At 47.5% G+C, this 115,343-nt stretch carries 114 protein-coding genes, 1 tRNA gene and 2 pseudogenes (2 of these 117 only partly in view); 99 read left to right on the forward strand and 18 right to left on the reverse strand.

The genetic code is table 11. From position 1 onward, the window contains the following. The 5 genes from B9D94_RS10555 to selB form a co-directional block, all read left to right on the forward strand. A protein-coding gene (locus tag B9D94_RS10555) for a lactonase family protein (RefSeq protein WP_148246963.1) crosses the window boundary here: on the forward strand, positions 1-169 show its final stretch. Its footprint begins 914 nt before the window's first position; only the last 169 of its 1,083 coding nucleotides appear in the window; its start codon lies beyond the left edge, outside the window; its stop codon occupies positions 167-169. Positions 170-285: 116 nt separating this feature from the next. After that, entirely contained in the window at positions 286-1,077 is a 792-nt protein-coding gene (locus tag B9D94_RS10560) for an SDR family oxidoreductase (RefSeq protein ID WP_006211168.1), read from the forward strand. Between the two features lie 95 nt (positions 1,078-1,172). Beyond that, positions 1,173-1,421 (forward strand): YuzB family protein, encoded by a 249-nt coding sequence (locus B9D94_RS10565; RefSeq protein WP_006211167.1) that lies wholly within the window; start codon positions 1,173-1,175, stop codon positions 1,419-1,421. Between the two features lie 367 nt (positions 1,422-1,788). Beyond that, the gene (gene selA, locus B9D94_RS10570) at positions 1,789-3,180 is read left to right on the forward strand and encodes an L-seryl-tRNA(Sec) selenium transferase (protein WP_006211166.1); all 1,392 of its coding nucleotides are present in this window, start codon (positions 1,789-1,791) and stop codon (positions 3,178-3,180) included. Positions 3,181-3,209: 29 nt separating this feature from the next. Beyond that, positions 3,210-5,096 (forward strand): selenocysteine-specific translation elongation factor, encoded by a 1,887-nt coding sequence (selB, locus tag B9D94_RS10575; protein ID WP_148246964.1) that lies wholly within the window; start codon positions 3,210-3,212, stop codon positions 5,094-5,096. A gap of 9 nt (positions 5,097-5,105) precedes the next feature. On the opposite strand, the gene B9D94_RS10580 is transcribed toward selB, so the two are convergent. Continuing rightward, positions 5,106-5,201 (reverse strand) — tRNA-Sec (locus tag B9D94_RS10580). A 312-nt stretch (positions 5,202-5,513) separates the two neighbouring features. Here B9D94_RS10580 and tatC point away from each other — a divergent pair. From tatC to B9D94_RS10605, 5 genes are all read left to right on the forward strand, one after another. Next, on the forward strand, positions 5,514-6,281 hold the full coding sequence (tatC, locus tag B9D94_RS10585) for a twin-arginine translocase subunit TatC (protein ID WP_148246965.1): 768 nt from the start codon (positions 5,514-5,516) through the stop codon (positions 6,279-6,281). A 13-nt stretch (positions 6,282-6,294) separates the two neighbouring features. Then, complete coding sequence (locus tag B9D94_RS10590) at positions 6,295-6,453, forward strand: twin-arginine translocase TatA/TatE family subunit (protein WP_006211164.1); 159 nt, start codon at positions 6,295-6,297, stop codon at positions 6,451-6,453. Positions 6,454-6,473: 20 nt separating this feature from the next. Then, entirely contained in the window at positions 6,474-6,998 is a 525-nt protein-coding gene (locus B9D94_RS10595) for a MauE/DoxX family redox-associated membrane protein (protein ID WP_148246966.1), read from the forward strand. Positions 6,999-7,009: 11 nt separating this feature from the next. Continuing rightward, positions 7,010-7,603: a TlpA family protein disulfide reductase gene (locus tag B9D94_RS10600; protein ID WP_006211162.1), complete on the forward strand. Its 594-nt coding sequence runs from the start codon at positions 7,010-7,012 to the stop codon at positions 7,601-7,603. A 526-nt stretch (positions 7,604-8,129) separates the two neighbouring features. Further along, on the forward strand, positions 8,130-8,723 hold the full coding sequence (locus B9D94_RS10605; RefSeq protein ID WP_006211161.1) for a hypothetical protein: 594 nt from the start codon (positions 8,130-8,132) through the stop codon (positions 8,721-8,723). Positions 8,724-8,803: 80 nt separating this feature from the next. Here the strand turns inward: B9D94_RS10605 and B9D94_RS10610 are convergent, their stop codons facing one another. Beyond that, the gene (locus tag B9D94_RS10610; RefSeq protein WP_006211160.1) at positions 8,804-9,709 is read right to left on the reverse strand and encodes an oxygen-dependent tRNA uridine(34) hydroxylase TrhO; all 906 of its coding nucleotides are present in this window, start codon (positions 9,707-9,709) and stop codon (positions 8,804-8,806) included. Positions 9,710-9,912: 203 nt separating this feature from the next. Between B9D94_RS10610 and B9D94_RS10615 the strand changes: the two genes are divergently transcribed. The 19 genes from B9D94_RS10615 to B9D94_RS10705 all read left to right on the forward strand — a co-directional run bounded on the left by B9D94_RS10615 (position 9,913) and on the right by B9D94_RS10705 (position 32,223). Continuing rightward, complete coding sequence (locus tag B9D94_RS10615) at positions 9,913-10,551, forward strand: SGNH/GDSL hydrolase family protein (RefSeq protein WP_006211159.1); 639 nt, start codon at positions 9,913-9,915, stop codon at positions 10,549-10,551. A 290-nt stretch (positions 10,552-10,841) separates the two neighbouring features. Next, positions 10,842-11,879, forward strand: a complete 1,038-nt coding sequence (locus B9D94_RS10620) for an ABC transporter substrate-binding protein (protein ID WP_006211158.1) — start codon at positions 10,842-10,844, stop codon at positions 11,877-11,879. Between the two features lie 58 nt (positions 11,880-11,937). Further along, on the forward strand, positions 11,938-12,858 hold the full coding sequence (locus B9D94_RS10625) for an ABC transporter permease (protein WP_063479974.1): 921 nt from the start codon (positions 11,938-11,940) through the stop codon (positions 12,856-12,858). After that, positions 12,858-13,652 (forward strand): ABC transporter ATP-binding protein, encoded by a 795-nt coding sequence (locus B9D94_RS10630; RefSeq protein WP_006211156.1) that lies wholly within the window; start codon positions 12,858-12,860, stop codon positions 13,650-13,652. The genes B9D94_RS10625 and B9D94_RS10630 overlap by 1 nt, the downstream gene beginning before the upstream one ends. A 292-nt stretch (positions 13,653-13,944) precedes the next feature. Further along, positions 13,945-14,628 (forward strand): response regulator transcription factor, encoded by a 684-nt coding sequence (locus B9D94_RS10635; protein WP_148248755.1) that lies wholly within the window; start codon positions 13,945-13,947, stop codon positions 14,626-14,628. Beyond that, entirely contained in the window at positions 14,629-15,630 is a 1,002-nt protein-coding gene (locus B9D94_RS10640) for a sensor histidine kinase (protein ID WP_063479973.1), read from the forward strand. 106 nt (positions 15,631-15,736) lie between these two features. Then, complete coding sequence (locus B9D94_RS10645) at positions 15,737-16,675, forward strand: VanZ family protein (protein ID WP_148246967.1); 939 nt, start codon at positions 15,737-15,739, stop codon at positions 16,673-16,675. Between the two features lie 24 nt (positions 16,676-16,699). After that, positions 16,700-17,383, forward strand: coding sequence for an ABC transporter ATP-binding protein (locus B9D94_RS10650; RefSeq protein WP_006211152.1), 684 nt, complete (start codon positions 16,700-16,702; stop codon positions 17,381-17,383). After that, a complete protein-coding gene (locus B9D94_RS10655) occupies positions 17,380-19,974 on the forward strand; it encodes an ABC transporter permease (RefSeq protein WP_006211151.1) in 2,595 nt (864 codons plus the stop codon). Before B9D94_RS10650 ends, B9D94_RS10655 begins: the two co-directional genes overlap by 4 nt. A 241-nt stretch (positions 19,975-20,215) precedes the next feature. Further along, positions 20,216-21,604: a helix-turn-helix domain-containing protein gene (locus B9D94_RS10660; RefSeq protein ID WP_040680788.1), complete on the forward strand. Its 1,389-nt coding sequence runs from the start codon at positions 20,216-20,218 to the stop codon at positions 21,602-21,604. A gap of 333 nt (positions 21,605-21,937) precedes the next feature. Next, positions 21,938-23,323, forward strand: a complete 1,386-nt coding sequence (locus B9D94_RS10665) for a helix-turn-helix domain-containing protein (protein ID WP_006211149.1) — start codon at positions 21,938-21,940, stop codon at positions 23,321-23,323. A 33-nt stretch (positions 23,324-23,356) separates the two neighbouring features. Continuing rightward, positions 23,357-24,742, forward strand: coding sequence for a helix-turn-helix transcriptional regulator (locus B9D94_RS10670; protein ID WP_148246968.1), 1,386 nt, complete (start codon positions 23,357-23,359; stop codon positions 24,740-24,742). A gap of 131 nt (positions 24,743-24,873) precedes the next feature. Next, complete coding sequence (locus tag B9D94_RS10675) at positions 24,874-26,112, forward strand: CynX/NimT family MFS transporter (RefSeq protein ID WP_148246969.1); 1,239 nt, start codon at positions 24,874-24,876, stop codon at positions 26,110-26,112. A gap of 483 nt (positions 26,113-26,595) precedes the next feature. After that, positions 26,596-27,408 (forward strand): stalk domain-containing protein, encoded by an 813-nt coding sequence (locus tag B9D94_RS10680; RefSeq protein ID WP_172963934.1) that lies wholly within the window; start codon positions 26,596-26,598, stop codon positions 27,406-27,408. 441 nt (positions 27,409-27,849) lie between these two features. Then, complete coding sequence (locus B9D94_RS31880) at positions 27,850-28,008, forward strand: hypothetical protein (RefSeq protein WP_367613823.1); 159 nt, start codon at positions 27,850-27,852, stop codon at positions 28,006-28,008. An 87-nt stretch (positions 28,009-28,095) separates the two neighbouring features. After that, complete coding sequence (locus B9D94_RS31885; RefSeq protein WP_367613824.1) at positions 28,096-28,215, forward strand: hypothetical protein; 120 nt, start codon at positions 28,096-28,098, stop codon at positions 28,213-28,215. A 112-nt stretch (positions 28,216-28,327) separates the two neighbouring features. Beyond that, the gene (locus tag B9D94_RS10695; protein ID WP_148246971.1) at positions 28,328-28,708 is read left to right on the forward strand and encodes a hypothetical protein; all 381 of its coding nucleotides are present in this window, start codon (positions 28,328-28,330) and stop codon (positions 28,706-28,708) included. A 1,175-nt stretch (positions 28,709-29,883) separates the two neighbouring features. Next, entirely contained in the window at positions 29,884-31,119 is a 1,236-nt protein-coding gene (locus B9D94_RS10700; RefSeq protein ID WP_148246972.1) for a chromate transporter, read from the forward strand. 168 nt (positions 31,120-31,287) lie between these two features. Continuing rightward, positions 31,288-32,223 carry an NAD(P)/FAD-dependent oxidoreductase gene (locus tag B9D94_RS10705; RefSeq protein ID WP_148246973.1) on the forward strand — a complete coding sequence of 312 codons (936 nt, stop codon included), beginning with the start codon at positions 31,288-31,290 and terminating at the stop codon, positions 32,221-32,223. A gap of 118 nt (positions 32,224-32,341) precedes the next feature. Here B9D94_RS10705 and B9D94_RS10710 read toward each other — a convergent pair whose 3' ends face one another. Further along, positions 32,342-32,644, reverse strand: coding sequence for a hypothetical protein (locus B9D94_RS10710; protein ID WP_006211142.1), 303 nt, complete (start codon positions 32,642-32,644; stop codon positions 32,342-32,344). A 142-nt stretch (positions 32,645-32,786) separates the two neighbouring features. On the opposite strand from B9D94_RS10710, the gene B9D94_RS10715 reads away from it, so the two are divergent. The 8 genes and pseudogenes from B9D94_RS10715 to B9D94_RS10750 all read left to right on the forward strand — a co-directional run bounded on the left by B9D94_RS10715 (position 32,787) and on the right by B9D94_RS10750 (position 41,644). Beyond that, positions 32,787-33,185 carry an antibiotic biosynthesis monooxygenase family protein gene (locus tag B9D94_RS10715; protein ID WP_006211141.1) on the forward strand — a complete coding sequence of 133 codons (399 nt, stop codon included), beginning with the start codon at positions 32,787-32,789 and terminating at the stop codon, positions 33,183-33,185. A 237-nt stretch (positions 33,186-33,422) separates the two neighbouring features. Next, a complete protein-coding gene (locus B9D94_RS10720) occupies positions 33,423-34,403 on the forward strand; it encodes an AAA family ATPase (protein WP_148246974.1) in 981 nt (326 codons plus the stop codon). Between the two features lie 12 nt (positions 34,404-34,415). Beyond that, the gene (locus tag B9D94_RS10725) at positions 34,416-35,519 is read left to right on the forward strand and encodes a DUF58 domain-containing protein (protein ID WP_148246975.1); all 1,104 of its coding nucleotides are present in this window, start codon (positions 34,416-34,418) and stop codon (positions 35,517-35,519) included. Continuing rightward, complete coding sequence (locus tag B9D94_RS10730; protein WP_148246976.1) at positions 35,516-36,820, forward strand: DUF4129 domain-containing protein; 1,305 nt, start codon at positions 35,516-35,518, stop codon at positions 36,818-36,820. Before B9D94_RS10725 ends, B9D94_RS10730 begins: the two co-directional genes overlap by 4 nt. Positions 36,821-36,832: 12 nt before the next feature. Continuing rightward, positions 36,833-38,785: pseudogene (gene pulA / locus B9D94_RS10735) on the forward strand (type I pullulanase). 101 nt (positions 38,786-38,886) lie between these two features. After that, positions 38,887-40,491, forward strand: coding sequence for an S-layer homology domain-containing protein (locus B9D94_RS10740; protein WP_148246977.1), 1,605 nt, complete (start codon positions 38,887-38,889; stop codon positions 40,489-40,491). A 173-nt stretch (positions 40,492-40,664) separates the two neighbouring features. Then, on the forward strand, positions 40,665-41,120 hold the full coding sequence (locus B9D94_RS10745; RefSeq protein ID WP_148246978.1) for a RidA family protein: 456 nt from the start codon (positions 40,665-40,667) through the stop codon (positions 41,118-41,120). A 2-nt stretch (positions 41,121-41,122) separates the two neighbouring features. Then, positions 41,123-41,644, forward strand: a complete 522-nt coding sequence (locus tag B9D94_RS10750; protein ID WP_148246979.1) for a GNAT family N-acetyltransferase — start codon at positions 41,123-41,125, stop codon at positions 41,642-41,644. A 46-nt stretch (positions 41,645-41,690) separates the two neighbouring features. On the opposite strand, the gene B9D94_RS10755 is transcribed toward B9D94_RS10750, so the two are convergent. After that, the gene (locus B9D94_RS10755; protein ID WP_063479957.1) at positions 41,691-42,548 is read right to left on the reverse strand and encodes an alpha/beta hydrolase family protein; all 858 of its coding nucleotides are present in this window, start codon (positions 42,546-42,548) and stop codon (positions 41,691-41,693) included. A 210-nt stretch (positions 42,549-42,758) separates the two neighbouring features. Between B9D94_RS10755 and B9D94_RS10760 the strand changes: the two genes are divergently transcribed. The 8 genes from B9D94_RS10760 to B9D94_RS10795 all read left to right on the forward strand — a co-directional run bounded on the left by B9D94_RS10760 (position 42,759) and on the right by B9D94_RS10795 (position 47,617). Next, positions 42,759-43,019 carry a YqkE family protein gene (locus B9D94_RS10760; RefSeq protein ID WP_006211131.1) on the forward strand — a complete coding sequence of 87 codons (261 nt, stop codon included), beginning with the start codon at positions 42,759-42,761 and terminating at the stop codon, positions 43,017-43,019. A gap of 53 nt (positions 43,020-43,072) precedes the next feature. Further along, the gene (locus B9D94_RS10765; protein ID WP_148246980.1) at positions 43,073-43,660 is read left to right on the forward strand and encodes a uridine kinase family protein; all 588 of its coding nucleotides are present in this window, start codon (positions 43,073-43,075) and stop codon (positions 43,658-43,660) included. Between the two features lie 122 nt (positions 43,661-43,782). Beyond that, the gene (locus B9D94_RS10770) at positions 43,783-44,502 is read left to right on the forward strand and encodes a DsbA family oxidoreductase (protein WP_148246981.1); all 720 of its coding nucleotides are present in this window, start codon (positions 43,783-43,785) and stop codon (positions 44,500-44,502) included. Between the two features lie 104 nt (positions 44,503-44,606). Then, positions 44,607-45,419 carry a GNAT family N-acetyltransferase gene (locus tag B9D94_RS10775; RefSeq protein WP_148246982.1) on the forward strand — a complete coding sequence of 271 codons (813 nt, stop codon included), beginning with the start codon at positions 44,607-44,609 and terminating at the stop codon, positions 45,417-45,419. 31 nt (positions 45,420-45,450) lie between these two features. Continuing rightward, positions 45,451-46,050, forward strand: a complete 600-nt coding sequence (locus B9D94_RS10780; RefSeq protein WP_006211127.1) for a DUF4269 domain-containing protein — start codon at positions 45,451-45,453, stop codon at positions 46,048-46,050. After that, complete coding sequence (locus B9D94_RS10785; RefSeq protein ID WP_148246983.1) at positions 46,043-46,513, forward strand: DinB family protein; 471 nt, start codon at positions 46,043-46,045, stop codon at positions 46,511-46,513. The genes B9D94_RS10780 and B9D94_RS10785 overlap by 8 nt, the downstream gene beginning before the upstream one ends. Positions 46,514-46,537: 24 nt before the next feature. Next, positions 46,538-47,182: a TVP38/TMEM64 family protein gene (locus tag B9D94_RS10790; RefSeq protein ID WP_082834417.1), complete on the forward strand. Its 645-nt coding sequence runs from the start codon at positions 46,538-46,540 to the stop codon at positions 47,180-47,182. Between the two features lie 117 nt (positions 47,183-47,299). After that, entirely contained in the window at positions 47,300-47,617 is a 318-nt protein-coding gene (locus tag B9D94_RS10795) for a hypothetical protein (protein ID WP_063479952.1), read from the forward strand. A 103-nt stretch (positions 47,618-47,720) separates the two neighbouring features. On the opposite strand, the gene B9D94_RS10800 is transcribed toward B9D94_RS10795, so the two are convergent. The 3 genes from B9D94_RS10800 to B9D94_RS10810 are packed head-to-tail and all read right to left on the reverse strand — an operon-like array spanning position 47,721 to position 51,125. Beyond that, a complete protein-coding gene (locus B9D94_RS10800) occupies positions 47,721-49,685 on the reverse strand; it encodes a CotH kinase family protein (RefSeq protein WP_148246984.1) in 1,965 nt (654 codons plus the stop codon). 18 nt (positions 49,686-49,703) lie between these two features. Further along, positions 49,704-50,408, reverse strand: a complete 705-nt coding sequence (locus B9D94_RS10805) for a DUF4956 domain-containing protein (RefSeq protein WP_006211122.1) — start codon at positions 50,406-50,408, stop codon at positions 49,704-49,706. 3 nt (positions 50,409-50,411) lie between these two features. After that, positions 50,412-51,125, reverse strand: coding sequence for a polyphosphate polymerase domain-containing protein (locus B9D94_RS10810; protein WP_063479950.1), 714 nt, complete (start codon positions 51,123-51,125; stop codon positions 50,412-50,414). A 239-nt stretch (positions 51,126-51,364) separates the two neighbouring features. Here B9D94_RS10810 and B9D94_RS10815 point away from each other — a divergent pair, with 239 nt between their 5' ends. From B9D94_RS10815 to B9D94_RS10830, 4 genes are all read left to right on the forward strand, one after another. Then, a complete protein-coding gene (locus B9D94_RS10815; protein WP_148246985.1) occupies positions 51,365-52,711 on the forward strand; it encodes a sensor histidine kinase in 1,347 nt (448 codons plus the stop codon). Continuing rightward, complete coding sequence (locus B9D94_RS10820; RefSeq protein ID WP_148246986.1) at positions 52,708-53,349, forward strand: response regulator transcription factor; 642 nt, start codon at positions 52,708-52,710, stop codon at positions 53,347-53,349. The genes B9D94_RS10815 and B9D94_RS10820 overlap by 4 nt, the downstream gene beginning before the upstream one ends. A 217-nt stretch (positions 53,350-53,566) precedes the next feature. Next, entirely contained in the window at positions 53,567-54,508 is a 942-nt protein-coding gene (locus tag B9D94_RS10825; protein WP_148246987.1) for a DoxX-like family protein, read from the forward strand. Then, a complete protein-coding gene (locus tag B9D94_RS10830) occupies positions 54,505-55,182 on the forward strand; it encodes a DUF4166 domain-containing protein (RefSeq protein ID WP_148246988.1) in 678 nt (225 codons plus the stop codon). The genes B9D94_RS10825 and B9D94_RS10830 overlap by 4 nt, the downstream gene beginning before the upstream one ends. Here B9D94_RS10830 and B9D94_RS10835 read toward each other — a convergent pair. Next, positions 55,172-56,467, reverse strand: a complete 1,296-nt coding sequence (locus B9D94_RS10835; protein ID WP_148246989.1) for an MFS transporter — start codon at positions 56,465-56,467, stop codon at positions 55,172-55,174. The genes B9D94_RS10830 and B9D94_RS10835 overlap by 11 nt on opposite strands. A 247-nt stretch (positions 56,468-56,714) precedes the next feature. Between B9D94_RS10835 and B9D94_RS10840 the strand changes: the two genes are divergently transcribed. The 10 genes and pseudogenes from B9D94_RS10840 to B9D94_RS10880 all read left to right on the forward strand — a co-directional run bounded on the left by B9D94_RS10840 (position 56,715) and on the right by B9D94_RS10880 (position 65,641). After that, positions 56,715-57,161 carry a hypothetical protein gene (locus tag B9D94_RS10840; RefSeq protein WP_148246990.1) on the forward strand — a complete coding sequence of 149 codons (447 nt, stop codon included), beginning with the start codon at positions 56,715-56,717 and terminating at the stop codon, positions 57,159-57,161. A 233-nt stretch (positions 57,162-57,394) separates the two neighbouring features. Then, positions 57,395-58,150, forward strand: coding sequence for a DUF2087 domain-containing protein (locus B9D94_RS10845; protein ID WP_006211112.1), 756 nt, complete (start codon positions 57,395-57,397; stop codon positions 58,148-58,150). Between the two features lie 30 nt (positions 58,151-58,180). Then, positions 58,181-58,534 (forward strand): GIY-YIG nuclease family protein, encoded by a 354-nt coding sequence (locus B9D94_RS10850; RefSeq protein ID WP_036642299.1) that lies wholly within the window; start codon positions 58,181-58,183, stop codon positions 58,532-58,534. Between the two features lie 149 nt (positions 58,535-58,683). After that, a complete protein-coding gene (locus B9D94_RS10855) occupies positions 58,684-59,532 on the forward strand; it encodes a DegV family protein (protein ID WP_076150491.1) in 849 nt (282 codons plus the stop codon). A 125-nt stretch (positions 59,533-59,657) separates the two neighbouring features. Further along, the gene (locus tag B9D94_RS30950) at positions 59,658-59,807 is read left to right on the forward strand and encodes a hypothetical protein (protein WP_162158346.1); all 150 of its coding nucleotides are present in this window, start codon (positions 59,658-59,660) and stop codon (positions 59,805-59,807) included. Positions 59,808-59,958: 151 nt separating this feature from the next. After that, on the forward strand, positions 59,959-61,287 hold the full coding sequence (gene nagZ, locus B9D94_RS10860; RefSeq protein WP_148246991.1) for a beta-N-acetylhexosaminidase: 1,329 nt from the start codon (positions 59,959-59,961) through the stop codon (positions 61,285-61,287). A 332-nt stretch (positions 61,288-61,619) separates the two neighbouring features. After that, positions 61,620-62,492, forward strand: a pseudogene (gene rpoD, locus B9D94_RS10865) (RNA polymerase sigma factor RpoD); the annotation flags it as partial. A gap of 200 nt (positions 62,493-62,692) precedes the next feature. Continuing rightward, positions 62,693-63,715 (forward strand): UDP-N-acetylmuramate dehydrogenase, encoded by a 1,023-nt coding sequence (locus B9D94_RS10870; RefSeq protein ID WP_006211106.1) that lies wholly within the window; start codon positions 62,693-62,695, stop codon positions 63,713-63,715. Positions 63,716-63,842: 127 nt separating this feature from the next. Next, positions 63,843-64,772, forward strand: coding sequence for a manganese-dependent inorganic pyrophosphatase (locus B9D94_RS10875; protein WP_148246992.1), 930 nt, complete (start codon positions 63,843-63,845; stop codon positions 64,770-64,772). A 353-nt stretch (positions 64,773-65,125) separates the two neighbouring features. Continuing rightward, positions 65,126-65,641 (forward strand): hypothetical protein, encoded by a 516-nt coding sequence (locus B9D94_RS10880; RefSeq protein WP_148248756.1) that lies wholly within the window; start codon positions 65,126-65,128, stop codon positions 65,639-65,641. Positions 65,642-65,771: 130 nt separating this feature from the next. Here B9D94_RS10880 and B9D94_RS10885 read toward each other — a convergent pair whose 3' ends face one another. After that, a complete protein-coding gene (locus B9D94_RS10885) occupies positions 65,772-66,500 on the reverse strand; it encodes a hypothetical protein (protein WP_148246993.1) in 729 nt (242 codons plus the stop codon). A gap of 281 nt (positions 66,501-66,781) precedes the next feature. Here B9D94_RS10885 and B9D94_RS10890 point away from each other — a divergent pair, with 281 nt between their 5' ends. From B9D94_RS10890 to B9D94_RS11020, 27 genes are all read left to right on the forward strand, one after another. Beyond that, a complete protein-coding gene (locus tag B9D94_RS10890; RefSeq protein ID WP_148246994.1) occupies positions 66,782-67,549 on the forward strand; it encodes an amino acid ABC transporter substrate-binding protein in 768 nt (255 codons plus the stop codon). 156 nt (positions 67,550-67,705) lie between these two features. Continuing rightward, the gene (locus B9D94_RS10895; RefSeq protein ID WP_036642308.1) at positions 67,706-68,365 is read left to right on the forward strand and encodes an amino acid ABC transporter permease; all 660 of its coding nucleotides are present in this window, start codon (positions 67,706-67,708) and stop codon (positions 68,363-68,365) included. A 15-nt stretch (positions 68,366-68,380) separates the two neighbouring features. Then, a complete protein-coding gene (locus B9D94_RS10900; RefSeq protein WP_006211100.1) occupies positions 68,381-69,127 on the forward strand; it encodes an amino acid ABC transporter ATP-binding protein in 747 nt (248 codons plus the stop codon). 197 nt (positions 69,128-69,324) lie between these two features. Further along, positions 69,325-70,818: an alpha-N-arabinofuranosidase gene (locus tag B9D94_RS10905; protein ID WP_148246995.1), complete on the forward strand. Its 1,494-nt coding sequence runs from the start codon at positions 69,325-69,327 to the stop codon at positions 70,816-70,818. 8 nt (positions 70,819-70,826) lie between these two features. Continuing rightward, a complete protein-coding gene (locus tag B9D94_RS10910; protein WP_148246996.1) occupies positions 70,827-71,105 on the forward strand; it encodes a DUF6171 family protein in 279 nt (92 codons plus the stop codon). A gap of 143 nt (positions 71,106-71,248) precedes the next feature. After that, positions 71,249-72,493 (forward strand): MFS transporter, encoded by a 1,245-nt coding sequence (locus B9D94_RS10915; RefSeq protein ID WP_148246997.1) that lies wholly within the window; start codon positions 71,249-71,251, stop codon positions 72,491-72,493. Between the two features lie 274 nt (positions 72,494-72,767). Next, a complete protein-coding gene (locus B9D94_RS10920) occupies positions 72,768-73,622 on the forward strand; it encodes a PHP domain-containing protein (RefSeq protein WP_006211097.1) in 855 nt (284 codons plus the stop codon). Then, positions 73,622-74,257, forward strand: a complete 636-nt coding sequence (locus B9D94_RS10925; RefSeq protein WP_036642316.1) for a DapH/DapD/GlmU-related protein — start codon at positions 73,622-73,624, stop codon at positions 74,255-74,257. The genes B9D94_RS10920 and B9D94_RS10925 overlap by 1 nt, the downstream gene beginning before the upstream one ends. Before the next feature lie 39 nt (positions 74,258-74,296). After that, positions 74,297-75,016 (forward strand): GntR family transcriptional regulator, encoded by a 720-nt coding sequence (locus tag B9D94_RS10930; RefSeq protein WP_006211095.1) that lies wholly within the window; start codon positions 74,297-74,299, stop codon positions 75,014-75,016. 3 nt (positions 75,017-75,019) lie between these two features. Then, positions 75,020-75,448 carry a phosphonate C-P lyase system protein PhnG gene (phnG, locus tag B9D94_RS10935; protein ID WP_006211094.1) on the forward strand — a complete coding sequence of 143 codons (429 nt, stop codon included), beginning with the start codon at positions 75,020-75,022 and terminating at the stop codon, positions 75,446-75,448. 13 nt (positions 75,449-75,461) lie between these two features. Next, entirely contained in the window at positions 75,462-76,073 is a 612-nt protein-coding gene (phnH, locus tag B9D94_RS10940) for a phosphonate C-P lyase system protein PhnH (protein WP_036642319.1), read from the forward strand. After that, positions 76,073-77,206, forward strand: coding sequence for a carbon-phosphorus lyase complex subunit PhnI (locus tag B9D94_RS10945; protein ID WP_148246998.1), 1,134 nt, complete (start codon positions 76,073-76,075; stop codon positions 77,204-77,206). Before phnH ends, B9D94_RS10945 begins: the two co-directional genes overlap by 1 nt. Continuing rightward, entirely contained in the window at positions 77,203-78,051 is an 849-nt protein-coding gene (locus B9D94_RS10950) for an alpha-D-ribose 1-methylphosphonate 5-phosphate C-P-lyase PhnJ (protein ID WP_148246999.1), read from the forward strand. The genes B9D94_RS10945 and B9D94_RS10950 overlap by 4 nt, the downstream gene beginning before the upstream one ends. Positions 78,052-78,101: 50 nt before the next feature. Beyond that, positions 78,102-78,947, forward strand: coding sequence for an ATP-binding cassette domain-containing protein (locus tag B9D94_RS10955; protein WP_148247000.1), 846 nt, complete (start codon positions 78,102-78,104; stop codon positions 78,945-78,947). A 32-nt stretch (positions 78,948-78,979) separates the two neighbouring features. Continuing rightward, positions 78,980-80,155: a phosphonate metabolism protein PhnM gene (phnM, locus tag B9D94_RS10960; RefSeq protein ID WP_148247001.1), complete on the forward strand. Its 1,176-nt coding sequence runs from the start codon at positions 78,980-78,982 to the stop codon at positions 80,153-80,155. Between the two features lie 16 nt (positions 80,156-80,171). Further along, positions 80,172-80,873: a phosphonate C-P lyase system protein PhnL gene (phnL, locus tag B9D94_RS10965; RefSeq protein ID WP_148247002.1), complete on the forward strand. Its 702-nt coding sequence runs from the start codon at positions 80,172-80,174 to the stop codon at positions 80,871-80,873. Between the two features lie 140 nt (positions 80,874-81,013). Next, positions 81,014-82,039, forward strand: coding sequence for a phosphate/phosphite/phosphonate ABC transporter substrate-binding protein (locus tag B9D94_RS10970; RefSeq protein WP_006211086.1), 1,026 nt, complete (start codon positions 81,014-81,016; stop codon positions 82,037-82,039). A gap of 21 nt (positions 82,040-82,060) precedes the next feature. Next, the gene (gene phnC / locus B9D94_RS10975) at positions 82,061-82,849 is read left to right on the forward strand and encodes a phosphonate ABC transporter ATP-binding protein (RefSeq protein ID WP_006211085.1); all 789 of its coding nucleotides are present in this window, start codon (positions 82,061-82,063) and stop codon (positions 82,847-82,849) included. Then, complete coding sequence (locus B9D94_RS10980) at positions 82,839-83,624, forward strand: PhnE/PtxC family ABC transporter permease (RefSeq protein WP_076150610.1); 786 nt, start codon at positions 82,839-82,841, stop codon at positions 83,622-83,624. The genes phnC and B9D94_RS10980 overlap by 11 nt, the downstream gene beginning before the upstream one ends. Beyond that, positions 83,624-84,445, forward strand: coding sequence for a PhnE/PtxC family ABC transporter permease (locus B9D94_RS10985; RefSeq protein ID WP_228030028.1), 822 nt, complete (start codon positions 83,624-83,626; stop codon positions 84,443-84,445). Before B9D94_RS10980 ends, B9D94_RS10985 begins: the two co-directional genes overlap by 1 nt. A gap of 374 nt (positions 84,446-84,819) precedes the next feature. Continuing rightward, on the forward strand, positions 84,820-85,944 hold the full coding sequence (locus B9D94_RS10990; RefSeq protein ID WP_148247004.1) for an ABC transporter substrate-binding protein: 1,125 nt from the start codon (positions 84,820-84,822) through the stop codon (positions 85,942-85,944). Positions 85,945-86,019: 75 nt separating this feature from the next. Further along, complete coding sequence (locus B9D94_RS10995) at positions 86,020-86,940, forward strand: ABC transporter permease (protein ID WP_148247005.1); 921 nt, start codon at positions 86,020-86,022, stop codon at positions 86,938-86,940. Next, positions 86,940-87,749: an ABC transporter permease gene (locus tag B9D94_RS11000; protein ID WP_036642335.1), complete on the forward strand. Its 810-nt coding sequence runs from the start codon at positions 86,940-86,942 to the stop codon at positions 87,747-87,749. Before B9D94_RS10995 ends, B9D94_RS11000 begins: the two co-directional genes overlap by 1 nt. After that, a complete protein-coding gene (locus tag B9D94_RS11005; protein ID WP_148247006.1) occupies positions 87,746-88,789 on the forward strand; it encodes an ABC transporter ATP-binding protein in 1,044 nt (347 codons plus the stop codon). Before B9D94_RS11000 ends, B9D94_RS11005 begins: the two co-directional genes overlap by 4 nt. A 5-nt stretch (positions 88,790-88,794) precedes the next feature. Continuing rightward, entirely contained in the window at positions 88,795-89,592 is a 798-nt protein-coding gene (locus tag B9D94_RS11010) for a DeoR/GlpR family DNA-binding transcription regulator (RefSeq protein ID WP_006211078.1), read from the forward strand. 2 nt (positions 89,593-89,594) lie between these two features. Continuing rightward, complete coding sequence (locus B9D94_RS11015) at positions 89,595-90,416, forward strand: alkaline phosphatase family protein (RefSeq protein ID WP_006211077.1); 822 nt, start codon at positions 89,595-89,597, stop codon at positions 90,414-90,416. Between the two features lie 19 nt (positions 90,417-90,435). Next, complete coding sequence (locus tag B9D94_RS11020; protein WP_148247007.1) at positions 90,436-91,446, forward strand: PHP domain-containing protein; 1,011 nt, start codon at positions 90,436-90,438, stop codon at positions 91,444-91,446. Between the two features lie 136 nt (positions 91,447-91,582). On the opposite strand, the gene B9D94_RS11025 is transcribed toward B9D94_RS11020, so the two are convergent. From B9D94_RS11025 to B9D94_RS11035, 3 genes are all read right to left on the reverse strand, one after another. Beyond that, entirely contained in the window at positions 91,583-92,443 is an 861-nt protein-coding gene (locus B9D94_RS11025) for a hypothetical protein (RefSeq protein ID WP_148247008.1), read from the reverse strand. A gap of 588 nt (positions 92,444-93,031) precedes the next feature. Continuing rightward, positions 93,032-93,424 carry a DoxX family protein gene (locus tag B9D94_RS11030; protein WP_036642350.1) on the reverse strand — a complete coding sequence of 131 codons (393 nt, stop codon included), beginning with the start codon at positions 93,422-93,424 and terminating at the stop codon, positions 93,032-93,034. Between the two features lie 135 nt (positions 93,425-93,559). Beyond that, entirely contained in the window at positions 93,560-94,474 is a 915-nt protein-coding gene (locus tag B9D94_RS11035) for an AraC family transcriptional regulator (protein ID WP_036642353.1), read from the reverse strand. 201 nt (positions 94,475-94,675) lie between these two features. On the opposite strand from B9D94_RS11035, the gene B9D94_RS11040 reads away from it, so the two are divergent. Beyond that, complete coding sequence (locus B9D94_RS11040) at positions 94,676-96,439, forward strand: glycoside hydrolase family 35 protein (RefSeq protein ID WP_148247009.1); 1,764 nt, start codon at positions 94,676-94,678, stop codon at positions 96,437-96,439. 69 nt (positions 96,440-96,508) lie between these two features. Here the strand turns inward: B9D94_RS11040 and B9D94_RS11045 are convergent, their stop codons facing one another. From B9D94_RS11045 to B9D94_RS11055, 3 genes are all read right to left on the reverse strand, one after another. After that, the gene (locus tag B9D94_RS11045) at positions 96,509-97,762 is read right to left on the reverse strand and encodes an MFS transporter (protein WP_148247010.1); all 1,254 of its coding nucleotides are present in this window, start codon (positions 97,760-97,762) and stop codon (positions 96,509-96,511) included. A 325-nt stretch (positions 97,763-98,087) separates the two neighbouring features. After that, positions 98,088-98,294: a hypothetical protein gene (locus B9D94_RS31425; RefSeq protein ID WP_253806130.1), complete on the reverse strand. Its 207-nt coding sequence runs from the start codon at positions 98,292-98,294 to the stop codon at positions 98,088-98,090. A 104-nt stretch (positions 98,295-98,398) separates the two neighbouring features. Continuing rightward, complete coding sequence (locus B9D94_RS11055; protein ID WP_006211070.1) at positions 98,399-99,145, reverse strand: sulfite exporter TauE/SafE family protein; 747 nt, start codon at positions 99,143-99,145, stop codon at positions 98,399-98,401. Between the two features lie 210 nt (positions 99,146-99,355). Between B9D94_RS11055 and B9D94_RS11060 the strand changes: the two genes are divergently transcribed. From B9D94_RS11060 to B9D94_RS11075, 4 genes are read left to right on the forward strand one after another with little or no spacing between them, the layout of a single operon-like run. After that, positions 99,356-100,408 (forward strand): LacI family DNA-binding transcriptional regulator, encoded by a 1,053-nt coding sequence (locus tag B9D94_RS11060; RefSeq protein WP_172963935.1) that lies wholly within the window; start codon positions 99,356-99,358, stop codon positions 100,406-100,408. Positions 100,409-100,436: 28 nt separating this feature from the next. Continuing rightward, positions 100,437-101,597, forward strand: coding sequence for a Gfo/Idh/MocA family protein (locus B9D94_RS11065; RefSeq protein WP_006211068.1), 1,161 nt, complete (start codon positions 100,437-100,439; stop codon positions 101,595-101,597). Positions 101,598-101,646: 49 nt separating this feature from the next. Further along, positions 101,647-102,378 carry a ThuA domain-containing protein gene (locus B9D94_RS11070; RefSeq protein ID WP_148247011.1) on the forward strand — a complete coding sequence of 244 codons (732 nt, stop codon included), beginning with the start codon at positions 101,647-101,649 and terminating at the stop codon, positions 102,376-102,378. Between the two features lie 22 nt (positions 102,379-102,400). Further along, positions 102,401-103,504 carry a Gfo/Idh/MocA family protein gene (locus B9D94_RS11075; protein WP_148247012.1) on the forward strand — a complete coding sequence of 368 codons (1,104 nt, stop codon included), beginning with the start codon at positions 102,401-102,403 and terminating at the stop codon, positions 103,502-103,504. Positions 103,505-103,803: 299 nt separating this feature from the next. Here the strand turns inward: B9D94_RS11075 and B9D94_RS11080 are convergent, their stop codons facing one another. Both B9D94_RS11080 and B9D94_RS11085 read right to left on the reverse strand, forming a co-directional pair. Beyond that, the gene (locus B9D94_RS11080) at positions 103,804-104,463 is read right to left on the reverse strand and encodes a pentapeptide repeat-containing protein (RefSeq protein ID WP_063479937.1); all 660 of its coding nucleotides are present in this window, start codon (positions 104,461-104,463) and stop codon (positions 103,804-103,806) included. A gap of 81 nt (positions 104,464-104,544) precedes the next feature. Next, positions 104,545-106,371, reverse strand: a complete 1,827-nt coding sequence (locus tag B9D94_RS11085) for a DUF2334 domain-containing protein (RefSeq protein ID WP_148247013.1) — start codon at positions 106,369-106,371, stop codon at positions 104,545-104,547. 171 nt (positions 106,372-106,542) lie between these two features. Here B9D94_RS11085 and B9D94_RS11090 point away from each other — a divergent pair, with 171 nt between their 5' ends. From B9D94_RS11090 to B9D94_RS11100, 3 genes are all read left to right on the forward strand, one after another. Further along, positions 106,543-107,061, forward strand: a complete 519-nt coding sequence (locus tag B9D94_RS11090) for a GNAT family N-acetyltransferase (protein ID WP_036642364.1) — start codon at positions 106,543-106,545, stop codon at positions 107,059-107,061. Between the two features lie 108 nt (positions 107,062-107,169). Next, positions 107,170-108,252 carry a redoxin domain-containing protein gene (locus B9D94_RS11095; RefSeq protein WP_148247014.1) on the forward strand — a complete coding sequence of 361 codons (1,083 nt, stop codon included), beginning with the start codon at positions 107,170-107,172 and terminating at the stop codon, positions 108,250-108,252. Positions 108,253-108,353: 101 nt separating this feature from the next. Further along, positions 108,354-108,710 carry a hypothetical protein gene (locus B9D94_RS11100; protein WP_006211060.1) on the forward strand — a complete coding sequence of 119 codons (357 nt, stop codon included), beginning with the start codon at positions 108,354-108,356 and terminating at the stop codon, positions 108,708-108,710. Positions 108,711-108,807: 97 nt separating this feature from the next. Here the strand turns inward: B9D94_RS11100 and B9D94_RS11105 are convergent, their stop codons facing one another. Next, positions 108,808-109,698, reverse strand: a complete 891-nt coding sequence (locus B9D94_RS11105) for a hypothetical protein (protein WP_148247015.1) — start codon at positions 109,696-109,698, stop codon at positions 108,808-108,810. A 367-nt stretch (positions 109,699-110,065) separates the two neighbouring features. Here B9D94_RS11105 and B9D94_RS31430 point away from each other — a divergent pair, with 367 nt between their 5' ends. The 5 genes from B9D94_RS31430 to B9D94_RS11135 all read left to right on the forward strand — a co-directional run. Next, positions 110,066-110,383 carry a hypothetical protein gene (locus B9D94_RS31430; RefSeq protein WP_231888185.1) on the forward strand — a complete coding sequence of 106 codons (318 nt, stop codon included), beginning with the start codon at positions 110,066-110,068 and terminating at the stop codon, positions 110,381-110,383. Positions 110,384-110,388: 5 nt separating this feature from the next. Next, the gene (locus tag B9D94_RS11120; RefSeq protein WP_148247016.1) at positions 110,389-110,694 is read left to right on the forward strand and encodes a DUF4176 domain-containing protein; all 306 of its coding nucleotides are present in this window, start codon (positions 110,389-110,391) and stop codon (positions 110,692-110,694) included. A gap of 210 nt (positions 110,695-110,904) precedes the next feature. Beyond that, positions 110,905-112,974: a bifunctional rhamnulose-1-phosphate aldolase/short-chain dehydrogenase gene (locus tag B9D94_RS11125; protein ID WP_006211054.1), complete on the forward strand. Its 2,070-nt coding sequence runs from the start codon at positions 110,905-110,907 to the stop codon at positions 112,972-112,974. A 122-nt stretch (positions 112,975-113,096) separates the two neighbouring features. Further along, positions 113,097-114,362, forward strand: coding sequence for an L-rhamnose isomerase (rhaA, locus tag B9D94_RS11130; protein WP_036642373.1), 1,266 nt, complete (start codon positions 113,097-113,099; stop codon positions 114,360-114,362). A 78-nt stretch (positions 114,363-114,440) separates the two neighbouring features. Continuing rightward, positions 114,441-115,343, forward strand: the 5' portion of a protein-coding gene (locus B9D94_RS11135; RefSeq protein ID WP_148247017.1) for a rhamnulokinase. Its footprint extends 567 nt past the window's final position; 903 of the gene's 1,470 nt are visible here — the first part of the coding sequence; its start codon is at positions 114,441-114,443; its stop codon lies off the right edge, out of view.

Consider the following 115,343-nt stretch of genomic DNA (forward strand, 5'->3'; position numbering starts at 1 on the left):
CCATTTTACGCTGATGCCGGGGGGCAAGTTTATGGTGGTTGCCAACAGGGACGGGAACAATCTGGTGTTATTTAATGTAGATCCGGAAGATGGAAAGCTTGCCTTCACAGGGTATACAGTCAGTCAATCGAAGCCGGTATGCGTGAAACCAGCGGTATTCCAGCTTTAAGCTGCGGAAGAACAAGATTTGATAGTAAATTGTATGACAGCATTGGTCAGGCAAGATTCAGAGCTGGACTCCTTGGGTTATGTATAATCATGTAACTGAACAAGGAGGTTGTGGCAATGTCAACGAATCAACGTTTGGATGGCAAAGTAGCCATCGTTACCGGTGCGGGTTCCGGAATCGGCCAGGCCTCAGCCCTTCTGTTGGCGGAGCAGGGAGCTAAGCTGCTGTTGATCGATATCGATCGTGAACGCGTAGAGAAGGTGAAGAGCACCATTGAACAAGGCGGCGGCGAAGCCATAACGGGCAACTGCGATATCTCCCATGCTGAATCGCTGAAGGATTGCTTCAGCGAAGCGGTTGATAAGTGGGGCAAGATCGATATCGTGTTCGCAAACGCAGGAATAAACGGAACGAAGGCCCCGATCGAAATCATGGAGCTGGACGAATGGGATGCAACCATTAACATCAATTTAAGAGGAACCTTCGCTACGGTGAAATATGCGATTCCCTACTTAAAAGAAGCGGGGGGCAGCATTATCATAACCAGCTCCATCAACGGAAATCGGGTGTTTACCGGGTTTGGTTTCTCTGCATACAGCACAACAAAAGCAGGTCAGGTTGCTTTTATGAAGATGGCGGCTCTGGAGCTTGCACGTTATAAAATCCGGGTAAACGCGATCTGTCCGGGTGCAATCGCAACCAACATTGATCAGAGCACGATTGCCAAGCCGGAGCTGGACGAAGTGACCATCCCGATTGAATATCCGGAAGGGGACCAGCCTTTGGCAGATGGTCCGGGACAACCTGCGCAAGTGGCCCAACTGGTGGCTTTTCTGGCATCCGATGATTCCTCGCACATCACCGGCACGGAAATCTATATCGATGGTGCGGAGTCGCTCATTCATTAAATGCTGCAGTGTTCGTTTTGATTTGACAAAACCGGGTCTATTCCTCATAATGAATGAACGTATTGTCAAATTGAATTGTGGTGATGAAGATGGGGATGGGTATTGTTGTTGTGGAAATATGCGACAGCAACTTGATGAGTGCTTTGGAACTTGAGCATCTTGAGGAATTGTATCCCGAAATCGCGGTCCTGCGGGCGGATTGCATGAATCTTTGCGGTCTGTGCAAGCTGCGTCCATATGCAATGGTGAATGGAAACCGTGTATTTGCGGCAACGACGGAAGAATGCGTCGAGAAGATCAAAGCTGCTATCGAGGCTGAACTGGCTGTTTTCCATGATATTTAATCGCTAGAAACAATTAAATACATGTTGATATCATCCCTTTTTGCACACAAATGTTGAAAAGTACATCTGAAACGATGACTTAACATTTGTTGGCAGAAAGGGATTTTTACATATTGCATCATAATGAAATTCGAAATAGTGTAGCAATATTCCATCTTGAAAATTATGTAGATTTTTAAGATAAGCGGTTGCTTGATATAAAAAGTATGATTATACTTTGATTCAAAAGGAATAAATTGTGAGAATAAATTTAATTATTACTATAATTTACATGAAGTAATAATTAAACCATAAGATTCCCTTCCTAGAATATATACTATAAATTGATGTAATTAAGTATTCCTATACTAAAACCAAGGAGAAATATATGATCTTTCGTTCTATTCCCTCTGTTGCCAGCCAATTAAATCATCCCATTATAAAAAATATAGTAGAAAATCATGCTGTATCATCCGACTATATCACCATATTAATAAAAAAGTATCTTGAAGAAGTTAGAAGCGAAATCGTCTCTGGACAGTTGACATCCATCTCGGAGGATCAATTGCTAAACGATCTTGTAGATTTTATTCGGAAGCGTTTAAAACCCAATATGGTTCCAGTCATTAATGCCACTGGCGTTGTTTTGCATACCAATCTAGGACGTTCTGTACTTCCGAATGCGGTTAATCAGCATCTAACAAAAATAGCCGGAAGATACTCGAATTTAGAATATAATCTTGAAACAGGAAAGCGCGGATCCAGACATGATATCGTCGAACAACTTATTACGACTTTGACGGGTGCAGAGGCAGCCTTGGTTGTGAATAATAATGCATCCGCTGTATTTCTTATACTCAAGGCAATAGCTTCAGAAAAGGAGGTTATTGTATCCCGAGGTGAAATTGTTGAAATCGGAGGATCATTTCGTATTTCTGACATCATGAAGGAAAGCGGGGCTGTTCTTAACGAAGTTGGTACGACTAACCGCACATATACGCATGACTATGAGCGAGCAATCAATGAGAATACGGCTATGTTACTTAAGGTCCACAAGAGCAATTTTGTAATGAACGGATATACACATTCTGTATTGACTGAAGACCTCGTCATGCTTGGACAGAAGCATCATATTCCGGTGTATGAGGATCTTGGCAGCGGTGTATTATACGATTTAAAAAAACACAAAATCGGCAACGAGCCGTTTATTAAAGAGATCGTCGACAAGAAAGTAGATTTGATCAGCTTTAGCGGCGATAAATTGTTAGGAGGACCTCAAGCCGGCATTATTATTGGTAGACGTGATTTAATCAATACTTTAAAGAAAAATCCGCTCATCAGAGCTTTGCGACCGGATAAGTTAACTCTTGCTGCTCTAGAATCCACGCTATTATTGTATCTTGATGAAAAAAAGTTGGTAGAAGAACTACCTACACTTAGAGATATCCTGCTTACGCCACAAGAAATTAAGAAAAAGGCAGAGGAGCTTTGTGACCTACTGTTAGACGACTATAAACCATATGCTAAAATCATTCCAGATTACTCTGAGATCGGTGGCGGTTCGATGCCTGATGTAAAATTGCCATCTTTTGTTGTCGCGGTTAATTCCGATCGATTCGATGTACAGTGGTTGGAAAGAGAACTACGAAAGCATGATCCTCCGATCATTGCTCGAATTCATAAGAATGCCCTTCTTCTAGATGCTAGGACGATACAGGCGGACGAAATTGTGATTGTTGCGCAAGGATTAAACGAGATCTTTGGAACCCGTATGATTTAAAACTATTGAATAGCATTGGAGATCAAACTATGTATTATACGATTGGAATCGCTGGTCATATTAACCATGGTAAGACTTCATTAACGAAGGCTTTAACGAATATTGATACCGACCGTTTGAAAGTAGAAAAGGAAAGAAACATCTCCATTGAGTTAGGTTATGCTCAATTCTCATTATATGGTATAGAAGCATCCATTATCGATGTACCGGGACATGAAAAATTCATAAAGAAAATGATTGCGGGGGTCGCAGGGATAGACCTTGTCATCCTGGTCGTTGCCGCAGATGAAGGGGTAATGCCCCAGACGAGAGAGCATATTGAAATTCTAACGCTATTAGGGATCGTGAATGGTCTTATTGTTGTCACGAAAATTGATAGGGTAGAACCTGAATTTCTGAATATGGTTGTAGAAGATATAAATAAGGTCGTAAAAGGCTCCATTTTTGAAGAAGTTGAAACGTTGTTTGTGGATAATATAAGAAAAACAGGGATTGATGAACTTAAGCTATCGCTACATGAGAAGTTGATAGAAATCCCGCAACGAATTTCTAATGGAGCTTTAAGATTACCGATTGACCAGGTTTTTACCATTCACGGTCATGGAGTCGTTGTAAGAGGGACGATATACGAAGGGGTTGTTAATAAAGGGGATACGTTAATCGTATTGCCACAACAATGCTCAGTAAAGGCAAAGGAAGTTCAAATACATAACTGTTCTAAAGATAAAGCTTCGGCAGGTCAGCGAGTAGCCATCAATATTGGTGGTGCACTTAAACAAAGCAAAATAAAGAGGGGCGATGTTATCGTAACATCAACCAATTTCACACTAAGTACGATGGTGGATGTGTCACTTAACTCAGTAAATCACCTTCAATATCCTGTAAAACAACGTACCCCCATCCATTTTTATTGTGGAACAACCGAATCCTCGGGATACATTGTATTCTTCGATCGTAATGAATTACGCGAAGGCTCTGAAGTTTTGTGTCAAATTCGATTAACGAGTCCGATTGTCGTTAAACGCGGCGATCGTTTTATTATAAGACGCCCTTCACCTTCAGAAACCATTGGTGGTGGATGGGTTATTGGTACGGCCGGTGAAAAATATCGATTTGGTGAAGAAACGATTCAGAGGTTATTGCAACAAAGAGAAGCAAGTTCGGAAGAAAGAGTATTAGATGTATTATCAACAAAAAAATGTTTGGATAAAAATGAAATAAGTAAATCGTTGTCAATTAGCTGTGATCAGATCAACGAGATATTAAATGGGATGATAGACAGCGATCAAATTGTTGAAATCGAGCCTGGTTTTTTCACTTCTAAGGAAGTTTATAATGATGCAGGATCCCAGGTAAAGTTTGAAGTGCACAAATACCATGAATTAAATCCTTTCCGAATCGGGATAAGCAAAGCAGAGTGCATTCAAATTTTGGAAAGAAATTTTCCTAAAAAACTAATTGAGGCGGTAATAAACAAGGAAATAGAAAAGAGAACCATTGCAAGGGAGCAGCACATCATTTATTTGACAGATTTTGAGCCTCATATCCCGAAAGAACTTGTGTCGAAATTTGACAGAGTTTTAGACAATTTAAAGCATGATCGGATGGAGGTGAAGGAATGGGGGGAATACTGCAGAAGTGAAAATGTCCATAGTCGATTTGAACATGAATCATATCATTTCATGATTACGAAAAAATTGGGTTATCCAATAGGCGATAAACAACTTATTCATTATGAAACTTTTGATGATCAATTTAAATTACTATATCACGCAACAAAACAACATCCATTTTCTCTGCAAGATGCAAGGGAAATCTTAAGTATACCAAGAAAAAATCTAGTTAAGTTTCTCGAACTTCTGGACCTCTTACAATTTACCAAAAGAGTAAAAGATATCCGAAAATGGACATTGTGAATGAGTTAATGGCGAGACTGTGTGGGAATCGAACCCACCGGAGATCCAATAATCTCCCAAAAGGTTTTGAAGACCTAGAGGAACACCAGTAACCTAGCCAGCCTCAAATAACTAATTTTGGAATCTTATTATACAACTATATATTCACATTATCAATCATTGTCTACCGATCAGAGTTTGTATTTCAATTTCATATTTAGGCAATCATACTTTTTGAGCTAATGGTCCTATTTGAAAGAATTATTAATATAACTATAATTGATATACCAAGTAAATATTTGGGCTATATTTCTTTTATTTGGATATTTTAAAGGATATTGAAATGACATGCTGGAAGGAGGGAGACTAAGTCAAATTCCGTCGGCGTTTCGTCTTTAGCAATCCGAATACTATTACTCGTAATACTTGGGAGAGAAAATGTTAAATGAAATTGAAAAGATAAGCGCTATTGAAGAACCTCGTATTTATGATAACGATTCTAAGAAATTTATTGAACATTTTTATGAGCTTCGAAAGAGATTACTTTATTTCGTAGCTGCATTTTTAACGAGTTTAATCATTACGTATTTTACATCGCCTTATGTTGTGAATTTGTTGCAATCGTCAGCAATTTCTCACGAAATTGAACTAAATGTTTTTAAAGTCACGGAATCTGTTTCTATCTATGCTAAAACGATGCTCCTTCAAAGCGTGTGTTTATCATTTCCAATCTTAATTATGCAATTGTTTCTTTTTATTAAGCCGGCAATTAGCAAGAATATCACAAAAGGCTTTATAGTGTTCTCAATTATCGTATCTATACTCTTTTTTCTTGGAGTGCTTATAGGCTATTACTTCTTGACACCATTTTTGTTTTCATTTTTTCTGGGTGTTACCGAGGATCTGAGTATGAATACGATGTATAACTTCTCCGATTACTTTCAGTTTGTATTTATGATCTGTTTATTGACCGGATTAATACTGGAAATCCCCGCATTTATGGTTTTTTTAACTCATCTAGGAATCATATCCCCGACTACCATTAAGAAATTTCGTAAATTTTTATATCCCATCTTTTGTATAACTGCTGTTGTTTTAACTCCACCTGACTTTATTTCGGATATTACTGCCATGATTTTATTAATCTCTATTTTCGAAATTGGGCTAGCATTGTGCGCTTTTTTAGAAAATAAACGGAAGAAATGAAAGGGGAGAGGTTATGTTTAATCAAATCGGCGTCCCAGGCATTATTCTATTGTTGATTCTTGGCCTTGTCGTATTTGGGGCGAAGAATTTACCGTCAATGGGAAGATCGCTAGGCTCCGCTGTGAAAGAATTTAAAGAAGGGATTTCGAGTAAAGAACCTAAAGATCAATAAAATCGAAGGGAACTATATTTATGTTAGAGCTAGCGGGCAGCATATTAAAAGTTGTATTTTTCTTGATTTTTTTAATATCCTCGGTACCAAAGCTTGTCAACATAAAAAAATTCGTCGATGGCGTCATCGAGTATAGAGTCGTTCCAAGGAAATTATCTGTCATGTATGGTTATACCCTGCCTGTCATCGAACTGTTTGCTTCAATTTTGATTATATTTCACAGCAGTTCCTTCTACGGCTTTATGATGACTTTGTTGCTGCTGGTCAGTTTTCTTATCGCGGATATCATGGTTATCAAGTCAAAACGATCCGTTACATGCTCATGTTTCGGAAACTTCTTGGAAAGCCAAGTGGATATTTTTTCGTTGTACCGTAATGGTGCCTTAATCGTATTGAATGTTTTGGCAATAGGAGTAACATGGTTTCAACATTCTATATACTCAGCAGCATCATTGGTATTAGGTGTAGTTATAGTCTTTATCTACTTTCTTTCGCAGAAAATATGGAATGATTATAAGAAAAACATGAAGCTATTAAAAGCCTAACGGGAGGGTTTATGGACATATTATTTTATTCTAATGTGCTCTTGTGGATCGTTGTGTTATTCATGTTGTTCTCATTATTTCTTCTTTATAGACAATTTGGTTCCGTGTACTTGGGCACACGTGAGGCCATTACTCGAGACGGTGTATCGATTGGGAGCAAGCTGCCTGAATTTTCAGCAAAATCGTATTTTTCAAATGAAAGAATACCGATCGATTCATTTTTTCATAAACCGACATTGATTGCTTTTATCTCGCCTGGTTGCAAACCTTGCCAGGAATTAATTCCCGAATGGAATAAAGCGTATATGAAATATAATGAAAAAATCAACTTTGTTATTGTAGGGCTCGGGGACAAGACGTCGTTTTCCAAACTTTTAGCGGATAAATCATTGATTGGCGAACTATTATTAGATGAAGAAAGAGAGATACTAGCATCCTGCCAGGTTAGAGTTACACCGTTTGCATTTGTTATAGACGAGAATGGGACAGTCAAAGGAAAAGGATTATGCAACGGTATCGAACACATCCATGGTTTAATATCGGCACTTGAAGGTGAATCTGTGTTAGTTGAAGAAACAAATCTCCCTGAAAGGACGGTAAAATAAATGATTAAATGGCTTGAATCGGTTGATAGGTTTACTAAGGTTATGGCTGAGAACTTGGAACGAAAAGTTTCACGATCAACGTTCTTAAAAACAGTTCTTTCGACTGCTTTCCTTTCATTCGTTTCTTTCTCGGCACGTCCGGTTTTTGCGGATGGATCTTCCTCGTGGTGCCAAATTTGGGGATACGATCAATCTGCGACTTGTAATTTTCCTAATCGGAAAGCTTGTCCAGGGTGTTCAAGTTCACAATCAAGCAAATGTCCAACGGGCTATAAAGTCTCTTATGCGCATGGTTACGAATCGACAGGCTGCTGGTGCCTAGGTTATTCTTGGGGTTCGATAGCTTGTTGTGATTGTACATTAAGCGGTAACGACTCCACTCGACCATACACATCGGATTGTGGATGTGCCGTAACGATAAGATAATTAGGGGGAATTAGGCTTGGAATATGTTGAATTCATCATATTGTTATTCCTGGCTTGCACAGCAGGCGTAACTAAAGTAAGCACAAATTGAGGGCTAAATGTGACCTTCGAGGTCAGTCTTCTCGGTGAGAAGACTTTAAAAACAAGAATGAAGTGCTGGGCTAACTATTTGATGGCTTCGTCCCTTTCGGGCGCGCTATCAGGATTTTTGTATACTTTATTATTATTTGTCGTTTTCTCATGGTTGCCGTACATTCTAAAAATGATATTCATGATCGTATTAGTCGGATTATACATTCTGCATGATTTTAAAATTTTAAACTTAAAAGTCCCACAGCGGAAATGGCAAATCCCGGCATCATGGGTTAATGGACCTCCGGTTCGAAATATGTGGGTATGGGGAAGCATTCTGGGAGCGGGGATCTTTACGTATTTACCATTTATGACCTTCTATATACTGTACATCTATATTGGTCTTTTTAAAGATCCAACCGTTGGGCTGCTTTTCGGCTTTTTGTATGGTTTTTCGCGCGCAATGCCTACAATACTGTTCTCGTTGAGAAAAGAATTAGATGTGACTAAAGTTAGAAGCTTGTATAAGAATAAATCCGGGTTTTATAAATCCATAAATGGTATTGCATCCACGTTGTTCTTGATTTATTTAGTGATGGAATTGACAATGTCGCTAAAATGATAAATGTTCTAAATAAATAAGCGACCGTCCCTCGCAATTGTTAGGGACGGTCGCTTGTTATTTCTTCAGGTTACTTATAATCAGGAAGCGTTATGGCTTGCAGCCACAATCTCCTCACACTCGGTCGAGCAGCAGCTATGATGCAGCTCTTCACACTCTTCGCAGCATACATGCTGAAGATGGCAGGCATCATTATCACAGTTAATGTACCGGTCTTCAGGCTTACCGCAGTGGTGGCATTTACCGACAATAATGTCCTCGTCCGTCTGATTGATCGGCACGGAGATGCGCTCGTCAAACACGTAGCATTTTCCGTCGAACAGACGACCTTGCACTTCAGGATCTTTGCCGTAGGTGACAATCCCGCCATCGAGCTGGGCAACATCCTTGAAGCCTTCCTTAAGCATGAAGCCGGTCAGCTTCTCACAGCGAATGCCCCCAGTACAGTAAGTCAAAATCGTTTTGTCCTTGTGTTCGCTCAGATTCTCCCGAATCCAATCCGGAAACTCCCGGAAGGACTGAACCTCTGGACGAATCGCATTACGGAAATGACCGATATCATATTCATAGTCATTACGTCCATCGATGACAATGATATCATCGCGCTGCAATTGCTCGTAGAATTGCTGAGGCGATAAGCGGGCTCCGCTGATCATGTTAGGGTCGAGCTCGTCCTCCACGCGGAAGGTCACGAGCTCTTCGCGGTGACGGACGAACATTTTCTTGAAGGCATGTCCTTCGGAAGGGTCGATCTTGAACACCATATCCGCAAATAACGGGTTGGCATGCATATCCTGCATATATTGTTCCGTCTGTTCAATCGTACCGGAGACTGTCCCATTGATGCCCTCGGAGGCAACAAGAATACGTCCCTTAAGCCCAAGGTCCTTGCAATACTGAAGATGTTCATCTTTGAAGACTTCAGGGTCCGGTATCTGAACAAATTTATAATAGAGAAGGATCTGATAATTCTGTTGTTCTGACATGATTTAATCACCTGTTCTTTTTATATATTCAGCCATACGTATACCTTATAGAATTGTAGTGAATTCATTTCACATAGTCAACTTAAATGTATAGAAAGTTTGCCATGAAATGTGAATTTTGGGGTTCCAAGAGCGAATGAAAGCGGTTATGATGAAGGGGTGAGCAGGAGAACACTTTCATTAAAATGGAGGCGTTAAACAGCATGGTACATATCGAGCATAATGCACTCGTATTGTTTCAAGGCGACAGTATTACCGATTGCGGTCGAAATTACGAGGAGTCGGACAGTTTGGGGCATGGATATGCCCTCATGGCTGCTGCCCGGTTAGGCATGGAGTCTCCTCTGAAAAGGCTGCGTTTTCTGAATCGCGGGATTAGCGGGAACCGGGTTGTCGATCTGCGGGGCCGCTGGGAGGAAGACTGCATTGGCCTTGATCCAACATGGGTATCCATATTGGTCGGCATCAATGAAACGGGCAGGAAGTATAATCAGGGCGAAGCAACCTCCGTGGAGGCCTATTATGAAGGGTACCGGGAGCTTCTTATCCAAACCCGCGAATTAACCGGTGCGAATTTCATTCTGATGGAGCCGTTCTTGCTGCCTGTTACAGAAGCAAAGAAAGAATGGCGTGAGGATCTGGATCCCAAAATTCAAGCCGTTCGCGAATTATCACGTGAGTTTGAAACCTTATACGTTCCGCTGGATGGGATTTTTGCAGCAGCGAGTTCGAAGATGGAGATGAGTTACTGGGCACCGGATGGTGTACACCCATCGCCGGCAGGTCATGCGCTCATGGCAGAAGCTTGGTTAGCCACAATGCAGGGGCGCTCGATTCTGTAGACTCGGAGAATTTATCTTCTATATAAGAACATATCATGCTTGGCTGACATCCCCGGGGTTGTTGTTGTCCGGGGATGTTCTTTTGTGTAAAGGATCATTCTCTTGAAAATCCTGATTGACGAATACAATTGGGTACATATAAAATGTTCATAATAGACCGTTGTTCAATTGGAACGACCTATTTTTTGACTTTAATGCTTTCGTCTATGAAAGCGGGGAAGCGTTGTCGCTTTATGTAGAAAATTATGGTTTGCAAGGCAAAGTGGTTAACAAATGAGAGGGGAATCATGATGAAGAGAAAAATGTGGTTATCACTTACACTGTCCGCATTGCTGGTTACGGCTGTTGGGTGCGGGGACAAGCAGGAAGGCGGCACGACCCAAACGGGTAGCGGCGGAGATGCAGAGAAGAAAGAGTACAGCATTGCGATATCGCAGATCGTAGAGCATCCATCTCTGGATGCAACACGGGAGGGTATTCTGGCAGCACTGAAGGAAGCCGGCATCTCGGAGGATGACAAAACGCTGAAGATTGATTACAACAATGCACAAGGTGACCCGGCGAACAACCTCTCGATTGGACAGAAACTGAAGGATACAAAATCGGATCTGGTGATCGCGATTGCAACCGATTCGGCACAGGCTGTGGCGCAGAACGTGAAGGAGAAGCCGGTCTTGTTCGCAGCTGTAACAGATCCGCTCGATGCGAAGCTGGTCAGCGATTTGAAGAAACCAGGGGGCAACATCACCGGGGCATCTGACACGAACCCGGAAGCAACCAAACAATTGATGAATTTTGTAAATACTCATTTTCCAAATGTTAAGAGGATTGGTTTGGTCTTAGATGAAGGAGAAGCAAATGCGGTTGTTATGGCAAACACGGCAGAAGAGGTACTTTCGGAGCATGGAATCGAGCTTGTGAAAGCTGCTGTTACCAATACTTCGGAAGTGAAGCAAGCAGCGGAATCGCTAGTCGGTAAAGTGGATGCCTTTTATATCACACTGGATAATACCGTGGTAAGTGGAGTCGAGACAATTATTCAGACCGCACAAAAGAATAAAATTCCGTTCTTTTCCAGTGACCGCGATACGGTGGAAAAGGGAGCTTTTGCAACGGTTGGATTCAAGTACTACGATCATGGATATCAAGTGGGCCAGATGGCCGTAGAGATCCTGAAAAACGGCAAGAATCCGGGGGACATGGAAATCACGAAGCCGGATAAACTCGATCTGATCTTGAACACGAAGGTTGCGGCTGACTATGGAATCGAAGTGACGGACGCCATGAAACAGGAAGTCAAAGACCCGGACAATAACATCATCGAGTAAGAGTAAGGCGCGGAGATAACAGCCCGCGCCTTGCTTAATCCTAAAGGAGGTCAAAGACATGCTGGATTTCGTGATGAAACTGGATGGTCCAATTGAATTGGGGCTGCTGTATGCGCTGATGGCGCTCGGCGTATATATTACGTTCCGAATTCTGGATTTTCCGGATCTGACCGTGGATGGAAGTTTTACGACAGGGGCAGCGATTGCAGCGATCCTGATTACAAACGGTGTGAATCCGTGGCTTGCAACGCTGGCTGCATTTGCCGGGGGCATGGTAGCCGGTATCTGTACGGGCTTGCTGCATACCAAGGGCAAGATTAACGGGCTGCTCTCCGGTATCATCATGATGATTGCCTTGTACTCGATCAATATGAGAATTATGGGCAAACCTAACATCTCACTAAGTCAGGAAGAAATTATCTTCGGGTCTATTGATCCGATCTATATTATGTTGGTGATTGTAATTATTGGAAAGCTGCTGCTGGATGCATTCTTCCGCACGGATCTTGGCCTTGCGCTCCGTGCGACAGGGGATAACAAGCGGATGATTCGCAGCTTTGGCGCGAATACCGATACAAGCACGATTCTGGGACTTAGCATCTCGAACGGACTGGTCGCTTTATCCGGTGCTGTGGTTGCCCAGCAATCAAGTTTTGCGGACATCGGTTCCGGTATTGGAATGATTGTCATTGGCTTGGCGTCCGTTATCATTGGCGAGGCTGTTCTGGGTACCGGTTCGGTATTCCGGACGACGCTGGCTGTAATCTGCGGTTCGATTATTTATCGGATTGTCGTTGCCGCTGCTTATGAGATTCCATGGCTCGAAGCTTCGGATCTGAAATTAATTACCGCTGTTATTGTTATTATTGCCCTGGTGGTTCCAACCATCAACCGGGCGATGAAACAGCGTTCACAGGCACGGAGGCGTTCAATCGAACTATTGGCAGCTCAAGGGAAGAGCAAAGGAGGTGCGCTCTGATGCTGGAAATGAATCATGTCTCCAAGCTGTTTAATCCGGGCACGGTGGATGAGAAGATTGCCTTGATGGATGTCAATCTTCACTTGAAGCCGGGGGATTTCGTGACGGTTATCGGGAGTAACGGTGCAGGCAAATCCACATTGATGAATATCATCTCTGGCGTGATGAAGCCGGATGCCGGAGAAGTGCGTATTGACGGCACTTCGATCGGCCATCTGCCGGAATTCCGTCGCAGTCGCTGGATCGGCCGCGTATTTCAGGATCCGATGGCGGGCACTGCGCCGCATATGACCATTGAAGAGAATCTGGCGATGGCTCATCGCCGCGGCCAGTCCCGCGGGCTCAGCATAGGCGTTACAGCCTCCAAGCGCGCCAGCTTCCGCAAGCATTTGGAGCGGCTTGGCATTGGCCTTGAGGATCGGCTTCGGGCCAAAGTAGGGATGCTGTCCGGCGGGGAGCGCCAGGCGCTTAGCTTGCTGATGGCGACCTTCACGCAGCCGCAAATCCTGCTGCTGGATGAGCACACGGCAGCGCTTGATCCGGCCCGTGCCGAGCTGATCACCCGAATAACCGATGAAATCGTGCGGGATATGAAGCTGACCACGCTGATGGTTACGCACAATATGGAACAAGCCATTCGTCTGGGCAATCGCCTTATCATGATGGATAAGGGACGAATCATTCTGGATGTGGATGAAGAGCGCAAGAAATCCCTGACGGTGGAGCAGCTGTTAGGGGAATTTGAGCAGATTAGCGGTCACAAGCTGTCTGACGATCGTCTAGTTCTGGGATAAACATATTGTTGTGAGATGAGATACACTTCATCCAATATATTCGCTAAGCCCTTAAGACTGAGGGTTTAGCGTTTTTTTTATACTCTGATTCCTTCCATGTCCGTCATCTCCATCGCTTTTTGCATGGATTCCTGATAACGTGTTAATGTTGGGTGAACCACAACTACAATCCAACAGAAATATCAAGTGTATACTTTGTTGTAAAATGCCTGACGACTGCTAATCTTAATTAGCGGACGTTTGAATTTAGGAGGCTTGTTGATCCATGGTCGTTCACAAAGATGATTTGCAGATGAACATTTTATTAGTCGAAGACGATAAGACGATTGCATCGGGTCTGGAATATTCGCTGCAGCAGGATGGTTTTTCAACTGTTCTCTGCCATGATGCTGCATCAGCCCAGAAGGTGCTCGCCGAGGACATAGATCAGTTTGCGTTATGCTTGTTCGATTTACAGCTTCCGGACGGGAGCGGCTACGAATTGTGCAAGCTGGTGAAAGAGCGACGAGACATTCCGGTCATCTTCTTAACGGTGATCGACGATGAGGTCAATGTCGTGATGGGGCTAGACATGGGAGCCGACGACTACATTACCAAACCATTTCGAGTTCGTGAGCTGCTCTCCCGGATCAAGTCCGTCTTGCGGAGATACCAGAAGCCGTCCCACACCAGAGCGATCATAGACATCGACCATATCCGAATTAATACGCTGGAAGGCAAAGTACATAAAAAAGGGACCGAAATTCCACTTACCGCCTTAGAGTATCGTCTACTGCTGATCTTTGGCAACCACATCGGACAGGTTCTCACAAGGAATCAGCTTCTGGAGCAAATCTGGGACGTGGCCGGCGACTTCGTGAATGACAATACGTTAACGGTTTATATCAAAAGGCTAAGGGAAAAGCTGGAGGATGATCCAGGACATCCGACTTTGATCAAAACCGTACGCGGATTAGGCTATAAGGTCGGTGATTAGATGCTGCGTAATCGGGAAGTCCAAATGTTATTGCTCGCCATGGGCGCAATCAGCTTATCGGCGATTGTTACTGCTGCCTTTATCTCGTCTGTCACGGCGGCGTTTGTTGCCATTCTGTCCATTCTGCTTATTGGCACCAGTTTGTTATTCACGAGATGGAGATATCGCGAGCTGGCGAAGCTGTCCGCCTATTTACGGGAAATTAGCAACGGTAATGATTCCCTTGACATTCGCGATAATCAAGAAGGCGAGCTGAGCATTCTCAAGAATGATATTTACAAAGTGACCCTTATGCTCTCGGAGCACCGCTCTCTATTGCAGCGGGACAAAATCCAGTTGACGGATGCCATCTCCGATATTTCGCATCAGCTCAAAACGCCGCTTACCTCCATGACCGTGATGGCGGATTTGTTAAGCGCCCCTGACCTGCCTCCTGCCAAAAGATCAGAGTTCACCCATCATATTCGCGTCCAGCTTGAACGCATCGATTGGCTGGTTTCTTCCTTATTAAAGCTATCGAAAATGGACGCGAAGACCATCCCTTTCAAGAAAGATCCAATCCTCGTGAAAAGCCTTATTCAGAAGGCATTAGAGCCGATCATGATTCCGATGGATATCAAGGGACAGTCCGTTTCTATCGCGGGCGATGATAACGTTTCTTTTGTCGGCGATTTCAATTGGACTGCCGAAGCGGTCATCAATATTCTAAAAAACGGTGTGGAGCATACGCCTGAAGGCGGAGCGATCGCCATCACATATTCCGAAAACACACTATTTACGGAAATTGTCATAACAGACAATGGAATAGGCATCCCGAAAGAGGATCTGCCCTACATTTTCAAGCGTTTTTACAAAGGAAAAAATGCCGGTGAGGGAAGCATTGGCATAGGACTTGCGATGGCACATAGCATCGTTGCCAGCCAGAACGGCGTGATCGATGTGATGAGCGACAGCGAGCAGGGTACGCAGTTCCGAATTAAATTTTATAAGCAAGTGGTATAGCGGGGCGGCACGCCGTAAGTGACTGAATTGTCACCTCCATCGTCACGGGAAAGTCATTTTAGACAGATAAAATGATATTCATCAGCTAAACGATGGAGGTGAAACCATGCAATTGAAGCAACACCGCAAGATGATATTGGGCCTCACGATAGGTTACACCCTGTTGATTCTTTATTTTTTGTTTTTCGCTTTCGGTCGATTAGACACGGTAGATCAGATTACGGAGCACACCTTTATGTTCTTGCCGGACAGTTTTTTTAGGCTGCCAGATATATCCGAACTTCTGCATCCTGCACTGATGGATCTTGTCGGCTTTGGGAACATCGCAGCCTTCATCCCTTTTGGCATTTTGATTCCGTTGTTATATCAGACCAGCTTTATACGATTCCTGACGGGGTTCATCCTGTCCATTCTCATCCTGGAGACCATTCAGGCACTGACGTTTCTCGGCAGCTTCGATATGAATGACGTCATACAGAACGCATCGGGCGCAGCCATCGGATTCGGGGCGTACAGACTCGGCTTTCGTACGAAAAACGACTGGAGAAATATAGCTGCTGCGGGCATTTCCAGTGTTGTCCTGCTGCTCGGGGTATGGGGGGTCTTCGGTATAGTTGACCAAGTGTTTACCAAAGAAATGGGTCCGTTTGTGGCGATAAATGAATGGAAAGACAGCACCGGAAACCCATCAAGGGGAACCCAGCGATACAGTCTCAGCATCGGCGGTCAAATTGTAGAACCCCAATATAATGTGTACAGCATCGAAGGCAAAATGAAGGAGGCGTACACGTATACGTTAGGCAACAAGGGGGAGATCTATCTCTACCTGAATTATGGAATTCCTGATCAAAAGGAGTCCCATGGCAGCATCAGGGTTGCTGTCGATGGACATGAGATGCTGTCCGTATATGCAGAAGCGCAGCGCCATGAGGCGAATATGTCCGAAATCCTCATTCCGCAGGCCCATGAGCTTACGATCACCCTGGAGGGCAATGCAACCCTGTGGGATGTTGGATTTAGAGAAATGGTATATTTCTGGAATTGAGTATTAAGTGCAGGAGGTATGGCAATGGAAATTTTAAGAATCGAGCAGTTGTCTAAAATATATGGCACAGGTGAATCGGCAGTGAAGGCGCTTGACGATGTTTCTTTTTCGGTGCAAAAAGGCGAATTCATTGCGATTATCGGCCCGTCCGGTTCGGGGAAATCGACACTTCTTCATATGCTGGGCGGCGTGGATCGGCCGACTGGCGGCAAAGTTTTTGTTCAGGATACGGACATGTATACCTTGAACGAAACGCAGCTGGCCATCTTCAGACGCAGGCAAATCGGCTTGATCTACCAGTTTTTCAATCTGATTCCCGTCCTGACGGTGGAGGAGAATATGACGCTGCCGCTCTTGCTGGACAAGCAAAAGGTAGATCAACAGCAGTTGGACAGCCTTGTGAATACGCTGAATTTGCAGCATCGGTTAAATCATCTGCCGAATCAGTTATCCGGCGGACAGCAGCAGCGGGTCTCGATTGGCAGAGCGCTCATCGGCAATCCTGCGATCATGCTGGCCGACGAGCCGACCGGGAATCTGGACAGCAAGAATAGCAGCGAGATCGTCGATTTATTAAAAATGTTGAATAAGACCTATCAGCAGACGCTGATCGTTATCACGCATGATGAACGAATCGCCTTGCAAGCCGACAGGATCATCTCAATTGAAGACGGGAGGATTGCCAAAGACGAGGTGATCAGGCGATGAACATTGTTCATACACTAACCATCCGGCATCTGAAGCAGAACAAGAGACGGACGCTGGTAACGATCATCGGCGTCATCATATCGGTTGCCATGGTGACCGCTGTCGCTACGCTTGTGTTTTCCTTCTCGGATGTAATGGTCAGGCACACCATTGCAGACACCGGGGAGTGGCATGTCCAATATCAAGATGTCACCAAGGAGCAGCTTGCGGCAATACAGGGCGATGACGAATCCAAATCTGTTGCGATGACAAGAGATGTTGGGTACGCCCCATTAGAAGGGGGTGAGAATCCCAATAAGCCGTATTTATTCATCAAGGAATATAATGCGCAAGGTTTTGAGCAATTTCAGATTGACCTAAGCAAGGGACGTCTCCCGCAGACGGACAAGGAAGTTGTCATATCCGAAGCTGTTGCAATGGACGGCAAAGTGAATTACGACATCGGCGATCATCTCACCCTTCGCGTCGGGGAACGATTCGAGCAAGAAGGCAATCATTGTCTGGACCAGACCGAACCGCTGCGCAGGGAAGACGGCACATTGACCGAAACGCTGGAGCATGTCAAGACAAGGGAGTATACGGTGGTAGGCATCATTAAATCTCCCGTATGGGAATCGGCTTGGGCCCCGGGGTATACAATCCTTAGTTATGTCGATGAAAATTTCATCGGGGCAGACGATCGAGTCGATGCGTTGGTGGTGTTACAGCGTGTCAACCCGTTCTTGTTCGTTCATGCGGAGGAGTTGGCTGAGAAGAACGATATCGGTAACGTCCAATATAATAACAGCTTGCTTCATTATTACGGCCTGTCCAAAAGCGAAGCCTCGTACAGCATGATGTTCTCCTTATCAGCGATCATTATGGGGGTCATTATGATCGGCTCGGTTTCGCTCATCTATAATGCTTTTGCGATATCCGTCTCGGAACGCTCCCGCCATTTAGGGATGCTTGCGAGTGTGGGGGCTACGAAGAGACAGAAGCGAAATTCAGTGCTTTTTGAAGGCATTGTCATTGGCTTGATCAGCATTCCTATTGGCATCCTATGCGGGCTTGCCGGAATTGGAATCACCTTTTGGTTCATGAATTCCATGATTCAAGGGGCATTATGGACCCAAGAAGAGTTGAGACTCATCGTCACGCCGTTATCACTCTTGATTACTTGTATGGTGTCGATGCTGACGATTTTCATTTCGACGTATGTCCCGGCGATCCGAGCATCCAAGGTATCCGCCATGGACGCGATTCGCCAAACCACCGATGTGAAACTTACGGTCAAAGCCGTGAGAACGTCGAAGTTCATTCGCAAGCTGTTCGGCATTGAAGCGGAGATCGGGCTGAAAAATTTAAAACGGAACAAACGGAGATATCATGCTATCGTATTTTCGCTTGTTATCAGCATCGTTTTGTTTCTAACGGTATCGTTTTTCACCGTCGGTATGAAACGATCCCTGGATCTGTCGCAGGAAGGCGTCGACTTTGATATTGAAGTATCGTACAGCAGCGGCAAAAGAATAGACGAACGGTTGATGCAATCGATTGTTTCCCTGGATGGTGTTACAGAGTACAATATGACTCACGAGTGGTACAAGAACGCTTGGATCGAGGAAGCGTTGATTGCCGAAGAATTGCAGGAGAAGGTTAAGAAGGATAGGGAGTTGCTTCAGAACGGGAAATATCCTTACGATATCAAGATTCATGCACTGAACGATTCCAGTCTGCAAGCCTATGCCACAGCCGTCGGCGCAGATTACACGCAGCTTACGGATCCGGATCATCCCGCCGCAATTGTGATGGATACAATCCATTACCAAGACATGAATACGGGGAGATATATCCAGACGAAGGCTATGTATGCGAATATCGGTCAAAGCATCGAATTAACGAATATCAGTGAAGAAAGTGGCGGATCAACGAAGAAGATAAGCAACGTGACCGTTGCCGCATTGACGGATCAAGCTCCCATGGGGATGAACCCGGTAGGTGTTGGCGGGTTGAATATCATTGTGTCGGAACGCGTCATGGATCGACTGACAGACAACGAGGATTCAGCTAACGTTCAGACATACGTCCATCTGAGAAGCACGGAACCGATGAAAACGCAGCAGGAAATCGAAGAGATGCATGAGACCAATCTGAATATCTACAATGTGTATCAATCCAGAAGAAGCGAGGAACAACAGATACGATTGATGTCGGTCTTTTCATACGGTTTTATCGTACTCATATCGGCGATTTCCATCGCGAACATATTTAATACGATCTCAACCGGCATATCTCTTCGAAAAGTAGAGTTTGCGATGCTGAAATCCGTTGGCATGACGCCAAAAGGGTTTGCGAAAATGATGAACTACGAAAGTGTTTTTTACGGGGTCAAGTCGCTGATCTTCGGTCTTCCCATCAGTTTCGTTGTGATGTATCTGATCGATAGAGCATTTGCGAACAAATTTAGCTACGAGTTCACCTTCCCGTGGCTGAGCGTTCTGTCTGTCATGGTCGCGGTATTTGTCATTGTCGGTTCCGCCATGTTGTACTCCGGCTCGAAGGTGAAGAAGGAAAACATTATTGATGCATTAAAGCAGGAGAGTATATAATGAGGAAGCAGAAGAAGCGTATCCGAAATTTTCGGAGCGCTTTTTCTCATAGTAGAAATAAAACGGACGATATATAAAATAGATGAGAAATGTAAATATATTTGGTATTTTTAAAGTGTTTTGGTTATTTTGTGTAAAAATATGACGTAATTAAGTATTGACCGCTGGAATATTAATCAATATGATTACTATAAAGAGATATACTAATATTTGGGTTCTGATCCTAAAGGGTGGTGTTAGCTTGGAAATGACAGCCACGATTCGCGAACAAATGGAAGAGTTCCTACATAAGAACGAGATGACGATTAATCGGTTTGCTGAAATATCGGAGGTCAATAGCGGCACACTCAGCAACATTCTGAACGGAAATCGACCGATTTCCATGCAGCAATTGGACCGGATTACGGCAGGGATGGGTTTGGAAGAGGGTTATTTTTACGAGCTGTATATAGATGAATGCATATTTCATGCCACACCGGATTGGCGTCGGCTGGGACCGTTTCTTCACCGGTGCGCAGACCTGGGAAAGCTGGATTGTCTGGACAAGGCCGTCCGGATGACAATGGATAATATTTCCTATTCTCCCTTACTCTTTGAAACGGCGGAGGTTTTTTTCAGAGAGGGGAAGCACGAGGCGGCGGTGCTGCTCTATAAGAGCGTGGCTGAGAGTGAGAGATTCCAGCATTCCGAACGGCTGGCTTTATGCCAGTATCGATTGTTTACGTTGGAATTGGGTGATGATCAGGAGGTTAATTCAAGGGCTGCAGTATACTTTGAACCTTATATTGATAGATTAGATGAGGTCTATCAATTGGATGCGCTAGTTGATTTAATTAATGTAAATGGTTCTATTCATAGATGGGATAAAGTAGAGGAATTCGCTGAGCTAATGTTGCATAAAGCAATGATTGAGTTTAAGTATAGTGAGACTAAAGGTTATATTGAAGTAAGAAGGAAGAATCCTCTTGTCTTTTATATTTTATACGCAAATCTATCATTAGAAAATAGCTATAGTGAGCGTGGAGAATACGAAAAGGCATTATACTATGTATCACAATATGCAAATCCTATATGGATAGAAGATCCGAATAATGAGGAAATGCGGATTATAGACCAGTTTAAAGAGTGGGCTGTAGCTAATAGATATGTGTACCAGTTAATGGTTGGTCAAATTGAGGTTCTCTCTGACTATGTGGATTATGTTTCGACACGAGAAGAAGAGATTTTTCCGGCTCTGTGTAACATAATGATTGCAGCGAATCGGCATCGATTTAGAGTTGATGATATATTAGAAAGTTATGGACAATATCTTGTTTATAAGGAACAACGATACCTTATAGGTAAAATTAGTACACAAGTTACACTCGAACGATACACTCGATTACTGGCGGAATTAGGAATATATTATATAAGTTTAGAACGTTATGACAAAGGAATTGAATTTATATTGGAAAGTTTGGGAAATTCCATTACAATCAATAGTAATAATGGCATGCTTAGATGCATGGGGCTATTCGAGCAATATCGTCATTTTTCGTCATTCGAATTACAAAAACGATATACTATTTTAGTTAGCGAGGTGCAAAAATTAAATGAGAAAAAAATTGGCTTATCTATTGGTTATCTCTAGTATCATTTGTGCTGTTGCTGTACCGACGATGAACGTTAATGCAGAGAGCAACAAACAACCAGAGATACTTACGACGTCTGGTCATGGTTTTGGACTTGGAAATAATTAAGATACTTAATCGCGAAATAAGTGTGTTATAGATTAAGTAAGATGCTTCCGAATTTTTGGAGGCGTCTTTTTATTATATTTCGTAGTATTATTAATATATTTCATCATTTAAAAACAACAGATCCATTATGTTGATTCGCTATTGACCTCGCTAAAGTAAAATAATAGCATGTAATTAAATATTTAATATACTAATTTCTGGTTCTCATCTGGGGGTGTTGTTACTTGGAAACGACAGCCACGATTCGCGGGGAAATAGTTGCATTTTTGCAGAATCATCATATGACGATTAATCAATTTGCCAGGATATCGGGTATCAACAGCGGGACACTTAGTAATATCCTAAATGGTAATCGTCCCATGTCCATGCATCAGTTAGATCGGATTACCGACGCAATGGGTCTGGAAGAAGGCTATTTCTATGATCTGTACATTCCTGAGTGTATCTTTCATGCGACTCCGGATTGGCGGAGATTGGGGCCGTTTCTTCTCCGATGTGCAGAGCTGGGAAAGCTGGATTGTCTGCATCGGGCAGCCCGAATGACACTGGAGAACATATCGTATGCACCGATGCTATTTGATATGGCCGAAGCCTTATTTAATGAGGACAAGCATAAAGCGGCAGCTTTGTTGTACGAATCTGTGGCTGAGTGTGAAAAGTTTCAGTATTCAGAGCGATTAGCTCTTTGTAAGTATCGATTATTCGTAATCGGATTAGGAGAGAATCAGGAAGATAATTTACAAGCTGCTGTATACTTTGAACCCTATATTGATAGATTGGATGATATGTATCAATTGGACGCGTGTCATAAACTTATTAATTTAAATGTATCCTTACAACGGTGGGATAAAATTGAAGCGCTTGGAAAACTAATGGGGAAAAAAGCTGGAATTCAATACCAACAAAATAGAAGTACTCTTAGAACGTATGAGTTATCAGAGAGACCAATTATTTTTTATATATTATATTCGTATTTAATTCAGGCCTATATGTATCAAGAACGAGGAGATTATGACAATGCGTTTTATTATGTGTCGTTATATGAGAAACCTGATTGGATAGAAAATCCTAGCAATGAAGAGTTGCTGATTATGGAGCAGTTCAAGGAATGGGCTGAGGCTAATCGGTATATGTATGGTTTAATGAGTGGACAACCCAATGCTTTAAACCCATATGTAGATTATGTGGACTCACGAGAAGATGAGATTTTTTTGGCGCTTTGTAATATTCTGATTGCAGCCAATCGCTATCAACTTCATATCGATCATATATTGGATCGGTATAAGGAGCATCTGGTTTACAAAACGCAGCAAAATCAGCTCGGAAAGGTGAGCGATCAGGTGACCTTAAACCGCTATACGCGGCTTCTTGCGGAGCTTGGGATATATTATATAAATTCCAAACAGTTTGACCGTGGACTGGCATACATCTTGGACAGTCTGGAGTACTCCATCAGAACCAAAAGTGACAATGGAATGCTGCGCTGCATGGGGATATTTGAGCAATTCCGTCATTTTTCTTCCGAGGACACCCAGCGGCGATATACTGAATTAGTCCAGGATGTTCAGAAGCTATCGGTATACGCCTGGAGCCCGCAAGTGCAGAACTAACTAATATTTGGATTTCCCTGGGGGTGTTGTTATTTGAAAACGACAGCCACGATTCGCGGAGAAATAACGAAATTTTTACAGGATAACGAATTAACGCTAAATCAATTTGCGAGAATATCCGGTGTGAATACGGGGTCCTTGAGCAGTATACTTAACGGAAATCGTCCCATGTCCATGAATCAATTGGATCGCATCACTACCAGTATAGGATATCCTGAAGGATTTTTTTATGATCGATACATTTCGGAATGTATATTTCATACCACGCCTGACTGGAGACGGTTAGGAGCTTTTCTTCAACGATGCGCAGAGCTAGGCAAGCTGGATTGTCTGCAAAAAGCCGCCCGATTAACGATGGAAAATATCAGTTATGCTCCGCTGCTTTTTGAATTGGCGGAAGATTTGTTCAATGAAGAAAATTATAAAGCAGCGGTTATATTGTATGAGTGTGTAGCAGAGAGTGAGAAGTTCCAGCATTCTGAGAGGCTTGCCTTATGTCATTATCGACTATTTAAGTTAGAATTAAGTGATAATATGGAGTCTAACTTAAAGGTGGCCGTAACTTTTGAACATTATGTTGATCGGCTGGATGATGTGTATCAACTAGATGCATATAGGAAGCTTATTAACGTTAACGTTTCTCTGCTCAGATGGGATATGGTGAAAGTTTTGGCTGAAAAAATGGGTTATAAGGCAAAAATACAATATAGAAACCATAATAAAAAAAAGATATCTAAAGATGAACAAGAGAAACCCACCGTTTTTTACATATTATATTCGTATCTAATTCTAGCAAATACTCATCGTGAGGCAGGGGATTTTGAAGGTGCATTAGGATATCTTTCAATGTATGAAAATCCTAATTGGTTAAAGGCAAAGGAATTTTCTGATGAGGAAATTATAACTGTTGATCAGTTTAAAGAATGGGCTAAAGCGAACCGTTACTTGTATAGACTCATGGCTGGAGATTCTGACGTACTGCCTGAATATATAGATTATATTGAATCAAGAACGGATGAGATTTTTACAGCCCTGTGTAACTTTGTAGTAGCTGCTAACAGATATCATTTCAACATAGATCATATAGTGGACCAGTTTCGGGAATACCAGGCATTTAAATTACAGAAAAACAAACTTGGGAAAGTTAGTGAACACGTCACAATGAACCAATATACGCGGCTTCTATCCGAATTGGGGATATACTATTTAAATTCCAAACAATTTGATCGTGGGCTGAAGTACATTGTAGATAGTCTGGAGTATTCCATTAAGATTAAAAGCGATCGAGGAATGCTGCGATGCATGGGGATATTTGAGCAATTCCGTCATTTTTCGTCCGAGGATATTCAGAGACGGTATACCGAATTAATTCGAGATGTTCAAAAATTATCGGTGTACGCCTGGAGCCCGCTTGTGTAGGGTATGGCTTGTGGCCATAACCAGTGAAGCAGCGTCAGTGGCCTCCCTGAGCTATAGCCTAATGTCCGGGTTTATGATAAACTCGGATAAGTTTATTTTTACATATCGTAACAGAGTAAGGAGTCCATGTAATGACATCAAGAACATCGTTAGAACCAACCACAAGTTCCACAGGGCGTACATGGTTGATCTTTGCAGGCATTATCCTAATTGCCATTAACCTGAGAGCGGCAATAACCTCGGTAGGCCCGCTGATTGGGATCATTCGTGAGGATACAGGAATATCGAGTACCATGGCTGGTATGCTGACGACGCTGCCGCTGTTGGCTTTTGCTCTATTATCGCCAATGGCTCCCGCCATGGCCAAAAAGTGGGGACTGGAAACCACCCTGCTGCTTAGCATGGTGGTGTTGACATTCGGAATCGGCATACGTTCCATATCATCGCCGATTACTTTATTATTGGGAACTGCATTTCTGGGAGTGGCCATAGCCGTAGGGAACGTGCTGCTTCCGAGTCTCGTTAAGCGGGATTTCCCGCGGCATATCGGATTGATGACAGGCACCTATTCGGCATCAATGAATCTGCTAGCCGCCACCGCATCCGGGGTTAGTATCCCGCTTGCAACGCAAGCAGGTCTTGGCTGGCAGGGTTCCCTGTTGATCTGGGCGTCATTATCCGTGTTAGCTCTGATCGTATGGCTGATTCAACGCAGCAGCTCTGACAAGACAGCAGAAGTCCGTTCGACTGCAACCAAACAACAGAGTGTGCTTCGTTCACCGCTTGCTTGGTATATCACTTTATTTATGGGGCTTCAATCGTTTACGTTCTATGTGAACATCTCTTGGCTGCCCGAGATTCTGAGAAGTCAAGGCATGGATTATAGTGCTGCCGGGTGGATGCTCTCCATACTTCAATTTGTCAGTTTGCCGTTCTCCTTCATTATTCCTGTTCTGGCTGGCCGAAATCCGAATCAGCGTGTTCTGGTGACCATCTCTGCATTATCCATGCTCACTGGTTACGTAGGATTATTATCCGGCATGTCCTCATTAAATCTCCTATGGGTGATGTTGGTCGGTATTTCCGGCGGGGCGAATTTCAGTTTATCCCTGATGTTCTTTACTTTACGTACCAAAACGGCCCACGAAGCCGCGGCGTTATCGGGGATGGCTCAGTCTCTGGGTTACTTGCTGGCCGCGATCGGCCCGATGCTCATCGGGTTCCTGCATGACGCTACAGACGGTTGGAAGGTTCCCCTCATGGTTTTGTCCGCAGTCGTTGTTGTGCTGTTCTTCTTCGGTTTTGGCGCAGCCAAACCGGGGTATACCTCAGCGTCGGGTGAATCTACGCCGAAGATGGAGAAGCCATAACGGCGGAGGGGGGTTATCAAGGTTGTATTTTTTAAGTACATCTTTAAGAGCTCCCTGGACAACGGTCCGGCGGGCATTGCTAAGCTTCGAGTCTGAGAATAAAAAAAAGTCGCGGAAACGCGACTTTTTGTGTTTTTAACAAGTTAAGTTCTCATTCCGAATAGGACACCAATTCAATTCATTAGCCCGAATAAAACAAGCAGTTGTAATCATAGCTTACTTGACAATTGCTAAATTTCATTGGATTTTAGGAGAGCTAACGATTAGGATAGTTTGTTATTTTATTATATTTTGTTCCATGATTTTTAAAGTGAACTTTTAATTGCAGTTTATACATTGATTTCATGTATGTGAAGAAACAAGGAGAGTCAGATGATAAGCAATTTTTGACATTTATGTCCTCTGCAATAGCTGGAGAAAGAAACATTTACTCTATGTATGACGTCTAATCTTACAAATAATCTTAATTTTAGGAGGATCATAATGTTCAAAAAAATGTCTCTTACGATGTTGGCAGCATCTATGCTTGTACTGCCTAACTTTAGCTCATCTAGCTATGCCGCTGAAGCACCGGTTACAATAGATAGTGGTATTTTGAAAAACAATCGGGTGCTCATACCTCTTAGAGCCGTTTCTGAAAACTTAGGAGCAGACGTTGATTGGAATCAACAACAAAAAACAATTAGAATTACTAAAGATGCTACAGAAATGGTTCTTACCCTTAATTCTAACAAAGTTTTGCTCAATCAATCGGAAATTCTTCTTGATGTTCCAGCGGAACTAAATTACAACTCCACTTATGTGCCGGCCCGTTTTGTAAGTCAAACTTTGGGAGCAGATGTAAATTGGAACCAAAAAACTGGTCAGGCGACAATCACGTTGGAGGGAAAACAACTCCAGGTAACCATGCAAAAACCACAAGTTCAAGTTCCGAATGCGAAAAAAATAACAGATAAGCAAAGACAAGTGTTCGTGAACAAATTAAACGAAGCAACCGACCTATCTTCAATCAAGCAGATCAGAACTTACTTCAGCCCATACTTTACGGATAAATTTATCAATGAAATCATACGTAGCAAAGGATTGAAATACGACTTTAAATTTACAACGATTTATGCATCGGCCATCAGTTATACTGAAACCAATAGCGCCAAATTGACTCAATCTTCAGGTCCTAACTCTAAATATGCACCTAATGAAACACTCTACAGAACGGCCAAACTGGTTTATACAAGTAAAGGCTGGAAAATTGATTCGGTAGATTTCTCCTTGGTTAAAGAGGTATTGAATCCTTAAAACTATTTTAGTTATAACCGCAAGTAAATAATTACTGTAACGTAACAACAGGATTCAAAGTAACTTCAAAAGCCCGTTTCCAGAAATAATCAGGATCCCCATATGCAAGTGTCGAATTTGCATATCCTGCAAACGACCAAGTTCCCCCGGTAATTTGACGTACATCATAAGATGTACCTGAGCCGCTAATAAGGAACGCACTTTTCCCAGAAAGTGTATTTTTATGAGTTTGCATTCTGTTTCGCAATACACTCTGTAAATGTGAATAATCCGCAGGACTGTTGAATAGAAGCATATACTGATCCGCAATTGTAGCGACATTAGTATATAACGAATTCGCTCTAGAGTGCGAGTTCACCAGCATGGATCAGGCGCAAAAGGGGGCAAAGCAAGCAAGCGATCGGACGTTCCCGAGGTGGATTAAGCACGAAAATTCATGCAATAGTTGACGCGTTAGGAAATCCACTTCGCTTCAACTTGACCGGAGGTGAAGCGCATGACTCCGTCCAAGGTTTCAATCTCCTTAAAAGCATGAAACTGACCCGGAAGCAAGTTCTAGCCGACCGAGGTATGATACGAATGCCATTCGGACCTTTTTGAAGGAACAACAGGCCATAGATTCTCGGGAAGAAAAACCGCCGAGTGATCCCGAAATATGATCGGGATGTCTACAAAGAGCGCCATTTGGTGGAATGCTTCTTTAATAAAGTAAAGAATTATCGTCGTTTGGCGACTCGATATGATAAATTAGCGTGTACATTCAAGTCTTTTTTGGCCTTGGCATCCATTATGGTGTGGCTTGCTTGAGTTTGAAGACACGCCCTAGTATGAACTATTTATTTCTTTATTTAAGAATAAGATTTGTGTAGAATATTTTGCACAAATCTTATTCTATTTTGGGAGAAAAGGAGATGGGAAATTGAAAAGAATCATTATATTCACTGGTATCCCTCTTTTGCTAATCATCATTTTTCTATTTATTTACCAATTTCCAGAAAAAATAAGTGTTGTTCGTACTGCTGTTGCTTTTAATGATAGAAATCCCGACTCTCTTAAGAATACTTCTATTAATATTGAAGGAACGATATATCGACCTTTGTTTAGGCAGCATATTTTTAAGGGCTCCATTAAAATTAGAGGGATAGAAAAAACAGAAAATTATGAAACTCTCAATACAGAAGTACTTAAAAGAAAAAATGGTATAAACATGGGGAATTTGATTTACAATAAGACTCATACTAACCCGCCACAGCATGCCAATATGCTTGGTATTATTTGGTTTGACGATAGTGTTTTCTAAATATAAGTGTTTTGGGTACTGACATGGAGAATAATCAAAATGAGGCCATTTATATTGCGACTGGTGGGACATATGAAGAAGGAATATCTACATTACGAAAAATGAGAGATAATTACGGTTCTGGGTTTTTAAACTTTGAATAATGTTGCAACGAAAAAAATCTTCATGTAAACCACTTGAATGTAAATTAGTTCGAATGTAAATTAGTTCGATAAAAAATGTATACAAACAAATGTTTGTTCTTATTTCAGGGTGTATCTCATAATTATGCAATAAAAATTGATGAAGAAATAACTCGGTGATCTATAGCTGAGTTATTTCTTTTGTGATGAAGAGTAACCTCTCAATATTCAATTAATCTGTTATTGCTCGTTTTTCACTATTGTATATAGTTTAAGAGTCATTGAATCACAAATTAATTATAAATTAGAGGGTTTTGTTGAAGGTAATTGTATGAATTAACTGACGGACTAACATGGAAGCATGTTGACAATAAATATGATATTACCTTTGATATAAGACCTGAGGTTATTATCTATAAAGATGGCGCAAAATTTTATATGATAGTTTAAGGTATGATGGGACATGTCGAAGTTGGAAAAGTAAAACAAAGTTCTAGAATATTTGAAATAGATCAACTTTAAGTTTTTTAAGATTAATGAAGCCTAAATTAGATAAAAAATTTGATTTAATCTAAAGACAAGCCCTATTTTTGATATGGTGGCTTGTTTTTGTTTAAATGTATAAGTTTTGAACTAACTCAATGACAAAAATGAAATGGGTAGGATGGCGAGGGATAGTCCAGAAAGTAAAGAGGGGGGGAGTACCATGAGAAGTCTCATTCTCATACTTCTATGGCTCTCAGTAATGCATTACGCGTAAGTCCTCGAATCATTGCGTGAGGAGCTATCAACGATTTAGTGCTATTCCAAAAGATATAATTACTCACTTACAGAATGTGAAAGATATCTGGAGTTTATATCATCTTGTACATGGTGCAAGGTGAACAGTAATAGCAGTTACTGCTCAAATTTTACATAGCGTTTACATAAAGAGGTGGATTGATGTTGTGCATATGTTGTAACCTAAAATTTGATCATACGATGCATGCCTAGGCATGCACTCATGAAAATCCTATTTCCATTGAACTTTAGCGTAAGGGGAGCGAAGACATATTGAACACAGAGATCGAGAAAGAACAAGCACAGGCACAGGCTCAAATGGGCGATAATCAACCGTCCGGAAGATGGCGCGCCCTTAGCGAAACGTGGTGGACTGCTCTTCAGCTGGGATTCACCTCGTTTGGTGGACCGATTGCGCATCTCGGCTATTTCCACGGAACCTATGTTCAGCGAAAAAAGTGGTTGGACGAGAAAAGTTATGCCGATCTGGTGGCACTGGCTCAGTTCCTTCCCGGACCGGCCAGCAGCCAGGTCGGAATTGGTGTCGGTGTGATGAGAGCGGGACTATGGGGCGGCATTGTGGCATGGCTCGGATTTACGCTGCCGTCCGTGCTCATGCTGATGATTTTTGCCTATCTGATGCAGACCTTCGATCCGGGCTCGGCTGGATGGATTCAAGGACTGAAAATTGTTGCAGTCGCGATAGTAGCTCAAGCGGTTCTCGGGATGGCAGGGAAGCTGGCTTCGGGCCCCGTGCGTGCGGCTTTAGCGTTTATAGCAATGGCTGTCGTTCTGCTGTGGCAATCTCCCATATCTCAAGTAATGGTCATTGCTCTTGCCGGTATATCGGGACTGTGGTTGTTTAAGCGGCAGGCTAACGATGAGAAGGCTGCCGATATGAAGATCCCTATTGGACGGACAGCCGGACTGTTTTGCCTAGGTTTGTTTGTTGTTTTGCTGGTGGGGCTCCCGCTGCTGAGGGCGATGACCGATAATGGCTGGGTGGCCATTGTTGACAGCTTCTACCGTGCCGGGTCACTTGTATTCGGCGGGGGTCATGTGGTTCTGCCTCTGCTTGAGAGTGAGACGGTGCTAAACGGCTGGATGTCCAAGGAGGATTTCCTGACCGGTTATGGGGCAACACAGGCTGTACCTGGACCGCTGTTTACATTTGCGGCTTACCTCGGTGTTGTGATACAAGGAATACCTGGGGGCATCGTGGCAACACTTACTATTTTTCTGCCCGGATTTCTGCTCATCGTGGGGTCGATGCCGTTCTGGAACAGCATTCGCAGAAACCCTAAACTTCAAGGTATGCTGACAGGGATGAACGCAGCTGTGGTCGGTATTTTGCTGGCAGCATTGTATCACCCGATATGGACATCTTCTATTCATAGTCCGCTTGAGTTCGTGATGGGGGCGGGATTGTTTGGAATGCTGATGTTCTGGAAAAGCCCGCCGTGGCTTGTTGTGATTGCCGGTGCGATAGCCGGTCAACTGCTGCTATAGAGTATGATTTAGCTTAGACCTTGGCACGATGTGCCGAGGTCTATTTTATTGCCAGGAGTAAATCTCCATGGATTGGTTAAATATTTAGGGTATACCTTTTGCAGGAAGCATATCGGATACAAAAAGCTCCGGCTATGAATTCTATATAGAAATGAGTGGAGAACCTACATGATAGACACCAAAGTGAAGGATTGCATCATTATTGGCGGCGGTATTGCTGGTTTGCAGGCCGCTATACAATTGGGGCGGTATTCAGCTTACGACGTGCTGGTGATCGACAGGGGAACGGGGCGTTCCACGATATGCAAGAGCTACCGCAACATTCTCGGCTGGCCTGAAGGGGTTTCAGGCGAAGAGCTGAGGCAGCGGGGACGCAAGCAAGCAGAGGCTGTCGGCGTTGCTTTTGCAGCGGATGACATTCGGAAGGCGGAGCGGGATGAAGCGCGGCATTTTGTGTTAACCGGGAAAGACGGAGCCCAATACCGGGCGCGAACCCTGCTGCTGGCAACCGGCTTGATGGACCGGTTCCCGGAGCTTCCGGGCCTGATGTCGACGCTAGGCAGTTCGGTGTTTGTCTGTCCTGATTGTGACGGGTATGAAATCCAGAATCGGAAGACCGTCGTGATGGGATCAGGAGATCCCGGTGCCAGTATGGCCTTGCTGCTATCGGAGCGAACCAGGGATATTACCTATGTCAATCATGAGGGGAAGCCGGCTTCTTCCGAGCATATGCGCCAATTAGCTGAGCTCGGGATTCCGTATGTGGAGAAGAAGGTAGCGGAGATTCGTTCTGAGGAGAGCGGCATCATCTCTGCTGTCGTGCTGGAGGATGGGAGCCTTTTGCCTGCGGAGCGGGGGTTTATCTCCTTTGGAGGGAACAGCATTTATTCGGAATTGGCTGAGCAGCTCGGGGCAGAGCTTGAGCATAATCGACATGTCATAACCGATCCCAGGTCCAAAATGACAAGCGTTGAATGGCTCTGGGCCGCAGGTGACTTGGGAGTTCATTCCGAATTGACCACGGTAGCTATGGGGGAAGGTGCAACGGCTGCCATCTGGATTAACAAAACATTGAAGCAGCTGACAGGTAAATCTGCAATCTGATGGTTCTGGCGGCGAGTCTGAGTAAGCTTCCGTCTAAGCTAATTGCAGCAGGATTCTAAAAAACCCGCCTTGTTTGCACGGTATGCTCTATGAGAACCGTGAAACAGGGCGGGTTTTGTTAAGTCAGACCAAATCGGGTGATATGGTCTTCAAGCTCATATTTATGCAGCAATTCGGTCTGCTTGGGACCGATCAGATCAAAATGCGGGTAAGGCAGGCGGTGATGGATATACTCCGGATTGAGCCCATTGGACAAACACCAATCTTCAAGACGTCGGATGTTCGAACAGCCCACCTTGGTTACGGTATTGAACTGGGGGAATCGCTTGTCATACCAGTAGTGAGTCAAAAAAGCGATGTCGCCTCGCGCCACCTGCTGCTTCCATTGCTGCAATTCCTGTTTGGAGATGCCGAATGCCATGTTTGTCTCATCCTCGTTAGTGTATTCATTCTTCTTATTATATCAGCATATACTTGACTGCACCTACTGTTTTCATAGCGTGATGCCGTCAAAGTACAAGCTGCCTCACGGTTGATGGATAAATATCAAGAGGGGGAACGATATGATACTGGAATCAGCGATACTTTATATTAAACCCGGGCTTGCGAGTGATTTCGAGAGCGCCTTCCGGGCGGCTTCCGGCGTTCTGTTAACGAAGAAGGGATATGTAGATCATGAGCTTCATAAATGTGTGGAGAACAGGGATGAATATATATTCCTTGTTCGCTGGAGCGGGATTAAAGATCATTTGCTCGGTTTCCGGGGACACCCGGATTATAAGAAATGGTCAGCATTGCTGGAACCATTCTACGCAAGTCCGCCTGAGGTCAAGCATTATATCGACATTCGGATCGACAGTCGCGAGCAAGCTGAAATGGAGCTGGTCAAACTATCGATCCCGGGCAGCGGAACGGATGCAGAAGCAGATGCAGATGCAGATGAGGAATCTGCTTCTGATTGATCTTTTTTCACGGGCAATTATAACAGATCCCAATACGATCAGCATTTATATGATGAATCCTGAAGCTGTCCCTGGACAGCTTCTTGCCTTATTTATGACTATGTAGAGTAAATGGTCGCCTGGCTGGTCAGCTCTGGGAACGGAAGCTTAACGCAAACTGTGACTTATTTTGCCCTGAATAACAGGAATTATGGCAGGTCATGCCGAACTTTGTTGTTAAGTTAAACTATATAAGGGGTGGTTCCAATCATTACAGATTATCATGCCGTTCGCCGTCTTGCTGATGATATTCGAGCAAACGTTTCCAAGGTTATGGTGGGTAAGGAACAGCTGATTGACAGGCTCTTTATTGCGATGGTGACCTCTGGCCATGTTCTGCTTGAAGACGTACCGGGCACGGGGAAAACCTTGCTGGCCAAATCCATCTCGAAGTCCATTGACTGCACGTTTAAAAGAGTTCAGTTTACCCCGGATCTGCTGCCGTCTGATCTGAGCGGTATATATTTCTATAATCAACAATCCTCGGCGTTCGAATTTCGGCCAGGCCCTTTGTTCACGAATATCCTTCTTGCCGATGAGATTAACAGAGCAACGCCCCGCACGCAGTCCAGCTTGCTGGAGTGCATGGAGGAGCGGCAGATCAGCATTGACGGGGTAACCCATCAGCTGGAGGAACCCTTCCTGGTCATCGCCACGCAGAACCCGCTGGAGCAGCAGGGCACATTTCCACTGCCGGAGGCGCAGCTGGACCGATTCCTGTTTAAACTGAATATGGGCTATCCCACCTCACAGGAAAGCGTCGATATCCTGAAGCGATTCAAGGATAACCAACCCTTGGAGTCGCTTGCGGCGATTGCAGCCTCTGATAGCATCGTGCAAGCCAGGCAAATCGTCAACAAGGTGCATGTCAGTGACGAGATGTTAGCTTACATCGTTTCGTTGGCGGAGCATTCCAGAAGGGATGAAGCGGTTGCCTCCGGAGTAAGTCCGAGGGGATGTCAGGCCCTGCTGAAGGCCGTACAGGTACAAGCTGTCCTGCAGGGCCGGGAGTTTGTGACGCCTGACGATGTGAAGGAGCTGGCTGTGCCGGCCTGGGCACACCGGTTGAAGCTTCGGGGCACACTTCAAAGCCGGGGCGGGGCCGCCGCTTCTGAAGAAGTGATCGAGCGGTTGCTGCAGCAGGTTTCCGTACCGACAGAAGAAGGCATTTCGTCGTAGGGGGCGGTTGCCATGGGAGCCTACTGGATATTGTTCATCGCCGCTGTGGTTGTCGTTGTGCAGGGCAAGATTTTTAAACGGATGGCATTGAAAAAGCTGAATTACAGCCGTTCCTTCAAGGTGTCGACCTGTTATGAGGGAGATTCCGTCGAATTGATCGAAATCATAGAGAACCGCAAAGCATTGCCTGTCCCCTGGTTGAGGGTAGAGTCCCAATTCCGCTCGGGTCTGGCCTTCGATAATCAATTAAACCTGGATATCAGTGAGGGACAATTCAATCAGAACCACAAGAGTTTCTTCAGTCTTCTGCCATGGACCAAAATCCTGCGCAGACATCGGATTACCGCGAAGCAAAGAGGTCTGTACAAGCTGGGAACCGTATCGATGACAACAGGCGATCTGATCGGACTGGAATCGATTGTGCAGAGTAAGACATTAACCGGCGGAATTTTGGTGTATCCAATGCCGCTTGATGTGTCGGATATGGATTTGCCCGTGCAGACCTGGATGGGCGAAATGCTGGTCCGCAGATGGATCATGGAGGACCCGTTTCTCATATCGGGTGTTCGTGAATATCGGGATGGAGATCCGCTGAAGGATATTCAGTGGAAGGCCACTGCACGGACGGGCACCCTGCAGGTTCACAGGCGGGATACGACAGCCGACAGCCGTCTGTTAATCTACCTGAATATTGAGGACCATGAGCAGATGTGGAGCAAAGCTACAAGGCCTGAGCCCATCGAGCATGGAATCCGGCTGGCAGCTGGAATAACGGCACATTTATTGTCGCAAGGGATGGAGATCGGAATGGGGACGAACGGGACGCTGGGTGAGACCGAGGATGACGCCTTTGTCCCCGTTGCTGGCGGCATGGAGCAGCAGCATCTGATATTCGAAATGCTGGCAAGACTGGAGCTCACCCGCAGACTTTCTTTTCATGATTACCTGGCTTATGAGCTGTCGCGGCATGAGGAAGCAAGGGATATCCTTATTCTGACCACTTATGTGAGCCCAAGGCTGGAAGAGATGTTTCAGCGGTTTCGTGAGAACGGACATCGTGTCGACGTCCTCCCTCTCGGAGATGTTCCTTCTCCTGCGAAGGAGGTGTCAGCATGAATGTTCACGTATCGGGATATATGAAGGCTTTGCTGCAGGGCTTCGTAGAGTGTGTGTTGTTTTTCCCCGTTCTGTTTATTCCCGCATTCTACCTAATGCCTGAATCCTTCCAATGGGTATGGTCTGCGCTGGTATTAGCCGGGTACATACTGGGTTATACTGGAGGGCAGTTATTTAAATTCAATCGTCAATTCAAGGCATTCCTATGGGGCTGCCTGGTTTCCGTTTTGTTATCCATTGCCATGCTGGGCGTTGATCTCGCTCTCGCCTATTCCATTCCCGTATTATTTGTTGCAAGTTATCGGGGGAGCCGAATGGAGCAGATAAGCTGGAATCTGATGTTCCCAGGCACCTATTTCCTGATCGGTTTGATCCTGTACGGGGTCAGCAGTTTCATATTAAGCTTCATGGATTCATTTCAGGATGGAATACCAGCTCTGACGTGGATGGGAGCGGCTGCCTTGGTGTTGACGCTGCTGATCGTCAATCGGCAGTTCGTGCTCGATGAGACGCTCCCGGGCAAAGATCAGCCGGTATTGGAACGGCGCGTTCTGCGCTACAATCGATGGTTTATTATCGTACTACTGGTTCTAATCGGAATCGTGGCTTTTCTGCCACAGCTTCAGCAGTGGTTCTCCGATCTCGCGAGGGGAATAGCAGCCTGGATCTCCGGGCTGTTCGGCTCTGGAGCAGAGCAGGCTCCGGAGCCGCCTTCGATGACAGAGCCGCCGCCCGAAATGCCTATGATGGAGGAAGAACCGAAGTCGCCAAGCAAGTGGATGAAAGTGATTGAACAAATGTTGATCTATGGTGTATTCCTTGCTATCGGGGTTGGAGTTGTATACGTCTTGTTCAGATTCGGCAAAGTGCTGCCTACGCTCTACAGAAAATTCTCGGCGTGGATGAACAGAATGATGAACAGACAGAACGTTCAGCCCTCGCTGGGTTATGAGGATGAAGTGGAGAATATCGAACACGATCCTGCATCGAAACGTCTTAGACGATTGTTGTCCGGTGTGCGTTTCGGTGGAAGGCATCGTGAGGGCGAAGAATCGGAACACCTGAATCAGAAAATCCGTCAAATGTATCGCAGGATACTTTCCCGAAGCATCCGTGAAGGCTATAATTGGAAAGCGGCTCTGACCCCTCGGGAAACCGAACACGATCTTAAGGATTGGGATGGGCAGAGCGATCGCATTCCGCAATCCTTGATAGAGCTGTACGAGGAAGCGCGCTATGGCAACCGTGACATTACCAAGGAAGAATTTGAACGGCTGCAACAAGATAGGAAGTTTAAATGAGGAGTGAACATCTTGTCTGTACAAAAAGAGAGCAATGCCATTATTCATTATGGTGATCCGGCCGTAACCAGAGGAGTTTCCGTCTTTGACAAGGAATTTGACCAGCAATTTTATTATGAAGGTAGCGATCTGGGACTGACCTACCAAACTCAAGAGTCGGCCTTCCGTCTCTGGGCTCCAACGGCTAGTGAGGCCTATGTCCTGTTATACGAGGATTGGAAAGCACCGGATGCCCGCCGAATAGCCATGACCCGGGATGTGAAAGGGACTTGGCTGCTGAAGGTTCGTGAGGATCTTTAAGGCAAGTTCTATACCTACCAGGTTCTGATCGGGGATCAATGGAACGAGGCCGTCGATCCCTATGCCACAGCGGTGGGCGTTAATGGGGATCGCGCCTGTATTCTGGATATGACAACAACCGATCCGGAACGCTGGACAGCGGATAAGCCGCCGCTCGACAGTCCCGTGGATGCTGTAATCTACGAGCTGCATGTCCGGGATTACACCATTCATCCGGATAGCGGAGTTTCGGATAAGGGCAAGTTCACAGGTCTTGCAGAGTCAGGAACAAGAGGCCCCGGGGGGATTCGTACAGGTCTTGACCATATTGTTGAGCTCGGCGTCACGCATGTGGAGCTGCTCCCGATATACGACTATGCAACCGAAAGTGTGGATGAAACCAGACTTCACGAGCCGCAGTACAATTGGGGATATGATCCGAAGAACTACAATGCGCCCGAGGGCTCGTATGCTACGGATCCGTATGTACCGGAGGTACGGATTCGGGAACTGAAGCAGTTGGTACAGACGCTTCACGATCAAGGGCTTCGAGTCATCATGGACGTGGTGTACAACCATGTATATGATGGTTACCTGATCAACTTTACCAAGCTGGTTCCCGGATATTATCTGCGTTATAAGAAAGACGGTACCTTCTCGAACGGCTCCGGCTGCGGCAATGATACGGCAACCGAGCGGCCGATGATGCGGAAATTCATCGTAGAATCGGTATTGCAGTGGGTGAAGGAATATCGGATAGACGGATTCCGCTTTGATCTCATGGGTTTGATGGATGTAGAGACAATGAATGAAATCCGAACGCGTCTGGATGAAATCGATCCGTCCATCATCACGATAGGTGAAGGCTGGGTAATGGATACCGAGCTGGCTGAAGAGAGAAGAGCGAATCAGCGCCAGGCCGCGTTGATGCCGCGTATCGCACATTTTAACGATGGATTCCGTGACGCCGTCAAAGGGGATATCTTTCATTTCGATTACAAAGGCTTTGTAAGCGGCGGTATTGGATACCAGGGCAAGGTCAAGCAGGGTATCGTGGGCGGCATTCCGTATGCCGGAGAGATCAAGGCCTTTGCTTCCGAACCGGTACAATGCGTGAATTATGTGGAGTGTCATGATAATCATACGCTCTGGGATAAAATCATGCTGTCTACGGACGGAGAGAATGATGCGGTTCGGCGGGATATGCACCGGCTGTCATCGGCCATGATCCTTACGAGTCAGGGAATCCCGTTCCTGCATGCAGGCCAGGAGTATTACCGTTCCAAGAACGGTGTGGAGAACAGCTACAACTCCAGCGATGAGGTGAATCGGCTTGACTGGGGCATGGCCTCAGAGCATCAGGATGGAGTGAGCTACATTCAGCGGCTCGTTAAGCTTCGCAAGAATCATCCGGCATTTCGATTGCGGGATTCGGCTTCGATCCGGCGGCATCTGCGATTCGAGGATAGTCCAGAGAACACCGTAGCCTTCACGCTTCGTGATCATGCGGGCGGCGGCGCCGAGAAACATATCTATGTACTCTATTATGCCGCACGCAAGGAGTCTTCCTTAAAGCTGCCTGAGCTTGGGGAGTGGAAGATTCTGCTTGGTGAAGAGCTGATTAAACGTTTAAACTCGGATTCTCTTGTTGTAGAAGGGATCGGCGCTGTAGTCTTAGCTTGCTAGGCGCTCGCGCAGATACGATTTTTACCAAGAAATGAATAATGCCTGATTCTATCATCATCTGATATGCTGTGGATATCAGATGATAGAATCGAGGCGTACCTTTGAAAAAATATATCCTGTCCCTTTGTTTGCTGCTGTCATTAACATCGCTCTTAAGCCCTGTTCAGGCATCAGCGCTTCAAGCTCCGAGTCAAACTGCTTTCCATGATATTTCTGCAAGCTTTGCTAAAGACGCGATTGATCGTCTGGCTAAGAGAGGTATCGTAAGCGGGGATGGCACAGGGGCTTTTTTGCCGCGCAAACCGGTGACCCGGGCGGAATTTACCGCGATGATCGCCAGAATGCTTAAATTGAAGCCTGTTCAGAATGATGTGTCAGCATTCCGGGATGTTTCCAAATCTGCTTGGTATTATGGCTGGATTCATACCGGCCTGAATCTATCGATCGTACAAGGGAATGGCTCCATGTTTTACCCGAATGCGCCCATTACCCGCCAAGAAGCCGCTGTGATTGTCACCCGGGCCATGAAGCAGAACAATGTTTATCACGGGAACATGGCGGGCAGATATCTCGATGCAGTCTCGATTGCGAAGTGGGCTTGGGATGCTGTAGGAACAGCAACCGATACCGGCTGGCTGCAGGGAAGCAAGGGTCAGTTCAGACCTCAGGACGCCATCACCCGGGAGGAAACGGCGAAACTGCTGGATCGGGTGCTCCAGTCGGGCAATGTGAAAACTTCGGTTGATCGTCAGGTTCCTGCGAATATCCACATGGGGTGGTTGTACAATGGGACAACCAAGGAGTACATTTCTTATGCCAAGCGAGCCGGCTTGAATGTGCTTGTACCGCGTTGGTATTATATGGAGTCAAACGGCAAGGTATCGGACCATACCGATCAAGCGCTGCTTACATGGGCTCGCAGCAATGGACGGCAGGTATGGGCTATGGTGGGAAACCGGGGGAACGCGGAAGGAACGCATTCCGTTCTAAGCAGCGCCCAGAACCGAAAGTCGGTTGTAGAGAGCATCGCTGCCAATGTATCCAAATATCAATTGGACGGGATCAATATTGATTTTGAGAATGTGATGCCTCAGGATCGTCAGAACCTGACCGCCTTCATCACGCAATTATCCGCGGAAATGAAGCGGCTCGGAGCGAAGTTATCTATCGATGTATCGCCTGATCTGAATACGGATTGGACGGCAGCATTTGATTACGCAGCGCTTGGCAGACAAGTGGACTATGTAGTTCTTATGAGTTACGACCAACACTGGGGCGGCTCGCCAAAAGCCGGTTCCGTATCCTCGCTGCCTTGGTCCGAATCGGCTCTGAACAAGCTGGTAAATCAAGTCACGGCGAAGAAGAGTATCGTTGCGTATCCATTGTATACAAGAGATTGGCAGCTGGCCTCATCGGTGTCCTCGCAGGATATCAGTTTGATTGAACAGGGACATCGCATCCGTCTGCATAAGGCTTCCTTGGCGTGGAACGCTGATGTCGCCCAGTATGAAGCTGCATATACGATCGGTGGAGTTAGGCATCGCATATGGACGGAAGAAGCCCGTTCCTTATCCATGAAACATCTTATGGCTGCCAAATATCAGATTGCGGGTTATGCCTATTGGTACCCTGGCGCTGAGACAACGGATGTATGGCAGGCGATTAACAACGCGGAGCGGTATGCATCCTATTCGTTCCGGATTTAAGCCTTCGTTGCATGGATGAGAAGACCAACCCTGATGGTACGGGGTTGGTCTTTTTGTCCTCATGGAATGCAGGGTACATCGAGAAACTTTTATTCTTACACTTGTACTGATCTCATTCCGTGGTACAATGATTGAAATTTATCTGGAATTTTCTTCATGGAGGAGATGTTCTTATGTCCGGTTATGCGGAGGGACGCTTGGAGCCATTAGGCATCCGTTTACCTGCTGCCAGCTCGCCGGCTGCGAGGTATGCCAACTATGTCATCGTGAACGGTTTGATGTATGTCTCAGGGAAAGGGCCGCCTGGGGAGCCGAAGGGTAAACTTGGCGAGAGTTATACAACCGAGCAGGGTTATGCCTATGCCCGTCTGACCGGAGTGGAAGTTCTGGCCGTATTAAGGGATGCTCTCGGATCTCTTGATAAAGTGAAGCGAGTGGTCAAGGTTCAGGGTTTCGTAAACGCAACACCCGATTATGAAGAACACCATAAGGTGCTTAATGGATTTTCGGATTTGATGCTTGATGTATTCGGGGATAAGGGGAGCCATGCCAGATCCGTATTTGGCGCGGTATCCCTACGAGATCAGCTGCCTATCATTGTGGATTCTATCTTTCAAGTGGAGGAGTAGACATGGCATTAGAGTTAGTTGAACTGCAGAAGAAAGCGGATGAAGCCCTCTTATTCATGGTGCAGGAAATTGGAGCGGGCGGGAACGGCTTCGTCAACAGCTTAAACAGCGGGAGTATGGAAGAGTTCGTATCCAAGGTCCATCGCAATTACGAGATATCAAGAGGTATCGATCTGCCGGAGGAGTATGTTCCTCAGACCATTTACTGGTTGTATGAGAACGGCATGCCTGTTGGATATGGCAAGCTGAGACATCGGCTGAATCAGAGTCTGCTTGAACTGGGTGGACATATTGGGTATGTCATTCGGCCCTCGGAGCGGGGGAAGGGATATGGCAAGCGGATGCTGGAAGGGTTAGTTAAGAAAGCCTATGAGCACCATATCAACAAGGTCCTGCTGACCTGTGATGAATCCAACCTGCCTTCCCGTCGCATCATTGAATGGAATCAGGGGGAGCTCAGCTCCATTGCAGACGGGAAGTGCAAATACTGGATCGATACCTCTATTCACAGCAATAAGGAGTGAGGAAGACACGGGGCCGGTTGCAAGGGAGATTGAGCAGGGCAAATGTTCAATCTCCCTTCTTTAGCCAATCGAACATCCGATGGATTGCCGCTGCATGCTGGGGCGGGGGAAAGTGATGCCCGAGCCCTTCGTACAGATGCGTCTGCGGCTCATGCCCGCATTCCCGGAGTTTATCCAGCATACGGTAACTATGTTGAACCAGGACCTGCTCGTCTTGTGTTCCATGGACGAGCAGGACGGGACATGGGATCCGGTCCGCATAGTGCAGCGGGGAGCGGAGCAGATATTGTTCAGGAACCTTGGCAGGCGAGCCCCCGATAACGCGCTTCATCATTCTGCGCAGATCAATCCTTTCTTCATAGGTTTGAGTCAAATCCGACACGCCGCTCCATAGAATCATTCTGGATATATGGGGGGATGCAGCGGCCGCTACAGCGGCATTAATGGCACCGCGGGAGAAGCCCAGCACGTGGATGCGGCTGCTATCTATCCATGAAATACGGGACAGCCAGTCAATGGCTGAGATCACATCCATCGTATCGGCACCGCCGAATTCATCCCGTCCCTCGCTGCCTTCATTGCCGCGATAAGCGGGTGCAAATACGGCATAGCCTTGGGCGGAGAATTCCTCCACCCACTTCAGCCGTACGGCACCAATCCGTCCAATGCCGCCCCGGCAGTAGATGACCAGTGGCAGCTTAGGGGATTCGTTGGAAGACTCTTCGAAAGATGCTGGCTCTCTGTTCAGAATGGAGCAAGCCAGTGTGCCAGTTACGGTTACGCCATGCATGGTGTCAACCGCTTCTGCCATCTTATGGCTGAGTGTACGGGGCAATTGAGGGGGGAGCCCCAGATACCCCTTTACATGAAGTCCTTCTGAAACATAATCAATATGATAGATCATGGTTGCTGTACCTCCAGTGCTTGCATCGTCACAATGTGTACCCTCACCATCGATGACTCTTGATTTGGTCCGATAATGGAGTCCAGGTCCAAGTAAGTATAGTATTTACATGTCCGTGAAATCAATCATGGAGGATGAGAAATATGGTCCAGCCGGATGTCAGGCTGTCAGCAAAATGATATAATGATGTGGAAATCGAGGTGAGCGAACATGGCAAAAAAGAAACGGACTTCCCCATTGCCACGAACAGAATCAACGGATAAACCTGCGACGTTAAAGGATATGCTGGACCCTCAAGTTCTGGCGAAGCTGAAGGCAACCACCGAATCCTTAAAAGCGAATGAAGCGGATCGGCTGGAGAAGGAAAGGCAGGAGCGTGAAGCAGCACGCAAGGCGGAACAGAAGTTGCGCGATAATGATTTTGAATATTTACTCGAGCATAGTGAGATGGATTGGAAAAAATACAAATGACAGGCGGCTGCAGGCTGTCTGTTTTTTTATCCTTTTTATATATGGAGGCATAAATGGAGCAGAGTCGGTGCTTGACAATTGGGATTGGCGGAGGCTCGGGCAGCGGAAAAACGACGCTGAGTCTGAAGCTCAAGGAGAAGTTAAGCGAGTATCGTGTGGCCTTGTTCCACATGGACAAATACTACAAAGCCGTTAGACCCATGGCCAAAGCGCCCTTCACGAACAGAGTCTTTGAGGATTTTAACCACCCGGATGCCGTCCATATTCAGCGCTTAACCGAGGATTATGAGCAGGCCGTCCGCAGTGGCGAATACGATGTCATCCTTATTGAAGGATTTCTTCTGTATCAATTCGAGGATCTTCGGGAGTCCCTTGATCTGAAGCTCTTCATAGATTGTCCCGCCGATGAAAGGATGCTGCGCAGAAACCAGTGGTTCATTGACAAGGGACACAGCGAGGAGAGCGTGCTTCAGGAGTATTTGCAGCTTGTCAGATACAGGCATGATGAATATGTCGAGCCTACCCGCTGGTACGCAGATCTGGTGGTGAACAATTCCCTGATGGGGAACGTTCGGGGCTGCACGGTCGTGGCCGATTGGATTCATGCCCGATTGCAGGACAACGGAAACAAACTTGATTAACCGGTCATCTGGCTTCTTCGGCTTGCAGCCCGAGTGTATGATTTCTGCGTGAGGTGTTGATGCAATGCTGAAAGCGGGTTACAATAAGTAAGTTAGGATTACACTCGCTAGGAGGCGAAAAAATGAAAGTTGAAATTTGGTCGGATTTTATGTGTCCGTTCTGTTATATTGGTAAGCGCCGTTTCGAATCAGCATTGGAGCAATTTCCGCATAAGGATCAGGTAGAGGTGGTATACCGCAGCTTTGAGCTTGATCCGAATGCGTCCTATAAACCTGATGTTTCCATGGACGAGTTGTTGGCAGCCAAATATGGCATGAGTATCGAGCAGGCTAAAGCGGCCAACGCAAACGTTACTCAGCAAGCGGCGGGTGTTGGGCTTACGTATCATATGGATCGGGTTATTCCGGCCAATTCATTTGATGCACACCGCCTTGTTTATTTTGCAGACCAGCATGGTAAAATGAAAGAGATGACCGAGCGGTTGTTCCGTGCGTATTTTACAGATGCCGAGAATCTTGAAGATCGGAATTTGTTGGCGGACCTGGCGGCGGAAGTTGGCCTCTCGCGGGAACTGGCTGCTGCAGCGCTTGAGAGCGACGACTTCCAATCTGAGGTACGGACAGACGAAGCAGCGGCTGCCAACCTGGGCATTCGCGGCGTTCCATTCTTCGTGCTCGGAGGCAAATATGCTGTATCTGGCGCCCAGCCTCTGGAAGTATTCACAGACGCATTGGATAAGGCCTATCGTGAAGCCAATCCGCTGGTCATGGTGAATGAGGTGGACAGCAGTGACGGCATGTGTGCCGACGGATCTTGCGATCTGCCGGACAGCTCGAAATAATATCATACACAGCAAGCATGGAGCCCGAAGCATCAGCAAGTGATCTTCGGGCTCTAATTATCCGAACGTTATCATTATTTTATTACGAATACATAGGAGGCAATATGCGGCATCTTCCCTCTGAGGAACTTATCCATCGGATTCAGCATTCAGAAACGGATTATATGCAGGATCGAATGAAGGCTATTGAAGGCCGGCCCGGCAATCCCGAGGGCGTGGAGATAGAACAATTCGGTCAGGCGCTGTGCTTGTACAGCAGGACGATGCCTTGGCTTTCGTTTAACACGGTAAAAGGAATAAAGTCTGAGGACTCCATTCATCTCGATGCTATTATCGATTTCTACAAATCAAGAGACCGCAAATTCCAATTCGAGATCGTGCCTGCCATGGTTAATCAGGATTTGTTAAGCTCGCTTGCCGCTCGGGGGTTTTACCAATCGGCGTTTCATAATTCAATGTATATGAACCCGCAAGAATTGAAGGATATGCCGGATGCCGGAATTGTGATCAAAACGATAGACAAAGATGAATTTGAAGATTATGCTAGAATTCATTGCCTTGGAACGGGACTGCCTGATCAGGGAATCCCGTCCGTAGCCCTGAACAATCGTGTATTGCATTCACGGCCGGGCTGGAGCTTCTATATGGCGTATGCGGGAGAACAGCCTGCTGCTGCGGGTGTCATGTATATGAACCATTCCAATGCGTCGCTTACTTTTGCAGCAACACTGCCGGAGTTCCGCAGACAGGGCTTGCAGCAAGAGCTTCTTCGCAGGAGAATATGGGATGCGAAACAAGCGGGATGCAGTTTGGTTGTGGGCCAGTGTGCCTTCCTGTCACAGAGTCATCGCAATATGGAGACGGTCGGCATGAAGCTTGGTTATGTCCGGACAACGTGGACAGAACGCGAAGCGTAAAGACATTAAGCACGGGCAGGTGTGAGCAGCCATGGTTGAGGATATGGATTTTTTGAACATCGATTACTTGCGCCAAGGCTCTGCGAAACAACAGCAGGCAGCCGAGGTAATAGATCGACTTGAGCTGTTGGATCATTTGAAATGTTACCATCCGATATGGGTCGGGACGATCCCTATCGGTATTGATATAGCTTCAAGCGATCTGGATATCATTTGTCAGGTGAGGGATTTTGTTTCGTTTGAGCGAGGGATGAAGGAGCGTTATGGAGAAATCCTGCCGGGCTTAACCTCCTCATTGCGCACGGTAGACAATCTGGAGCGAATGGTGATACGGTTTCGGTATGGGGGCTGGGAATTTGAGGTGTTTGCGCAGCCGCTGCCTTCCACCCATCAGAACGGTTACCGGCACATGGTGGTGGAATACAGGCTTCTGAAGCGGCTGGGCGAGGTCGGAAGACAGAGCATTATCGAGCTGAAGAAGTCAGGTTACAAGACAGAGCCTGCCTTTGCGAAGCTGTTGAATATACCGGGTGATCCTTATGTGGAGCTGTTGAAGATGTACGACTGGTCGGAGGATCAACTGGATGCCATGATCAAACAATTCACGGATAAGGAGAATGGGTATGAGTGATAAACAGCTGCTGTTGAATGAGTATTCCGAATGGATCGATAAGGTTGGTGAATTCGCAGAACAAGGAGAGAGTTACTGGAATCGCCCGATCGCTGAGGGAAAATGGACTGTGCGTGATGTGGTGTGCCATATCATGTGCTGGGATGAATATTTTTATAATGAGGCTATCGCCAAGGTTTCCGCTGGGGAGACGCTTACTGTCAAGCATTTGGATTATGATGCTTTTAATGAGGATTCGCGGTTATATGCCAAGACGTTATCGACAGAAGCTCTGGTGAATCAGACGCTAGCTGCAAGGGAGAAGCTGATTCAGACCATCGAAGCGTTGCCGGAAGCGCTGTACGCGAAGCGGTATACAGACGGGGACGGCCATCCTTTTGAAGTGGAGCAATTCATGCGGGATTTCATCTGGCATGACAAGCACCATCTGGCTCAGTTGAACAAGGTGCTTCAGGAGGGCTAGTCGGCAATACAATAGCAGAAATGGGTGAAGTTATTGAATGGCTACTTGGACATCATGTCTTATTTTACGGAGAGCAATCTGGAATGGTTATTAGAACAGTTTAGAGCTTTAGGTCCGCTGCCAGGAATATTGCTGACCTTCTTGAAATCTTTCATTCCTCCGCTGCCCACGATTGTAATCGTAGGTGTTAATGGGGCGGTATATGGACTGTGGGCGGGGGTATTTTACTCTTGGATCGGGATGGTTGCGGGGTGTTTGACGACCTTCCTCATTGTGCGCAAAATATCCGGTACGCCACTGATCGAACGCTGGGCGAACAAACCTAAGGTTCAGCGTGGAATGCGCTGGATTCAGCATAATGGATTCAGTTACGTGTTCCTGCTGGGCATACTTCCGGTCGGGCCGTTCGTAGCTGTGAATGTAGCTGCCGGGCTGGCAAGAATGAACCTTATGTCCTATCTTATGGCCGTAGCCTTGGGCAAGGGCATCATGATATTCTGTGTATCGTACATTGGCGCTAACTTGTCCGACTTTATAGCCGAGCCCTTCAAGCTGATTGGCGTCCTTGCGTTCATCGTTCTTTCGCTATGGGTCAGCCGGAAGCTGGATTCGTATTTTATTCGAAAACAAGCGTCACGTGATATTCAAGAAGAGTTAGAATCAAACTGAATAGCGCGGCTGCACGGATGCCATGTCGCCTGTTGGCATGTCATAATTTCTTGTTTTGTTTTATAATGGAAAACACAGACTGTATTAGAACCAGCATGACGAAGAAGGAGTAACGTTATGACCAAATTGGCCTCATCCATACTGGAAATGATTCGTATGATGATCATGATGATGATTGCAGCAGCAATTCTGGGCAGCATTGAACAGAGCATACTGACGTCATGGATTCCATGGAAGGAGTCCTACTTCCTGTTCTTGTTCAGCGGAAATATTTTATGGTTTCTTGTTCTCTACCGCAACCGACTGCAATTCAGCGGCTGGTATCGCTCATCCGAGACGCAGCGTAAGCTGTCAAGAAATACAACAAGGATCGTAATGACGCTGGGCTCGTTACTGATATTAACACCGGTGTTGATTACGTGGTTAAGCGCATAATGAAGCGGTAACTCCGGGTATTGGTTTGATTAGAAAGTTCTGAACATACAAAGGGACGGCTGCAAAGGCATCATTCTTTGCAGCCGTCCCTTATTGGGTAGAGTTAGAGTCGTTTTCGCTTGTATAAACTCACAAAGAGGCAAGAGAGAAGCAGCAGCAAGATGGCCACTCCAGCGTATAGGGCTTCCCTGGTGCTGCCTTGCTCTTGGGAGGCTCCGTTACTCCATTCGCCCGGCCGTCCCATTCCTCGACCACCCTGCATCTGGCCGCCGAACTCGCCACCGCCAAATCCTCCGTTCCCCATCTGACCTTGAGGAAGGTCCGGCAGTTCCCCTTGACCATTCAGCCCCGGCGTTTGAGGCTGGGTTTGCTGGTCGTCAGCAGGGGCTTGATTCTGTACTGGCAGATCTCCGTTAGCTGGGACTTGATTCTGCGTTGGCGTCTGGGACGCAGCGTCCTCTGGATTTTGCACTGGTTCCGTATTTGCCGCAGCAGAAGATAGTGAAACCTGTGGCTGTTCACTAGAGCTGTTATCTTCCGCATTGCTGGGATCAGTGTCACCGTTTCTGTCACTACCTTCGCTTGAAGCGCCATTCGGTGCAGTGTCAGGAGTGCTGCCATCGGCAGCTCCAGGCGCCATCTCACTGGCACCATCGGGTGCCACGTTACCCCCGCCGGGCGCCATGCCGCCAGCGCCGTCAGGCGCCACTTTGCCAGCACCGCCTGGCATCATACCACCAGCCCCGCCCGGTGCCATACCGCCGCGGCCGCCACCACCCATACCACCTCCGCTGCCGCTTCCATCACCAGCGGAGGGGATGGTTCCATCCAATTGCTGCTGGATGTTATCAGACGACGTCTGGACGTAGGACATCAGCGTTGGGAGAGATTGCTCATATTCCTCGTAAGAGTAGAACGGTCTTGGATCCTGTTTTACATGCTCGGATATTAGTTCTTGCAATTGCGCTACCCTGTCATTGAATGTGTCCTGCTGCATGTAACCCTCCAGCATTTCCGTGAGAATGGCATGATAGCGTTCCTTATATTCATCAACCTCAAGCAGCTTGGCAATCAGTGGCCGTTCTGCTAAGGCACCCTGGGTTGGCTCGTCAATGAGAAGGTTGGAGCTGCCAAGTCCGCCAAAGGCCATGTTGTAATCCCAGGGAAGGACGGAGAATATGCCATTGTTCTCATATAAGTAATAGTTCTGTTTGTTGGAACCGAGATAACTGTCCATATTGGAGGCGACCACGTTCAAGGCAACGTACTTGAGCACATTATCCACATCAAGCACCTTCTCATAATCGGTGCCGTTATTGAGTTCATCCAGCATATCGATCAATATATCGTCATTGGATGATTTGGATTTCATGACAAGTCCCGTATAGGAATCCGGATCCTTGCCAAGCCATGTGAGATCACTTCCTACACCTGTCATCTCAGCCTTATACAATGCTCCGTATGAATTGTCGAACTGACGCTTCAGATAAGAATCGCCAATCTGTTCGATAGCAAGGTAGAAGCCCCATAATTCATCGTTAACGTATACGTTTACGTATGAGAATCCGGGTGTCGGCAATCCGACGGATGCCGCCAGCTCGTAAGTAAGGAATTCGCGCATATACGAGGCGTCGCTGTAGTTGTTATTCAGATTGATTTTGCTGATTCCATTCAAGGTCTGATTGATATATTCATCAAAAGAGATCTTGAAGCTGTAGCGGTCGGAGTCGGAATTGACTACACTTCGCAGGCTTAAATTGCCTTTCGTACGAAGACCCACATGATCATACTGCATGCCGTTGTAATTCACGGAGGCTTCTTTATATTCCTCTGCATTGGCATTGTCCAGCATATCATGAAAATCGGCTTCGTCGATGGTGATTTTCACATCAACAACTTTATCCTTCGGAAATACCGTGGAATCGATCTGATCCTGCAAGACTTCGTTGTCTGTGCTGCTGTCAACCTCCGAGCTGGCGACCGGGGAGGTTGTCCATTGGCACCCTGAGAGCAGGAGGACTATGGCCAGCACAAGGGACAGCCATACTGCCGTTTTTTTGTTCATCATCTCTGACCACCGCCTGACTTAGGATACATAGTCGCCACTGTAACTGATCAGGACTGCATTGTGAACGCCGGGAAGCTGAGACAGCTTGTTAACGAATTGGCCTTCCGCATCACGGAGTCTTACTTCCAGCGTCAGTTCAATGCTTCCTGGCGTCACTGTTTTTTGCTTCAGATTATAGCGCTTCACGGCTTGATCAATTTGACCTTTAACGGCTTGCTCGCTCTGCTCGTTATCGCAATGAACAACCAGCAGATAAGGCGTATCCACCGTTGCTTTTTTAATGAAGAAGAACAGGATGAGGCCAACAACAACGGACCCGATCGCTGCCAGTGTATAGAATCCGGCTCCGGTTACGATCCCGGCTACAGCAGCCCAGAACAGAAATATCAGATCGGTAGGGTCCTTGATGGGCGTACGGAAGCGGACGATAGAGAGTGCGCCGACCATACCGAGCGAGAGCACGAGATTCGAGTTGATGGCAATAATGACAACAGCGGTGATCATGGTCATCCCGATCAGTGAAACGTTGAAACTTTTGGAGTACAGCACGCCGCTGAACACCCGTTTATAGAGTAAATAAATGAATAGCCCGATAACAAAAGCGACGGCAAGCGTAATCAAAATTTTGGAGATGCTGATATCGGATACGAAGTTTTCCATGACGGAATTTTTGATAATATCCGAGAAATTGGTGGTTTCCGTATTAGTCGGTGTAGCGTTCATGAATTATTGATCCTCCCAAGTGTTATATTTGAGAAATTTGCGGCACATGACATATTTGGATGCCGACTGTCGGTTGAGGCCATCGAGCTGCAGCGCGATTTTGATGTAATCCGGCATGTACTCGTCATATTTGACTTCAAGGATGATCAGATTCTCATCGATCGCCCGAATGGGCAGCAGATGCTGGTTGAACAGATCTGTGGAGTGCAGGCCGGTTCGGAGCTCCTTGTCAAACGTAATGCGAACATTCCCGTTATGGCATACGTACGGTTCGCGGACGTAATCGACAATGACCTTGGGACGCAGCAATTTGTGTTTCATTTCATGGTACAGCTCCATCATCAGGGGTTTGTCCGGCTGATAGAGGCATTCATACTGACCTGCCATAATCTGATTGACCATCTCTCTTGTGAGCGGCTCCTTCAGCTTGGCGATGTAATCCCGGAATTTGATTTTCTTCTCAAAATGGATGGTATCGTCGGCAACGTTATAAATACGAATGCGGTATTTCACGCGATCGCGGACACCTGCCAGCTTCTCGTACAAAGCTTTGTTGTTGATATCATCAAAGTACAAGCTTCGGATGTGATATTCCCCGCTCGGACCGGCATGCTGATCGTAGGCCACCAGATTTCTTAATCGCTCCCGGATGATATGATATTGATGGATATTCACAAAAAACTTCAGCTCATTTCGGTATTTCAATGGGGTTGTCATGGGTTCCACCTCGTTTCTCTCTGTCATGGTGTAGCTTGCTTACGAAATCTATCCTAGCAACCGTTCCTGATTTCTTTCTTAAACGCGGCTGAATGTAAACTGAATGTTTTCGCAATGTAAAAAAAAGACCGCCGGAATCCTGGCCAAGAAGGCGGATAAGGGGCGATCTTTTGTACCACACCTGCCAGCGACTGTGGTAGGATGAAACTACATTTGGGAAGAGAATAGGACGATGTAGTATGCTCTATTATGTGGCAGCGCTATGGAGCGCGGCAGCCGTGCTTCTGCTCAATCAGCCTCGGAGCGAGGTGAACCGCTGGGCGGCTTTTTTCCTGTTGAGTGCAGGGAGCGGAGGATTGACGGATCTGCTTGCGCCTTCCGGTTTTATACCGATCCGGTATGAACCGGTGATTCAATTGTTGAATCATACTTTAACTCCATATGGAGTGCTGATATTTTGCATGGTATATACTCGGAGACCGCAGCAGCCCAAGAGGATGCGCTATCTCAAAATAGGCTTGCTTCTGCCTGTGTTCATCATGCTGGTTCAGGTTCTGCTTCATCCCGAACATCATATTCATTATGGATTGTTATTCGTGTGGACAGGACCCTACTATGTGACGGGATGCGTCTTGCTCGTTCGCGCGCTGTCATATGAGATGAATCCGCAGAAACGAAAGAGCATGTGGATCACCACCATGATTATGGTGCCTACGCTGCTCGGTGTAATGCTGCTGATCAATGTCGGCAATTTAATCTCGCCCGGCTATGATTCGTTTCAATATGTATCGCTGTTTATTCTGTATTCGTTAGCCGTGGCCGTTATCTGTACTTTTGTATATGGCGTTCTGGGCGTTCGTCTGAAGTTTGAGCGCGATCCGCTGGATCGCACGATGCAGGCCGTGAGCACGGGAACATCGATGCTGAACCATACCATCAAGAATGAGATTGGCAAGATTGCGATCAGCACGGAAAATGTGAAGCTAATGCTGACGCAGGACAGCGGTGCCGTCATGGAGCAGCTGGAAGTCATCACACATTCTTCAGAACATCTGGTTGCCATGGTGGGTCGAATCCAGCAGCAAATGAAGGATTTCAGACTGGTTGAACAGCCTGCCCGTACGGATCAGCTCATTGCAGAGGTTCAGCTTCGTGAATATGAGTTGTTAAGTAGATATGGCATCGAGCTGGATGTCCAGAACCTGCAGCGGCCTTGGCTGCTGGCAGATGCTGTTCATTTGAAGGAAGCGATCAGCAACCTGATTCGAAATAGCGTTGAGGCGATGCCGGAAGGCGGACGGATTACGATAACGGTAACAGCAGACCGCAAGGGAGCGGCTATCTCCGTCAAGGATAACGGCAGCGGCATTCCGCGGGAGCTGCAAGGACGCATATTTGAACCTTTTTATAGCACGAAGGGTCATGAGAAGCGTAACTTCGGGCTTGGCTTGTCCTATGTCTATAATGTGATGAAGAAAAGCGGGGGCTCCGTAGGACTGGAGAGCCGTGAGTCGGAGGGAACAGAGATAACGCTGTACTACCCCCGCAGCAAAATCATTCGTCTAACCGGGAGGGATGAGGCTTGAATCGAATACAGATCTTTCTGGTTGAGGATGACCCGGATTGGATTAAGGCAATGACGGTCTTTCTGAATGCGCAGGAGGATATGATGGTAGTCGGTGCAGCCGATTCGCCCGAGCAAGCCATTGCAATGGCAGCCATCCTGTCCTTTGATATCGTTCTGATGGATATTCAACTGACCGCGGGTCGTCTTGACGGCATCTATACCGCCGCAGAAATTCATGAGCTCAAGCCGCAAGCCAAGGTCATCATGCTGACCTCGCTTGCTGACGAGTTTGTTATTACAAAATCATATACGGCCGGGGCCGTTAATTACTTAGAGAAGACCAGGTTCAAGGAGCTTCCGGCTGCTATCCGCAGCGCAGTGCTCCACCCGGGAACGATGGAAGTGCTGCTGAAGGAATTTGCCCGTCTGAAGCGCGAAGAACAGCTGCGGGGCTTAACCCCTGCGGAGCGGGAAGTGTTTGAGCTACTGGACGAAGGATACAGCCATTCCCAGATGGAGAAGAAGCTGTTCAAAACCGAGAGCACACTTAAGAATCAGATTAATAAAATTCTGAAGAAACTTGGCGTGAAGAGCAGCAGGGAAGCCGTGGAGAAGGTTCGCCGCAAAGGAATCGTGAGGCAAAAGGACAAATCATAGCGAAGCTGGTTTGGTTAGAGCGCTTGTATACAGAGAAGTAAGAGGGAGGGGTACTACGAAATGTAGTACCTCTCTTTTGCATGTTCTACGAAAGTGAGGTCTGACGGTCAGCGGGAGACGACAGTAGAATGACTGTATACACCAAAGGCTGCCCGGTCCAGCAACAGCATGGATTCGATAAAGGCGGTTGAATCCACGAACCAGGAGATGAAAGTGCATGAAGAGAAAACCGATTTATGTGGAAATCGATATGAAGACGGATATGGATAAACTGTGGTCGTTCACACAGACACCAGAGCTTCACCAGCAGTGGGACTTGCGATTTTCGGAGATTCATTATTTGCCTAAAGTTGATGCAGAGACTCAGCGTTTTCTATATAAGACCCGAATTGGATTTGGTCTGGAGGTCACGGGGGCAGGTGCCACGAAAACGGTGGTGCATCCGAAGTCGGGGCATCGGATCTCGGTGCTGCGATTCGGTTCCGATCAGCGTAATTCCCTGATACGGGAGGGGAGCGGCTATTGGAAGTATGCGGACGGTGGACAGGGCATCTTGAAGTTCTCGACCCGGTATGATTACAAGACACGGTTCGGCATGCTGGGAGCCTGGTTTGATCGCTTGTTGTTTCGGCCATTGTTCGGCGTTGCAACGGCTTGGAGCTTTGATGTTCTGCGGTTATGGGCAGAGAAGGACATTCCGCCGTCGGTTTCGATCCGGAATGCCTTGGTCCACGCCTTAAGCGTGTTCATGCTGGTCATTCTATGGTGCTACGAGGGGGTGGTGCCGAAGCTGCTGTTTCCGGAAGCCGGAGAGCTTGATTTGTTGAGACAGTCCGGCTGGGCCGAGGGGGTGGAGGGCATGGTTCTGGTCTTGCTTGGCATCGCGGAGATCGGCGTTGGATTATTAACCTTGCTCTTTCACAAGAGTCGGTGGTGGTACAGGCTGGTCATGTTATTGCTCGTTATTTTAATGCTGGGAGCATTAATCACGGAGCCACAGTTGATGAAAGCTCCCTTTAATCCGTTGACTCTAAGCGGTTCAATGATAGCTTTATGCTTCACGGCTTCCCTGTCGGCTGTCGATTTGCCAAGCGCATATCGCTGTGTGAGAATACCGGCCTCCACAGATGGACCCAGTCTAAGGAGTGAACGCATATGACCTCGATCTATGAGCAAGCCCTCGGAGCACAATTTCAGAAGCTTCATCCCAAAATCCGGGAACGTTTCGGGTTTAACAGCAAGGATAACATCGCTTCGATTGGAGAAGGCATCATGGAAGAGATCTGGCATGCTCCTTGGGCAGTGCTGCCACTATATATCGGAACGATGCGGCATATCATGTTCCCGAATCGGGGGATGGGGATTCCGTTTCGAATTGAGAACTATGCTTATCAGGATGAATGGGGGAGAGAAACGGTGACGTGGTGCCGAAGCTTCGATTTTCCAGGCATCCGCAGACGGTTTGATGCTACGATGATTTACAGTTCACAGCGCAGCCGCGTGGTGGATTATCTGGGCAATCAGCAGCATCTGGCAGTGGATCTGGCGATTAGCGCAAGCGCTAACGGCGGAATCCGCATTCAATCGAGTGAGCAGAGGTTTTATGAAGGGATCCTGCGGTTTCGATTCCCCCGGTGCTTGACCGGAACGGCCGACGTGTGCGAATGGTATGAAGAACGGGACGAGTGTTACCGAATATCCGTTCAGGTAAACAATCCGATATTGGGGCCTGTCTTCCGGTATAAGGGAAGTTTTCAGGCCCGGACGATTTCGCTGAACGGGCAGCCTGTTCCGTCTCATGTTAAACCCCTCCGCACGGAGGTTAGAGAGTAGTGGGCGTGCCGGAAGGTAGATTGTTATCTTTTTGTTCGCGGAACATGCGGTAGTACAAAAAGGAAGATACAACATATAAGGTTCCGGTGATGCAGAATGTGATTGCATATCCCCAGTAGTTACCGTATGTGGTGACTAGTGTGGACTGTACCGGTCCCATGGTTGCCCACCCGAGCATAAAGGCGGTTTGCGTGACGGAATTGGCGATTCCTCTTCGATGATCCGGCACACGGTCAATCAGAATAGAGGACTGGATCGGATTAGCCGCATTCATGAGCGCTTGCCGGAACAGGAATCCAACGGATGCAATGATCAATACGTTGGTAAAGCCGGTTAACAACAGGAACGGCAAGGACAGAACCTGAAACAGCACCACGGCTCTCACCGCACCCACGCGATTCACGAGTGTCGGACCGATCAGCATGGAAACGATAGTCATGACTTGCCCAAGCGAAATAAGGATCCCGACAGCCGATAACGACACCGAGAAGCGATTGGTAAAATACAGATTCAAGTAAGGCACAACGAGTCCGGAGCCCAGTCCAATTAACAGCTGGGCAAGCGCGAACTGTCCGATGATCTTGAAATCCCCCAAACCGGAGGTGTTAACGGCAACTCCGGACTGAGCGGGTTGATGATCAGGGAGGGGTGTATCCGTTGATTGTGCATCCTCGGCATTCTTATCTGTTGTAAACAAGAGCGGGATAAACGCGGCAAAGGTTGCCAGACCGCCTATGAACAGCGCTGTTTTCAAACTGCCGACCTTGTTTATCCCAAATACCTGCAAGGCATCCGCCAGGAATCCGCCGCCCATACTCCCGAGCACTTGAGAAGCCAGAACCAGCGAGGCGTGGATGCTGAAGATGCGCATGCGAGCGGATTTCGCTGTATTTTCCGCCAAAAAGGGGATGGCCAGCACCTGAAAGAAGGATGCAAACAGGCCTGTATATATCGCGAGCCCAAGCAAGCTGAACTCGCTCTCCAGAAACGAGCGGGCGATAAGCCCTGCCCCGCTTAACAGTGCACCAAGGACAAGAATGCGTTTCCGGCTGCCGCGGTCTCCGATCAGACCGATCGGGATGAACATTAATGCTGTGGCAAGGGACTGAATACTGACCACTGTTCCATTCATGGAATCATTATACCCAAGGCTTTGTATGTATAAATTGTAGAGCACACTGAACATGCCGGTACCGATCTGATACAGCACGTTAGCTAGAAAAAACAGCTTAATATTGCGCGGCCAAGATCGCATTTCTTTTGCCGACTGGTGTATTAACCCCATGATGATACCCCCTAAATTTTACAGCAGCAACCTCTCTATTCTAGCAGGTTCGAATCATGGGAGGAAGATTTATTATAGAGGGATTCCCTTTCTTATGAAGGGAGGATCCCTGCTGTTCATCCCCCCGTTTGGGATCGGATTTAGGAAATGGATGAATTATTTATCGTTTATCTATTTACATAAAATTACAACTAAGCTATTATATATATGCTTGTTATAAAAAAAGGGAAGAGGTGTTGTGTTACAGATGAAATTTAAAAAAATCGCATGCAGTATCCTGCTCGTGTTTCTGGTCAGCTCTTTTTCCACCGTTTTTGCGAGTGAAGAAACAGATTCCCCGACGTCATCTCCGGCTTCGATTTCTTTGGTTTCGGTTTCCGAATTGGCGTCAGTACCTGGGCAATGGGATTATATTGGTTCCTCTACGTTCACTTCCTCGAGCGCCATTGCTTACTCCACGGGTGGAGATTTTGCGTTTTGCCTATACTCCGGTCCAACGGCAGTGTACGAATTATGGGAGGATGATCCGGGGAACAATAATAATGATTATGTAGGAAAAGCTGAATTATCTAAAAATCAATGCGGAATTGTTCGAGGAATCGGCAGCTTTGTAGACGGGGATAACAAAAGAGCGGAATTTTACGTGAAGAAGACAGGTGCCGGTGGATCGGCAAGGATTGATTTCTGGGATTGATTTTGATAAAAGCATGGTTAGCCTGGTTTTAGTATGATCTAGCCATCATCCGTCGTATTTTCTGCAGTTTATCCTACTTATAAAAGACAGGTCACATTCTGGTATTCCTATACCAGGATGTGACCTGTTTGTTTATGCTGATTGGATGAATGGTTAATTAGGTTGGCATTGACAAATAATAGACAAAACAATAATATGTCTATATAAATAATTTTAGGAAAGTGGTGTCCCTATTGGATCTCAGTGAACGTTTCTGGAATGCTTCCATAGATGAACTCAAGGAAGGATATGTGGAGGAAGGACCGGTATGGGTATGTCTCTTGTGCGGCAAGACGTTGGAAAAAGGGATCATCTACCCGGATCATGACGTGTTGTACGAAGCCAGGCGTTACATGACTGTTCATATTCAGCGCGAGCATGGGTCGGTGTTTCAATATCTGTCGGGCCTCGATAAGAAACTGACAGGACTGACGGAGCATCAGAACCGACTGCTGCAGCTGTTCTATGAAGGAATGAATGATAAAGAAGTTCAGCAGGCGCTGGGCATAGGCAGTGCATCGACCATACGAAATCATCGGTTTGCCTTGAAGGAGAAGGAACGGCAGTCCAAGGTTCTGCTGACATTAATGGAACTGCTGAAGGAGAAGGATCGTCATGCGCCTTCCATGGTGGAAATACCCAAGCAAGCCAAGATGGTGGATGAGCGTTACAACGTGACGGAAGAGGAGCGTCAATCCATTCTGGCCAAGGTGTTTCCCGAAGGGACCGAGGCTCCGCTGAAGACGTTTAAGCTCAAAGAGAAGCAGAAGTACGTTGTATTGCGGGAAATAGCTGCCCGTTTCAAACCCGGGGTCATGTACTCCGAAAATGAAATCAACGATATGATCGGACGGGACAATCCGGATTACGTGACGATCCGCCGATATCTGATTGAATACGGTTTTTTGGATCGCAGGGATGATGGAAGCCAGTATTGGTTAACGACCTAGACGGCAGTATAGAAGGAGGATGTAACGACAATGAGCCGCAGACAGGAATTAAATCAAATCTACAAGGAAATCAAGATTGAAGCAGGTGTATATCAGATTCGAAATACAAAGAACGGCAAAATATGGGTTGCCGGAACGAATAATCTGAAGACCATCAACGGCAAGCGTTTTGAGCTGCAGATGGGAACGAGTTACAATAAGCAGCTTCAGCAGGAATGGAAAGAGTATGGGGATGACGCTTTTGTCTTTGAGATTCTGGAGACGATTGAACCGAAGCAGGACCCGTTCTATGATCTGAAGGATGCGGTCAGCAAACGGGAGGCCTATTGGATCGAAAGACTGGAACCTTTTGGCGAAAAGGGATATAACGTGGTAAAAAAATAAGGCTTTTCTGTGGCAGTTTTCTGAGTGGGAAAGATATCATATGCCTTCCATTTGCATATCGTAGCAAGGGTGGGATATGATTAATTCAGCGGCTTAAATCGCTTCCTTTCCTACTTTTTACTACATGAAAGCGAGACGTGAACACTATAATGAGATCCATAGCATGGGTGACCGACAGCACGAGCACAATCGATCCTGCATTCGCCAAAGACAATCATATTTATATTGTACCTTTGAGGTTGATTCTTGGACAGGATGCATACCGTGAAGGTATAGACATTTCGGCTGAAGCCTTTTATGAGAAGATGAAGGATGAACCGAAAGTCAGCAGCTCGCAACCTCCTATCGGAGAATTCATAGAATTATATGAAGCTCTGAAAGTAAAGTACGATGATATTATTGCAATTCACTGTTCATCCGAGCTCAGCGGAACGTTGAATTCATCGATGCAGGCGGCAGAGATTGCTGAGGTCCCCGTGATTGGCATTGATTCTCAAGCGGGAGCGTATCCGGTACGTGAAATGATTATATCCGGGATTCACTGGCATCGTCAGGGTGATACCGTGCAAGTCATAAAAGAGAAAATCCAGTCCATGGTGCAGAACATGTCCTTCTACCTCATTCCCGCAAGCTTGCATCGGCTTCATAGCAGTGGTCGGGTGTCCGGGACACAACTGCTTCTGAGCAATCTGCTCCGCATTCATCTGCTGCTGCGTTTTGATGAGGGCAAAGTCATTGTGGAAGAGAAGATTCGGACCTTCAAGAAAGCCAAGCAGAGAATGCTGGACCTCATGAAATTGGATATCGAGAAAATTAAGAAGGTGTGTATCATGCACGCAAACAACGTTACGGAGGCTGAAGAGATCCAAAAGGAAATCAGCGGGGCGCATCCTGCCCTGAAGACCGAAATCATGACCTTTATTCCTGTTGCGGGTATCCACGCAGGTGAAGGCACGATTGCGATGGCGTGGATTAAACATCACCCCGCCTATTCATAGTTACGCTAAAGATCCTGCCTGCAGATTTCGGTCTGCAGGCTTTTGTATCCGATTCTAATCGATGGTTGATGGTTGTATATGTATTAGGGAATCATAACACCGGAAAGGAATGAGGAGCAATGAAGGTGATCATCACGCAAGCTGAGGCCATGCAAAAGAATATATGGGATGAAATTATGCTGATGTTCGGGCGAACGGATGAGGATGAAGTGTGGGAGTCGGAGCAATTTATATTAACGGAAGAGCAAGCCCGCAAGCTGGGACTGCTCCGATAGGCAGTCGACGGGCCGCAGCCGATGCGGCTCTTTTCTTCTTCATGAGGCTAAACGCCTGTCTGTGATTCAGGCTAAGAGGAAATCATGTTAAGATGGAAGGACTCTGCTTATCGGAGCACGAATATAGTTAGTGAGCATAAGGAAGGTGAAGATGTTGAAGCGTATCACAAAATGGATGTATTTCGGGATGCTGATGGTCATCTTGATGGTAGCTCTGGCAGGTTGTCAAGGCGGATCAGAGACGGGAGGCCCTGCGAACAACGGGCAAGGAGCTTCACCATCGGAGCAGGGACAGGAATCTCAGAACCTGCCACCGGATGAAGGGGATCCGTCATCTTCGCCAGAAGAAGACGAGGGAGGGAAGCCCCCCGCGAACGCTCCTCAGAATGCGGTAGACAAGCTGATGTCTCCGATGACAGTGAAGGAGAAGATAGGCCAGCTGGTTCTTGTCGGGATCGAGGGGACCACCCCGGACGATACTTCACGTAAATTGCTGAAGGAATATCATGTGGGCGGGTTTATTTTTTTCAAGGATAATATCGAGAGCACCGAGCAGTCGGTACAGCTGTTGAATGATTTGAAAAAAGCGAATGCAGCCAATCCAGTGCCATTATGGCTCAGCATAGATGAAGAGGGCGGACGGGTTACCCGTTTCCCGGATGAATACGTGAAGCTGCCGTCGAGCGGCGAAGTGGGAAGCCGTCAAGATCTGGAATTAACTAAGAATGTGGGCGGTCTTATCGCGCGGAAGGTATCGGGACTTGGACTTAATATGGTATTTGCTCCGGTACTGGATATTGACAGCAATCCGAACAATCCGGTGATCGGCGATCGCTCTTTTGGAACAACAGCTGAGGAAGTTAGCTCGCAAGGGATAGCTTCCATGAAGGGTATTCAGGAGAAGGAAGTTGTGCCCGTTGTGAAGCATTTCCCTGGACACGGTGATACATCGGTTGATTCTCATCTCGGTTTGCCTGTCGTTGAGCATAATCTGAAACGTCTGCATGAGCTGGAGCTGGTTCCGTTTCAACAAGCGATTGATGATGGAGCTGATGTTGTGATGGTTGCCCATCTGCTGATGAAGAGCATTGATCCTGATACGCCGTCCTCTTACTCCAAGCCGGTCATAACCGATTTGCTGAGAGAAGAGATGGGGTTTGATGGCGTGGTCATAACGGACGATATGACGATGGGGGCCGTTTCCGGTAATACGGACGTAGGAGAGGCTTCCGTACAGTCCATTCTTGCGGGAAGCAACATCGTTCTGATCGGTCATGAGTATGCGCAGGAGGAAGCCGTCATCCAAGCACTGACCGAAGCGGTTGACAGCGGTGTGATATCTGAGGAACTGCTGAACGACCGGGTAAGGACAACGCTCGAATTGAAGGATAAGTATCGGTTAAGTGACGAGCCGGTCAAGGTTCCGGATGTAAAACAGCTGAATGCAGATACGAAAGCAGTAATAGATCAGATGAAGTAAACGTAGCATATGTAAAGAATAAGGAGTTACCCTTCTTAAGGGACGGAACACCCTTGGCAGCCATCATCTGCTGCAGGAAATAAACAAACCCGATCTCGTAATGAGATCGGGTGATCTGGACTAGAATATATTAGAAGTTGATATAGTGTAAGAAATATGCTAGAATGAAGGATAAATAACTATTGGCTTAATGTCATAATGATCTAATGCTAGATTAGCATGAAAATATGGGATTGTCAACAGGGGGGCATAAAATGGAGAACCGTCAGAATGCGGATTTTGCATTGGAACGTGAGGTTACGGATACAGAGAAAACGGCAAATTCTCCGGCAGAGGATTTTTCGGTTCACGACGATCTCTCACTTCCGCCAGGCATCAAGATTAGTGATCCGGTTCGCATGTACCTGAAAGAAATCGGTCGTGTTCCCCTCCTCTCAGCCGATGAAGAAGTGGAGCTGTCCAAACGAATAGAGGAGGGAGATGAAGAAGCAAAGCGCCGTCTGGCCGAAGCGAATCTTCGTCTCGTTGTAAGTATAGCAAGACGCTATGCTGGTCGGGGAATGCAGTTCCTTGATCTGATTCAAGAAGGTAATATGGGCCTGATCAAAGCCGTGGAGAAGTTTGACTATTCGAAGGGCTTTAAGTTCAGCACGTATGCCACTTGGTGGATACGTCAGGCGATTACCCGCTCCATCGCTGACCAAGCGAGAACCATCCGGATCCCTGTTCACATGGTTGAGACCATCAATAAGCTTGTTCGTGTGTCCAGGCAGCTCCTTCAGGAGCTTGGCCGTGAGCCAACACCGGAAGAAATCGGGAAAGAGATGGATATCACACCGGAAAAGGTACGCGAGATCCAGAAGGTATCACAAGAACCTGTATCGCTGGAAACGCCGGTCGGCGAGGAAAGCGACTCCAACCTGGGTGATTTCATTGAAGATCAGGATGCCTTGGCACCGGCAGATGCCGCAGCGTTTGAACTGCTGAAGGAGCAGCTGGAGGAAGTGCTGGATACCCTCACAGAACGTGAAGAGAATGTGCTTCGGCTGCGCTTTGGACTTGAGGATGGACGGACTCGCACGCTGGAGGAAGTCGGTCAGGTCTTCGGTGTTACGCGTGAACGCATTCGGCAGATCGAAGCGAAGGCGCTGCGCAAGCTTCGTCATCCAAGCCGCAGCAAACGGCTTAAGGATTTCCTTGAATAAATCCTAGGAATTGTAAAAGCTTATAATGAATCCCTTGGTTATGGTCTATAGGCTGTAATCAAGGGATTTTTTGCTATTTATTCCATGTGTCCCTTCAGATTGACACCACCCGAGCAGTTGCATCATAATGATGTAACATCCCCACATTTAGTAAGGATTATGGTGTTGAATGTGAACGAATAGGGAGTGACATGTCTACGATGACTTTACATACATCTGCAATTGACCGATTGTGCAAACGCAATGTGGAGCTGTCTGCTTTTTCAACGTACGGGATCGGCGGCTCAGCCCATTATTTAGCTATGCCTGAAACCGCCAATGACCTGGCGGAACTGCTGCAGGAATGCAACAAACGAGGGATGCCATGGTACATTTTCGGGATGGGCTCGAATATTCTGTTTCCAGATGAACCGAAGCACGACCTGGTGTTTATATCGCTTAAAAACCTGGTGGATCTGAGGGTATCCGAAGGAAAATGGCACGTTTCATCCGGAACGCCGATGTCTTTGCTCTCTCTGATGGGATTGTTGGGCGGGACGGACCTTCTCGACTTTACCTTTTTGCTGCCAGGCTGCGTCGGGGCCGGCATCTATATGAATGCCAAATATAACGCACGCCAAATCTGTGATATTCTGGATACCGTTTATTATATCGATACAACGGATCCAAGCTTGAGCGTACAGTCCATTCCCGTATCGGAATGTTTGTTTGCCTACAAACAATCCATATTCCAGCAGCGTCCCTGGATTGTTGTAGGGGCCGATCTTAACATTCCGGTCAGCTCGGAAGAGCAGATCAACACGACTTCCGTGCTGCTCACGGATTGGAAGACTCGCGGGAGTCACCCATCCTCATTGCCATCTTTCTTCTCGTTCTTCCTGGGCGAGGTTCATGCGCTGGCAGGCAAGGGGATTCAGACGCCGCAGTCGATGCTCGACATCATCAAGTACCGGACGAGTAAACGCCATTTCGACTACCCATCCTGCGGTTCTGTGTTTAAGAATAATTATGATTACGGGGTTGCGGTAGGCTCGCTCGTAGACCAGCTGAACTTGAAGGGGACGGAGTATGGCGGTGCCATCATCTCTCCGCACCACGGAAACATGATTCTGAACCAGAAGCATGCCAAAGCTACGGACATTCTGTATTTGATGAATCTGATATCAGAGTCTATCAACAATCAATTTGGATTCGTTCCGGAACCGGAGATTGTGCTGGTATAAACCCGGCGCAAAAATAATCTCTGTAAAGGAATTGGAATAAGTAGAATTTAACGCTATAATCAGATAGGTGATCATCTGTTTATTGGTATAAACGATGAAATTTCATGTTGCGAGAGGGGCATTCTATATGGCTAAAACATTAATTTTTGGACACAAAAATCCGGATACGGACACCATCTGCTCTGCTATTGCTTATGCTGATTTGAAAAACCAGCTGGGTCTTTCCGCTGAGCCTGTACGGCTTGGAGACGTAAATGGGGAAACGCAATACGCGCTCGATTACTTCAAGGTTGAAGCACCTCGTTTCGTTGAGGCTGTCGCGAATGAAGCAGACGAGGTTATTCTTGTTGACCATAATGAGCGTCAGCAAAGCGCCAGCGATATAGATCAGGTTCGCGTGGTTGAGGTCATTGACCACCACCGTATCGCGAATTTTGAGACAAGCCATCCGCTGTACTATCGTGCCGAGCCTGTAGGCTGCACAGCTACCATCCTGAACAAGATTTACAAGGAAAAGGGTGTAACGGTTCGTAAGGAGATTGCTGGCCTGATGCTCTCTGCCATCATCTCGGACTCCTTATTGTTCAAATCCCCTACTTGCACGGATGAAGATATCACTGCTGCCCGCGAGCTTGCTGAGATCGCTGGCGTGGATGCAGACAGCTACGGTCTGGACATGCTGAAGGCAGGCGCAGATCTGAGCGACAAAACGATCGCTCAATTGATTTCACTCGACGCCAAGGAATTCCAAATGGGCGGAGCTAAAGTTGAAATCGCACAGGTTAATGCGGTTGACACCAATGATGTATTGTCCCGTCAAGCCGAGCTCGAAGATGCCATTCAGGGCATTATCGCAGATAAAAATCTGGATCTGTTTGTGTTCGTAGTGACGGATATTTTGAACAACGATTCGATCGCTCTTGCCCTTGGCAAAGAGTCCCAAGCTGTTGAGAAAGCGTACAATGTGTCTCTGTCGGAGAACAAGGCGCTTCTTAAAGGCGTGGTGTCACGCAAATCGCAGATCGTTCCTGTTCTGACTGAGGCGTTTAATCAATAATTCAGATGATGTAAGCACAAGCCTGACCATCGCTGATTCATTCAGCGGGTCAGGCTTGTTTTGTCATTTTTTAGTGTTGACTGTTGATGGCATTGTAGATTTTAATCGCTGTTGCTGTGATAAGCGCTTACGAAGATTGAAATATTGTAATGAAATTACATCGAATTGACATCCTTTTTAGAGGTCGGATTCGTATAATGAAGATACAACCGAGAAGTACATAGTAAAGAGTTTCAAGTCCCAGGATTCGGTTTAAAAATAAATTAGAATGCTGTGAACGTTGTGAATATGCCGGGATAGACCCGATGGATTCAGTCCTATTCGATAGAAGCACGAGAGGGAGCGATGAGAAGATGAAGAAGTCGGCTTGGAGTTTGGGAGCGATGATGCTGCTTGTACTCATCATGATGACAACCGTTGGCGTAGCCTCGAGCAACAATTATGAGCCGGTTCCGAAAGCTTCGAATCAGGAAACTGCCTATATAAACGGGCTCGAGATTAGAGACGGCAAGGTTTACCTGACGGTCGATCCGATCAAATGGTACGAGGGCGAGGAAGCGAATCAGATATTCCGCGAGCGTGAGCAGGATCCCGAGATGACAGAAGCTCCGGATGGATACTATATCGTAAACGATACGGAAGAGCAGATTGAGCTTGCGGTAGCCGACGATGCAGAAGTGCTGCTTCAGCTGTACGATCATACCGGGCGATATGAGGATGCGCAGATTTCCTGGAACCAGATGGTGAGTTTGAACAAGTTCACGGACATCTACCATAAGGACGACATCGTTGACATGAAATGGTTCCCGTTTCATATTACCGTTGAAGATGGTGTCGTTGTGAAGATCATACAACAATACGTGCCTTAAAACATATGGAACATATTAAGAAACAATGATAGAAGCTAACGAATAAAAGCCGCTCCACTGGTTAGGGATAACCGATGGAGCGGCTTTTGCGTTGCCCATTTTATAGGTGCCAGGCGTGAGCTTATGAATCTTAGCGGGTGTGTTTCATCGGTTGGAGTTTCCCGTTCACCACATCACTGACAAACGGAGCAATTTTGGATTTGCGCTCCTCATATTCTTCCTTTGTCATTTTGCCTTCCGACAGCTTCTGATCCAGGCGCTTTGTGATGGCTTGGACTTGTTGATCAATGACGGATTGGACAGGCACGTCCCTTTCCTTCGCAATCTGAGCCAGCGATTTTCCGGATTGGAGCGACTGCTTGAGTTCCTCCGGTGTTGTCTTCAGAAGCTTGGCAAGCTCCTCGCTATCCGAGATCAATCTGCCATGACGTTGATGCATCCGCTGCTTCTGCCATCCGCCCTTGGCATCCAGCAGCTTATCTGCAGCCGCAGCGTAATCGACGGATTTGCCAAGCTGTTTCGGATGGGAGGCGATTTTTTCTTTTAGCAGCTCGATTACCTTGGCTTTGATCGCCTCCCGGGAAATACCTTGATCCTTGGCTATTTCCGCGAGCGAGGAGGTCTTGAGTTTATCGCGGAGAACCTGAGGCTCCAGCTTCAGAAACTCCGAGAGTGCCTTAAACATATGACCGGGTTTATGTTGCCCGTTCTCGTCCCTGGAAGAGGGAACAGCTGGTGATTCGGTCTGCTGTCCGGCCGGTTCATCCGCTGAAACGGAGACAGGAAGATAAGCGAGGCCCATGACTACAGCGATAGTGAGAAACACCATTCGCTTCATAAACTTCAAGTGGGTTGTCATTGTTATTTACCGCCTTTCTTGGTGTGGGGTCTTACAGCCATCATTCTTTCCCGCTAAACTGAAATCATCCTTAAAATAACCTTAAAATGGGATGAAAATACATAAATTGAATTTTCACGCATCAAATTGACCATTCTATGAAACTATCGACTCTTCTCTGCTAATATGCTATCATGGAGTCTTGATAACGTGTTAAAGTGAAAAAGCAGTTTACATATGATGTGGATTTATATACATCCTGAATATGACTGCGTTTCATGCCAACGAGGAGGATTTTTTTGATGAAAAAGATAGCATCCGTATTAGCAGGAGTTATGCTTCTATTAACCGTGGTTGGCTGCTCAAGCTCGTCAGGCGGGGGTAATGAGCTGGTTGTCGGGATTGACGACAAGTTCGCGCCGATGGGATTCCGCGATGAGAGCAATGAAATTGTCGGCTTTGATATTGATTATGCCCGTGCTGCCGCCGAGAAAATGGGCAAGGAAGTGAAATTCCAGCCCATTGACTGGAAAGCCAAGGAATCCGAGTTGAGCAGCGGCCGCATTGATTTGATATGGAATGGCTACACCATCACCGATGAGCGTAAGGAGAAAGTGCTGTTTACGAAGCCGTATCTGGAGAACAGTCAGGTTGTAGCAGTATTGTCCGATTCCGCTATTAGCTCAATCCAAGACTTGGCTGGCAAGCAGATTGGCTTGCAGTCGTTGTCTTCGGCAGCGGATGCATTAAGTGCCAATGAAATTCATGCTCAGGTGGAGAAAATCTCTGAATTCCCGGACAATGTGCTGGCTCTGAGCGACTTGAAGAATGGGCGCGTAGATGCCGTAGTCATTGACGAAGTGGTCATGAAATACTACATGTCCAAGGAAGAGGGAACATACAAGATCCTGGAGGAGTCCCTTGCCCCGGAACAATATGGGATCGGGGTTAAGAAAGGCAACGAAGAGCTGCTGGAAAGCCTGCAGAAAGCATTGGATGAGATGAACGCCGATGGCACGGCAGCTAAGATTTCCGAGAAATGGTTTGGCGAAGACAAGGTGCTGAAGTAAGTCAACCCATGAGGATGCGACCCATCCTTCCATAGGAATCCCATGAAACCGGACTTTGATCAAAGGCTCCGGTTTTGTGTTCCAATCAATCAGTTAACGATATCTTTGAAGAACTTCAAGGGTGAAGGAAGTTTTTCCAATAGGAGTTAGGGATATATGAGTATGGATTACATCGTTCAAATCAGCAAACCGATGCTGGAGGGTGCTCAGACTACGATATTATTGTTCTTTATTGCAATCATTGCATCCATCCCGCTCGGGTTTGTATTCACGTTAATGGTCAGAAGTGCCATCAAGCCGCTGGCTTGGCTTGCCAATACGTACATCTATGTGTTTCGGGGAACGCCGCTGCTGCTCCAAATGCTGTTTTTCTGTTTTGGTCTGCCGGTGCTGCCGGTCATTGGAGAATATCTCGTGCTGGACCGATTTGTAGCGGCATGTCTGGCATTTGTATTAAATTATGCTGCGTATTTTGCGGAAATCTTCAGAGGGGGCCTTCTGGCGATCGACAAAGGACAGTATGAAGCGTCCAAGGTGCTGGGATTGAACAAATGGCAGACAACCACGAAGGTCATTCTGCCCCAGATGTTTCGCGTGGCACTTCCGGCAGTCTCCAACGAATCGATTACGCTGGTGAAGGATACGGCGCTGCTGTATGCGGTCGCTGTCCCGGAACTTTTACATTTTGCCTATACTGCTGTCAATCGTGATTTTACGATTATGCCGTTTTTTATTGCGGGTGTCATTTATCTGCTGATGACGCTGGTGCTGACGTTGTTTTTTAAATTTCTGGAACGACGATTTAAATACGAATAGAAGGACTGTCGTGTTATGGCCATTATTGAAGTATCCCATATGAAAAAATCCTTCGGCCATCTGGATGTGCTGAAGGACGTCAGCTTTGAAATTCAAAAGAATGAAGTGATTGCCGTCATCGGTCCGTCCGGTTCAGGAAAGAGCACCATGCTCCGCAGCCTGGTGCATCTGGAGGAGATCAACGGGGGATCCATCAAGGTACAGGATCAATACCTTGTGAAGGATGGCGTGTATTCCAATCACTCGCAGATCAAAGCCATCACTTCCCGCATGGGGATGGTATTCCAGCATTTCAACCTGTTTCCTCATCTTACCGTACAGGAGAACCTGGGACTTGCACCTAAGCATGTCAAGAAGTTAACCAAGGAAGAAGTCAGGTCCAATAGCGCTGTGCTTCTGCAAAAGGTCGGGTTATCCGAAAAAGCAGAGGTATATCCCGGGAATCTGTCGGGGGGACAGAAGCAGCGTGTTGCGATTGCGAGAGCCCTGATGATGAATCCGGACATTATGCTGTTTGATGAACCGACGTCAGCACTGGACCCGGAATTGACGGGTGAGGTCCTTGCGGTTATTAAGCAATTGGCCGAGGAACATATGACGATGGTGATTGTGACCCATGAGATGAGTTTCGCCAAGGAAGTAGCCGACCGGATCATCTTTATGGACAACGGACAGGTCATGGAGTCCGGAAGCCCGGATCAACTATTTCATCAACCGAAGATGGACCGTACCCGGGAATTCTTAAACCGGGCGATGCGCTAATCATAGACTGGCTTGAAGCTGAATCGGAAGATCGGCTTACTGCCGGTCTTTTTTTCTGCGAAAAAGTTAAATTTTTTAGTGAAAGCGTTTAATTTATTGGTTGACGGAATCGGATTTGATCGATATCATTGTTTTAGAGATTGTTAAATTGTTTCATATAAATATCTATAAAACAACAGCGAGGAGCGGGTTAATCCATGAGTCATGTCATTACCATTCATTCAGATTTGTCAAAAGGTAAGATCAATCGCAATATTTATGGTCATTTTTCCGAGCATTTGGGTCGCTGCATCTATGAAGGGATATGGGTTGGGGAAGATTCACCGATTCCAAATACGGAAGGGATCCGCAATGATGTCCTGGAGGCGCTGAAACAGTTGAATATTCCGGTGCTGCGCTGGCCGGGCGGTTGTTTTGCGGACGAATATCACTGGAAGGATGGCGTTGGTCCGAGCGAGAACCGCAAGCAAATGGTTAACACGCACTGGGGCGGCGTTGTGGAGAACAATCACTTCGGCACGCACGAATTCCTGCGTCTCTGCGAGCTTTTGGATTGCGAGCCATACATATCGGGCAATGTCGGAAGCGGTACGGTACAGGAGATGTCGGAATGGGTGGAATATATGACTTTCGACGGCGTGTCGCCCATGGCGGCATGGCGTCAGGAGAATGGCCGTGAGAAGCCTTGGAACGTGAAGTATTTTGGCGTGGGGAACGAGAATTGGGGCTGTGGCGGCAATATGCGGCCGGAATATTATGCGGATCTGTATAGACGCTATCAGACCTATGTACGGAACTATGGCGATAACAAAATCTATAAGATTGCTTGTGGTCCGAATGTAGACGATTATCGCTGGATGGAAACCGTGATGAGGGAAGCCCATCCATTCATGGATGCCATCAGCCTTCATTATTACACCGTTCCGGGCGAATTCTGGACAAGTAAAGGCGCTGCTACCGGGTTCAGCGAACAGGAATGGTTCACTACCATGAAGAAGGCGCTTCACATGGATGAGCTGATCACAAGACACTCCGCCATTATGGACCAGTATGATCCGAACAAGCGCATTGGCCTGATCGTGGATGAGTGGGGGACCTGGTTTGATGTTGAACCGGGCACCAATCCGGGGTTTCTGTATCAACAGAATACCATTCGCGATGCTTTGGTGGCAGGTCTAACGCTGAATATCTTCCATGTGCATAATGACCGGGTCGTGATGGCGAACATTGCGCAGATCGTTAATGTGCTTCAGTCCGTCATCCTGACGGAAGGTGAGAAGATGCTCCTTACTCCGACCTATCATGTGTTTGATATGTATAAAGTGCATCAGGATGCCGAACGCCTTGCCACCCACTACAGCGGAGCCGATTATGAGATGGACGGCGAGAAGATTCCGCAAGTATCGGTGACAGCCTCTAGAGATCAAGCTGGTAAAATTCATGTAAGCTTGTGCAATGTGAGCCATGTGGAGCAGAGTGATGTGAGCATTCAACTTCGGGGTTTAAGCGGAGCGGTGTCCGGAATCACAGGACAGCAGCTTGCTTCCGGCTCGCTGGACGCTCATAACACCTTTGAATCACCGGATGTACTCAAGCCGACACCATTCGAAACATTTGAACTGCAAGGGGACGTGTTATATGCGAAGCTCCCGCCGATGTCCGTCACCGTTCTTGAGATTACGGCGGAATAAGCGAAGTTATGACAGATCATCGGTGTAAAGGTTGTCATGACGATTACCGGATCAGCGATAAACAAATCGCACGCGTTCTATCCTCCCCGATGTTTGCATCGGACCGGTGCGTGCCGGATGAGGAGTATGAAACCCGTCTTCGTGCGTGCTTCTCTTGTCCAAAGCTGCAAGGGGACACGACGTGCACGCTGTGCGGCTGCATCGTACAGATCGCAGCAAAGCTGAAAGACAAGAGATGCCCATATCCGGGGCAAGACCGTTGGTCGGTTGCCAGTAGCGCTTCATAGAAGATTATAGTCAAGCCTGCCTCTCATGTATGGGTCATGGGGGCAGGCTTTTTTAGTATGGGACAACTTCAATCATCTTTACATGAACTTACAACCTATGTTATGACTATTAGAAAAAAAGATCGTCAGGATAGGGTGTGAACATGAAAAGAGGGGGCTTCTTTCTATACTACTGGACCGCGCATTCGAGCATTTCGCTGGCAGGCGTTGTCTATATCATGGTACTGACCACCTTTATGTATCAGGAATCCGGCTCGGCCTTTATTGCCGCGTTGTTCCCGCTGTTTAACGCAGTGGCACGGTTTGTCGCCGGCTTTACGGCTCCGCTTGTCATGGAGAAATTCGGCTTCTCCAAGCTTCTGGTAAGGCTTCAAGTCATGAAAGCTCTGTTGTTAACTGGATTGGTCATTGCATTCCCATACATATCATCTCAGGTTTCCATATTGTGTATGTTTATCTTGTTCATTGCTTTTACCGAAGGATGGGGAAACCCGCTCATCCAGTCCATGGTTCCGAGATTAGTTGCACCTGACCGATTGGTTAAGGCCAACAGCTCACTATCCGTGACCAGCCAATCCTTGCAGATTGCAGGTTATACCTTTACGGGCTTTCTAGTTGTACGGTTTGGACATATGCCGACTTTAATCATGAGCTGCGTACTCATCTGGGTATCCGTCTTGTCCCTTTGGATCGCAGCGCGCTCCATGAAGGCGAAGGAAACGGCTGCGGCTGGACGAGCAAAACCAAGCTGGGAAGTGATTCGTGAAGGCTGGTTCTACCTGTGGAGAAATCCTACATTAAGAATCGTCACGATCATGGATATGATTGAAGGGATTGCCGGAACCATATGGGTGGGAGCGATCACGCTGGTATATGTCAAGGAAGTGCTGCATCAAGGCGAAGCTTGGTGGGGATTTATTAACGCCAGTTATTATGTGGGCGCCATTGTGGGTGGGTTACTGATGCTGCTGCTGTCTTCCTTTATCCAGAAAAATCTGATTCCATGCATGGCTGTAGGTTCAGCGGTGTTCAGTTTGCTTACCCTGTGGTATGGTCTGAACAGTATCCCGATTGTGGCTTTGATCCTGTGCATTGCGATGGGACCAGCCTATCAGCTGAGGGATGTGGCGCAGCAAACGGCTTTCCAATCCAGTGTAGATCATGAGATGCTGCCGAAAGTATACGCTTCACGTGATATCCTGCTCTCTACGATCACGAGTTTATCAATTGCTGTTATTGGTCTAATAGCCGATACACTCGGCATTCGTATGGTGTATATTGTGGGTTCGATCTGTATTGCGATATCCGCAGGGTTGTCGTTCACGCTTCTGAGGTTGCAGAGGAATTCGGCTTTAGCGACAGAATCGAGCGGAAGCAACTTTTCATAAAATGTTATAAAAAGAGCCGTATCTGGATAAGGCCACTGAAAAAGTCGTAGTTTGACGGGGCAGTTAAATTCATGAAACAAAAGGCGACCTTCATTTCCCAGTAGTAGGGAATGAAGGTCGCCTTTTTGCTTCCCTGGTATATTTCGGTTGATGCAAGCTTGGTTTCTATACTTTTTACATAAATCATAAGCAATTTTACATGGGCATAACCCTTGCAACTTGGCATCAAGTTAGGATGACAACGAACCAGTTAACTCAGGGGAGGGAACACAGGGTGAAAGTAGATTTGCATTGCCATACGAATATATCGGATGGCTCCTTATCTTTCGGCGAGATCGTCGCTTTAGCCAAGCAGGAAGGTGTCGGCTATTTGGCAATTACGAATCATGATACGACCAAGGGTTTGGGGGAAATGGTAGAAGCCGGCGTTAAAAGCGGAGTGGAGATCATTCCCGGAATGGAAATTTCTGCTTACGACTTTGAGAGAAATCGTAGAGTCCATATTCTGGGATACTATATCGAAGAGGGGCATCCTGCGCTGGAGGAGATCTGCGAGCCATTGCGGGAAATGCGCCATCAAGCCTCTCTTGTGATGACCAATCGGCTGATCGAAGCAGGCTACAAGATTACATGGGAGCAAATCGAGACTTATGCGAAAGACGGAACGGGTGTTTACAAACAGCATATTATGCATGCTCTGATCGACAATGGTTACACCGACAGCATCTATGGGGATTTGTACAAGGAGCTGTTCGCCCGCGGCGAGAACGGAAAGGCTCCAGGGATTGCCTTTGTCCCGATGAAATATGTTGATGCACGGACGGCGATCCGAGCGGTATTGGAGGCGGGCGGAATTCCGGTTCTTGCTCATCCCGGACAGTACCGCAATTTTGAATTTGTGCCCGAACTGGTAGAGAGCGGACTTGCAGGCATCGAGGTGTGGCATCCACTGCACGGGCCTAAAGATGTGGCGAGAGCGAAAGACTATGCAGCTGAATACGGGCTGATTATGACTGGCGGAACGGATTTTCACGGCTACTATGGCGAGAAGGAAATTGCGCTCGGCAGCATGAATCCGGTTATCAACAGCCTCAATGCCTTAAAAGCTAAAAAAGGAGTTGGCCTGTGATGCATCATATCCATTATCCCCATGCCGGAACGAAGCTATCGACTGGGCTTCATATTCATGAGACAAGCGATGTCGTTAACAGTCATTTTGGAGAATGGACGTCTGTCGGGCCTTCCAATAAGATTTTCGAATCCAGTTTCGGGGATTACACATACACGATGGATGATGTTACGGTGAATTACGCCGAGATTGGCAAGTTCGGCAATATCGCGTCCCATGCCTGCATCAATCCGGTCCAGCACCCGATGGATCGGGTCACACAGCATCATATGACCTATCGTCGGAAAATGTATGATTTCTCGGATACCGATGATGAGGCTTTCTTCGATTGGCGGCGTACGAACCAGGTCACGATTGGACATGACGTATGGATCGGGCACGGTGCAATCATTATGAAGGGGGTTCACATCGGAACGGGGGCGGTTGTCGGCTCCGGCTCCGTAGTTACGAAGGATGTACCTCCGTTTGCCATCGTGGTTGGCATTCCGGCCCGTATGATCCGAATGAGATTTGAGCCTGAGATTGTGGATCAATTATTACAGATTGCATGGTGGGATTGGCCGCGCAATGTTCTGGAGGAACGGTTCGCAGAATTCAACGATATTCAATCGTTTATCGTCAAGTATGGAGTGTAACACAAATTCAGAATATTAGTAATCAGGGAGGGTTCATCGATGTCGGAAGATCAGGAAATCGTCGATAAATTCATATTCGATATTCGTACCGGTATTTATGAGCCTGATGACAAGCTTCCATCCGAGAATGAGGTGGCGGATTTGTTTAAAATCCCGCGGATGACTGTCCGCAAAGCGTATACGACCTTGCATGAGCTTGGCTACATCTATTCGAAGCAAGGCAAAGGAAGTTATGTCCGAAACAGACAACAGCAAATTCCGCTTGTTCTCTCGAATGTCAGTTTCAGCAAGAAAATGATAGAGCTTGGCTTCAGCTACCAATCAAGCAATATTTTTTGCGAACAGATTTCGCACAACAAGAAAATTTATCAGTTCCTTCAGGTCGGCGAGGAAATTCGGGTATTCCGTATCGGAAGACTTCGGCTGATTGATGGGCGGCCTATTGCATTTCATATTTCATATGTAGCGGAAAGCGTGTTCGATGATATCGCGGCCGAAGGCAGACAGATTACGTCGATGTTCGATTATTACAACAGCAAAGGCTATACCGATTACACATCGACAACTACTGAAATAAGCATCGCCTTTCCTTCGAAAAGCGAGCGCGAGTTGCTGGAATGCTCCAGCCTGATTCCTCTGTTGGTGCTGGAATCAGGCTGCGTGGATGAGCGAACCGGCAAAGTGCTGGAGCATACGCGAGTTTTGTATAGAAGCGACTATTTTACTTATATCATAAAACCGTCCCATGAGGAGGAATGATGAATGCAGCGGAGACAACGGACCGAAATTTTGATCAATGGCTCAAGAGAGATTCCAGCCCGATTGGCGCAGCAAATTATAGACCGTTATGAAGTAAATACGCTTGAACAGCCCAATAACGGGTTGGTTATGATGAAGGTAAGAGAAACATCGCAAAAAAGCTTGTTCTATCTGGGCGAAGTGTTCGTAACAGAAAGCAAGGTGCAAATTGGCCAAGCGATGGGACTGGGACTCGTTAAGGGGCATGAGTCTGAGCTTGCTTACCAGCTTGCCGTCATTGACGCGGCGTATCAGGCCGGAATTGAAGAAACAAAGCATTGGACGGAAGTATTGCTGGCCGAAGAAGAAGTCATCAACCATAAGAAAAAGGCATTCCAGCACAAAGTTCTGCAAACGAAAGTAAACTTTGAAACGATGGACGACGGAAACTAGGGGAGAGCGGCAGATGAAACTAGATCTCGTGCATGATACGCAGCTTGCGTACAGAAAACTGATGGATTCGATGTCCAGACCCGGACTGATCAGCGAGCTTGGTGAGCTTGCAGGGAAAGTTGGACTGAAATTGAACTGTTTTGATGCGACAGTGCTGCTGGCGGCAGTGCTGCTCGATACGGAAGTGACCTTCAAGATTATTTCGGAAAAGGAAGAAGAGATTGTCAGGCTGTTCAACCAGTTGACGTATGCGAAGGCAGCAGAAACGGCAGCAGCTGATTTCATTTTTGTGCTTAACGATGCGAATTCATTCCAGTTAGAAGAGGCGATACGTAAAGCCAAAGCGGGCGATTTGATCCATCCTCATGCATCGGCGACATTTATCGTAGAGGCGGAGCAGATTACGAATGACAATGGACTGGTTCTGTCCGGACCGGGTATTGAAGACACACATCACGTGCAGGTTTCCACCTGTGGAAGCGAAAGCCGGGGAAGCTGGCTGGATGAGCGTGCTTTGAGAAACATCGAGTATCCATTGGGCGTTGATATGATCTTTGTCGACCGTGACTCCCGGACGTTATGTTTGCCGCGGACCACTCAAATCAGTAAGAAGGTGAACAATTAATGGGTTATGTAGCAGTCAAAGGCGGAACGATGGCTATCGAGGAATCGATCCGGCGCTTGAAATACGAGCGGGTAAAAAAGGGCATGGTGCTGGAGGTCGATTCTATTGAGTCTGGTATGAGGGGGCTGATTGATCAGGTTATGTCGGAGAGCAGCCTCTACAGCGAAATACTGGCGGCGATCTCTATTAAGCAGGCGGAAGGCAATCCGGAGGAAGCTGTATTTCTGATGAGGGCTTATCGCTCCACATTGCCCCGCAAACATTATTCCAGAACGATTCATTCCGATGACATGCAGGTGGAACGCAGGATTTCGGCAAGCTTTAAAGATATTCCCGGAGGTCAAATTTTAGGTGCTACGACGGATTTTATCCATAGATTAATCGATTTCGATCTTATGAATGAAACCGAAGAAGAAGTTATGGGCTGGCTGGCGGATTTCGAAAATCAGGATACGTCTGCAGAGGATATGGACAAAACGGATTTGCAACGTTTGCCGAAGGTGCTGGATTATTTGCGGAAAGAGGGCTTGCTTGCGGATTGCGAGAATGATGATCGGGAACCGGATGACGTGACGCGCAAGAGCCTGAAGTTTCCGGCCAGCCGCAGCGAAAGGTTACAGGTACTGACGAGGGGACAGACAGGAACCGTTACTTCTTTCGCTTACGCCTCTCTGCGGGGCTACGGTCAATTGCACCCGACGGTCGGAGAGCTCCGTGTCGGAGATTTGCCCGTCTATGTAGATAATCCGGTAGGCAGCCTTGACCCGGACGACGCTTATTTTATCGGCAATGTCAAAGTCACTGAGGTGGAAATGCTCATTCCGGTTACGGTCAAGAAAGAGCATGGCAAGAAGGAGATTGAACTTGAGATCGGCTACGGCATTTGCTATGGACAGAACGAGACCAAAGCGATAGCCATGGGGATATTGGATAACACCCTTGGCAGCAAGAATCCCGAATTTCCTACCGAAAATCAAGAGTTTGTGCTCTATCATATTGATTCCGTTGAGGCAACAGGATTTGTGTCCCACCTCAAAATGCCGCATTACGTCACCTTTCAATCGAAGCTGGACAGTGCGCGGAAGACGAAAAAGGCAGACAAATCTGGTGCTGAGGAGGAGAAGAGCGAATGAATATCGCTTACAATTTTGCTTTTTTTGACGAGGGCTCCAAAAGGGAAATTAGACGGTCGACACTAAAGGCAATCGCGATTCCGGGATATCAGGTGCCGTTTGCCTCACGGGAAATGCCGATTGGCCGGGGCTGGGGCACCGGCGGCTTGCAGCTCACCCTGTCCCTGATCGGTAAGAAGGATATGCTGAAGGTCATTGACCAAGGGGCGGACGAATCGGTGAACGCAATCAATATCAAGAAACTGGTTACCAAGACAACAGGGGTGCGAACCGTAGATGACACGGAGGACGCAACTGTCGTTCAATCCCGGCACCGTATTCCGGAAGTTCCCCTGAAGGAGCATCAGATTTTGATCCTGCAGGTTCCGCTGCCTGAGCCGCTTCGTTATTATGAGCCAAGCGAGTTCGTAACACAGCGGCTGCATGCGGAGCAGGAATACAGCGGCGCATGGCTGATGCTGTTCGAGCAAATTATGAAGTACGGCCATATGTCCACAGGCGCGGACCATCCCGTCATGGTGCAGGACCGCTACGTGATGGCCCCTAGCCCGATTCCGCGCTTTGATAATCCGAAAATGAATTATTCGAAAGCTTTGATTTTGCTTGGCGCAGGCCGGGAGAAGAAAATTTACGCCGTTCCTCCATTCACCAAGGTCGTATCTTTGGCATTTGACGATTATCCGTTCGAGGCCGAAAGCTTTGAGGGAGCCAGCTGCTGGCAGTGCGGAGCTACAGGAGTGTTTCTGGATGAACTGATCGATGAGGGAACAGGGGAGACGTATCATCAATGCAATGATACCAGCTATTGTATCTCCCGATTAAACGCTCGACCGGCGAATCATTAATTTTCCGGCAAACCTAAAAACGAAGCAAAATGTATAGGAGGTAATACAACATGGATGATTTTGACCGGCCGATATTATCTGTTAACCACTTAAGCAAGCAATTCGGACCCGGCTGTATTCATTGTAGCTCGGGACAATCGGATTCATTAATTAAAAATTACTGTCCGACATGCGGCACCGTATACGCATGCCGTGACATTTCGTTCGATCTGTATCCCGGGGAAGTATTCGGTATCGTCGGGGAAAGCGGGAGCGGGAAATCTACTCTGATGCAATGCTTGTATTTCGATCAGGAGGTTACCGAAGGTGAGGCCCTTATTACCAGCTACAAGAACGGCGAGGCCAACATATTCGAGGAGTCCTCACAACAAAAGCGTTATATTCGCAATCATCAGATGGGGAAGGTGTATCAAAATCCGATGCTTGGCCTGCGGATGGGCTTCTCGTCAATCGGCAATATTGCGGAGAAGCTGATCGCAGCCGGTGGCAGAAATGTCGGAGCGATGGAAGCGAGAGGCCGCGAGCTGCTGGAGCATGTGAATATTCCAATCCGCCGGATGAAGGAACCGCCTAAAAATTTCTCGGGAGGCATGCAGCAGCGCGTGCAAATCGCAAAGGCGCTATCGAACAACCCGCCGATTCTGCTATTGGATGAGGTTACAACCGGACTTGACCTTTCGGTGCAGGCAAACGTGCTTGACTTGATTAAAAAGCTGCAAAGAGAGCTGAACATCAGCATGATTATCGTTTCGCATGATCTTGGCGTCATCCGGATGCTGGCCGACCGGACGATGGTCATGCTGGATGGCAAGGTCATAGAGTATGGTCTGACGGATCAGATTTTGGAGGACCCGCAGCATCGGTATACGCAGCAATTGGTTCACTCGCTGTTATAATCGGCAGACAACAGATGAAAGTAGGGGGAAATATGTATCTCATCACGGGTGGAAAAATCATAACGGAGGAAGCCATACTGGAAGGGTTCGATCTGTTGATCGCCGGCAACCGCATTGAAAAAGTGGTTAAACAAGGAGAATTCAATCCGGATGAAACCATTCAGGTGATTGACGCCGAAGGCGGATATATCTCGCCGGGCTTCATTGACTTGCATTCCGACTACATTGAGCATATGGCAGCTCCCAGACCGACATCCTTAATGGACTTTCATTTAAGCGTTAGGGAGACGGAGAAGGAATTGATTACGCATGGCATCACGACCATGTATCATTCGCTTTCCCTCTTTAAAGACACGGAGTATGCTTATAAGCCGATCCGTGAAACGGAAAACGTAAAGCAGTTAATTGATATTATCGATAAAACCCATCACAGCAAGCATCTGGTTCGCCACCGCTTCCACGCACGGCTTGAAATCGACAACGTTGAAGAGATCGCGAATTTGAAAGCTTTTATCGCAGAGAAGAAAGTGCATCTATTATCCTTTATGGATCATACACCGGGTCAGGGACAATACAGAAACTTGGAAATATATCGTGCTACGGTCAAGGGCTACAGCAATAAGAGCGATGAAGAGATCGCACAGATTCTGGAAAGGCATCAGCAGAAAGAGAAGCTTACAATCGACGGCATCCGGGAACTTGCGCAATTTGCCCGGGAGCATCAGATTACGATTGCCTCGCATGATGACGATTCGCTTGAGAAGCTCGAGCTTGTCCAAAGCTTTGGCGCAGTGATCAGTGAGTTCCCGATCACGCTTGAGATTGCATTGAAGGCGAAGGAGAACGGAATGTTTACCATTGCCGGCGCGCCGAACGTGCTGCTGGGCGGCTCGCATAGCGGAAATCTATCTGCGCCGGAGGCGATCCGGGCGGGTAGCATCGATATTCTGTGCAGTGATTATTACCCGGCCGCATTGCTGCACGCCGTATTTGAAATGAACCGCAAGCACGGCATGGATCTGGTCGAGATGTTTAAGCTGGTTACGCTGAATCCTGCCAAAGCGATCAAGCTGGATCATGAGCTTGGTTCGATTCGGGAAGGCAAGACAGCAGACTTGTTAATTATCGAAAAAATTGAACCGAACTTTCCGGTAATTACAGCGGTGTTCGTCGATGGAAGACTTATTCAAAAAACCAATTACCGTTAAACCGGGGGGGAATTTAGTGGAACCTATACTGAGCATTCATAATTTGTCTAAATCCTTTATGCTTCACAATCTGGATAAACATATTAAAGCCATTGATCGTGTTGATTTCGAGCTGCAGGAAGGCGAATTTGTCGGAATAACCGGGAAGAGCGGAAGCGGGAAATCGACAATTTTGAAAAGTATTTATCGCACATATGTCATCAACGAAGGCAGCATCTGGTACATCTCGAAGAGATTCGGCCGGATGAATTTAGCAGAGGCATCGGAACGGGAAATGGTTTATTTGCGGAAACATGAAATTGGATATGTGTCTCAATTTTTAAATGCAATGCCCCGCACAACCGCAAGAGAGCTGGTAGAGCAGGCCATTGTCGAGATGGGAAACGAGGAAGACTTTGCGAAGCAGGAGGCAGAACATATGCTGGCCCACTTCGAACTGGATGAATATTTGTGGGACAGCTACCCTGCAACATTCTCCGGGGGAGAGAAGCTGAGGCTTAACATAGCCAGAGCGATGGTGAAGCATCCGAGGCTGCTGCTGCTGGATGAGCCGACGGCAAGCCTCGATAATGCTTCCAAGATCAAGGTCAGAGAATTGCTGGAACAGCTGATGCGCGAAGGGACAACGATGCTGGGGATTTTCCATGATCTTGAGTTCATGAAAAATTTGTGTCATCGCGAATACAACATGCAGAACGGAATTTTTAGCGCTATTTAATAAATGGGAATTATTACTCCTCTTAATAAAAGTAAACATATAAGTTAATTCCTATATAACATGTAATCTATATTGTATTAATTGCGAGGCATTGCTAATTAGGCTAACTTAATCAGTTTAAATTAGAAGAGGTGACTATTGTGAAAAAATTGTTGTCTATTATCCTGGCTTTAGTTATAGTAACGATTTTTGCTGGTTGTTCGTCCAATTCGGCTGGCAGCGACACGCTTACCATTGCATGGCTACCGAATGAATCCGGCGCCGATCTTGGAGAAGCTCGCGATGAAATCGGTAAGGTGATCGAAGAAGCGACCGGCAAGCAAGTAAAGCATCAGACGACAACCGATTATATTATTACGATTGAAGCGATTGCAAACGGCAACGCCGATCTCGCGTTCTTTGGTCCTCAAGGTTATATCGAAGCTCACGATAAAAACGAAAAAGTTTTGCCGCTTGTCGTACCGAGCGGATCATCAGGAACATTGGACGATGCTGTTTACTACAGCTGGCTGGCTGTTAAGAAAGGCAACGAAGACGAATACAAGGATGGTGACGGATTTAAAATCGATCCGATTGCCGGCAAGAAAATGTCCTTCGTGTCCACAAGCTCCACTTCCGGCTTTAAAGTACCATCGTCCGGTATCGTAGGGTACTTCAGCAAAATGGATCCGTATAAAGAACTGAAAGCCGATGACCTGCTGGAAGGCGGCAATGGAAAATTTTTCAGTGAAGTGCTTTACGGCAACTCCCATCAAGGTTCCGCAGTTAACTTGCTGAACGGCAAAGCAGATGTAGCGGCGTTTTGCGATTCATGCGTAAATAACTATGTTGAACGGGTAGACGGCGAGGAGAACAGAGCGGGAGCCGTTTACAAAGTGAAGGACGATGCTGAAGAACCGTTCAATGCATTCAAGGGAGAAGAGTTTGAACTGATTTCGGTTACTCCGGTGTTGAACTCTCCATTCGTAGTGAATACAGACAACGTGGATCAAGCTACGGTGGACAAACTGCTCGCGGCTTTGACTTCTGACGAAGTTACAAATAATCCGAAAGTATTCGTTCCGAAGGATTCCGGGTTTTCAGGCATTTTCGCGAAATCCGGAGACGAGAAACTGCTTCCGGTTGATGACGCATGGTTTAACCCGATCAGAGAATTGTCCAACTAATCGCATCAAAGGGGAAAACAAATGAAAGCATTATTGGAAGTGCGACGGGTATCGAAGAAATATGGCAATGGGAGCACAGCTTTGTCCGACGTCAGCTTCAGCATTCAAGAAGGCGAATTTGTTTCCATCATCGGACCATCGGGAGCGGGGAAATCCACTCTCCTTCGATGCATCAATCGGATGATAGAGGTAAGCAGCGGAGAAGTTGTGTTCCAGAATGTGAACGTTACAAAGTTGGGTAAAAAGCAGTTGAAGCAAGTCAGAAGAACGATCGGCATGATCTTTCAGCATTATAATTTGGTAAACAGACTCAGCGTTATCGAGAATGTGCTGCACGGCAGGCTTGGCTATAAGTCGACACTGGCCGGTATGCTGGGTTTGTACAACGAAGAGGAAAAGAAGAAAGCTGTAGAAATATTGGCCATGCTCGGATTGCAGGACCAAATCTACAAGAGAGCCGATCAGCTAAGCGGCGGTCAGAAGCAGCGCGTAGGTATTGCCCGGGCACTGGTGCAAGAGCCTAAGCTCTTGCTTTGCGATGAACCAATTGCTTCTTTGGACCCGAACGCGTCCAAAACCATTATGGATTATCTTAAAACAATATCGACTACACTGGGGATTACCGTACTCGTGAATCTTCACCAGGTGGATGTTGCATTAAAATATTCCGATCGAATCATCGGGGTAAACAAGGGAAGAATCATCTATGACGGAGTGCCGAGAGAAATGACTTCAGATATGATCCACAATATCTACGGCTCCGAAACGGGAGATCTTCTGTTTGACCTCGGAGGTGAAAATGCTGGGTAACTTTTTTCTAAGAAAAAGGATGAATTTTCTTGCATACTTCGGACTCTTGATTATTATTGCTTTCGTGGCTGGCGTCATTACAGAATATGATCCGGTTAAGGGTTTCACCTCTATTCCGAAGGCGATTGTCTGGGGCTTTACGAATTTCTACCCGAATGTAGAATCATTCGAGAAGCTCCCTGACATTTTGCAGAAAATAAGGGAGACGCTGCTCGTATCCGTCGCCGCAACTGTGACAGGAGGAGCTTTTGCTTTCCTGTTCGCTATCTTCGGCGCTCACACGACCCGATTCAATGTGTTTCTCGGAGTGATTAGCAGAGGGATTGCAATCGTTTTCCGTAACATTGATTTTTCAGCGTGGGCAATGATTCTGCTTTTCTCTTTCGGACAGAATGTGATGACTGGATATTTCGCGTTGTTTTTCGGATCATTTGGCTTTTTGACCCGGGCCTTTATGGAAACCATTGATGAAGTAAGCGGCGGTCCAGTTGAGGCCCTTAAAGCTACTGGTGCAGGATATTTCTCAATCGTATTTAAATCGGTCGTTCCATCTACCATGCCTCAGATGATTGGTTGGGTGTTGTTTGCGATTGAAACCAACATACGTCAGGCTACGCTTGTAGGCATCCTCACCGGAACGGGCATAGGCTTCGCATTTGATTTGTACTACAAAAGTTTGAATTACCATGCGGCCAGTCTCGTCGTAGTTGTCATTGTCATCGCGATACTTTTGATAGAATGGTTATCAAATTACGTCAGGAGGGTGATCCTGTAATGATTACCCGATCCGAAACGAAAATCAAGGTGAAATCATTCAACAAGGCAACGCTGGTTATCCGAATGACGCTGCTTGTATTGGTGTTGGTGACCCTACTGGGCTTTTTTACTTTTGATTATAAAGGAATACATGTGTTTGATGGCATTGTCTTGACAGGGCAGACGTTTCTAACGATGTTTTTGGAGCCGCATTTTAGTCACTTTACTTTTGTTGAATTAATTTCCAAGCTATTCATAACGATTGGGCTGGCCATCCTGACAACAATGTTAGGAGCCGCGATTTCACTTTTTCTGGCCCTGGTTGCCGCCCGGAATTTGGCGTCAAAAACAACTTCTAATATCATTAGAGGTATTATTGCCGTCATCCGAGCGGTTCCGACGGTGCTATGGGTATTGATTTTTGCCGTAGCCGCCGGACTCGGGAGCGTAGCAGCAGTTATCGGTATGAGCTTCCATTCTATCGGATATTTGGTCAAAGCTTACTCCGAATCGTTCGAGGAGATGGATGACGGAGTGATCGAAGCATTGAAGGCGAGCGGAGCCACTTGGTGGCAGATCGTATTTCAGGCAGTGCTCCCTTCATCGATGACTTACCTGCTTTCTTGGACGTTTTTAAGATTTGAAATTAATTTTACCGTAGCGGTTGCGATGGGTGCTGCAGCGGGTGCAGGCGGAATCGGATATGATATGTTTATGGCGAGCGTATTCTATTACGATCTGAGAGAAGTCGGTATTATTACTTATTTTATGCTGTTATTTGCAATATTATTGGAAGTATTCGCAACCCGTTTGAAGCGCAAGCTTCGGCTTAATGCGTAAAATTGATCAAAAGGAATCCAGAGAGACAAGCCCTAATACCGTAAGACCCTGACTGGCTTCATGCCCTTCAGGGTTTCTTTTTTTTGAATGAGTGAAAAAAACTTCTTATTACCGAGGTCATCACAACATTGTTGTTTTATGCCATTTTGACTTAAGTGACTAAGTTTAATGTTGCGGTTTCAACTCCTGGCGCCTTCTCTTTTAACACTCCTTTTATGCTTCTAATACAAAACCTGCTTCTTTTACCGGCAATTAATAAATGTAATCACTTTAGTTAATCCCGCGGAAACGGTCAATTTCTATACTTTAAGAGGGTTAAAAACAACGTAAATATATGATAAACCCACATTAATTCACAGGGAGTGCGAAAAAACATGAAATATTGGTTGAAGAAAGAGTTAGCATTGGGTCTTGTTCTAAGCTTATTTGTTTTGATGCTGGCTGCTTGTGGAGGTTCAGACAGCAAAGAAGCAACTACAAGCGGAGATACGAGCGCTAATCCTGCTGCGGAAGAAATTTCAGTAGCCGATCTGGAAGCCAAGGCGAAGGAAGAAGGCTCTGTTGTAAGCGTCGGCATGCCGGATTCTTGGGCGAACTGGAAGGATACATGGGAGGATCTGAAGAGCAAATATTCTCTTACACACACAGATACGGACATGTCGAGTGCAGAGGAAATCGCGAAATTTGAGGCGGAGAAGGACAAGCCTACTGCCGACATCGGTGACGTAGGTATTGCCTTCGGACCGGTTGCGGTTGATAAGGGGGTTACGCAGGCCTATAAAACCTCCTATTGGGATGAAATTCCGGACTGGGCTAAGGATAATGAAGGCCACTGGATCGTTGGCTACCAGGGCTCTATCTCGATCTTTACGAACACACAGCTTGTTCAATCGGCACCGCAAAGCTGGGAGGATCTCAAGAACGGCGACTATAAAATTATTGTTGGCGATGTAACGAAGGCAGCACAAGCGCAAATGGCCGTATTGGCGGCAGCAATGGCTTATGGCGGCGATGAATCGAACATCGAGCCGGGAATAGCTTACTTCGAAGAGCTTGCGAAGAAGGGTCGTCTGTCCAATGCAGAAGCTTCACTGGCCAACATTGAGAAGGGCGAGGTTCAAGTCACGCTGTTATGGGACTTTAACGCTCTCAACTATAGGGATCAATTGGGTGCGGATAAATTCAGCGTAGCTATTCCTAAAGAGGGCAGTGTTGTCAGCGGTTATGCAACGATTATCAACAAATATGCTCCCCACCCGAATGCCGCCAAGCTTGCCCGTGAACATATTTTGAGCGACGAAGGCCAGATTAACCTGGCTAAAGGTTATGCGAGACCGATCCGTGACAGCGTACAGCTTCCTGAAGAGGTAGCCGCCAAGCTTTTGCCTGCGGAAGCTTATACCAACGTGAAGCCGGTTAACGATTACAAGGTATGGGAAGAAACCGCGAAGACTCTTCCGCAGCTTTGGCAGGAACGCGTGCTTGTTCATATGAACTAATGAGCAGGCCTAAAGGTGGAGCGTCTTCGTCTTCAGACGAACGACGCCCCTTTTTATAAGAAGGAGAGTGAGGGCATGAGTCGTAGGAATCGATGGTTTTTACTGGGGCTAGTCCCTTTTGTAGTGATGATCGTCCTGTTTCAGTTAGCTCCAATCCTGTCGATGGTGACGGGAAGCATTAGTCAAGGGAACGGTTCGGGCTTTACGCTTGATTATTATTCGAGGATTATCCATAGCGAATTTTATTTGAAAGCGATTAAGAACAGTTTGCTGATTTCCATTTTTTCTAGCGTGATTGGCATTGCAGCCGGACTGATTTGCGCTTATTCGATTACGCGATTCTCGCCAAAGATGCGGGATCGGTTGTTGATGCTGTCTAATATGACATCGAATTTTGCTGGTGTTCCGCTTGCGTTCGCTTATATTATTCTGCTTGGCAGCAATGGGGTGTTTACGTTGCTCTTTAAGCAGTGGGGCTGGAGCGTGTTCGCCGATTTCAATTTATATAGCTGGACAGGACTTGTTCTGGTTTATGTGTACTTTCAGATACCTCTTGCTTTATTGCTGCTGTACCCTTCCTTTTACGGGATCCGGGAACAGTGGAAGGAAGCGGCTTCCCTGTTAGGCGCAAGCAAATGGCAGTTTTGGAGAACGATCGGGCTGCCTATTTTGACGCCTGCTGTTTTCGGTACGTTGGGAATTTTGTTCGCTAACGGGATGGGGGCATACGCAACAGCCTATGCCTTGGTTGGAGGCAATTACAATTTACTTGCAGTTCGGATAGGATCATTGGTCGCGGGGGATGTGGTCAATGAGCCGCAGCTCGGCAATGCACTCGCGGTTATACTGGCTTTATCGACGCTGCTGGCAGTGTATCTTAATCATAAAATGACACAGCGTTCAAAGATGCTTCAATCCGGATTTACAACAAAGAACACCAGGAGCCTGCGGATATTTCCCAAGCTTAAGTCCTCGGCAGTGAAGGAGGAACTGTAATGGAAACCCATAGAAAGAAGGCAAGCTGGGGCCATCGATCACTAATGCTCCTCTTGATGGTTTATTTGCTGCTTCCCTTGCTTGCTACGTTGATTTATGCGTTCGCGAAGGAATGGCAGGCAACGATCCTGCCGGAGAGCTGGACGCTGTCCTGGTTCAAGGAGATGCTTCAGGATGTTAGGTTTATGGAAGCCCTATGGACCTCGCTATATCTCTGCATCATTAGTGTGGCGCTGAGCCTCGCCGTTATGCTGCCAGCCGTGTTTATTATTACCGTTTATCTGCCCAAGCTGGAGTCGTTCATGAAGGGAGTTGTTGTCCTACCTTATGCCGTGCCCGGCGTCGTTGCAGCGGTAGGGTTGATTCGGGCCTATTCCTCGGGGCCGATCCCTATTGCAGGCACAGCGTATATTTTGATCGGTGCGTATTTCATTATTATTTTGCCTTACATGTATCAAGGGATTCGTAACAGTCTATTAACTGTGTCTGCGGTTGAACTGGTTAACTCGGCTGAGATGCTAGGCGCCAGTCGATTGAAAGCTTTCATAACCGTAATTATGCCCAATATTTGGCCAGGGATCGTTACTTCTACATTGTTATCGTTCTCCGTATTATTTGGTGAATTCGTTCTAACGAACATGTTGGTTGGCGGGCATATTCAGACCATCCAGGTTTATCTGTATCAAAGGGTCAACGAAAACGGGCATTTGGCCAGTGCCATTGCGATTTCCTACTTTTTGTTTATTCTGGTGCTGTCTATGATCCTAATGAAGCTGGGCAAAAAAGTGAACAAGGGGATATCAGGATGAAACCATATTTGAGGCTTGAAAGCATCCGCAAACAATTCGGGGATACTCCGGTGCTTAATAATGTGAATTTGGATATTCGTGAGGGAGAACTCGTTACGCTGCTCGGTCCATCCGGCTGTGGAAAAAGTACGCTGCTGCGCTGCATTGCCGGCCTGACGGACCTCGATGGCGGACATATTTTCCTTGATAGTAAGGACATCGTGAACCTGCCGCCCCGGAGCCGTGAGATCGGCATGGTATTCCAATCCTATGCTCTGTTTCCGAATTTGTCGGTCAGCGAAAATATAGAGTACGGGATGAAAATGAGAGGAGCTTCCAAGGAAGCCAGACGAAAAAGATCTGCTGAATTGTTGGAGCTTATTGATCTTGGAGAAAAACGGGATGCTTATCCCCAGCAGCTGTCGGGAGGTCAACAGCAGCGCGTCGCGCTTGCCCGTTCACTTGCAGTTAAGCCTAAGGTTCTCCTGTTGGATGAGCCCCTTAGTGCTCTGGATGCGAAAATCCGAAAAAACCTGCGGTCGGAAATTCGTGAGATTCAGAAGAAATTCAATATAACAACGATCTTCGTGACTCATGATCAGGAGGAGGCGTTAACTTTATCCGATCGGGTATGCCTGATGAATAAGGGAAGCATCGTTCAACAGGGTACTCCGGAAGAACTGTATACAACTCCACGCACAGAGTTTGTCGCGCAGTTCATGGGAAGCTATAACGTGTTGACTCGTCCCGAGGTACTGCAATTATTCGGTAAGGCGAATGGTGATGGGGATAGCTTCGCCATTCGGCCTGAGGCGTTACTATTGGTGGGTGCGGACACATTGAGTGAAGCATCGCGTGAAGATAAGCAAATCGTTGAGGGTACTGTCCATTCGATATCCATTCTGGGCAATATTATTCGTTATACCATTGATGCCGCCGGCGTAAGGTTAATCGTAGATGCGCTTAATGATGGCCGATCCTTGAGAATTCGAGAGCAGAGCCTTGTGAATCTTGCCTTGGATCGTTCTCAACTGTTGCAGCTAGAGAAGGAAGGAGTATAAAATAATTGTCCATTTCATCTGAACAACGTAAGAGAGTGATTATCGAGCAATTGAAGCAGCAGGGTCAGGTAAAGGTTCCTGATTTGTCGGCCTATTTTACGGTTTCAGAGGAGACGGTTCGGCGTGACCTTGTGCTGCTGGAAAAGGAAGGCTTAGCCAAGCGGGTATACGGGGGAGCGGTTTTGACGAAAATGACCAGCTTCGAGCCTCCCTATTTACAACGCCAAATGGTGAATGCGGAAGAGAAGGAGCGGATTGGTCGCATGGCTGCGGAATTAATTGAATCCGGTGATACCATTGCGGTCGACGTAGGGACGACGACGCTTGAGCTGGCTAAGGCGATACATGGACGAGAGCGTCTGACGATTCTGACCAATTCGCTTGCCGTCGCTTATCATTTAATGGAATCTTTGAACAGCGGGAGATTCTCAGGGAAGATTTTTGTAGTCGGAGGTGAATTGAATCCGGAGCAGCAATCCATGTCCGGTACGCTTGGAGAGCACGTCCTCTCCCAATTCCGTGTAGATAAGGCGTTTATCTCTGTTGGAGGCATGTCCTTGGAACGGGGCATCAGCGACTATGATCCGAACGAGACCGGGATGTCGCGCAGGATGATAGATGCAGCTTCCCAGACCATCGTATTGGCCGACGGCTCCAAGCTGGATAAAGAAGGATTCATCGAAATTGTGCCGATGCACAGGGTTCATACCATTGTTAGCGATACTGCTCCGCCTAAGGAATGGTTGCAAGGGCTTAGAAGCCACCGTATCCATTGGATTGAAGCCACGAAAAGAGGGGATTAAGGATGTTGCAAGGAGAAGCCAAGCTTATCGTAGTTGTACTGGATGGATTAAGATACGATGCCGCCCGCAAGTATTTGGGATATATGGAGCATCTTGTTGAGCAGGGCGAGGCGAACTGCTACCGGGTACAATCCCAGCTGCCGAGTCTCTCGCGTCCGCTGTACGAAGTGCTGCTGACCGGCACGCACGTGGCGAGAAACGGGATCACGGCGAACCATATTGCGAGGTTGAGTCATGAACAGAGTGTGTTCCATCTCGCACGCGAGGCCGGACTAAGGACTGCTGCGGCCGCGTATCATTGGGTAAGCGAGCTTTATAACAGCGCTCCATTTAACCCTGTCGCAGACCGCCATCAGCATGATGTCAGCAGGCTGATCCAGTATGGGCTGTTCTATTTCGAGGATTACTATCCTGACAGCCATCTGTTTATAGATGCCGAGCATTTGAGATCGACGTACGATCCGCATTTTTTATATATTCATTCTATGAATATCGACGACATGGGCCATAAGCATGGGGGTGAAAGCAAGGAATATGCCGGTTCTGTACGTGTTGTAGACGGCATATTGGCGACCTTGGTTCCTGCGTGGAGATTACAGGGATATCATGTGGTGGTCACGTCCGATCACGGGATGAATGCGATGGGTCATCATGGAGGAACCGAGCCTGAAGAACGGAATGTTCCGCTCTATGTGTTTGGCGAGTTGCCTTCACCTTCCTTGATGCCGGATCAGACAGGGGCAATATCGCAGCTGCATTTGGCACCGTTGATGTGCCATTATTTAGGAATCAAACCTTCGGAAGCGATGCTGGCGTGGGATTAGATCAAGGGGGATATGACTTATGAAGGTAGATATGCATTTTCATCTGGAGGAAGGCCCTTATTCGCTGCGCTGGTTATCCCGTACTTTGCAGGCGCTTGCCTCTTCAGAGCCTGAACGGGAGGCATCATTAGGCCATCATACACTGCAGTATGGGGAGGAAATGGCAAAGCTCCTGTCACGCAGAATACAGCAGGGCTGCTATAGTGAGGAATGGCTGGACCGCTATTTGAATACAGGGCGCAAAAGAGGGATCGGACAGTTTGGCGTGGTAGATCATTTATACCGTTTTCGGGAATGTCGGCCGTATTATGAGAGGCATATGCTGCTGGACGATACCCCTGTCGGGAGAATGCAGCAAGCGTGGCTGGATCAGGTATGCGTGGCTTCGCTTTCCGATTTTGTCCGCTTCGTAACAGAGGCAAAGGCCTCCAGACCGGATCTTGCCCTGGGAATCGAAGCCGATTTTTTTCCAGGTGGAGAACAGGAGCTGAGGGAAATTCTCGCAGGGTCCGAGTGGGATTACGTCATTGGGTCCGTTCATTTTTTGGATGGATGGGGATTTGACAATCCTGAGACCAAGAGCAAATTTGAGGGGAGAGATCCGGTTCAGACCTATAAGCACTATTACGAGCTGTTAAGGCAGGCCTGCGTGTCGGGGCTGTTTCATATTATCGCCCATCCGGACAACCTCAAGGTATTCGGATTCCGGCCAGTTGACGAGAAGGAGTTGCTTCCTTATTACCGAATGCTGGCGAAGGAAATGGTACAGAGCGGGGTCATTACCGAGATCAATACGGGACTTGCTTACCGTTATCCGATCGGGGAGAGCTGCCCGAGTCCGTTATTTCTCTCCGTGCTCGCTGAATATAAGGTTCCGCTTACTTTGTCCTCGGACGCGCATTTTCCGGATGATATCGGGATGCTGTTGGATCAGGCCAAAGCGGATGCTGAACGTATGGGTTATAAGGAGCTTGTGGCATTCAAAGACGGGAAGCGGATGTTGGTGCCGATAAATGGAGTCATATACTAGCAGGGGGGCTGTAAGTTGAACTGCACCCCGTCAAGCAAACTGCATAAATAACTAGTAGGAGATAGAGAGGGGTTCCAGTCGCGGTACCATTCGAATACGCGTTAATGACGCTGCTTTCGGAGGTACCGCCGCTGTTTTACTTCATCCCGACACCAATGTCGTAATTGTTAAAAACATTTAGAAAAGACAATAATCTCTGCGCGGTGTTTCCACTGAATATAACGGAGGCAAATACCGTTAAATTGGCGAGCATATCAATAAATATACTTCCGCCGTCCCCAGCCGCGGTATTATTTATGATTTCAGCGCCGGCAATCGAAACGAGCGAGCCATTGGCGATGATAGCGCCGCCGTCCATGAATGCGATGTTATTAGCAATTATGCCGCCGCCATTGTTGTCCGCCGTATTGTTGCTTATTTCACTGTTTTGAATTGTAACGATGGTGTCAAACGCGTTTGTACCTCCTGCGTCACCGAAAGCCAACACGGTAGAATTAGCGATGATTTTCCCTCCGTTAATGGTAAGGGTGCAACCGAGCCTGGTCCCTCCCGCTATTGTGGTAATACCGCCACCGCTGTTGTTCGCACGGTTGCCTGTTATTTCCCCACCGTTCATCTCGATGTCACAGCCCGCGGCAAACACGCCACCACCACTACCGGCTTGGCAGTTTTCTATGAGCGCGGCGTTCATGATCAGACTGCTTCTACTGATATTGCCCTGAACCAGGAGGCCGCCACCGTTGCCACTGTTCCTGCAATTGGTAATTATGCAGCCGTCAAGCGTTAGGGAACAACCGGAGCCGAAAATAAAAATGCCGCCGCCTGTTCCTCCGCCATCAAGGATGATACCAACACCTATGGTCATCGACACTCCGGTTAAACTGCCGTTTGTTAACGTTGAAAAGTGACGAAAACTTCCTCCATTTGTAATCGCAAGTGTAACACTATTATTGCCGCTGCTATTTATCAGGTTAATTGTGATATTTTGTTGTATCATAACAACGCTGCTGAAATTGATGTCGTTTTATATAAAAAAATTGAATACATCTCCGTCTTGCGCGCTCAGTAATGCCGCTATAATATCATTAAAGTTAAAACATTAACATTTACAATCATTTTTAAATGTCACCCCTTTATAGAAAATTAATGTAGAATGTGAACCGGTCAATTTTGGACTAGACATAACAAAGCATCCTTTTAAATTAACCTAAATAAAATTATATACCAGAGGGGTGCTACCTGTTCACTGGACTATCGCTTGTCGCATTGTCAGTGAAGGAGGGGCAAGCTAACGCAAGTGAAGCGATAGAGACTCATTAGAATGCACGGGGGCCGACAAGGTGAAAAATTGGAAGGCTACAGTAGATTTTCAGCAAGCGGATCTGGATCAGGGTCATGGAAGACTGATCGTCAGGTACGGCTCTTTCTTAGATATCAGAAAGTATAAACTTCGGAGGATCTGCTGCATGATATCACAAGAAAAACTACCGCTAAATGCGGTCTGTCTTCTTTGAGAGTACGTCGATAGACGTTTTTCTTTCATGAGGTCGTCGCTTCGGATCACCGGCAAATCTTTGCGTTTACTTTAGGCTTTGTTCTTCTTGCTAAACAATGAATCAACTGAGAGCAGGCTGCTGCCGCTAAGGGCAAGATGGACAGCCATTGCGAGCAGCGCTATATCCAGTTCATAGCCACCCAGGAAGCCCATGCCCAGCTTGGCCTGAAAAATAGCGACGATTAGTACGACACCCAGAACTAGGGAAGCAATTCTCGTTCCCAAACCGATAATCAGCGCAATGCCACCAACAATTTCGATAATGGCGACAACGGTAGCCATAAATGCAGGGATACCCAAACTTGCGAAGAATCCTTCGATATTTCCGATGCCGCTCTGGAACTTATCCAAACCGTGAGCCAAAAAGATGACCCCCAGTATAACCCGAATAATGAATGTGCCCGTAGAAGAATAACTACGCATGAAATGTAACAACTCCTTATCTTTGTTTTGAAATGTTATCAACTAACTTTTATATAGTTGAAACTCAAGTTGTATCATACTCAATAATGCTATTGAATGTCAAGTAACTAACTAAAAATAATCGGATTTTACAATTTAGTGTCTGGGCCGGTATTCAGTCGGCGACTGTCCGGTCCAGCGGCGGAATTGCCTTGAAAAGTGGCTGGCGGAGCGAAACCCGAGTTTGTCGGCGATCGCGGTCATCGGCAGATGGGTCGTGATAAGCAGCTCTTTGGCCAAGCTGAGCTTTTGACGGCTGATATATTGTCTTGGCGATATTCCATAGACTTGGCGAAACAATTTGCTGCATTGGCTGCGGCTTAAATTAAGCTCTTTGGACACCGCCGCGATAGATATCTCCTCGGTGAGCCCCGAGGATAGTTTCTCTTCAATGGCATGAGCCGCATCGGCTGCAAGCAAGGAAGACGGTTTGTGAGCGCCCGCTGCCGCCGGTAAGGAATGTCGTGGCTTGAGTGTTTCCTGCATCTTCAGGAGAGAGAGCACATCATGAATGATAAGCAGGGTATAGGATTGGAGCAGCAGCCTGTCTTCAAAGGTGAGATTGTATTCGGCTTTCGGGTTCTCCGGATGAAGCGAATGAGCTGGCGGCTGACTGCGCCGAACGATCTCCTCCAGCTCATGGACGTATGCGTTCAGTTTGCTGCGCTCGCTTTCATGCTGGCGAATATGGCGGTAAGGGGCAGCGGATAATGAGCTCCGAATTTCCGTATCATCGAGATCAAAATGAACATTGAAGTATCCATACTGCTTATTGGATAGATTAGAGGTTTGATGGGGTACCCCGGATTTGATCAGAAGCCATTCCCCTTGCCGAAGCGTAATGGATTCCCGGTGAATTTCCTGCAAGACCTCGCCTTCCAGACAGTACAGCAGCTCGAATAGGTGATGATGATGCCTCGGATAACTCCAGCCAGGTGGCTGGATATCAAAATGGCATCCGGTTACCTGAAGCGTGTGAATGATATTGGGAAAGCGGAATGTAATATCCATAGCAGCGTGCTCCTTTTTTAGCATCTTTCACTCTAATATGTATGCCCTCTATTTTATCATATTAAGTTCATGACATCGTGAGAATTTGACACAAAAGGTATAGAGAATGATCCATTTGGAGATTGAGCAGAAAGCGCTTTTGATAGATGATATCAGTGTGTGGTGAAATTGAAATGATATGAATCATGGAGGGAATATAAGATGCAGCCTCAATTGAAAGCGATAAATCAACAGTTCGTGTTAGGGGATGAACCGATTCAGATTCTGTCAGGTGCTGTTCACTATTTTCGTATCGTTCCGGAATATTGGGAAGACCGGTTGATGAAGCTTAAAGCGTGTGGGTTCAACACCGTGGAGACCTATATTCCGTGGAATTTGCATGAGCCCAAGGAAGGGCAATTTACGTTTGATGGCATAGCTGACTTGGAAGGATTTGTCCAAAAAGCCGGTCATCTGGGGCTGCACGTGATCCTGCGGCCAAGTCCTTATATATGTGCAGAATGGGAATTCGGCGGGCTTCCTGCCTGGCTGCTGCAGTATCCGGATATTCATCTGCGATGTATGGACCCCGTCTATTTGGAGAAGGTTGACCACTATTACGATGAACTGATTCCACGAATAGTTCCGCTGCTGACCTCCAAGGGAGGTCCGGTGATTGCGATTCAGATTGAGAATGAGTACGGCAGTTATGGAAATGATACGGCCTATCTGGAATATTTAAAAGACGGCTTGTCCGCGCGTGGCGTGGATGTATTGCTGTTCACTTCAGATGGTCCAACGGATGGCATGCTGCAGGGGGGAACCGTACCGGACGTGCTTGCAACCGTCAATTTCGGATCCAGACCCGGGGAAGCCTTCGCTAAACTGCGAGAGTACCGGACAGAAGATCCTCTTATGTGCATGGAATACTGGAACGGATGGTTTGATCATTGGCTGAAACCGCATCATACACGGAGCTCCGAGGAGGTTGCCCAGGTATTCGAGGAGATGCTTCGCCTGAATGCATCCGTGAATTTTTACATGTTTCATGGCGGAACGAATTTCGGATTCTACAACGGAGCGAATGATCAAGAAAAGTATGAACCGACAGTCACCAGCTATGATTATGATGCTCCTCTCTCGGAATGCGGGGATGCAACCGCTAAATATGAGGCCGTTCGCAGTGCGATTGTTAAGCATCAGGGGCTTGAGATTGCGGATCTGCCCAATCTGCCTCAGCCTTCGGTGAAGAAAAGTTATGGCTCTGTTCGCATGACGCATTCTGCCGACTTACTGGAGCAGTTGCCGGTACTGTCGGAGCAGGTGAAACGCACAACGCCTGTTCCTATGGAGTTGTTGGGTCAAAGTTATGGGTTCATTGTGTATTCAACGGTGGTTTCGGGTCCACGTCAGGGTGAATTCTTGCATCTGCAAGAGGTGCATGACCGGGCTCAGGTATTCTTGAATGGTATTTATCAGGGTACCGTTGAGCGCTGGAATCCTCAAGCCTTGCAGCTCGATATTCCGGCAGCCGGGGCGAAGCTGGAGATTGTTGTCGAGAATATGGGGCGGGTTAACTATGGTCCGAAACTGAAGGACTATAAGGGCATCACGGAGGGAGTTCGAATGAACAACCAGTTCCTGTTCGACTGGAGCATCTATCCGCTGCCGTTAGAGAATCCGAATACGGCATCGCTCCAAGCGCTGGAAGGTGCATTGGATCAGCAGGATCGGCCTACCTTCTATACCGGCGAATTCACAGTGGATGAAATCGGCGATACGTTCATCCGTCTGGATGGATGGGGAAAAGGCGTAGTATGGATCAATGGCTTCAATCTGGGACGCTATTGGAAGGAAGGGCCGCAGGCAACACTTTATGTGCCTGGACCGCTGCTGAAGCAGGGTCGCAATGCAATCACGGTATTTGAACTGCATCATTCCGGCGATGCGAGCGTCCATCTTGTTGATAAGCCCGATCTGGGCTGAGAAAAGGAAAAGGGAGCCGCCCGAATCGATTTTCGGGCTGGCTCCCTTTTGTCTTCTAAAGCTGCGTAATTAGATCAATTGCTTGCGAACCCTTAAATAGCGATACAAGACGATACCGAACAGTGAGCACAGCACCGCGCATAATCCGATGAAGCCATAGCCGGCTTGGAGTCCTCTCAGCAGACCCAGCTCCGTTTCGCTGCCATACATCTGTTTGAACCCGTTCGTAATGGCACCGATTGCGTAATTGCCAATGACGCTGCCAATCCCCATCATGGTGACGATAAACGTGATGGCGGTATCGCTTTCTCTTGGATATCTTTTGGCAATCAAAGCCATAACTGTCGGATAAATCGGAGCGATTCCGATACCGGCTGCCGCGAAGAGGAAGGCGTAGGATTCCCCACCAAAGATCGCGATAAAGGTACATACTCCGGTCAGAGCAGACAGAATGATAATCGATAGAGTGAAACCAATCCGGTCCGTGATCGGGCCCAGCAGCAGACGCGCAGCCGAGAAACAGAGAAAGAACGCGGATAACATTGAAGCCGCTGCGGTTGGCTCCCAATTGTACGATTTTTCAAGAAAGTTGACGAGCCACCCCCCGACGGCCATCTCCGAGACAACACCGAAGGAAAGGATCATGACAACAAGCCACAGGGCAGGATCTCTGACCAATTGTTTCAGTGGAACGCGTTCCGTCTCGGACAGGTCATCCCCGGGAAATTTGCTCATCAATGCCGGGATCATCGGCAGTACGGATAACATAAGCATAGCCAGGTACATTCCCCGCCAGTCCAGCGTGTGATTCCATACGGTTACGGTCATTAAGCCGGATGCAATCATCGGTGCCACCGTTGAACTAATCCCGTAGAAGAAATGGGACAGGTTCATCATCGTACCGGTATTTCGCACAAAAATCCGGGCTGCCAAGATCGCAAGTCCAATCTCGAGCATGCCGTTTCCTATGTACATTAAGAAGTAGGATGCGGTAAACATCGGGTAGCTGTGTGACAGAAAAATAAACACGCCGGAAATCGCCATTGATCCAAAGGCAGCCATGCTGACCCATTTGATCCCGATCTTGCGGGTTAACAGGGCAGTGAAGGAGCAAGCGATCAAATATCCGAGTGCATTCAGCGACAGCAATGTGCCGATCTGCATTTCGTCCAGACGAAAATCGAATTGAATTCTGGGTATGGCGGGTCCTTTAATATTTTCCGATATCCCGAAAATGATAAAGCCGAGAAATATGGTTGCCAAATGGAGGGTGTAATCCTTGCTGAATTTCGGTTTTGCTTTCGTTTGAAGGTCAGTATTCACGGTTATTCCCCAATCATCATCGTTGAATTTTACACTGCACGAGTATCAGATATCATCATATCCAGAGCAAGCCGCTGTAAGCCGGCTATATAGTCTTGTTCCCAGTCGCGAAGTTGCATCTCAGGCAAATGCGGTTCCGGTACGTAAGTGGAAGCCCGTTCTTTAATCGAGATCAGGGTGGAGGGGAGGAGATCACCGCTCTATAAGGTCGCCGTTCCAGTTGAAAAGGGTATATACGCTCTGCTCCTTCTCGTAATAAACAGCGAGACCCAGCATGTAATCCGGATTAAAAGCATAACGATTCGCACGCCTGCCGCCACTCGATTCATCCAGTCCAAGCAGGGTGACTTCCCCCTTCTTGCTTCATCTGTTCCAGCACTTTGCCAACCGTCGGGAAACTGATGCCGAGTTTGTCGCTAAGCTCTGCCTTGGTTCCACTGCCCAGTTCCAGCAGCGAGGAGCGCAGTGCGCGCCGAACAGTGTGTCTCATGGATTGCGGCGTCGACAAAGCTTTTTCTCGCGTAATGATCACGCCTCTCCTGACTTTTTAAACTGATTTAATAAATTTCTGCTGAAGATTATTGCATATCTGTTAAAGGGGCGCAAGAACAATCTTGATTCAGGGAGCCTGGACGATTAGCGAAGCAGCATGATGATCCCTCCCAGTATCGGCATGAGAATCATGGAGAATCGCAGCAGCGTTCTGGGTGCCTTGCTTGTATACTTTGCTCCGATGTACGATCCGATCATCGTACCTGCAACCACTTGCAGCAACAGCTGCCAATCTATGTACCCTGCTTGAAAATAACCGATGCCCCCGAAGAGCGCAATCGGCATAATAACCATCATGGTTGTACCTACAGCCAGCGTTATTGGCATATTGAACAGAACCATAAGCGCAAGCTGGATGAACGGAGTTGAACCGATACCGAACACACCCGACATGCCTCCAGTTATCAAACCGGAGATCAGTGCCATCATCCAAAATCTCGAGGAGCGAATGGAGGTCAGCATGGGCTTCGGCGTAAACTGCATGCGCGTCCGCAGCATAATCAGCAGGCCGGATAGAAACAGCATGATGGCTGTACATAAGACAAGCCGGTCCTCCGGAATCAGGCGAGCGGCAAAGCTGCCTGCATAAGCACCCATGGCGCCGAACAATCCGACGGCAAGTCCTGTTGATAGTATCGCATTTTTCTCTCTTAGATGGCTGACAGAACCCGATATCATGGTGAATACCATGGCGGCAATGGATGTGCCCAGCGCCGTATGTACAGGAATATGAAATACAGTGACCAGAAGTGCAATGATGAATCCGGATCCACCAGCACCTACAAATCCGAGAAGACCTCCCAGGAATAACATCGTGATGAAAATACTCATATGTGTCTCTTCTTTCGTTGTAAGTTTAATATCAATTTTCCTATTATACATCAAATTGTGAATGATTCGAGGTGTTTGATGAGGCTCGTCTGAGCGGCAGAGGGATTGTCCTGAAGGAAACCGCTAGACCATGGACGAATTGTCGTGAAGCAGTTGACAACCGTGCAGCTCCATGAGAAAATGTACGCGCGTACATAAATTGCGGGAGGCATGATTATTATTGCTAGTCGTAAAGAGGTAGCACAGCTTGCGGGCGTGTCGGAAGCCACGGTATCCCGGGTTCTGAACGGAGTCGGACCGATCAAGGAGGAGACCCGGCTGCGTGTGCTGGAAGCTGCGGATCGGCTCGGTTATATCCCGAGTGCGCTTGCCAGAAGTTTTGCCCGCCGCCGGAGCGGCAACCTTGGGGTTGTGATGCCCTATTTGCCGAAAGCCCGCATATTCTCCGCTTATTATTTCTCCGAAATATTAAGCGGTATTGGCAGCAAGGCGCTGGAGAGCAAATATGATCTGTTGATGCTGTTCCGTGAGCCGGGCGGTTCGATGGATTACATGAATCTGTTCCGCACCCAGAAGGTGGATGCCTGCATCATTCTTGGTGCCAGGGATGATGGGGGAGAGCGGCAAGCCATTCAACAGCTGAGCGAGGGAAATCATCCGTATTGCCTGATTAATCAATACTTTGAAGGCGAGGCATTTCATGTCATGGATGCCGATCATGTGGATGGCAGCTATCAAGCCGTTCGCCACTTGACCGAGCAGGGATTTCGGAAGATTGCGTTTCTCAACGGACCGTCCCAGTATTCCAACAGTCGCGACCGGTTGAAGGGGTATGCTCAAGCGCTGAATGAAGCGGGGATCGCGCTGGATGAGTCGCTGCTGTTCGAAGGCAATTTCAGCCGCAAGAGCGGTTATACCGCAGCTGAGCTGATTGCAAGGCAGCTGGACCGAATCGAGGCGGTTTTTGCAGCCAATGATCGAATGGCGATTGGTCTTCAGCAGGGCTTGCGCGCGCTCGGAATTTCTGAAGAACGAATGCCTGCCTTTGTCGGTTACGATGACTCGGAAGCTGCGGAACTCTGTACCCCGCCGCTTACCAGCGTCAGAGTTCCCTTCTACGAACTGGGATGTCTTGCAGCGGAACATGTTCTTCATAGGCTGGACGCCTCCGAGTCCGAGGGTGAGAGCGAGATGAACACGGTACTTCATCGTCAGCTGTCCACCCGTCTTGTCATTCGTGCATCTTCGCTTCATCGAAATTAATGAACCCTTATTCAAGGAGGAATGAAAGATGAAACAATTACGTGTCGGCATGATCGGATATAAATTTATGGGCAAAGCCCACAGTAATGCATACCGGAGCCTCCCGATGTTCTTCCCGGAGGCGTTGAAGCCAGAGATGGTAGCGATTTGCGGGCGCAATGTATCGGCAGTGCAAGAAGCGGCGGATCAGCTGGGCTGGCGTGAAAGCGTTACCGATTGGAAGGAGCTTGTGAACCGGGATGATATTGATCTGATCGATATCAATGCTCCAAGCGATGCTCATAAGGAGATTGCCATTGCTGCCGCCAAGGCAGGCAAGCATATATTCTGCGAGAAGCCGCTTGCGTTGACGCTGGCGGATGCCAGAGAGATGCTGCAGGCAGCGGAAGATGCAGGCGTGACCCACATGGTCGGGTTTAACTACAGGTTCTCGCCGGCGGTAAGGCTGGCCAAGAAGCTGGTGGACAGCGGGAGATTGGGCCAGATCTATCATTTCCGCGCTTGGTTTCTTCAGGATTGGATTATGGATCCGCAGTTTCCGCTTGTATGGCGGCTGCAGAAGGAAGTCGCCGGATCGGGTTCACACGGGGATCTCGGCGCCCACCTGATCGACCTTGCACATTATCTGGTTGGCGATATGCAGGAAGTGATCGGGATGAGCGAGACCTTTATCAAGGAGCGTCCGATTGCCAGTGAAATGACAGGGCTAAGTGCAAAAGGAAGTGATGGAGGACCCAAAGGAAAGGTGACGGTGGACGATGCGACGCTGTTCATGACCCGCTTTGAGAACGGGGCACTGGGCAGCTTTGAGGCGACGCGCTTTGCGGCAGGACACCGGAGCACCAATTCTTTTGAGATCAATGGCAGCCTTGGCAGCGTCAAATTTGATTTTGAACGGATGAATGAGCTGGAGGTTTATTTCACCTCTGACGATGAGGATGTGCAGGGCTTCCGCCGCGTGCTGGCAACCGATCCTGTACATGATTATATGGAAGCGTGGTGGCCGCCCGGACATACGATTGGTTTCGAGCACACGTTTACGCATGAAATTCTGGAGCTGTCCAGCGCCATATCGGAAGGCAGACAGCCCGTGCCGAGTTTCTACGACGGGGTGAAGTGTCAGGCCGTGCTGGAAGCCGTGGATAAATCCATTGAGGAGCGTCGCTGGGTTCAACTATCAGAAATGTAATTAACTCATTCGACCGACCTGGTCGGACACATAAAAGGGAGTGCTACGCATGAAAAAGGCTTTAATCGTATGGGGCGGCTGGGACGGACATGAACCCGAGCAGGTGGCCGGTATTTTCGCTGAATTGCTGCGTCAGGAACAATATGAGGTTGAGGTATCGGATACGCTTGATGCATTGAATGATGCAAATAAGCTGCAGGCACTGGATCTGATCGTGCCGGTATGGACGATGGGCGAAATATCGAAGGAGCAGGTGGAGAACGTATCGCTTGCCGTGCAGCAGGGAACCGGTTTGGCGGGCTGTCATGGGGGAATGTGCGATTCATTCCGCAGCAACGTGGATTGGCAGTTCATGACCGGGGGCAATTGGGTTGCGCATCCGGGAAATGATGGTGTGAACTACCGGGTAGAGATTAAATCCAGCTCCAGTCCGCTGGTGGAAGGGATGGAGGATTTCACCGTGGCGTCCGAGCAGTATTATCTGCATGTGGACCCGGCAGTCGAGGTACTGGCAACCACCCGTTTTCCGGTTGCGGCAGGACCGCATCTCCTGAACAAAGCGGTTGACATGCCGGTGGCGTGGACCAAACGCTGGGGATACGGACGCGTATATTATAATTCGCTCGGTCATCATGCGGATATCGTCGACATGCCTCAGGTGAAGGAAATGATGCGCAGAGGTTTGCTGTGGGCTGCAGAGGGCAAATCGTTGTACTCTGGCTCGGATATGAGTTTGTTTACGGAAGGTCAAGGATACACAGGCATGGGAGACAGCCAATAAGCGGCAGGAGGAGACTTGGATCATGAAGAAAGTAAAGGTTGGCATTATTGGCTGCGGAAAAATCAGCGGCATTTATATGGAAAATTGCCATAAGTTTGACATTCTGGAGCTGACAGCTTGCGCGGATATCGATCGTGCCCGTGCCGAGGAGCAGGCAGCCAAGTACAACATCCCGAATGTGTACACCACCGAAGAATTGCTTGCCGATCCGGAGATTGAGCTGGTGATAAACCTGACGATTCCTGCACTCCATGCGAAGATTATGCTGGATGCGCTTCAAGCCGGCAAGCATGTGTACGTTGAGAAGCCGCTGGGTGTTACCCGTGAAGAGGGCAAGGCGGTTCTGGACCTTGCCGAGGCCAAGGGGCTCCGGGTAGGATGCGCACCCGAGACATTTCTTGGATCCGGCATCCAGACGGCTTTGAAGCTGATTCAGGACGGCCGGATTGGCACCCCGATTGCAGCGACCGCGTTCATGATGAGCCGCGGGCATGAGCACTGGCATCCCGATCCTGAATTTTACTACGCTGCCGGTGGCGGTCCGATGTTTGATATGGGACCCTACTACCTGACAGCGTTGGTCCAACTGCTGGGACCTATCCTCAGCATTAGCGGCATGACCGGAGCGGCGCTTACAGAGCGGACCATTACGAGCGAGAAGAAGCACGGACAGAAGATTCCGGTGGATGTTCCTACCCACGTGGCTGGACTCATGGAGTTTCATAACGGCGCCATTGGCACGCTGATTACGAGTTTCGATGCATTTGGCGGCAGCACGCTTCCGAATATTGAGATTTACGGTACGGAGGGCACGATCCTGGTGCCGGATCCGAACGGGTTTGGCGGATCCGTGAAATATCGATTGACCGGTGAAAGCGATTGGACGGAAGAACCGCTGCTTCCTGGATATCACGAGAATACGAGAGGCATCGGTCCGGCCGATATGGCTTATGCCATTCGGAGCGGAAGACCTCATCGTGCCAGCGGAGAGTTGGCCTATCATGTGCTTGAAGCCATGTGGGGATTCCATGATGCATCCGATGAAGGCAAACGGTATGAGATGGCCAGCTCCTGCGACGTCCCGGCACCGCTGCCGCTGGATTTGCAGAAGTACATACTGGATTGAGAATAGAGTGACATTCAAAAAGCGGCTTGCTCCGAAAGGTCATAAGACCTCCGGGGCAAGCCGCTTTATCGTCCGGACGGCTGCCTATTCAAAACGATGCGTGGACCGGGACATGCTTGATCCGTTGTTAAGTATAAAGAGCTCTCGCGGATTTCCCCGGCAGTCCCCATCGGAATCAAAACAAACTGTTCCTCCAAGTTAGGCACCTTGGTGCAGCATTTTCCTTCTGGTCATCCCGATCGCTGCGGGCGGGCAGCTGGGCTGACAATCTACATCCCGCCTGCGAGCATAACGCGCTGTTATTCCTTTACGACAAGACCGAATATTTTGGTTAAAGGAATGGCCTGATGCGGCGAAATGATGCATCCCTGCAGATCCTCCAGCGTAACGCCTATGTTATGGAAGTCCGTACGGCTTAAATCAATCCCTGCCAGCTTCGTGCCGGAGAATTGCGATTGATCGATCTGACAATCCAGAAACTCCACTTTGCTTAATTCAGAATGGTAAAAGTCCGATTTTACAAGGGAGGTGGATTGAAAGGAAACCTGCTTCATGTTAGCAAAGCGAAGCGTGGCGTAATCCCCTGTGCAGTGATCAAACAGCACATTACGGATGGTGGCTGCCGTTAGGTCGAGCCCTAGAATTTTGCAATGATTGAATTGCACACGGTACATGATAGCCTCGCTGAGATCCACGTTGGATAAGTCGCAATGATTGAACACGATATCTGTAAGTTCGGCGTGGTGGAGGGAGACGTGCTGGAATGTAACGTTATTGAATATCATTTGATCGAACAGAACCTTGTTGGCTGCAACATATGATAAGGTTTCGTCCTGACAGGTGGATTGCTCAAACGAAGCTTCATCGTCGACACCTGCATCGGACAGGATCAAAGGTTCAAGCTGCTTGGGGAGCTTGGGCTTCACGATTTTGACGGGTGCTGAATGGTTGGATGGCATGATCTTTCCTCCAAAATGGGAATAAGGATGATGAACTTCCGGCTAATCGCAGGCTTTATTGTATAGAAGTATATCATGTCCTTAATCCATTGTCCGGTCCTTGATGTTGATCGCAGCATCCAAAGTTCCGCCAAGAAGCTGGGGCGACCATGCCAGCAGACTGACTCGGCCTTTACCGGTCAGATCGCCAACGAATGGGATCATCTGTTCTCCAGATATCCATGGGCCAAATAGAGCTTCGCGTGGACCGAAGGCGGCTCCCGAGCTGTAGTGAACAGACCAGCTGCCCGTTTTATGATCAACAAGCACCAAATCCTCATACCCGTCGCCATCTACATCACCAAGCCTCACCGATAGCTGCGAGTCGCTCAGGTTATGGGCCCAATACCATATACCGGCATCCAGGAGGTCTCTGCAACTGCTTAGCCAGACCCGACAGGTTCCAGTGGCAGGATTCCAAACGACGAGGTCATCCAAGCCGTCCCCATTCACATCCCCTATGCAGGGAATTTCTCCTTCACGTACAGCAACCTTGTTCTGAATAACAGGAGTAGCAAAGCCGCTACCGAAACTGTAGGCAATGGCGGCTTTTCCGCTGTGAGGATTCCATAAACATAAGTCATGCCTGCCATCCCCGTCAAAATCACCGGTCAAACACTCCCAGTTCATGACTTCAGCTTCTGACAGCCATGCACCCGCCGGGCATAAGGTGGTGCCTGTGCCAAGGGCAACCTCGCACAATCCAAGCTCCCCATACCACACGGCCGTATCCATCCTTCCGTCCCCATCATAATCCCCTGTCATTGCCGTGCCGCCCGGATGGAGCGGCCAACCCGTCAATAACGGGCGTATGGACAACACGCCGTTATGGAGCCGAAGGGGAGCATCGAATCGAATAGTCGCTATGCACCATAGGTTGTCGGTTTCACTTCGAATGAATAACTGAGCCGGCTGCCGATTTCTTTTGGCAAGCAGCAATGTCGGGTGCTTGATTGTGAGTTTATTCAGCAAACCGCTCTCCCTGAAATCCGGTATGAACGGGGTCAGCGACGTTAGGGGGACAAAGGATTTATGCTCCTGTTTGAAGGAGCGAATGATTCTTCTGAGGGGCGAGTTCGGATCATAATGGACAGTACCGTTAGCACGAAGGTGAATATATGAGAATTCGAGATACGGGTGGTAGAAAAATGACGCCAGATCCTTCCCGCCCGTATAGTCCTTTATGGTTTGCCCGATACGAGCTACATCTTCTTCGATGTTGTCACCTGCAACGTAATAGAGCGGGGTAGGTACATAGAGGGTTCCGTTCGAGAATGGATCGTCAGGGTCGAGTTTGAGTACAGGCGTCCTCGCATCCGGTGCGGATGGCGGGGATTCATATAGAATGCCGTTACAGATCTCGATGATATGCCGTTGGACGGGGGAAGCAGTATAGTGGGGAGTTTCGAACCAGCCGGCGGTCAGATCGGCCGCCTGGAAGGCATTCTCGGCAAGCTGAACCCGCTGATACGCATAGGATTGCTGAAGCTGCAGGAGAGACGTGAGAGCGTCGGACCGATCATCGGGGGGACAATTGGCGCTGCAATCGGGATAGGCAAACTCGAACCCGTCTCCGCTGACCGAGTCCTCGTATTGATGCGTATATCCGTGCATGCCGAGCGAGGCGCCAAGAGTGAGCAGCGTTCTGAGCATAAGGACAAAACGAAGGGAAACATCATTTTCCGCATCGGTTATAGACCTGTCAATACTCTGTGCTGGATCGACATAATGCGGGATGACCGCAAGATGGAAGGGGATTCCTTCATTATGTAGGAACTGAGCGATGACAAGTAATTTGGCTTGTTGTTCCTCACTCTCGTAATTTCCTCCTGGCCCGATATCTTCAAGGCGTATTAGTGCTTTATTCATTCAGATGTGCTCCTTTCCCGGATACACTGGATCGTAATGCGGAGTATATCCATATATTTATGCGGGGACGGTGCACCGTGCCATTTCTGAGGAACGGTGTTGCACGAAAAAGAGGATCAAATGACTGTCAAGCGAATACAAAGAGAAGAAAAAACGAGCAGGAGGAAGAACATGCAGATCAGATACGCTAATGAACATGACGCTGAAGGTATTGCCAAGGTGCATGTGGACAGTTGGAAAACAACCTATAAGGGAATTGTGGACGATCGCTTCTTACAAGCGCTGTCTGCCGCCGATCGTGTAGAGGGCTGGCGCTGGAAGCTGGCGAACATGCCGGAGGACGAGCAGCTGCTTGTCGTGGCCGATGAAGACGGAAAGGTGTACGGGTTTATGTCTTACGGCACAGAACGCGAGCAGAAGATGCCTCATGAAGGAGAACTTTACGCCGTCTATCTGTTGGAAGAGATTCAAGGGCAAGGCTATGGAAACCAGCTGTTTGCCAGGCTGAAAGAGTATATGAATATGAAGGGATACACCTCCTTATTGGTCTGGGTGCTTGAAGGCAATTCGGCAGAACACTTTTATAGACATAAGGGCGGACAGGAACAGAAACGAAAAGAGATTGTCATCGGCGGGAAAACCCATACCGAGATTGCATTGCTGTGGGATTCCATTGACAAGATCACATAATTTAGGCAATCCCCTTAAAGTTTACATCCGTGCGGCAATCTACTATGATTAACATATATACCCCTGTGGGTAATTATTAATCCTTGTCATATCGTAGGAGGTTCGCATTTGAGTATTATTCCCATAGGTCCTTTGATGATCAGGGCAGATATCGTTCTCTTCCTTATCTGTGCTGCGGCCGGGCTTGCAGCACTTCGAATTCGCTTGCGCCAGGAGCCGCAGCGGGAATGGGTCCTTGACACTTTTTTGACTGCGCTGATCATTGGTTTTATCTCGTGGAAATTCGGCATGCTGCTGTTTGATCCAATCCGAACCCTTCAGCATCCGACGTCCCTTATTTATATGACGGGCGGAACCCGAGGCATCTGGCTGGGGTGCATCCTTGCGCTTCTCTATGTTGGTCTTCGATGGAATAAGAGCAGGGTAAATTCGGGTCTGCTGCTCAAGTCAGCTATGTTGTCGGCATTCGCGAGCGGACTGGCAGGATCGATATTTCAGTGGCTGTGGGCGGATGGAGCGAGTGTAACGATTTCGTTGTTCTACATTGTATTGTTCGGTGTTCTGCTTATCCTGAGCTGGCTTCAATTCCAGAAGCCGCTAACCCATTACCTTACGCTCGGTTTAGGGAGGAACAGGGCAGTGCTGCTTCTCATGTCAGCTCTGTTCATATGGGTAATCTATGACTTTGCCTCCAATTCGGCCAGCGAGCGAGATGCCGGTGCTCCGAGTCAAGGAGAACATGCGGATCATATTATCGAGGGCTTGAAGCCAGGACTTCGCGCACCGGACGTCGCACTCCTGAACCTGGAAGGACAGGAGGTAAAGCTGTCGGATTATCGCGGACAAACGGTTCTTCTTAACTTTTGGGCATCCTGGTGCCCGCCTTGCAAGGTAGAAATGCCATATATGCAGGATTTTTACGATAAGCATCAAGACGAAGACGTTGTGATTCTGGCAGTTAATATGACGCATCTGGAAACTAACATGAGCGAGGTGCAGGCTTTTGTCGAGCAGAACGGTTTAACCTTTCCTGTTCTATATGACCGGAACGGGGAGAACACAAAAAGCTATGAGGTCGTAGCCTATCCGACTACCTATGTGATATCGCCAAACGGTATCATTTCGGAGCGGTTTCAAGGGGCGATAAACGAAGATCTGATGGAACAAGCCTACCGTAAAGCGCGTGAATAAGCAGGGTGAAAAGGCGGAATTTTGGCTTTGTGGACATTTATCTCTGCCGACTTCCCTCCAGCAGGAATATAATACACAAACGCTTGGGAGGGGGAAAAAAAGTGCAACCAATACCAATATCGGCAGACGGATGCAGAAATTACGTCGGCAAATCCATCTGCGCTGTCATGCATGATGGAACTGAAGTCGTGGGGACTATTCGCGGTGTACATGATCGAGGCCTCGAACTCGAATTTGCGAACCCATCCGCATATATATTGTCCACAAAAGGCAAAAAAGGCAAGAAGTCTTCAAAGTCAGCTAAAAATGGTGCGCAAACATCCGCATTTGCACCATATGGCTACGGCGGTGGCTATGGCTATGGCGGTGGATACGGAAGAGGATACGGCTGGGGAGGCAATGTATTTGCTTGGGAAGCCATCGCTCTGTTATTCCTCATTCCATTCTTGTTTATCTAAAATAGAGAAAGAACCTCGTGATCACCGGCAGATGATGTTTTATATAGAAGAGACAGGGCATGGGATATCCCAGCGCTGTCTCCTTTTTAATTCCGGATTATATATTTCGGGCATGGGAGCTGAGTAGGGCTGAAGCCGAAGCATTGGTTTGTCTCAGGAGCCATATGACAGGAGTAAATGCGATGAGAAAACAGCTTCCGGCCAGAATCGGAAGTAAAGACCATTCGGCAATGGAATAACCGAGAAGCGTTTGCAAGCCGATGGCAACCAATCCAAGGAGATAAGCGATGCCACTCATATGGATGAGTATCGGTTTGGCTGCAGGATTGAAGGATTTTCTCAAGGACAGCCATGCTACGAATGGGATTGCTTGAAGAGCATGAAAGCCTAACCCATGGAGCCAGATGATGTTACCGCCGATTCCGGTGAAGCGTCCAGCATTGATGGATATCCATATGCCGGCTGCAAACGAAATCAGCACCGCGATCATGGCATAACGAATGCCAAGCACAAGCTCAGGGTGTGCTTTCATCGCCTGTTTCCGGAAGTACTGAAGCCCAAAAATCAGATAGAGTATCAAGAGCAGCAAAGCCACGGCGGAGAAAGAAATCGCTATGACCACATCAAAGGCGGAACCGTTCTGAACGAACCTCGGATTGACACCGCGGAAATTTTGTACCGTCTCGGCAAAATAGGAAAACAAAACGAGAAAAATATAACAGCAGCGGAAGATGGACTTGCTTCTCGGTCGTAAACCGGATACCGGCAAGATCGCTGCGGTTGAAATCGTGAATATTCCCAGCGCCGCAGTAAAGGAAATTGCTTTGGAGACATCGCCATCGGGGGCGACAGGTCCTCCATTCAGCAGGACCCATATCCCGCAAAATCCGGCTAATAAGAAGCCGATCAGCCCTGCAAGCATAAGCCAGGTCTCCTGCTTATACAATTTGACAAATTGGTTGGTTGTTCCGTGTGAAGGTTGATTCATAATGATTAACATCCTCTCCGTAATGATGAATTGCTTATAATTTACAGGAGAAAGGCTGCCTTATTAACGGGCTGGGGATGTAATCAATTACCGTACCTGGGAATGGTTCCTATCTGGGCTTAAGGAGGGGATAGGGGATAACGGAGGGGATGGTGGTGCAGGAATTAAAGCTTAGCCAGTGCTAAATAACTAATATGAGCAGCCTAGAAATGAACCCTTCGCTTGATTGTTCCTTTCCTGAATACCTACTAAAATTGAAAAATGTGGTTATTCACTTGAAGGATCGGTTAATAGTGTAAGGATTTGAAATTTGTATTTGGACTGCCTAACGAGAACGGGCAGCATGACAGAAGGGGCGTCATTTTTTATGTCCAATCGAATTTTGGTTACACCCGAGCAACTGGAGCAGGTCTCGGCACAATTTGCTCAGTCTGGTCAACTAAGCAGTGACATGGTGGAGCGGGTAAAAGGAGGCAGAGTGCCGATGAACGATAGACAGAGGAAGTTCAAATACATAATGACGGTCATTGGCATAGTAGGCGTGCTCGGCACGGTTGTTCCCAATTTACTGAATGCGGAATATGCGGCCGCGGAAAAGGCAGTGATCTGTATATCCTACCTGGTGGGAGTCCCGCTTGTAGTTTCGTTGGTTTATTGGGCAGGCAAAAACATAATGAAGGGTTGATAATCATGGAACAGCAGCTGCTACCGATAGGCTCGGTGGTCAAATTCAAGGAATGGGATCAGACGCTGATGATATATGGGCGGATGCAGAATGACTCCAAGACGTTGAAGCGTTGGGATTATGTCGCCTGCTTCTACCCTCATGGCAATCTGACGAAGGATTCCAACATCTTTTTTAACCATGAGGATATATCGGAGGTTGTATTTTGGGGATATATTAACGACGATGAAATCGCATTTCGCGATGCGCTGATTGAAGGGATTGAAAAAGCTGATCAAATGGCGCAATCCGCAGGCGCGGATAAATCATAGCTCTATTACACAGCAGCTCGGTATGGAGGCATCTCCAGCGGAGCTGCTTTTTTTGTTTTCAGAGGAACGTGTATTAAATAACAAAACAAAAAAAACAGATAAATGATCTTTGTTTATTTTTGAAAAACACACTATTCAAACATAAACGGAAATGTTAATATAGGAATCAAATGAAAGCAAATTCATATGGTCAATCGGAGGGGAAACTTCATGGTTCAGAGCTTATGGGAACAATCTACAGCGCAGCAGACACAAAATACATTGGATGAGCTTGTATACCGTTCCAATTTGATTGGGGCGGATCGGCGCGTCTGCAATTGGGGCGGCGGCAACACATCCAGCAAAACCACGATTCAGGATTTCCGAGGCAAAGATGTAGAGGTCATGTATGTGAAGGGCAGCGGCTCCGACCTTGCAACCATGAAATCGGGCAATTTCACAGGCTTGCGACTGGAGGATATTCGGCCATTGTTCGAGAGGGAATCGATGTCCGATGAGGAAATGGTGGCTTATCTGGGCCACTGCATGGTGGATGCCAAGCATCCTCGCGCTTCCATTGAAACGCTGCTGCATGCGTTCTTGCCGTTCCGGCATGTGGATCATACGCATCCCGATGCCATCATCAGCTTATGCTGCGCTCATAACGGCAAGGAACTGGCCCAAGAAATCTTTGGCGACCGATTCGTATGGGTTCCGTATGTACGACCCGGGTTCACACTGTCGAAGATGATTGCGGAAGGGGTGCTGGCGAATCCCCAAGCTGAGCTTGTTCTCATGGAGAAGCACGGTCTCGTAACCTGGGGAGATACCTCTGAGGCATGTTATGCGCAAACAATTCGTATCATTAGCGAAGCAGAGGCTTTCATCGAAGCCCGAGTTAACAACGACAAGCTGTTTGGCGGGCGCAAATTTGCCCCGTTGGCCTCTGAGGTACGCCGCAGCATTGCGGCAGAGGTGATGCCTGCCGTTCGTGGTGCTGTGAGTGACGTCAAGAAGATGATCCTGTCTTTTGACGATCAGGACGATGTGCTGGACTTTGTCGGCGGCAGCGATGCCCCCAAGCTATCCCAGGTCGGAGCGGCATGCCCAGACCATCTGGTCCATACCAAGGTTGTTCCCCTCTTCATCGATTGGACACCGGATGCTGACGATGTGGAAGGCCTTAAGGCGAAGCTGATTGAAGGCATTGCAGACTACAAAGAGCAGTATAAAGCGTACTTTGAACGAAACCGCCATGAAGGTGATGTTATGTTCGAAGCAGCTCCGCGCGTCATTCTTATTCCTGGAATCGGGATGATTAATACCGGCAAGAGCTGGGCAATGTCGCAAGTCAGCGGTGCCCTGTACCATCGGGCGATTGCGGTTATGCGGGGGGCGACGGCACTGGGTGATTTTGTGTCCCTGAGCGAGAATGAATCTTACAATGTAGAGTACTGGCCGCTTGAGCTGTACAAATTGTCCCTCGCTCCTGCCGAGACGGAGTTCTCCCGTCAGGTTGCCTTCGTCACAGGCGGGGCAGGCGGGATCGGCAGTGCAACGGCCCGTCGATTGGTGTCCGGGGGAGCGCATGTTGTGCTGGCCGATTTAAATTTAGAAGGAGCGCAGCAGGTTGCCGAGGAGATTAATGCAAAATACGGAGATCATCGGGCGTTTGCTGTTAAAATGGATGTAACCGATGAAGAGGCGGTTCAACGCGCCTATCGTGAAACGGCAATAACCTATGGCGGCGTTGATATCATTATCAATAACGCGGGCCTTGCAACATCCAGTCCGTTTGATGAGACTAGCCTGAAGGAATGGAACCTGAACATGAACGTTCTGGGGACGGGGTATTTCCTTGTAGCCCGAGAAGCCTTTAAATTAATGAAGGTACAGGGCGTCGGCGGAAGCATGGTGTTTGTTGGCTCGAAAAACTCCGTCTATGCCGGGAAAAACGTGACCGCCTACAGCTCCGCGAAAGCACTGGAGGCGCATCTGGCCCGCTGCATTGCTGCTGAAGGCGGGGAATACGGAATCCGAGTCAACACGATTTTGCCTGACGCGATTCTGCAAGGGTCTGCAATATGGAACTCGAACTGGAGAAATGAGCGGGCGGCAGCCTATGGAATTGAACCGGATCAACTGGAAGAGCATTACCGTAAACGCACGACTCTTCTTGTGAATATATATCCGCAAGACATTGCCGAAGGCATTGCTTACTTCGCTTCTTCGAGATCCTCGAAGACAACCGGCTGCATGCTGACCATTGACGGCGGAGTGCCGGCTGCATTTACTCGTTAATTTGGATAGAAGCACATGCACATACGCGATCCACAAGGAATCATGATGATATCATATTTCATATAATCGGGCGCTGGGTCTCTTATGACCCGGCGATCCTCATTCAAGCGGGGGGTTATGAGATGAGGCAGGATGTTGCAAGGAATTATGAAGAAGCGAAAAAGCTCTATGAGCAGCATGGCATCCAGGTAGATGAAATCTTGACGGAGCTTGAACGTATCAAAATCTCCATCCATTGCTGGCAAGGAGACGATGTTCGCGGATTTCTGTTCCGGGATCAGGAGCTGTCTGGCGGGATTTCCGTAACCGGCGAGTATCCCGGCGCAGCAGGAACGCCGGAGCAGCTTCGGGCCGATCTGGAAAAAGCGATGTCGCTTATTCCGGGATCGCATAAGGTGAACCTCCATGCCATATATGCGGACACCGAGGAATCGGTGGATTTGGATCAGCTGGAGCCCAAGCATTTTCAGTCCTGGGTGGATTGGGCCAAAGTACAGGGAATCGGGCTTGATTTTAATCCAACCTGCTTCTCCCACGACAAGTCGAGGGACGGTTTTACGCTAAGCCATGCCGATCCGGCTATTCGCCAATTCTGGATTGACCATTGCAAGGCTTCACGCAGAATCGGGGCTTATTTTGGTGAACAGCTGGGTCAGACCTGCGTGACCAACATCTGGATCCCGGATGGTTATAAAGACATACCGGTTGATCGTTTAGCGCCCAGACAACGGCTGAAGGCATCGCTGGATGAGATTTTTGCCGAGGAGATCAATCCAGACTGGAACCTCGATGCCGTAGAGAGCAAGCTGTTCGGGCTGGGCTCCGAGGCTTACGTTGTCGGCTCCCATGAATTTTATATGGGGTACGGCATTCAGAATAATAAGCTGATTTGCCTTGACGCAGGGCATTTCCACCCAACCGAAGGCATTGCCGGAAAGCTGTCCTCACTCGCGCTCTTTACGGAAGGGCTCCTCCTTCATGTAAGCCGGCCGATGCGGTGGGACAGTGACCATGTTGTCATTATGGATGATGAATTAATTGAAATTGGACGCGAGCTTGTGCGTAATGACTTGCTTGGTGTCACCCATATCGGGCTGGACTTTTTCGATGCAAGCATTAACCGCATTGCCGCTTGGGTTATCGGTACTCGCAATACGATTAAGGCGCTGCTTCGTGCCAAGCTCGAACCGACCGAGACGCTGAAGCAAGCCGAGCTTGAGGGTGATTACACAACCCGTCTTGCGTTAATGGAAGAGTTTAAATCCTATCCCTTTGGAGCGGTGTGGGATTACTACTGCGAACGCATGGGGGTACCCGTCAGGGAAGAATGGTTATCCGAAGTGAAGCGGTATGAGCAGGACGTATTACTGAAGCGCTTCGGGTCATAAGTAGAGCAGGATCATTTTTTATGCAATCATCGTTGTGTCGGGCAGTGGAAATTGATCTGACAAGGAGGCAAGAGAACGTTGAGCGTTCTTGCATTTGATATTGGAGCAAGCAGCGGAAGAGCTATGCTGGGGCAGTTAAGCAGCCGAACCATTGAAGTGAAGGAAATCCACCGATTTCCGAATGACCCTGTTCGAGTTGGCAACCGCTTACAATGGGACGTTCTCCGGATTTATCATGAGATGAAGCAGGGCTTGCTGCGGGCGAAAGGGCAGCACGGACTGCCGACAAGCATAGGCATCGATACCTGGGCGGTGGATTACGGTCTTGTGGATCGGAATGGCCAGCTTATGACGAATCCGTATCATTATCGCGATACGCACACGGACGGTGTGATGGAACAGGTCATGAAAAGCGTGCCGCCTTCCGAGATTTTTGAACGGACGGGGATTCAGTTCCTCCCGTTTAACACCATTTATCAGCTGGCCTCAATCCGGCAGCAGAAGCCTTATCTGCTTCAAGAAGCGGAGCGGTTCTTGATGATTCCCGATCTGCTGCGCTACTTCTTGACCGGTGAGATGGCTAATGAGTTTACGAATGCTACCACGACGCAGCTGTATAATCCGGTTTCAGGCAGCTGGGATCATTATCTGATGAATTCTTTGCATATACCTCATGGGATGTTTCATCCAGTCGTTCAACCCGGCACCCCCGTTGGATCTTTGAGATCTTCCGTAACAGAGGAGCTGGGGATCGCGTCCGTTCCGGTTTATACGGTTGCCGAGCATGATACGGCATCCGCCGTGGTGGCGGTACCGGCACTGGATCGGTCATTTGCTTACTTAAGCTGCGGTACCTGGTCGTTGATGGGAACAGAGGTGGAGCAGCCTGTCATTCATGAACGGGCCAGAGAGCTGAACTTCACAAATGAGGGAGGGGCATACGGTACTTACCGGCTGCTCAAGAACATCATGGGTCTGTGG

It is taken from the genome of Paenibacillus sp. Cedars (genome assembly GCF_003184205.1).
GTDB lineage: Bacteria > Bacillota > Bacilli > Paenibacillales > Paenibacillaceae > Paenibacillus_AQ > Paenibacillus_AQ glucanolyticus.

What these genes read in the sequence shown, in the direction of transcription:
- B9D94_RS10560 (WP_006211168.1), top strand. Translation starts at nt 286, where the DNA reads ATGTCAACGAATCAACGTTTGGATGGCAAAGTAGCCATCGTTACCGGT.
- B9D94_RS10565 (WP_006211167.1), top strand. Translation starts at nt 1,173, where the DNA reads ATGGGTATTGTTGTTGTGGAAATATGCGACAGCAACTTGATGAGTGCT.
- selA (WP_006211166.1), top strand. Translation starts at nt 1,789, where the DNA reads ATGATCTTTCGTTCTATTCCCTCTGTTGCCAGCCAATTAAATCATCCC.
- selB (WP_148246964.1), top strand. Translation starts at nt 3,210, where the DNA reads ATGTATTATACGATTGGAATCGCTGGTCATATTAACCATGGTAAGACT.
- tatC (WP_148246965.1), top strand. Translation starts at nt 5,514, where the DNA reads ATGTTAAATGAAATTGAAAAGATAAGCGCTATTGAAGAACCTCGTATT.
- B9D94_RS10590 (WP_006211164.1), top strand. Translation starts at nt 6,295, where the DNA reads ATGTTTAATCAAATCGGCGTCCCAGGCATTATTCTATTGTTGATTCTT.
- B9D94_RS10595 (WP_148246966.1), top strand. Translation starts at nt 6,474, where the DNA reads ATGTTAGAGCTAGCGGGCAGCATATTAAAAGTTGTATTTTTCTTGATT.
- B9D94_RS10600 (WP_006211162.1), top strand. Translation starts at nt 7,010, where the DNA reads ATGGACATATTATTTTATTCTAATGTGCTCTTGTGGATCGTTGTGTTA.
- B9D94_RS10610 (WP_006211160.1), bottom strand. Translation starts at nt 9,709, where the DNA reads ATGTCAGAACAACAGAATTATCAGATCCTTCTCTATTATAAATTTGTT.
- B9D94_RS10615 (WP_006211159.1), top strand. Translation starts at nt 9,913, where the DNA reads ATGGTACATATCGAGCATAATGCACTCGTATTGTTTCAAGGCGACAGT.
- B9D94_RS10620 (WP_006211158.1), top strand. Translation starts at nt 10,842, where the DNA reads ATGAAGAGAAAAATGTGGTTATCACTTACACTGTCCGCATTGCTGGTT.
- B9D94_RS10625 (WP_063479974.1), top strand. Translation starts at nt 11,938, where the DNA reads ATGCTGGATTTCGTGATGAAACTGGATGGTCCAATTGAATTGGGGCTG.
- B9D94_RS10630 (WP_006211156.1), top strand. Translation starts at nt 12,858, where the DNA reads ATGCTGGAAATGAATCATGTCTCCAAGCTGTTTAATCCGGGCACGGTG.
- B9D94_RS10635 (WP_148248755.1), top strand. Translation starts at nt 13,945, where the DNA reads ATGAACATTTTATTAGTCGAAGACGATAAGACGATTGCATCGGGTCTG.
- B9D94_RS10640 (WP_063479973.1), top strand. Translation starts at nt 14,629, where the DNA reads ATGCTGCGTAATCGGGAAGTCCAAATGTTATTGCTCGCCATGGGCGCA.
- B9D94_RS10645 (WP_148246967.1), top strand. Translation starts at nt 15,737, where the DNA reads ATGCAATTGAAGCAACACCGCAAGATGATATTGGGCCTCACGATAGGT.
- B9D94_RS10650 (WP_006211152.1), top strand. Translation starts at nt 16,700, where the DNA reads ATGGAAATTTTAAGAATCGAGCAGTTGTCTAAAATATATGGCACAGGT.
- B9D94_RS10655 (WP_006211151.1), top strand. Translation starts at nt 17,380, where the DNA reads ATGAACATTGTTCATACACTAACCATCCGGCATCTGAAGCAGAACAAG.
- B9D94_RS10675 (WP_148246969.1), top strand. Translation starts at nt 24,874, where the DNA reads ATGACATCAAGAACATCGTTAGAACCAACCACAAGTTCCACAGGGCGT.
- B9D94_RS10680 (WP_172963934.1), top strand. Translation starts at nt 26,596, where the DNA reads ATGTTCAAAAAAATGTCTCTTACGATGTTGGCAGCATCTATGCTTGTA.
- B9D94_RS10705 (WP_148246973.1), top strand. Translation starts at nt 31,288, where the DNA reads ATGATAGACACCAAAGTGAAGGATTGCATCATTATTGGCGGCGGTATT.
- B9D94_RS10710 (WP_006211142.1), bottom strand. Translation starts at nt 32,644, where the DNA reads ATGGCATTCGGCATCTCCAAACAGGAATTGCAGCAATGGAAGCAGCAG.
- B9D94_RS10715 (WP_006211141.1), top strand. Translation starts at nt 32,787, where the DNA reads ATGATACTGGAATCAGCGATACTTTATATTAAACCCGGGCTTGCGAGT.
- B9D94_RS10725 (WP_148246975.1), top strand. Translation starts at nt 34,416, where the DNA reads ATGGGAGCCTACTGGATATTGTTCATCGCCGCTGTGGTTGTCGTTGTG.
- B9D94_RS10730 (WP_148246976.1), top strand. Translation starts at nt 35,516, where the DNA reads ATGAATGTTCACGTATCGGGATATATGAAGGCTTTGCTGCAGGGCTTC.
- B9D94_RS10745 (WP_148246978.1), top strand. Translation starts at nt 40,665, where the DNA reads ATGTCCGGTTATGCGGAGGGACGCTTGGAGCCATTAGGCATCCGTTTA.
- B9D94_RS10750 (WP_148246979.1), top strand. Translation starts at nt 41,123, where the DNA reads ATGGCATTAGAGTTAGTTGAACTGCAGAAGAAAGCGGATGAAGCCCTC.
- B9D94_RS10755 (WP_063479957.1), bottom strand. Translation starts at nt 42,548, where the DNA reads ATGATCTATCATATTGATTATGTTTCAGAAGGACTTCATGTAAAGGGG.
- B9D94_RS10760 (WP_006211131.1), top strand. Translation starts at nt 42,759, where the DNA reads ATGGCAAAAAAGAAACGGACTTCCCCATTGCCACGAACAGAATCAACG.
- B9D94_RS10765 (WP_148246980.1), top strand. Translation starts at nt 43,073, where the DNA reads ATGGAGCAGAGTCGGTGCTTGACAATTGGGATTGGCGGAGGCTCGGGC.
- B9D94_RS10770 (WP_148246981.1), top strand. Translation starts at nt 43,783, where the DNA reads ATGAAAGTTGAAATTTGGTCGGATTTTATGTGTCCGTTCTGTTATATT.
- B9D94_RS10775 (WP_148246982.1), top strand. Translation starts at nt 44,607, where the DNA reads ATGCGGCATCTTCCCTCTGAGGAACTTATCCATCGGATTCAGCATTCA.
- B9D94_RS10780 (WP_006211127.1), top strand. Translation starts at nt 45,451, where the DNA reads ATGGTTGAGGATATGGATTTTTTGAACATCGATTACTTGCGCCAAGGC.
- B9D94_RS10785 (WP_148246983.1), top strand. Translation starts at nt 46,043, where the DNA reads ATGAGTGATAAACAGCTGCTGTTGAATGAGTATTCCGAATGGATCGAT.
- B9D94_RS10795 (WP_063479952.1), top strand. Translation starts at nt 47,300, where the DNA reads ATGACCAAATTGGCCTCATCCATACTGGAAATGATTCGTATGATGATC.
- B9D94_RS10800 (WP_148246984.1), bottom strand. Translation starts at nt 49,685, where the DNA reads ATGATGAACAAAAAAACGGCAGTATGGCTGTCCCTTGTGCTGGCCATA.
- B9D94_RS10805 (WP_006211122.1), bottom strand. Translation starts at nt 50,408, where the DNA reads ATGAACGCTACACCGACTAATACGGAAACCACCAATTTCTCGGATATT.
- B9D94_RS10810 (WP_063479950.1), bottom strand. Translation starts at nt 51,125, where the DNA reads ATGACAACCCCATTGAAATACCGAAATGAGCTGAAGTTTTTTGTGAAT.
- B9D94_RS10815 (WP_148246985.1), top strand. Translation starts at nt 51,365, where the DNA reads ATGCTCTATTATGTGGCAGCGCTATGGAGCGCGGCAGCCGTGCTTCTG.
- B9D94_RS10825 (WP_148246987.1), top strand. Translation starts at nt 53,567, where the DNA reads ATGAAGAGAAAACCGATTTATGTGGAAATCGATATGAAGACGGATATG.
- B9D94_RS10830 (WP_148246988.1), top strand. Translation starts at nt 54,505, where the DNA reads ATGACCTCGATCTATGAGCAAGCCCTCGGAGCACAATTTCAGAAGCTT.
- B9D94_RS10835 (WP_148246989.1), bottom strand. Translation starts at nt 56,467, where the DNA reads ATGGGGTTAATACACCAGTCGGCAAAAGAAATGCGATCTTGGCCGCGC.
- B9D94_RS10840 (WP_148246990.1), top strand. Translation starts at nt 56,715, where the DNA reads ATGAAATTTAAAAAAATCGCATGCAGTATCCTGCTCGTGTTTCTGGTC.
- B9D94_RS10850 (WP_036642299.1), top strand. Translation starts at nt 58,181, where the DNA reads ATGAGCCGCAGACAGGAATTAAATCAAATCTACAAGGAAATCAAGATT.
- B9D94_RS10855 (WP_076150491.1), top strand. Translation starts at nt 58,684, where the DNA reads ATGAGATCCATAGCATGGGTGACCGACAGCACGAGCACAATCGATCCT.
- nagZ (WP_148246991.1), top strand. Translation starts at nt 59,959, where the DNA reads ATGTTGAAGCGTATCACAAAATGGATGTATTTCGGGATGCTGATGGTC.
- B9D94_RS10870 (WP_006211106.1), top strand. Translation starts at nt 62,693, where the DNA reads ATGACTTTACATACATCTGCAATTGACCGATTGTGCAAACGCAATGTG.
- B9D94_RS10875 (WP_148246992.1), top strand. Translation starts at nt 63,843, where the DNA reads ATGGCTAAAACATTAATTTTTGGACACAAAAATCCGGATACGGACACC.
- B9D94_RS10880 (WP_148248756.1), top strand. Translation starts at nt 65,126, where the DNA reads ATGAAGAAGTCGGCTTGGAGTTTGGGAGCGATGATGCTGCTTGTACTC.
- B9D94_RS10885 (WP_148246993.1), bottom strand. Translation starts at nt 66,500, where the DNA reads ATGACAACCCACTTGAAGTTTATGAAGCGAATGGTGTTTCTCACTATC.
- B9D94_RS10890 (WP_148246994.1), top strand. Translation starts at nt 66,782, where the DNA reads ATGAAAAAGATAGCATCCGTATTAGCAGGAGTTATGCTTCTATTAACC.
- B9D94_RS10895 (WP_036642308.1), top strand. Translation starts at nt 67,706, where the DNA reads ATGAGTATGGATTACATCGTTCAAATCAGCAAACCGATGCTGGAGGGT.
- B9D94_RS10900 (WP_006211100.1), top strand. Translation starts at nt 68,381, where the DNA reads ATGGCCATTATTGAAGTATCCCATATGAAAAAATCCTTCGGCCATCTG.
- B9D94_RS10905 (WP_148246995.1), top strand. Translation starts at nt 69,325, where the DNA reads ATGAGTCATGTCATTACCATTCATTCAGATTTGTCAAAAGGTAAGATC.
- B9D94_RS10910 (WP_148246996.1), top strand. Translation starts at nt 70,827, where the DNA reads ATGACAGATCATCGGTGTAAAGGTTGTCATGACGATTACCGGATCAGC.
- B9D94_RS10915 (WP_148246997.1), top strand. Translation starts at nt 71,249, where the DNA reads ATGAAAAGAGGGGGCTTCTTTCTATACTACTGGACCGCGCATTCGAGC.
- B9D94_RS10925 (WP_036642316.1), top strand. Translation starts at nt 73,622, where the DNA reads ATGCATCATATCCATTATCCCCATGCCGGAACGAAGCTATCGACTGGG.
- B9D94_RS10930 (WP_006211095.1), top strand. Translation starts at nt 74,297, where the DNA reads ATGTCGGAAGATCAGGAAATCGTCGATAAATTCATATTCGATATTCGT.
- phnG (WP_006211094.1), top strand. Translation starts at nt 75,020, where the DNA reads ATGCAGCGGAGACAACGGACCGAAATTTTGATCAATGGCTCAAGAGAG.
- phnH (WP_036642319.1), top strand. Translation starts at nt 75,462, where the DNA reads ATGAAACTAGATCTCGTGCATGATACGCAGCTTGCGTACAGAAAACTG.
- B9D94_RS10945 (WP_148246998.1), top strand. Translation starts at nt 76,073, where the DNA reads ATGGGTTATGTAGCAGTCAAAGGCGGAACGATGGCTATCGAGGAATCG.
- B9D94_RS10950 (WP_148246999.1), top strand. Translation starts at nt 77,203, where the DNA reads ATGAATATCGCTTACAATTTTGCTTTTTTTGACGAGGGCTCCAAAAGG.
- B9D94_RS10955 (WP_148247000.1), top strand. Translation starts at nt 78,102, where the DNA reads ATGGATGATTTTGACCGGCCGATATTATCTGTTAACCACTTAAGCAAG.
- phnM (WP_148247001.1), top strand. Translation starts at nt 78,980, where the DNA reads ATGTATCTCATCACGGGTGGAAAAATCATAACGGAGGAAGCCATACTG.
- phnC (WP_006211085.1), top strand. Translation starts at nt 82,061, where the DNA reads ATGAAAGCATTATTGGAAGTGCGACGGGTATCGAAGAAATATGGCAAT.
- B9D94_RS10980 (WP_076150610.1), top strand. Translation starts at nt 82,839, where the DNA reads ATGCTGGGTAACTTTTTTCTAAGAAAAAGGATGAATTTTCTTGCATAC.
- B9D94_RS10985 (WP_228030028.1), top strand. Translation starts at nt 83,624, where the DNA reads ATGATTACCCGATCCGAAACGAAAATCAAGGTGAAATCATTCAACAAG.
- B9D94_RS10990 (WP_148247004.1), top strand. Translation starts at nt 84,820, where the DNA reads ATGAAATATTGGTTGAAGAAAGAGTTAGCATTGGGTCTTGTTCTAAGC.
- B9D94_RS10995 (WP_148247005.1), top strand. Translation starts at nt 86,020, where the DNA reads ATGAGTCGTAGGAATCGATGGTTTTTACTGGGGCTAGTCCCTTTTGTA.
- B9D94_RS11000 (WP_036642335.1), top strand. Translation starts at nt 86,940, where the DNA reads ATGGAAACCCATAGAAAGAAGGCAAGCTGGGGCCATCGATCACTAATG.
- B9D94_RS11005 (WP_148247006.1), top strand. Translation starts at nt 87,746, where the DNA reads ATGAAACCATATTTGAGGCTTGAAAGCATCCGCAAACAATTCGGGGAT.
- B9D94_RS11015 (WP_006211077.1), top strand. Translation starts at nt 89,595, where the DNA reads ATGTTGCAAGGAGAAGCCAAGCTTATCGTAGTTGTACTGGATGGATTA.
- B9D94_RS11020 (WP_148247007.1), top strand. Translation starts at nt 90,436, where the DNA reads ATGAAGGTAGATATGCATTTTCATCTGGAGGAAGGCCCTTATTCGCTG.
- B9D94_RS11025 (WP_148247008.1), bottom strand. Translation starts at nt 92,443, where the DNA reads ATGATACAACAAAATATCACAATTAACCTGATAAATAGCAGCGGCAAT.
- B9D94_RS11030 (WP_036642350.1), bottom strand. Translation starts at nt 93,424, where the DNA reads ATGCGTAGTTATTCTTCTACGGGCACATTCATTATTCGGGTTATACTG.
- B9D94_RS11035 (WP_036642353.1), bottom strand. Translation starts at nt 94,474, where the DNA reads ATGGATATTACATTCCGCTTTCCCAATATCATTCACACGCTTCAGGTA.
- B9D94_RS11040 (WP_148247009.1), top strand. Translation starts at nt 94,676, where the DNA reads ATGCAGCCTCAATTGAAAGCGATAAATCAACAGTTCGTGTTAGGGGAT.
- B9D94_RS11055 (WP_006211070.1), bottom strand. Translation starts at nt 99,145, where the DNA reads ATGAGTATTTTCATCACGATGTTATTCCTGGGAGGTCTTCTCGGATTT.
- B9D94_RS11060 (WP_172963935.1), top strand. Translation starts at nt 99,356, where the DNA reads ATGATTATTATTGCTAGTCGTAAAGAGGTAGCACAGCTTGCGGGCGTG.
- B9D94_RS11065 (WP_006211068.1), top strand. Translation starts at nt 100,437, where the DNA reads ATGAAACAATTACGTGTCGGCATGATCGGATATAAATTTATGGGCAAA.
- B9D94_RS11070 (WP_148247011.1), top strand. Translation starts at nt 101,647, where the DNA reads ATGAAAAAGGCTTTAATCGTATGGGGCGGCTGGGACGGACATGAACCC.
- B9D94_RS11075 (WP_148247012.1), top strand. Translation starts at nt 102,401, where the DNA reads ATGAAGAAAGTAAAGGTTGGCATTATTGGCTGCGGAAAAATCAGCGGC.
- B9D94_RS11080 (WP_063479937.1), bottom strand. Translation starts at nt 104,463, where the DNA reads ATGCCATCCAACCATTCAGCACCCGTCAAAATCGTGAAGCCCAAGCTC.
- B9D94_RS11085 (WP_148247013.1), bottom strand. Translation starts at nt 106,371, where the DNA reads ATGAATAAAGCACTAATACGCCTTGAAGATATCGGGCCAGGAGGAAAT.
- B9D94_RS11090 (WP_036642364.1), top strand. Translation starts at nt 106,543, where the DNA reads ATGCAGATCAGATACGCTAATGAACATGACGCTGAAGGTATTGCCAAG.
- B9D94_RS11105 (WP_148247015.1), bottom strand. Translation starts at nt 109,698, where the DNA reads ATGAATCAACCTTCACACGGAACAACCAACCAATTTGTCAAATTGTAT.
- B9D94_RS31430 (WP_231888185.1), top strand. Translation starts at nt 110,066, where the DNA reads ATGTCCAATCGAATTTTGGTTACACCCGAGCAACTGGAGCAGGTCTCG.
- B9D94_RS11120 (WP_148247016.1), top strand. Translation starts at nt 110,389, where the DNA reads ATGGAACAGCAGCTGCTACCGATAGGCTCGGTGGTCAAATTCAAGGAA.
- B9D94_RS11125 (WP_006211054.1), top strand. Translation starts at nt 110,905, where the DNA reads ATGGTTCAGAGCTTATGGGAACAATCTACAGCGCAGCAGACACAAAAT.
- rhaA (WP_036642373.1), top strand. Translation starts at nt 113,097, where the DNA reads ATGAGGCAGGATGTTGCAAGGAATTATGAAGAAGCGAAAAAGCTCTAT.